We start from the raw sequence: 111,962 nt of genomic DNA, 5'->3' as shown, positions 1-111,962 counted from the left end.
GTAGCCATAGAGGTCGCTGAGGTAGTGGAAGCGCTCGCCGGGATAGATCTGCTGCTCGCTCCAGTGCTGGTAGGCGTGCGTGCCGCCGCCGGCGATGCCGATGTTGAGCCGGCGCGAGGCGTGCACCAGCTGGTCGCGCATGTCGCGCAGCTCGGCCAGCAGCGGGCCGTGCTCGCGCTGGATCGAGCTGCCGATCTCGATCATCGAGCGCGCGATCTCGGGCTTGATGTCCCAGGCGCCGGTGTGGCGGGCGGTCTCGCGCAGCAGGTCCTCGGCCTGCGGCACCAGGTTCTGGTCGTGGGTGGAGATCAGCTGAAGCTCGAGCTCGACGCCCAGCGTCAGCGGCTCGGAGGTGGCGAAGTCCTGCAGCGGCATGGCGGGTGGTTTCCTGTCGGGGAGGGGGCGTGTCGTCGTCGGTCCGGCGTCAGTCGGGGCGGGCGTCGCTCTCGCGTGCGACCGCCCGCAGGCCGAGCTGCAGCCACACCGGGCCGCTGAGCTGCAGCAGCGTCAGCGCGATCAGCAACGCCTGCATCGGCTCGGCCGGCGGGGCGGGCAGGTGGGCGGGCCAGCCCAGCGTCGCGCTGGTCAGCAGCAGTGGCAGGCTCGAGGCCGGCTGCAGCGCCAGCCCCAGGCCGAGCGACTGGCGCCAGCCCAGGCCGCTCGGGCGCGCCAGCAGCAGCACCGTGCCGACCTTGGCCAGCAGCCGCGCGCCGATGATCGCCGCCACCAGTGGCCACAGCCCGAGCAGCCCGTCGAGCGTCGACAGCAGGCCCAGCGTCAGCAGCAGCAGCAGCGTCAGCGCCGTGCCGCCGCTGCCGAGCTGCGGCTCGACCTGCAGCCGGTGGCCCATGCGCGCGCGCGCCACCATGCCGGCCACCAGCAGCGACAGCAGCGGCGAGACGGTGAACTGCGCCGCCAGCATCGCCGCGATCACCACCAGCGCGAGCTGCAGCGTCGCCAGCCCGGTGCCGCGGATCTGCCGGCTCAGCCGCTCCAGCAGCAGCCCGGCGAAGGCGCCCAGCAGGTAGGAGCCGCACAGCGCATACAGCACGCCGGCCAGCGCGGGCTGCCAGTCGAAGCCGTCGGCGTCCAGCGTGACCGCGATCTGCCAGAGGCTCAGCGCCAGCACCGCGCAGACGGTGTTGACCGCAGTCATCACCAGCAGCCGCTCGGTGACCTGGCCGCGCGGGCGCAGCTCGCCCAGCACCGCCATCGTGATGACCGGCGAGCCGGCCATCGCCACCGCACCGGCCAGTGTGGCGCTCTGGTGGTCGATGCCCAGCAGCACCAGCGCGCCGGCCACCGCGAGACCGGACAGCAGCGCCTCGGCCAGGCTCTTGAGCGTCAGCCAGGGGTTGTCGCGCAGCCAGCGCGGCCGGATGCGGGCGCCCAGCTCGAACACCAGCAGGCCGACGGCCAGGTCGATCAGCGGTTTCCAGGCATCCAGCTCGGCCCTTGCGACCAGGCTCAGCGCCAGCGGGCTGGCCAGCGCACCCACCAGCATTGCGCCCAGCGCACGCGGCAGGCCGGTGGCGCGGCGCACCGCCTCGCCGGCCAGCAGCGCGATGATCATGAGCACCGCCAGGCCCAGCACCGGGTCGGCGCCGCGCAGCGCCTCGATCGGCCACAGCGCGATCTCGCGGCCCCAGTCGGTCGCCGCGCCGGCGCTGGTCGGCTCGAGCGCGTTCAGATCCTCGCTGGCCGGCAGCAGCCGGGCCATGGTGTCGGACAGGGCGATGCGGCTCAAATCGGGTCTCCCGGTCGGCATGCTGGGGTTGAATCGTGAACTGCTTCACGCTCTGGCGCAGGGGCGAACCAGTGTATCGACGCATTGCGACAGCACCGTAACAACCGGCTGAAATCGGGGACAGCCGGTGAACCGGGGCGGGCCGGGGATAATGTCCGATTACCCTTCTGACCCCTGCCATGGCCCTTCTCACCCTCCAGGACGCCTGTCTCGCCTACGGGCATGTCGCGCTGCTCGACCACGCGGCGATGTCGCTTGAGCCGGGCGAGCGCCTCGGCCTGATCGGCCGCAACGGCACGGGCAAGTCCTCGCTGCTGAAGATCCTTGCCGGGATGGAGAAGCCTGACGACGGCCTGCTGCAGATCCAGCAGGGCTTGCGGCGCCATTACGTCGCACAGGAGCCGCAGTTCGTGCCGGGCGCGACGGTGTTCGAGGCGGTCAGCGTCGGCGTGGCCGAGGCCAAGGCGCTGCGCGAGCGCTACGAGGCGCACGCGCCCGGCGAGGATCTGGACGCGCTGCAGAGCCGCATCGAGGCGCTGGGCGGCTGGACCTGGGAGCAGCGCGTCACCGAGACGCTCGAGCGCCTGCAGCTCGCGCCCGAGCGCATCGTCGATGATCTCTCCGGCGGGCTGAAGAAGCGCGTGGCGCTGGCGCAGGCGCTGGCGGCCGCGCCCGAGGTGCTGCTGCTCGACGAGCCGACCAACCACCTCGACCTGGAGGCGATCGTCTGGCTGCAGGACCTGCTGGCGGGCTTCGCCGGCGCGGTCATCCTGATCACGCACGACCGCGCCTTCCTCGACGCGGTGTCCACCCGCATTCTCGAGCTCGACCGCGGCCAGCTGCGCAGCTATCCCGGCAGCTTCAGCGCCTACGAGGCGACCAAGGCGCGCGAGCTGGAGGACGAGGCGCTGGCCAATGCGCGCTTCGACAAGCTGCTGGCGCAGGAAGAGGTCTGGATCCGCAAGGGCGTGGAGGCGCGGCGCACCCGCAGCGTCAGCCGCATCAATCGCCTGGTGGCGCTGCGCGAGCAGCGCGCCGCGCGCCGCGACGTGGTCGGCAAGGTGCGCCTGGAGCTCGACACCGGCAGCCGCAGCGGCAAGATCGTGGCCGAGCTCGAAGGCGTGGCCAAGTCCTACGGCAGCCGCGCCATCGTGCGCGACTTCACCGGCACCATCCTGCGCGGCGACAAGGTCGGCCTGATCGGCCCGAACGGCGCGGGCAAGACCACGCTGCTCAAGCTGATCCTGGGCGAGATCGCGCCCGACGCCGGCACGGTGCGCCAGGGCACGCAGCTGCAGGTGGCCTACTTCGACCAGATGCGCGACGCGCTGGATCTGGACGCCACGCTGGCCGACACCATCAGCCCGGGCAGCGAGTGGGTCGAGATCGGCAGCACGCGCAAGCACGTCATGGGCTACCTGGGCGACTTCCTGTTCTCGCCGGCGCGCGCCAACTCGCCGGTGCGCACGCTTTCCGGCGGCGAGCGCAACCGCCTGCTGCTGGCGCGCCTGTTCGCCAAGCCGGCCAACGTACTGGTGCTCGACGAGCCGACCAACGACCTCGACATCGAGACGCTGGAGCTGCTCGAAGAACTGCTGCAGGACTACGCCGGCACCGTCTTCGTGGTCAGCCACGACCGGCGCTTCCTCGATGCGGTGGTGACCAGCACCCTCGTCAGCGAGGGCGACGGCCGCTGGCGCGAGTACGAGGGCAGCGTCGAGGACTGGCTGGCGCAGTCGCAGCGCGCCGCCGCGCTGGCGGCCAAGGCGGCCAAGGCCGCGCCGAAGGCCGAGGCACCGGCGTCCGCTTCCGCGCCGGTGGCGGCAGCGCCGGCGCCGGCCGCCGCCGCGGCGAAGCGCAAGCTCAGCTACAAGGAGCAGCGCGAGCTCGACGAGCTGCCCGCGCGCATCGCCGCGCTCGAGGACGAGCAGAAGGTGCTGGGCGAACTGCTCAACGGCACCGAGCTCTACGCCCGTTCGCCCGAGAAGATCGCCGAGACGCATGCGCGCTTCGCCGCGATCGACGAGGAGCTGCTGGCGCTGCTCGAGCGCTGGGAAGCGCTCGGCAGTCGCTGAGCGATCCGCTCGCTCAGGCCGCCCGCGGGCTCGGGCGGCTGGCCCCCGCCGGCGGCGACAGCCGGCGATGCCAGTGCACGAAGGCGGTCGAGAGCATCAGCGCCTCGCCGTCGGCGACATGGGCGTCGGCCTCGATCACCGTGCGGCACAGATGGATCAGCTCGGTGCACAGCCCAGGATCGTCGACTTCGTCGAGCAGGTCGCCGATCAGGCGTGGGGCGATGCGGGCCGGGTCGTTCCAGATCATCGGGGACTGCACCAGCAGGTCCTCGCACAGTCCGTGCAGCACGTCGCGGAAGGCTTCGGCGCTCAGGCCCAGGCGCTGGGCGATGTCCTGGCGCTGCAGCGTGTCGATCTCGATCAGGCTGACATGACCGTCGGCGACCAGGGCCAGCGCGACGATGCGGGCGGCGGCTTCGGGGCTGTTGGCGGGGTAGCTGCGCATGGCGTGTTTCCTGTCGTGTCGGGGTGGGGATCGTGAAGATGGCGGAGCGAGGGCTCAGAGGTCCGTGGCGGGCTGACGCCGGCGCTCCAGCCGGGACTGCTCGCGCAGTCGCCGCCACTGGCCAGCCAGCGCCCGGCTGATCCGCGAGAGCGCCTGCTCGAAGGCGCGCTGCCAGCTGTCGGCCTCGGCCTGCACGGTGAGGTGGCCCAGGCGCGGCCCGCGCAGCTCGATGCGGCACTGCTTGTCGATGCCGCCGCGCGGACCGTTGACATCCTCGAGCAGGATGCGCGCCCGGGGCGCCAGCGCACCCAGGCGCCGGGTGGCAAAACGCAGACGCCGGATCACCTGATCGCGCAGCGATCGGGCCTCGGCATGACGGGACTCGAACAGCACTTCCATCGTCGGGGCTCCTGGTTGTCAGGCATGTCGGGTGACATGACGGCCTTCAGCGTAGGGCGGTCGACATTCCTGTAAAACCAGCATGAGGCTGAAGCATGTTCAGGATTTTTCTGATGAATTGCGCTCGGTCCCGGGGAACTTCCTGGCGAGACCGCGGATCCGTCACGGACGATGAGTCTCGACTTCAGCTACCGGCATCTCTACTACTTCTGGGTCGTTGCCCGGGAAGGCGGCATCTCTCGGGCGGCGGCCCGGCTGGGCATGGCGGTGCAGACCGTCAGCGCCCAGGTGCGCGAGCTCGAACGCGAGCTCGGCCATGCGCTGCTGCGCCCGGCCGGGCGCGGCGTCGCGCTGACCGAGGCCGGCGAGGCGGCCATGCACCAGGCCGACCTGATCTTCCAGCTCGGCGAGCAGCTGCCCGAGCGGGTGCGCGGAGCCGCGACCCAGCCGGTGCGGCGGCTGCAGGTGGGCGTCGGCGGCGGCGTGCCCAAGCTGGTGACCTGGCGGCTGCTGCAGCCGGTGCTCGACGAGCCCGATCTGCGCCTGAAGGTGGTCGAGCAGCCGGTCGAGGATCTGCTGGCCGATCTGGCGCTGCACCGGCTCGACCTGGCGCTGGTCGACCGGGCGCCGGCGCCGCATCCGGGTCTGCGGCTGCGCACCTGGCTGCTGGGCGTCTCGCCGGTGGCCTGGTATGCGCCGCCGGCGCTGCGCGAGGCGGCGCAGGCCGACTTCCCGCGCTCGCTGGCGCAGGTGCCGGTGCTGCTGCCGCTGCCGCCGGCGACGATGCGCCAGCAGCTCGATCCCTGGTTCGAGCGCGAGGGCGTGCGCCCGCGGATCGCGGGCGAGTTCGAGGACAGCGCGCTGCTCAAGACCTTCGGCGCCCGCGGCCTGGGCGTGTTTCCTGCGGCCGAGTGGGTCGAGGAGGACCTGCTGGCGCGCTATGGCGTGTGCCGCATCGGGGGCTGCGCCGGGGTCGACGAGCCTTTCCATGCGGTCTGCGCCGAGCGCAGCGTGCCGCACCCGCTGGTGGCGCGGCTGATGGCCTCGGGCCCGGTCGAGGCCGGGCCGGTGCTCAGCGAACCTTGCCGAGCAGGGTCTGCACGTCGCCGAGCATCGCCTCGAGCTTCGGCGCGTCCTCGTCGCTGAGGTGGAGCTGCGCGCGCATCTCCTGTTGCATGAAGCACACCGTCATGCGCACATAGGCGCTGTCGAGTGCCTTGCGCACCGCAGCCATCTGGCTGGCGATGTCGAGACAGGGCTCGCCGCCTTCGATCATGCGCTGGATGCCGCGCAGCTGGCCCTCTGCGCGCTTGAGCCGGTTGAGGATGTCGGTGCGGCTGGATTCGTCCTGGAGCTGGGCCATGTTGCAAGCCTGGAGGGGATTGACCGGGGGTTTCGGGATGCGCATTGTCCCTGCTCCGTGACAGATCGTGGTGGATTCCTGAGATTTCAGTGAATCGTTTCCACCGCTCAGCGGCAGCAGCTGCTGCCGCCGCCCGTGTCATCGCGCACGCCGAGCTTGCGCAGGATCAGCCCGAGCGGGCAGAAGTTCGTGAAGCCGAACTGCAGCAGGTTGGCGCCGACGAAGGCGGTGAAGGCCAGCGCCCACGGGCTGACGAACAGCGGGCTGCCCTCGACGCCCAGCGCCAGCGAGATCAGGATGAAGCTGCCCGCGAAGATGCGGATCAGGCGGTCGACGGTCATGTCAGGCTCCTTGGGGAAGGTTGGATGCAGGGGATGCAGGGGGGGCAGGGACGTCGGGGTGGCGCCGCCGGTAGACGGCGTAGTACAGCACCGGGATCACGACCAGCGTCAGCAGCGTCGAGACCAGGATGCCGAAGATCAGCGCGATGGCCAGACCGTTGAAGATCGGGTCGTCGAGGATGAAGAAGGCGCCGATCATCGCGGCCAGGCCGGTCAGCGCGATCGGCTGCGCGCGCACCGCGGCCGAGCTCATGACGGCCTCCTTGAACGCCATGCCCTGCGCGACCTGCAGCTCGATGAAGTCCACCAGCAGGATGGAGTTGCGCACGATGATGCCGGCCAGCGCGATCATCCCGATCATCGAGGTCGCGGTGAACTGCGCGCCCAGCAGCGCGTGGCCCGGCATCACGCCGATCATCGTCAGCGGGATCGGCGCCATGATGATCAGCGGCGTCAGGTAGTTGCGGAACTGCGCCACCACCAGCAGGTAGATCAGGATCAGGCCGACGCCGTAGGCGGCGCCCATGTCGCGGAAGGTCTCATAGGTGATCTGCCACTCGCCGTCCCACTTGATCGCGTACTGGCGGTAGGGGTCGCTTGGCTGGCGGATCCAGTACTCGGCGATCTCGCCGGTGCCGGGCAGCGCGGCGTCACTCAGCTTCGGGCGGATCGCGAACAGGCCGTACAGCGGCGAGTCGAGCCGGCCGGCCATGTCGCCGAAGACATAGCTCACGCCGTGCAGGTCCTTCGTGAACAGCGGCTTGTCGATCACGCCCTTCTCGACGCGCACCAGCTCCGACAGCGGCACGAGCTGGCCGTTGGCGGCGCGCAGCGGCAGGGCCAGCAGCGCGTCGAGCCCGACCTGCGCCTCGCGCGGCAGCTGCAGCCGCACCGGCACCGGGTACTTGCTCTGGCCGTCGTGCAGCCAGGCGGCGTCCAGGCCCGAGAGCGCGCCGTGCACCGTCTGCGCCACCGCGGCCACCGGGATGCCGAGCGACTCGGCACGCTGGCGCTGCACGCGCAGGAAGGCGCGCGGCGCGTCCTCCTTCAGCGAGGTCTCGACGCCGACGATGTCGGGCGTGGCACGGAAGGCCGCGGCGATGCGTGCGGCGAGGCGCTGGCGACCGGTCTCGTCGGGGCCGTAGACCTCGGCGACCAGAGGGCTCATCACCGGCGGGCCTGGCGGCACCTCGACGACCTGCAGGCGCGCGCCATGCGCTGCGGCGATCTTCTCCAGCGCCGGGCGGTGACGCTGCGCGATGACGTGGCTCTTGTCGCTGCGGTGGTGCTTGTCGACCAGGTTGACCTGCAGGTCGCCCTGCTCGGCGTCGGCACGCAGGTAGTACTGCCGCACCAGGCCGTTGAAGGTGATCGGGCTGGCGGTGCCGGCGTAGCCCTGCAGGTTCTGCACCTCGGGCTGCTTGGCCAGGTAGGCGCCGAGGTCGTGCAGCGTCGCCGCGGTGTCCTCCAGCGCGCTGCCGGCCGGCATCTCGACGATGACCTGGTATTCCGACTTGTTGTCGAAGGGCAGCATCTTCAGCACCACGAGCTGCACCACCGCCAGCCCGACGCTCAGCAGCAGCGCGCCGAGAATGCCCGCCAGCAGCAGCCAGCGCTTGGCGGCGCTCTCCAGGAAGGGCGACAGCAGGCGCGTGAAGAACGCCGGCAGCTTCGCGGCCAGCCCGCCCGGCGCGGCGTGGCCGTCGCTGCCGTGGCCTTGCGCGTGCGACTTCATCAGATGGGCGGCCAGCCACGGCGTCACCGAGAACGCGATCGCCAGCGAGATCGCCATGCCGAGGCTGGAGTTGATCGGGATCGGGCCCATGTACGGCCCCATCAGCCCGGAGACGAAGGCCATCGGCAGCAGCGCCGCGATCACCGTGAAGGTCGCCAGGATGGTCGGGCCGCCGACCTCGTCGACCGCGACCGGAATGATCTCCCGCAGCGGTCGGTGCGGCTCGAGCTGCTGGTGGCGGTGGATGTTCTCGACCACCACGATCGCGTCGTCGACCAGGATGCCGATCGAGAAGATCAGCGCGAACAGCGACACCCGGTTCAGCGTGAAGCCCCAGGCCCAGCTGGCGAACAGCGTCGCCGTCAGCGTCAGGATCACCGCGGCGCCGACGATGACCGCCTCGCGCCGGCCGAGCGCGAAGCCGACCAGCAGGATCACCGAGCCGGTCGCGAAGGCGAGCTTCTGGATCAGCTTGTCGGCCTTCTCGGCGGCGGTCTGGCCGTAGTCGCGCGTGACCGTCATCTCGATGCCGTCTGGAACCACGGTGCCGCGCAGCTCGTCGAGGCGAGCGCGCGCGGCCTGCGCGACGTCGACCGCGTTCTGGCCGGGCTTCTTGGTGACGGTGATCGTCACGGCCGGGTGCACGCTGCCGGCGTCCGAGGCGGCGGCACCCGGCGTGAACCAGACATGGCGCTGCGGCTGCGCGGCGCCGTCCTCGATCGCGGCGACCTCGCGCAGGTAGACCGGCCGGCCGGCATGCACGCCGACGACCAGGTCGCCGACCTCGTCGGCCGAGCGCAGGAATTCGCCGGTCTCGACCGACAGCATCTGCGCGCTGCCGTCCGGGGCGCGCTGGGCCTCGCGGTCGACCACCGTGCCGGCGGGCATCGCCAGGCTGGCGGCCTTCAGGGTCTGCTGCAGGCGCAGCAGGTCGACGCCGCGCTCGCGCAGCCGGCTCGGGTCGAGGCTGACCTGCACCGCGCGGCCCGGGCCGCCGATCGTCTGCACCTCGCGGCTGCCGGGCACGCGCTTGAGTTCGGCCTCCAGCGTGCGCGCGACGCGCTCGATCTCCAGCGCCGAGGTCTCGTCGCGGCTCCACAGCGTCACGCCCAGCACCGGCACGTCGTCGATGCCCTTGGGACGCACGATCGGCGCCAGCGTGCCCAGACTCGCCGGCAGCCAGTCCTGGTTGGCATTGAGCACGTCGTACAGGCGTACCAGCGCCTCGGTGCGCGGCACGCCGACCTGGAACTGCACCGTCAGCACCGCCACGCCGGGACGGCTGACCGAGTAGGTGTGCTCGATGCCGGCGATCTGCGAGAGCACCTGCTCGGCCGGTCGCGCGACCATGTTCTGCACGTCGACGCTGCTGGCCCCGGGGAAGGGGATCAGCACGTTGGCCATCGTGACGTTGATCTGCGGCTCTTCCTCGCGCGGCGTCACCAGCACCGCGAACAGGCCGAGCAGCAGCGCGACGATCGCCAGCAGCGGCGTGATCGCGTTGGCCTGGAAGAAGGCCGCCATGCGGCCGGCGATGCCGCGCTCGCCGGGGCCGCTCACGGACGGGCTCCCGCCAGGCCGGCGCGCACCGCGTCGGCGGCAATGCGCTCGCCCGTCTTCAGGCCGGCGAGCACCTCGGTGCGACCGCCGTGGCTGGCGCCGGCGCGCACCTGGCGCAGCACGAAGCCGTTTTCCCGCACGACATAGACGGCGGTCAGCTCGCCGCGGCGCAGCAGCGCCGCCGCAGGCACCGTCGGCACGCTGCGCGCGCCCGTCGGCGCGAGCTCGGCGCCGCTGAAGTGCACCCGCACCGTGCGGCCCGGGCGCAGGTCGGTGGCGTCGCCGGGCGCCAGGTCGAGCCGCCACTCGACGGTCTGCGCGACCGGATCGGCGCCGGGCAGCTCGGCCCGGCGCACCGGCGCGACGCGGCGGCCGTCGGGCAGCTCGATCTCGACCTGGCGCGCCGCGCGTGCCTGCGTCGCCTGCGAGGCCGGCACCTGCACGGAGGTGCGCAGCGCGCCGGGCGCGTAGAGGGTGAGCACGGGCCGGCCCGGTGCGGCCAGGTCGCCGGCGTCGAGGTGGGTGGCGAGCACCACGCCGTCGAAGGGCGCGGCGACGCTGGTGAAGTCCTGGCCGAGCGTGGCCTGGCGGCGTCCGGCGCGTGCCTGCGCCAGCCCGGCCTCGGCGGCACGGAACTGGTTCTCGGCCGCATCGAGCGCGGCCTGGCTGATGTAGCCCTGCGCGCGCAGCTCGCGGGTGCGCTCGAGCTGGGTGCGGGCATTGCGCAGGTTCGCGTCGGCCTGCACCACGCCGGCCTCGCTCTGCGCGACGCCGGCCTCGGCGCTGCGTGCGTCGATGCGCGCGATCACCTGCCCGGCGCGCACCCGGTCGCCGGCGCGCACCGTCAGCTCCCGCACGCTGCCGGCGGCCTGCGCGGCGAGCACCGCCTGGCGCTGCGGCTCCAGCGTGCCGTCGAGCGAGAGGCTGGCGGTGTCGCGGCTGGCCTGCACCGTCAGCGTCGGCACCGTCAGGCCGGCCGCGGCGGCGGGCTGGGCCCGGGCGCCCGGCCAGGTGGCGGCCAGCAGCAGCGCGCCGGCCAGCCAGGGCAGGACGGCTCGACGGTCGGGGGCGGCAGGGGTGCTCATCTCGGCGATCTCCATGATGGAATGCATGGTAGCAAAATACCTATAAGGGTATCAATCGATCTGAAGAAAAGGGCTTTTCGCAGCAGGCTGCGCCCGGCTAGCATGCGGACATGTGCACCTGTCCTGTCCGTCGCGAGCTGCTCGGTCGCAGCGCGGCCGTTGCCGGCCTGCTGGCCGGTCTCGGGCTGCTGCCCGCGCCGGCGCAGGCCGCCTGGAACGAGGCCGCCTTCGCCGCCATCGGCATCGACGCCGCGCTGGCCGCGCTCGGCCTGGCCGCGCCGGTCGAGAGCGCCGACATTCGCCTGAGCGCGCCCGACATCGCCGAGAACGGCGCGGCGGTGTCGCTGGGCTGCGCGACCCGGCTCGAGGGCGTGCGCCGGCTGCTGCTGCTGGTCGAGCGCAACCCGACGGCGCTGTGCGCGCTGTTCGAGGTCGATCCGGCACTGGAGCCCGATGTCGTCATCCGCACCCGCATGGCCGAGTCCTCGCCGGTCTGGGCGGTCGCGCTGATGCACGATGGCCGGGTGCTGTTCGCGCGCAAGGCGGTGCAGGTCACGCTCGGAGGCTGCGGTGGCTGAGCCGCAGCCGATGCGCATCCGCGCGCTGCGCCAGGGCGAGCGCGTCGTCGTGCGGGTGCTGATGAGCCACGAGATGGAGAACGGCCGGCGCCTCGACGAGGCGGGCCGCCGGGTGCCGGCCTGGCACATCCGCGAGGTCGTCGCCCGGCTCGACGGCCGGGTGGTGATGCAGGCGCACTGGGGGCCGTCGGTGTCGCGCCATCCCTATCTGCAGTTCGTGCTGCGCGCGGCGGCCGCGCCGGCCGGCAGCCGGCTGTCCGTCACCTGGACCGACAGCCGCGGCGAGCAGCGCAGCGACGAGACGCTGATCGGCTGAGGCTTCAGCCCAGCATGTCCGCCCAGATGTTGCGCGCCCAGGCCTCGGCGTGCCGGGCCTCCAGCGCGGAGCGCTGCGCCGACAGGCCGCCGGCGCCGGGCACCGGCACGAAGCTGCGCTGCTGCGGCTGCCAGGCGTGCACGCTGGCGACATGGATGGCCTGGTCCGTGTCGACCAGGCTGTAGCAGACGTTGTTGAGCATCGGCCGCGGATCGACCTCCAGGTCGAGCAGCGCCGCGACGATGGCCGCGGCGGCGACCTTGGCCTGCGCGTTGGCCATGTGGCCGGACTTGGGCATGCCCGGCGCGCTCTGCAGCGCGTCGCCCAGCACATGCAGGTCCGGCGCGTGCACCGAGTGGAAGTCGAGAAAGTCCACCGGGCACCAGCGCCCGTTGGCGGTGGCCAGGCCAGCGTGCGCGGCCAGGTCGCCGGCACGCATGTCCGGCAGCAGGTTGATGACATCGGCGCGCAGGTCCTCCTGGACCTCGAAGCGCAGCGTCATCGTGCGCGCGTCGACGCCGGTGACGCGGTGCTGCGGCCGGTACTCGATCATGCCCGGGTACAGATCCTTCCAGGCCTGGCGGAACAGCGCCGCCTTGGAGGTGATGTCCGGATTGGCGTCGAGCACCAGCACCTTCGCGCGCGGGTGGGTGCGGCGCAGCCGGGCGGCGATCAGGCAGGCGCGCTCGTAGGGGCCAGGCGGGCAGCGGTAGGGCGCCTCGGGAATGGCGATGACGCAGGTGCCGCCGTCGGGCATCGCCTCGATCTGCCGCGCCAGCGCCAGCGTTTCCGCGCCGGCCTTCCAGGCGTGCAGCACGCGGCCCGCGTCATGCGCCGCCTTCAGGCCCTCGATGCGGTCCCAGAGGAAATCGACGCCCGGCGCCAGCACCAGCCGGTCGTAGCCGAGCCGCGCGCCGCCGGCCAGCGTCGCGACGCGGCGCTGCGGGTCGATCGCCGCGACGCGGTCCTGCACCCGGCGCACGCCATGGCGTGCGCTCAGCCGGTCGTAGGACAGCGTGATGTCGTCCAGCGTGCGCAGCCCGCCGATCACCCCGTTCGATATCGGGCAGGACACCAGCTGCGGGTTGGGTTCGACCAGCGTGACGTCGATCGCCTGGTCCGACAGCAGCCGCAGGTATTTGGCCGCGGTCGCGCCGGCGTAGCCCCCGCCGACGACCAGCACGCGCGCGCGCGCCAGCGCCGAGCCGCGCGGCGCGGCGCAGCCGTTCAGGCCGGTCACGCCGGCGGCCATCAGGGCCTGGAGACAGCGGCGGCGGCGCATCACGGGCTCTGGCGGGCGAAATGCTTCGCCAGCGCGTCGAGCTGCTCGGGGCTGTAGCCGCGGGTGATCTGGTGCATCACGGTGGCGGGCGCGCTGCCCGTGCGGAAGGCCCGCAGCCGCGCGCGCAGCTCGCCCGCGTCGCGGCCGGCCAGCGCCGCCAGGCTGGCGCCTTCGACCGCGCGCCCGTCGGTGCCGTGGCACTGCGCGCAGCCGGCGGCCAGCGCGCGCAGGTGCAGCGCCTCGGCGCGGGGGCCGGTCTCGGCGCCGCCGGCCGGCGGCATCAGCATCAGGCCCAGCAGTGCGGGCGCGAGCAGGCGGGGGGGCAGGGGCATCGTGGCTTCTTCCGTGAACGCGTCACACGCGGGCACCCATGGTGCCGCTGGCGGCGTGGCTGCGGATAATCGGGTCTTCCCTCAGACCCCTGGAGTTCCATTCATCATGACCGCTGCCCTGCTTGCCGGAATGACGCCCGCCCGCCTCGACGCGATCGCGCCGGAGCGGCTGCCCGCGCTGCTGCGCCTGATGCCCAAGGCGGAGCTGCACATCCACATCGAGGGCTCGCTGGAGCCCGAGCTGATCTTTCGGCTGGCGCAGCGCAACGGCGTGACGCTGCCCTACGCGGACGTCGAGGCGCTGCGCGCGGCCTACGCCTTCACCGACCTGCAGAGCTTTCTCGACATCTACTACGCCGGCGCCAGCGTGCTGCTCAAGGAGCAGGACTTCTTCGACATGGCCTGGGCCTACCTCGAGAAGGCCGCCGCCGACAACGTCGTGCACGCCGAGATCTTCTTCGACCCGCAGACCCACACCGCGCGCGGCGTGCCCTTCGAGACGGTCATCAAGGGCCTGAACCACGCGGTGCACCGCGCCCACGCCGAGCTGGGCGTGAGCGCCAAGCTCATCCTGTGCTTCCTGCGCCACCTCAGCGAGGAGGAGGCCTTCGCGACGCTGGAGGAGGCGCTGCCGTGGCGGCACCACTTCATCGGCGTCGGGCTGGACAGCAGCGAGGTCGGCCACCCGCCGAGCAAGTTCGAGCGCGTCTTCGCGCGCTGCCGCGAGCTGGGCCTGCACATCGTCGCGCACGCCGGCGAGGAGGGCCCGCCCGCCTACATCGTCGAGGCGCTGGACCTGCTGCAGAGCGAGCGCATCGACCACGGCGTGCGCAGCCTGGAAGACCCGGCGCTGGTGGCGCGGCTGGCGGCCGCGCGCACGCCGCTGACGGTGTGCCCGCTCTCCAACGTCAAGCTGTGCGTCTTCGACGACCTGACGCAGCACAACATCGGCGCGCTGCTCGACGCCGGCCTGTGCGCGATGGTCAACTCGGACGATCCGGCCTACTTCGGCGGCTACATGAACCAGAACTTCGTCGAGCTCTTCGCTGCGCAGCCGCAGCTCACCGCCCGCCACGCCTACCAGCTCGCGCTCAACAGCTTCGAGGCCAGCTTCGTCGACGCCGACCAGAAGCGTGTCTGGCAGCACCGGCTCGACGCGGTGTTCGCGGCGGGCTGAGGCGCGGGTTCGGCGCACTCAGCGGGGCAGCCGCGCCGCCTGCGTGCGGCCGCCCCAGCCCCAGTCGTCGGCCGGCAGCTCGAGCACGCTGACGTAGCTGGCCTCGACCAGCGCCTCCGGCAGCGCGCGGCGCAGCGTGTCCCAGGCCGCGGCGATCCAGTCGGCCTTCTGCTGCGCGGTGTTGGTGCCTGCGGTGATGCGGATCTCCAGCGCGAAGGTGGACCGCGCCGGGCCGGCCTCGGCGGCGCGGTCCGGTGGCTCGACCGGCTCGCCGCCGATCGTCCAGCCGATCGGCTCGGCCAGCACCGCGACCGCGGTCAGCGCGCGCTTCTTGCCGAGCAGCCGCTCGGTGTGGCCGGTCAGCTCGCGGGCGATGGCGTGGCGCTGCTCGGGCTGCGTCAGCGCCGGCCAGGTGCTCAGGGTCAGCAGAGGCATGGGGATCTCCCGTGGAACATGGCGCTAGACTAGGTTTCACGCCCGCCCGGGGACAGTCCCCGCCGTGCCCAGCGCCTTTGCATGCCGAGCAAGACCCGTCCTGATGCCTTTCCGCCCGAGGCGCCCGCCCATGCCGCGCCAGCCGACCTGGCGCTGTTCGTGCACGTGGCCGAGCTGGGCTCGTTCTCGGCGGTGGCGCGCGCGGTCGACCGGCTGGAGGCGCTCTACCGGGTGCGGCTGCTGCGCCGCTCGACCCACGGCCTGAGCCTGACGCCGGAGGGCGGCACGCTGCTGCAGCATGCCCGCCAGGTGCTGGCCGCGCTGGGCGATCTGGCCGACGAGCTGTCGGCACGGCGCGAGCGCGCCAGCGGCGTCGTGCGGCTGGCGGTCAGCCCGGCGCTGGCGCAGTGCTTTGTCGTGCCGGCGCTGCCCGCGCTGGCGGCGCGTCACCCGACCTGCGCATCGAGCTGCATGCCGACGACCGCATCGTCGATCTGGCGGCCGAAGGCTTCGATGTTGCGCTGCGCACCAACCATCTGCGCCACGAGGGGTTGGTGGCGCGCCGGGTCGGGCGCTTCCGGCGCGTCGTCTGCGCGGCGCCTGCGCTGCTGGCGCGGCTGGGCACGCCGCAGACGCCGGCCGATCTGGCGCGCTTTCCGCTGGTCACGCACCTGAACGCCGGGCATCTGAACCGCTGGACCTTCGTGGTCGACGGCGAGCGCCGGCCCTGGCCGGTGAGCGGTCGCTTCAGTGCCAACACCACCTGGCTCGGGCTGGAAATGGTGCGCTCAGGTCTCGGCCTGGGCTGGCACAGCACGCTGCTGGTTGCGCCGCTGCTGGCGCGCGGCGAGCTGGTCGAGGTGCTGGCGCCGTTCCGCGATCCGGGCTGGGCGCCGGTCTGGGCGGTGATGCTGCCCGAGCGCGACCGGCTGCCGCGCATCCAGGCGGTGGTCGACTTCCTGGCCGAGGCGATGCGCGAGGCCGGTTGACCGGTCGCGGCATTGACCGTGGCCGTCAGGCGACCCGCGGGCCGCGCCCGATCTCCTCGACCAGCGCCACCTGCCCCGGCAGGCAGACGCGGCGCAGGTCGTAGCGGCGCACGATCGTCTCGCGCGCGGTGCTGCGGATCGCGTCATGCGTGCCGGGCGGCGCGGCCAGCGCGTCGGCCATCGTGCGCACCAGGCCCTCGCGGTCGAAGAAGTCGACCAGCAGGCCGTTGCGGCCGTGCTCGATCACCTCCTCGACCGGCGCGGTGCGCGAGCCGATCACCAGCGCACCGGCCGACATCGCCTCCAGCATCGACCACGACAGCACGAAGGGGTAGGTCAGGTAGACATGGGCGCGGGTCACCTGGTAGAGCTTCATCAGCTGCGGATGCGGCAGCCGGCCGACGAAGTGCAGGCGCGCGCGCATCGCCTCGTCGAGCTGCGGCGCGATCTCCGCGAGCAGCGTGTCCTGCCAGCTGCGGCCGTCCTGCGGGCGCGCGCCGTAGGACACGCCGCTGCCGCCGACCAGCACCACCTGCGCCTGCGGGCGCTCGCGCAGCAGCGCCGGCAGCGCACGCATGAAGACGTGATAGCCGCGGTTGGGCTCGAAGTTGCGGTTGATGAAGCTCAGCACCTCGTCGCCGTGGCGCAGTCGCAGCGCGCCGTGCTCGAAGACCGCTTCGGGGTCGGGGCGGATCAGGTCGGTGTCGACGCCGTCGTGCAGCGTGCGGATCTTGTGCTGGAAGGCCTGCGGCACCGTCGAGCGCTGCCAGGCGGTCGGCGACACGCCGGCGTCCATGTCGACCAGGCCCTGCAGCAGGTGGGTGTTCTTCGCGCGCAGCCTCAGCCGCGCCTCGATGCCGCGCGGCGGGAACTCCGGATCGAAGGTCACGTCGTGGCCCTCCCAGCCGTAGAACCACTCGACGAAGTGCAGCTGGCGCGCCTCGGGCCAGATGTCGCGCAGGAACAGCGCCTCGCCCCAGCCGGGATGCACGCAGATCACGTCGGGCATGAAGCCGTGCTGCTCGCGCAGCGCCAGCGCGGCGCGTGCGCAGCCCTCGCCGCGCAGCACCTTGGTCTCGTATTCCGCCACCCACGGGTGGATCTGCGGCGTGCTGCTGCGCGTGACCTTGTAGCGGGTGCAGGCCACGCCGGGCAGCGGCCGCGCGGTGGGCTCGAGCATCAGCGCGCGCACCTCGTGACCGGCCTGGGCCAGCGCCGGGGCGAGGTGGACGTACTGGCCGGGAAAGTTCTGGTGGACGAAGAGGATGCGCATGATGCCGGGCAGTATCGCGAGGTTCCGGAATTGAAAGAAGGCTGCATCGCCGCTGCAGCCGAGCGATGTGGACAATCCTGAGCCATGAGCCTGATGATTCGCCACTTCCGCCAGCGCCTGCTGTGGCCGCTGCAGCTGCTGCCGCGCCAGGACGAGCGGCTGCGCCTGCAGCCCTGGACCGCGGTGCTCGAGCGCCCGGGCAGTCCGTGGCGCGAGGCCGCCGAGATGCGCCACGGCCCGTCGAGCGAGCGCCACTACCAGGAGTTCGTGACCTTCCTGCCGCATGTGCAGCGCTTCCTCTACGGCGACGGGCCGCGCGCCGGCAGTGCGCGCACCGGAGGGGGCTCGTCGATGCGGGTGCTGCGCCGCGATGACGTGCGGGCGGTGCGCCTGCGTCTGGCGCCGGACCAACCGGCGCTGCGGCTGGCGGTCGAGCATGTCGACCTCTACTTCTTCCACGATGTCGACGTGGTGGTGCTGCATGTCGAGGTCCATGCCGACGAGCTGCCGCTGCCGGTGGCGCAGGAGCTGCTCTACCGCTTCGGCCGCGCCTATCCGCCGGGCTGGGACGGCGAGGGCCAGCCGCTGCACTGCGCCAGCGAGGTCGAGTGGCTCGGCGCCGACGACCGGACGCTGTGCGCGTCGGACGCGGCCGACCGCCAGGCCTTTCTGGACTTCGTCGGCCTGCACCGCGCGCCGCGGCTGGCGGCGCACTGGCGCTGGCTGCTGCAGCCGCTGCGCCCGGAGCAGGACGAGGAACCCGACGATGGCGCGGGCCCGCTGCTGCGGGTGCGCCAGATCGAGTACCACCGCATGCCGGTGATGGCCTGGCTGGCGCTGGACGATCCGGCCGCGCTCGGGCGCGCCGACTTCATCCGCCTCGGGCTGGTGGCCGGGCAGGGCAGCGACGGCGAGGACGAGCTGCCCTTCGCCGAGCGCCATGTCGCCGACTTCGAGGCCCGCCACTGCTACGACCGCTTCTGGCGCCCCGGCGGCGCGGCGCCCTTCACCCGCTATCTGTGCTGCGGCCATGCGCTGGTGGTGGTCGGGCGCGCGGGCTCGCGCTTCTTCGTCGACCGCGAGCGCGGCGTGCTGGCGCAGTTCCGCCACCAGCATTTCCTGATGTTCCTGATCGCGCACTTCCAGAAGGCGGCGCTGCTGATGTTCTCCGACCGGCTGGTGGTGGCGCTCGACGCGCTGGAGATCCATGACGCCAGCTCGGTCAAGCGCTTCAAGCGCGCGGTGCGCGGCAACTTCGAGACCTTCCTGCGCTTCACCCACCGCTACTGGTTCCACGACCTGTCCGAGCAGGCCCAGACCCGCGCGCTGCACCGACTGTGCGCCGATCACCTCGGCCTGGATGCGCTGCACCCCGAGGTGCGCGAGCGTGTCAGCGAGATGAACACCTACCTCGACACCGACAGCCTGCGCCGGCAGGCCAACACCGTGGTGCGGCTGACGGTGGTGACGATCGCCGGGCTGATCGGCACGCTGTCGACCGGCTTTCTCGGCATGAACCTGCTCGACGAGGCCGATCGTCCCTGGCCCGAGCGCCTGCTGATTCTCGGGATCACGCTGCTGGCTTCGCTGCTGCTGACCGGCTACATGATCGTGCGCTCCAAGCGCCTGTCGGACTTTCTCGACGTGCTGTCGGACGAGCGGCTGACGGTCGGGCAGAAGCTGGGACTGCGCCCCGAACCGGGCGAGGGACGGCCGCGCTGAGCGGCGTCGGCCTCACGGGCGCCGACTTGAGGCCGGACCCGCGCCGATGAGCGGCATGGCGGTGGCGCTTCTCTGCCGGATGCGCGGGGCCGGTGGCAGGACCATGGGCCCGAGCGCGTGAAGACGGTGGCCCTGAACGACCCGCACCCGCTCACGTCGGCTGCGGGATCGGGCCAGGTCGGCGTCCTACTCGAAGCGCGAGATGTCTTCTCGGCGACCGCTGTAGCGCGGGATCTGCATGCCCAGCGCCCATTCCACATGACTGACGCGGCCGGGAACCGTGCTCACCGCCCGGTAGCCGCGTGCCACCAGCCGGCGCAGATGGCGGCGATTGGCCTGCGGCGCCAGCAGCACCTGACCCAGCAGCGGCAGCAGCAGGCAGGCCAGCGCCATCGACCAGTCACCGCGCCGGGCCAGCACGAACGGACCGGCCAGCAGCACCGACCAGGCATAGCCCACCGGCGCGATGCGCTCCTCGCCGGTGCGTGGGTGGCGCATCAGCAGCTCGCGCGGCACGCCACTGCCCGGCATCGGCGCCGGCGCCGGCGGCACGGGGACCGACGGCATGTCGGCCGATGGTGCGGTCTTGCGCATGATCGTCTCCGGACATCGAGGGGGTCCGCTGCGATGGCGACCACGGTCGCGGCGGACACGGGAACGAGCGGAAAGAAGGCCGCAAGGACAGCAGGAAAGAGGTCGCCAGAAGAGACTCAGGAACCAGAAAAGTCGAATGAACTGTCGAATGAACCGGATTCCGGAAAACCGGATGCATCAGGTGTCGACAATCTATTCGGGGCGGGTGCCCCGGGTCAACCCTTATTTGTGGTGGATTATCTGGTGCATCGGTGACGATGAATATTCCTGCTCCGGTGCAGTATTGGTGCGATTTTCATCGGCATGTCATCTTGTGGTGCGATGAAAACTCGGGTGTTGCACTGCCATCAGGCGCCGTGCACCGGAAAGCGAGTTTTCCGCCGCAGAGAAGCGGCCTGCGGCGAATACTCAAGACCACGATCAGTGCGGATTGATCATTCGTGCCGCAGCGCCTCGATCGGATCGAGGCGTGCCGCGCGCCGTGCCGGCACATAGCCGAACACCACGCCGATCGCGGCCGAAAACACGAAGGCCAGGCCGTTGATGCCGGGCTGGAAGGCGTAGGGCATGGCCAGCAGCGAGGACAGCCCGATCGAGGCCACGGTCGCCAGCGCGATGCCCACCAGGCCGCCGAAGCTCGAGAGCACCACCGCCTCGATCAGGAACTGCAGCAGCACCTCGTGCTCCAGCGCGCCGATGGCCAGGCGCACGCCGATCTCGCGGGTGCGCTCGGTCACGCTCACCAGCATGATGTTCATGATGCCGATGCCGCCCACCAGCAGGCTCACCGCCGCCACCGCCCCGAGCAGCGAGGTCATCAGCTGCGTGGTGCCGCTCATCGTCTCGGCCAGCTGCTGCGTGTCGAGAATGTTGAAGTTGTCGTCGTCGCTCGCGCCCAGCTTGCGCCGCTCGCGCAGCAGCTGGCGCAGGCTGGACTGCACCGCTCGGCTGTCGGCGCTGTCCTCGAGCGAGACCAGCAGCGTGCCGATGTTCAGGCTGCCGGTGACGCGGCGCTGCAGCGTGCGCAGCGGCACGATCACCGTGTCGTCCTGGTCCATGCCCATCGCCGCCTGGCCCTTGGAGGCCAGCACGCCGACGACCGTGCACGAGAACTGCTTGATGCGCAGGGTCTGCCCCAGCGGATCGGTGCCGGCGAACAGCTCGCGCAGCAGCGTCGCGCCGATCAGGCAGACCGCGCTGCCGGCGCGCAGCTCGGTGTCCTCGAAGGCGCGGCCGGCCGAGAGCGTCCAGTTGCCGGTCTTCAGCCAGGCGTTGGTGGTGCCGGTCACGCTGGTCGACCAGTTGCGTGATCCGGCCACCACGGTGACGCTGCTGCGCGCCTCCGGCGCGACCGCGGCCACGCCGGCGATCTGGGCGGCGATCGCGTCCAGATCGGCCTCGCGGAACGAGGGCGCGCCCGAGCCCCCGCCGCCCGGCCCCATGCGCTGGCCGGGGCGGACCTGCAGCAGGTTGCTGCCCAGGCTGGCGATCTGCGCCTGCACCGCCTGCGTGGCGCCGCGGCCCAGCGTGACCATGGTGATGACGGCGCTCACCCCGATGACGATGCCCAGGATCGTCAGGAAGGAGCGCAGCAGGTTGCGGCGGATCTCGCGGATCGCCAGCAGCAGGGTGTTGCCGATCATGGGGTCCGCTCCTGGCGGACATCGCTGTCCATGCGACCGTCGACGAAGCGGATGATGCGCCGCGCGTATTCGGCCATGTCCGGCTCGTGGGTGACCATCAGCACGGTGATGCCCCGGTCACGGTTCAGGCCGGTGAGCAGCGCCATGATCTCGCGGCTGCGCGCGGTGTCGAGGTTGCCGGTGGGCTCGTCGGCCAGCAGCACGGTGGGGCGGCTGACGATGGCGCGCGCGATGGCCACGCGCTGCTGCTGCCCGCCCGAGAGCTCGGCCGGCGTGTGGTGCTCCCAGCCGCTCAGGCCGACCGCGGCCAGGGCCTCGCGCGCGGCCTTCTGGCGCGCGGCGGCCGGCTCGCCGCGGTAGAGCAGCGGCAGCTCGACGTTCTCCTGCGCCGAGGTGCGCGCCAGCAGGTTGAAGCCCTGGAAGACAAAGCCGAGGTACTGCCGGCGCAGCCGCGCGCGCTGGTCGCGGTCGAAGCGCTCGACGTGCACGCCGCGGAACAGGTACTGGCCGGCGCTGGGCACGTCCAGGCAGCCCAGGATGTTCATCACCGTCGACTTGCCCGAGCCGCTCGGGCCCATGACCGCGATGAAGTCGCCCTCGTCGACATCGAGGTCGATGCCGCGCAGCGCGTGAAAGGCGGCCTGGCCTTGGCCGTAGATCTTCTCGATGCCGCGCAGCCGGATCAGCGGCGGGGGGCTGGCGCTCATCGGGTGCTGCCCGGTGTGCTGCCGGCACCGGCACCGGCGCTGGCGCTGGCGCTGGCCTGGCCGGTGATGACCGGCGCGCCCTCGGCCAGGCCTTCGCCGCTGACCTCGGTGCGGCGGCCGTCGCTCAGGCCGGTGGTGACGGTGAGCGGCTGCGGCACGCCGTCCTTCAGGATCCAGATCTGGCGCTGGCCGCCTTCGGTCGTCTTCGCGCCGCCGCTGCGCTTCGGGGTGCTGGCGCCGGGCGGGCGCGGCATCAGCTTCGACAGCAGCCCGGTGTCGCCGGCTGCCGCCTCCGTGCCGGCGGCGGCCGGCGTGAAGCGCAGCGCGGTGTTGGGCACCGTCAGCACGCCACGGCGCTCGGTGGCGGCGATGGTGGCGGTGGCGGTCATGCCTGGGCGCAGGCTCAGGTCGGCATTGTCGACCTTCAGGTCGGTGGCGTAGGTCACGACGTTGTCGGTGGTGGTCGAGCCGTAGGCCACCCGGGCGATCTCGGCCGGAAAGCGCCGCGCCGGCCAGGTGCTGACGCTGAAGCTGGCGCGCTGGCCGGCCTGCACCAGGCCGACGTCGGCCTCGTCGACCTTGACCTGCAGCTTCATCTGCCGCAGGTCCTGCGCCAGCGTCAGCAGCGTGACCGCCTGCAGCGAGGCGGCCACCGCATTGCCCGGCTCGGCCGAGCGGGTCAGCACCACGCCGTCGATCGGCGAGCGGATCTCGGCCTTGCCCCGGCTGGTCTCGTCCATGCGCAGCGCGGCGGTGGCGTCGGTCACGCTGGCGCGGGCGCTGCCCAGCGCGGCTTCGGCGCGGGCCAGCGCGGCGCGGGCGGCGTCCAGCTCGGTGCCCGAGGGCACCTGGCCGCCCGACAGCCGCGACACCTCCTCCAGCCGCGTCAGGCTGGCGCGCTGCTCGGCCAGCGTGGCCTCGGCCTGGCGCACCGTGGCCTGGGCCGAGGCCAGCGTCGCCCGCGAGCGGGCGATCTGGTCGTCGAGCTTGGTGGTGTCGAGCTCGATCAGCACCTGGCCGGCGCGCACCTCGTCGTTGACGTCGACATGGACCTTGCGGATCGTGCCGGAGAGCTCCGAGCCGATCGTGACCTGGCGGATCGGCTGCAGCGTGCCGTTGGCGGTCACGGTGATCGTCAGGTCACCGCGGGCCAGCGGCTCGGTGAGAAAGCGCGGCGCGGCCTGGGCCTGCTGGCGGCCCTGCCAGGCGAGCAGGCCGGCGCCGGCGGCCAGCAGCAGCGCCGCGCCGATCCAGACGCTGCGGCGGCGCCACCACGGGCGGGGCAATGCGGCGCTGCCCAGCAGGTCGGCGACGGCGGCCGGGTCATCGGCGCGGGAGCGGTGGGGTTCAGCGGAGGCCATGGCAGACGGGAGGGGGGGAATTCAGCGGGTGGAGGCGGCGTGCACGGGCAGCGCCGCCAGATCGGCGGCGGACAGACCACCGCCGAGGGCCTTGAACAGGCGGATCAGGTTCTGGCGCAGCTCGACCTCGGCGCCGACCTGGCTGGTCTGCAGCGTCAGCAGCGTGCGCTGCGCGTCGAGCAGCGTGGTGAAGTCGATCAGGCCGGCCTGGTAGCGCTGGCGGGCCAGCGCCAGCGCCTGGGTGGCGGCGCTGACCGCCTCCCCGAGCGCACGCGCCTGCGCCCGGCTGCCGGCGGCTGCGGCCAGGCTGTCCTCGGCGTCCTGGGCGGCGGCCAGCGTGGCGGCGCGCCAGCTCAGTCGCGCCTGCGCCAGCACCGCCTGCTGCGCCTCGACCTGCGCGGCGCGCAGGCCGCCGTCATGCACCGGCCAGTCGACCGAGGCGGCCAGCGTGGCCACCAGCGTGCCGCTGCCGCCCAGCGCGGCCAGCGTCAGCGCTCGCCAGCCCAGCGTGCCCGACAGCGAGAAGTCCGGCCGGCGTGCCGCCTGGCGCGCATCCAGCCGGGCCAGCTCGGCGCCGATCGTGGCCTCGGCGGCGACCAGATCGGGGCGGCGGCGCAACAACCCGGCGGGAACCCCGGCTTCGAGCTGGCGGTCGAGCGTGGCCAGCGCCTCGCCGGGCGAGGGCAGGCGGTCGTCGCGGCCGAGCCGGGCCTGCAGCGCCTTCGGCGCCAGGCCGAGCAGCACCGCCAGCGCATGTTCGCCCTGGGTGATCGCGGTGTCCCAGGCCGGCAGCTGGGCGCGGGTCTGCTCGAGGCTGGTGCGCGCCTGCTCGACATCCAGCGTCGAAGCCAGGCCGGCCTGCGCGCGCCACTGCGTGAGCTGCAGCGTCTGCTGCTGCGCCTCGAGGCTGGCCTGCACCAGCGCGCGCCGCGCCAGATTGCCGCGCAGCGCGACATGCGCCAGCGCGACCTCGCCAGCGACGCTGTGCGCGCTGGCCTGCGCGCTGGCCTCGGCCGAGGCCAGGTCGGCCGCCGCACCGCGCTCGGTGGCGGCCAGCTGGCCGCTGGCGTCGAGCTCCCAGCTGGCCGAAAGCTGGGGCGCCAGCACCGTCGTCGTGCTGCCGCTACTGCGCTGGCGGGTGAGGCTGGCGCCCAGGCCGAGCTGCGGCGCCAGCGCGGCGGCGGCCTGCTCGCGCAGCGCCCGCGCCTGGTTCACCCGGGCCCGGGCCGAGGCGATGTCCAGATTGCCGGTCAGCGCCTCTTCGACCAGCGCGCCGAGCTGCGGATCATCGAACTGCTGCCACCAGCGCGACAGCGCGGGCAGCGTCGCGGCCGGGGTGTCTGTGCCGGTGATCGGCGGCAGGGCAGCTTCGGCGCGTGTCGTGGCCGTGGTGTGCGGCAGGCTGGTGCAGCCGACCAGCAGCAGCGCCAGGGCCAGCAGGGTCAGCCGGCGGGGCACCGGTGGCGCGAGGTGCGGAGGGGTCAGGGTCATCGCGGGGGCTGCAACGGCATGTGGAAGCATGCTCGTGGCGAAGCCAAGGGTTTACCCTGATTTTTATCAAGCCCGCTCCGGGTTCCTGATGCGTCCCCGGTAAAGAATCATGTCGCCGCGTGCGGGCTCAGCGTGCGGCCAGCACCACCTGGGCGCGGCCGGCGCGCTTGGCTTCGTAGAGCGCGTCGTCGGCGCGGCGCAGCAGGTCGTCGAGCGTGCGGTCGTTCTCGCCGAGCGCGGCCAGGCCGGCGCTGTACTCCAGCACGAAGCCCAGCGCCTGCTCCGACTCCAGCCGCAGGCACTGGCGCAGGCGCTGGTCGAGCGACAGCGCCGGGCCCTCGCGGGTGTGGGTCAGCAGCACGCAGAACTCCTCGCCGCCGTAGCGCCCGGCCAGATCGCCCGAGCGCAGCTGCTCGTGCAGCATGCGCGCCACCAGCTGCAGCGCCTGGTCGCCCCGGGCATGGCCGTGCTCGTCGTTGACCCGCTTGAAATGATCGATGTCGATCATCATCAGCCCGAGTGGCTGCTGATAGCGGCGTGCGTCGGCCAGCAGCACCTCGGCACGCTCGGTCCAGGCGCGGCGGTTGAGCAGGCCGGTCAGGCCATCGGTGATCGCCTGCTCGCGCAGCTGGCGCTCGGCTTCCTCGCGGTAGGCCATCAGCAGCGCCATCGAGTTCAGCAGCAGCACCACGCTGCTGACCAGCGCCGAGAGCTGGTTGATCGGATGCGGTGCGGTCAGGAAGGGATAGCTCTCGGTGAAGAAGGCGCCCAGGATGCCGCGCCAGAAGGTGATGGTCGCCATGATCGCCATGCTGGCGGCGATCACCGCGCGCCAGCCGCGGTGCGTGCCGGGCGAGTGCGTCAGCGCCGCCATTGCCACCATCAGCATCTGCAGCCCCAGGACCCCGTTGGCCAACCCGACCCGCCAGGGGTAGCTGGTAAAGCCGATGCCGTAGCCCAGCGTCATCAGGCCGGTCAGCAGCCACAGCGCGATCAGGCCCAGACTGCGCTCGTCGGGCCGGCCATGGCCGGTCCAGAGCCGGATCGCCCGCCACAGCGTGACCAGGCTGGCCGACATCGCGCCCATCGCCAGCGTCGACAGCAGCCGGTCGGGCCATTCGTTGCGAACCAGGGTCGACAGAACCAGGCACAGCCAGCCCAGGGCCTGCAGCCCGGTGGCCAGCACCGCATGGCGCGCCGCGATGCCGATGCGGCGCCAGCCCATGATGGTCGGCAGGGCGATCGCGCCGGCGAACAGGTTCACCGAGAACGCGACCATCAGCGTTCGGACATCAAGTTCCATGGATCTGCTGCCGTGGCCGCAGGCGGGCGCGATGTGCCCGGCCTGTCATCTCAGGGAGCGCACCTCACTGGAAGGCCACCTCGTCGAAGCTGCGCAGCTTGCGGCTGTGCAGGTGGTCCAGCCCCTGGTGGCGCAGGATCTCGATGGCGCGGATGCCGATGCGCAGGTGCTGGTCGACCCGCTCGCGGTAGAAGTGGTTGGCCATGCCGGGCAGCTTGATTTCGCCGTGGAGCGGCTTGTCGGAGACACACAACAGGGTACCGTATGGAACCCGGAAACGGAACCCGTTCGCGGCGATCGTCGCGCTTTCCATGTCGAGCGCCACGGCGCGGCTCTGGCTGAAGCGGCGCTCCGGACCCGGATGCGGCAGCAGCTCCCAGTTGCGGTTGTCGGTGGAGGCCACCGTGCCGGTGCGCATGATCTTCTTCAGCTCGTAGCCGGAGAGCTGCGTGACCTCGGCCACCGCCGACTCGAGCGCGACCTGGATCTCCGCCAGCGGCGGGATCGGCACCCACAGCGGCAGTTCCTCGTCGAGCACATGGTCCTCGCGCACATAGCCGTGGGCGAGCACGTAGTCGCCAAGCTGCTGCGTGTTGCGCAGGCCGGCGCAGTGGCCGAGCATCAGCCAGGCGTGCGGGCGCAGCACCGCGATGTGGTCGGTGATGGTCTTGGCGTTGCTGGGCCCCACGCCGATGTTGACCATCGTGATGCCGCTGTGGCCGTGGCGCTTCAGGTGATAGGCCGGCATCTGCGGCAGACGCGGCGGCGGCGCGCCCAGCGCGTCGCCCGGCTCGGCGGGCAGGCCGGCGCGGCGCGTCAGCACATTGCCGGGCTCGACGAAGGCGGTGTATTCGCCCGCGTCGTCGGCCATCAGCTCATGGCCCAGGCGCACGAACTCGTCGATGTAGAACTGGTAGTTCGTGAACAGGACGTAGTTCTGGAAGTGCTCGGGCAGCGTGCCGGTGTAGTGGCGCAGCCGGTGCAGCGAGTAGTCGACCCGCGGTGCGGTGAACAGCGCCAGCGGGTGGCGCAGCTGGCCGTCGTGGCCGGTGTGCGGCTCATGCGTGCCGTTGGCGATGCCGTCGTCCATCGCCGCCAGGTCGGGCAGGTCGAACAGGTCGCGCAGGCGCGTGCGCCGCTCCGCGCTCATCGTGCCCTCGATGTGGTCGTTCTCGGCGAAGCTGAAATGCACCGGGATCGGCTGGCTCGACAGCCCGACCTCCAGCGCCACGCCGTGGTTGCGCAGCAGCAGCTTGAACTGCTCGCGGTAGTAGTAGCGGAACAGGTCCGGCCGGGTCAGCGTGGTCTCGTGCACGCCGGGGCCGGCGACGAAGCCGTAGGCCAGCCGGGAGTCGGCGCGCTCGACGGTGTCGACCCGCACCCGCACGAAGGGGTAGCAGGCCCGCACCCGCCCGCCGAAGTCGTCGCGGCCGCCGACGAATTCCTTCAGCGACTGGCGCAGGTGCGCGATGCCGGAGTCGTAGATCGCCTTGGCGTGCGCAAACGCGGCCTCGGCGTCGGTGAAGCTTTGGGTGGTGATGACGGTGCGCGACATGGCCCATTCTGCCCGCAGCGCACCGATTCTTGTAGATCCGTCCGCGATGCGACTGTTGCGGATCGGATCATTGCGGTTTCAGAGCCGCGCCAGCAATTCGGCCTTCTTCGCGGCGAACTCCTGCTCGGTCAGCAGGCCGCGCTGCAGCAGCGCGCCGAGCTTCTCGATCGTCGCCAGGATGTCCTCGCCGCCGGTGGATCCGGTCGACATCGCTGCGGGCGGGGCCATCGGAGCGATCTGGGCGATCGGCGCGAAGGCCGGGGCGGGCGCGGGCACCGGAGCCGGCGCGACCGGCACGCCGCCGCGCATCACCACCGGCAGCCGCGCCAGGTCGACCGGGCCGAACTGGCTGCTCATCGCGATGCCGCCGCTGCCGCCCTGCTGCTGCGAGAAGCCGCCGATCTGGTGGTCGAGCGTGTCGTAGATCCACACCTCGCCGCCGCTGTCGAGCGCCAGGCGGCGGGCCTGCGGGAACCAGGCGTAGCGCATCTGGTTCTGCGCGCCGCTGGCGGCCGGCTGGCCGAGCTCGGCCGGCCACCAGGCGCTGCCGCCGCCGAAGACCGGTGCGCTCAGCCACAGGTCGCCGCGGGTGGCTGCCAGCGTGGCCAGCTCGTGGCACAGGCCGTCGACCCGCGCCTTCAGGCCGTGGTTGAACATGTCGCCGAGCATCAGCATGCCGCCGCTCATCCACTGGCCGGAGCCGCCGAACTCGGGATGGCTGAACTGCGCCATCGTGCCGCCGCCGGCCTGCACCGCCTGCAGCATCACGGTCACCGCCTCCGTGCTGAAGCCGTGGCGCGCGGCGATCGAGGCGACGGCCTGAAGGCCGGTGTCGGAGAGCTGGAGCATGGGGTTTCCTCGGGAGTGCTGCCGGTCAGCCTAGCAGACCCCTCCGCACCGCGGCATGTCAGAGCCGGTCGAGCGGGATTTTCAGATAGCGCACGCCGTTGGATTCCGGCGGCGGCAGGTGGCCGGCGCGCATGTTGACCTGCACCGAGGGCAGCATCAGCACCGGCATGTCCAGCGTCGCGTCGCGTGCGCGGCGCATGGCCACGAAGGCATCCTCGGCGATGCCTTGGTGCACATGCACATTGGCCGCACGCTGCTCGGCCACCGTCGTCGCATGCGCCAGCGCGCGTCCGCCCGGGCGGTAGTCGTGGCACATGAACAGCCGGGTGTCGCCGGGCAAGGCCAGCACCCGCTGGATCGAGCGGTACAGCGTCGCGGCATCGCCGCCGGGAAAGTCGCAGCGCGCGGTGCCGTAGTCGGGCATGAACAGCGTGTCGCCGACGAAGGCGGCCGGCGTGGCCTGCGGGTCGGCCGGATCCTCGACCACATAGGTCAGGCAGGCCGGCGTGTGGCCGGGCGTGTGCAGCGCCGTCGCGCGCAGGCCGCCGATCGCGAAGGTGTCGCCGTCGGCGAACAGCCGGCCGAACTGGCGCCCGTCGCGGGCGAAGTCCTCGCCGGCGTTGAACAGCGCGCCGAAGGTCTTCTGCACCGTGGTGATCTGCGCGCCGATGGCGATCGTGCCGCCCAGGCGCGCCTGCAGCCACGGCGCCGCCGAGAGGTGGTCGGCGTGCACATGCGTCTCGAGCAGCCACTGCACCGTCAGCCCGAGCGCCTCGACCTGCGCGGCCAAGCGCTCGGCGCCGCGCGTGCCGGTGCGGCCGGACTTCGGGTCGTAGTCGAGCACGCTGTCGACGATCGCGGCCTGGCGGCTGTCCAGGTCGATCACCAGATGCGAGAAGGTCGAGGTGGCCTCGTCGAAGAAGGTGTCGATGCGCAGCCGGCCGGTGGTCTGGCTGGCGAAGGGGGCGGCGGTGTTCATGGCCGCGATTCTATATACCCATTAGGGTACTTTGTGATGCCTTGCGGCCCGACCCGACAGCGCATTGGGGAAATACAGCGCGGTCAGGCTGCGGCTGTGCACCGGCGAGACCTCGGTGACCGCGCGCGGATCGTCGGTGTAGCGGCGCCAGTCGCGCACCCCGTGGATGTCGTCGCAGGCGTCGAGCAGGCCCATCGTCTCGCGGTCGCCCACCAGCACGCCCTGCACCCGCAGGCCGAAGCGCTCGCGCGCCTGGTCGAGCCGCGCCAGCGTGGCGGGCATGCAGCCGAACTCGCCGTCGCTGACGATCAGCAGGTCGGCCTGGCGCCAGCGTGCCTGGTGGACGCGCTCGACCGCACGCTCGATCGGCGTCTGCACGTCGGTGCCGCCGTCGAAGGTCTGGCCCATCAGGTCCATCAGTGCCTGCAGGCCGGCCGGGCTCAGGTCGAGCTCGCGCTCGATCACCTCGCCGGGGCCGCCAAAGGCGATCAGCACGCAGCCGCGCCGCTCGGCGTGGGCCGCGCGCATCGCGGCGATGACGACCGCGCGGGCGATGTTCTCGGGCGCGCCGCGCATCGAGCCGGAGGTGTCCAGGCACAGGATGAAGGGGCCGCGGCCGAGCGGCTCCGGGTCCGGCGGCGACAGGGCGGCACGCGGCGGCGCGGCCGGGTCCGGGCGCCAGTCGGTCAGCACCGCTTCGGACTGCCATCCCAGCAGACGGCACTCGGCCTGACGGGCGCGCCAGAGGCGGCGCAGCAGCGGGTGGCGCAGCATCACCGCCTCGGAGGCCAGCATCCGGTCGATGCGCCCGGTGAGCTGCAGGCCGGTGAGCTCGCCGGGCGCATCGGGCAGACGGGTCTCGACGGCGCGCAGGCCGTGGGCCGCGCGGGCCTCGGCCTGCGGCTCGGGCGCGTCCTGCGGCGGCGGGCCGCCCTGGCGCTCGGCGCGGCCCAGGCGGCTGATCAGCGCGGCGAGCTGCGGCAGGCGCTCCAGCCAGGCCGCGGCCTGCTGGGCCTCGCGCCAGGCGCGCGAGCGCAGATGGCCGCGCAGTTCGTCCCAGCTCAGCCGCGAGGGATCGCCCAGGCTGTCGAGCAGCACCAGCCGCTCGTCCCAGCCGCTGCCCTCGAGCTGCCATTCGGCCCGGAAGCCGGCTGCAGCGCCCGTGATGGCCTCGGCCCGCGTCAGCCGGGGCTGCTGATCGACGATGCGGTCCAGATGCCACAGCAGCGTGCGCAGCACCTGCTGCGCCATCGCCGGGCGGCCTCGGCTCAGGCCGGGCAGGCCGAGCTCGGCGGCGGCCTCGCGCATCGGGGCCAGCGCGGCGGCATCGCCCAGGTCGGCCTCGGGCGGCGGCAGGGTGCCGGCCTCCAGCGCCTGCTGCCAGCGCCGCGTGTCGCGCAGCCGCGCCTCGGCGTGGCCGATGCTGCTCACCAGGGCTGGCAGCCACAGCTCGCGCGGCAGCTCGGCCAGACGGTTCCACGGCAGGTCGGGCGAGCGGCGCATCGACGCGGTCCGGTGCGCGGTCCCGGGCGGGGCTTCAGTCTTCCAGCAGCACCGGCGCGGGGGGCGGCGCTTCGGCGCCTTCCGTGCCTTCGGCCGTGGCCTGCACCGGCAGGCCGGCGAAGCCGGCGCGCACCGCCTCGAGCCGGTCCAGCAGCGCCTGCAGCACCAGCGCGGTGTGCAGATGCGCGCCCAGCAGCGCGGCCACGCAGGCCGGCGGCATCCACAGCCTGCCCTCGAGCCGTGCCGACAGGGCTTCGGCCGCGGCCAGCGCGGCCTCGTGGTGCGGACGCGCCAGGGCGAGGGTCTCGTCGACCTGCGCCACCCGGGCTGCGACATGCACCGGGCTCCAGCGCCGGCGCGAGGCGGCGTCGAGCGCCTGCGACATCAGGCGCATCGTGCCGGCGCTGCCGTCCGCGTCGCGCCCGCCGCCGATCGCGCGGGCCAGCGCCATCTTGCCGGCCAGATCGCTCTCGCCGCTGCCGGTCTCCTCGGCCTCGGCGCGCTGCTCGAGCTGGAGCTGGCGCTCCAGCGCCTCGACCGCCCGCGTCAGCCATGGCGCGTCCTGCGGCACCGCGCCGACGATCTCGTGCGCGAACCAGTCCTGCAGCGCCGGCGCCAGCTCGGGCAGCGGCGCGGCGGTCTGCGGTGCCAGCCACAGGTCGAGCGCGTCGACCTGCGTGCGGCCCTCGGTGGCGGCGGCCACCTTCATCAGGCCGACGAGCTGGCGCCAGCGCCGGTCCGACAGCGCCTGCGCCGGCTGCTGCGCGGCCAGCCAGCGGCGCAGCCGGTGCAGCGCCTCGACCGCCTCGTCGCTCAGCGCGACACGGTCCGCGGCCAGGCGCACCGCCTCGCGCTCGGCTGCGTCCAGGCCGCGCTCGGGCGGCGTGCGCAGCAGCGACCGGGCCTGGTTATCGCCCTCGTCGAGCCGCAGCAGCGCCTCGAAGCGCGCCTCGCTGACCGGCGCCACCGGCAGGCGCACCAGGAAACGATCGAAGAAGGCCCGCAGCGCCTCGTCGCCCGGCACCTCGTTGCTGGCGCCGACGACGCTCAGCAGCGGCACGCGCACCCGGCCGCTGCCGTTGTCGAACTCGCGCTCGTTGAGCAGCGTCAGCAGCGCGTTCAGGATCGCCGAGTTGGCCTTGAAGACCTCGTCGAGAAAGGCGATGCCGGCCTCGGGCAGGAAGCCGGCGGTCAGCCGCTCGTGGCGGTCTTCCTCCAGCGCCTTCAGCGACAGCGGGCCGAACAGCTCTTCCGGCGTGGAGAAGCGCGTCAGCAGCCGCTCGAAATAGGGGGCGCCTTCGAAGGCGCGATGCAGGCGGCGCGCCAGCTCGCTCTTGGCGGTGCCGGGCGGGCCGAGCAGCAGCACATGCTCGCCGGCCAGCGCGGCCAGCAGCGCCAGGCGGGTCTCGGTGTCGCGCTCGAGCAGGCCGTCGCCGAGCGTGTCGATCAGCGCGCGCAGGCGCTCGGGGGAGGGCAGGGGACGGCGGTCGTCCAGGGCAGAAGCAGGCATGGCCGCGATTCTCGTGCGCCGCTCTGGTATCGGCAACCTGTCACGCCGAGGTCGTCGCCAGCTGTCACCATCGCGAAGCATGGCCTTGCATGAATTTTCAATTCTTCATCGAGACTTGACGCATGACGCTTGACCGACGCCAGTTCCTGAGCCGCTCCGTCTTCTTCGCTGTCGTGCCGGCGCTGCCGGTCGGGCTGGCCGCCTGTGGCGGCAGCGACGCGGACGAGACCGAGGCCCTGCCGCCCGCCGGCACCCACCACTTCCCGCAGGGCGTGGCCAGCGGCGATCCGCGCCCGGACAGCGTGGTGTTCTGGAGCCGCTGCGTGCGCGCCGACGGCAGCGGCGCCGACATCGCGCTGACGCTGGAGGTCTCGACCGCCGAGAACTTCGCCCCGCTGCTCGCCTCGGTGGCGCTGGGCGCCCGCGCGACCTGGGACCACACGGTGCGCGCCAAGGTCACCGGCCTGCCGGCGGCCACCGCGCTGTTCTACCGCTTCCGCGCCGGCCGCGATCTCAGCCCGACCGGCCGCACCCGCACCGCGCCGGCCGCCACCAGCACGCCCGCGCAGCTGAAGTTCGCCTGGTTCACCTGCCAAGACTGGAGCATCAACCACTGGGGCGCGATGGACCTGATCGCCGCCGGCGACCACGACTTCGTCGTCCACGTCGGCGACTACATCTACGAGACCACCGACGCGGCCTTCCAGGCCGGCGTGGCCGAGCCGGCGCACGGCGCGATCCGCCTGCCCGACGGCGCGGCCCTGCCCGGCGGCGGCCGCTACGCGACCACGCTGGCCGACTACCGCACGCTCTACCGCACCTACCGCGGCGACACGCGCCTGCAGGCGGTGCACGCGAAGTTCGCCTTCATCGGCATCTGGGACGACCACGAGTTCAGCGACGACTGCTGGCAGGACCACCAGACCTACACCAACGCCAACCTGCAGCAGACCGCCCGGCGCCGCGCCGCCAGCCAGGCCTGGGTCGAGTACATGCCGGTCGACTTCGGCGATGTCTCGTTCGACACGGCGAACGCGGCCTACGACAACCTGCGCATCTACCGCGACTTCCGCTTCGGCACGCTGATGCATCTGGTGATGACCGACCAGCGCCTCTACCGCGACGACCATGTGGTCGACGAGGCGACCCTCGCCGCGGCCCAGGGCCACGATCCGGTCAACGGCAGCGACTCCATCGGCGCGCGCTACTTCGTGCAGCAGCCGGTGCTGGCGCAGTTCGAGGCGGCTCGGACCGCCGCGCTCGGCCGCGCGCCCTCCATCCTGGGCGCCACCCAGACCGCGTGGTGGAAGGCCACGATGCAGGCTTCGAGCGCCACCTGGAAGGTCTGGGGCAACGAGGTCACGCTCGGCCGCATGGGGCTGGACCTGCGCACGCTGGCGCCGGCGCCGTACAACGCGCTCTATGTCGTCAACGCCGACGGCTGGGACGGCTTCACCCGTCACCGCGCCGAGCTGATGGCGCATCTGAAGACCGCCGGCATCCGCAATGTCGTGGCCATCACCGGCGACCTGCACGCCTTCCAGTGCCACGTCGTGCGCGACGATCCCGATCCGGCCGTGGGCACGCCGGTGCTGGTCGACTTCGTCAGCGCCGGCATCAGCAGCTCGAGCTTCTACAGCTACATCAAGGCCGGGGCCGGCACTACGCCGCTGGCCGCGCTGGCCGCCACGCCGGCCATCTTTGACGCGACGCTGCAGGCGCACAACCCGGACCTGCGCCATGCCGACCATGACGCCCAGGGCTATGCGTCGGCGGTCGTGACCGCGACATCGTTCGACGTCACCTTCCACAAGGTCCGGCCGCTGAATGCGGATGGCACGGCGCCGGCCAGCCCCTTGCTGTCGCAGAAGACCCTGCGGGTCAACGCCGGGACGGTGGAGGTCGGCTGACGCTGCTGGCGGGCAGCAGCGTCTGGTTCAGTTCAGATCGCAATGACGGCCAGGACGGCAGCGCGTGGTCGAGCAGTGCGGTGAACTGCTCGTCATGCCGGCGCACCCGCAGATGGGCCAGCTCGTGCACCAGAACGTACTCGATGCAGGCGGGTCGCTGGCGAGCCAGATCCAGGTTGAGCCAGATCCGTCCGCTGGCCGGCGTGCAGCTGCCCCATTTTGTCTTCATGCGCTTGACGCCCCAGGCGCTGGCCTCCACGCCCAGCACCGGCTGCCAGCGTGCCAGCAGCGCCGGGATCAGCGCTTTCAGTTCGACTCGGTACCAGTTCTGCAGCACCTGCTCACGCTGGTCCCGGTCCGCACCGGGGCGCACCTGCAGCCGTAGCGTCGTCAGTCCGACGCGTTCCACCTTGGGCGGTGCGTCCACCTCGACCACGCGCAGCCGGCGCCGCTGACCGAAGACCTGGTGGCTCTCGCCGCTGACCATCTCGCGCCGTGACTCGCGGGGCTGTGCCGCAAACTGGGCCTGCTGGCGGCGGATCCAGCCCAGCCGCTGCACGACCGCGAGTCGCACCGCCTCATCGTCCACCGCCAGCGGTGCCGCCACACGCACGCGGCCGTCCGGCGGGTAGACGCCGAGGTGCAGGTGCTTGATGCGCTGGCGGGCGATCTCGATGCGCAGGCCGCTGATGTCGAGATGGTGGGGCGGCGTCGATGGCATGGACGGACGTTGGATGTTGTCGATTCTTGGCCTGTCCTGGCACGCCGTCATGCCCGCGCAAGCGGGCAACCCGGCTCGGCGGGCTGGAGCGCGCGTTCCAGCGCGTCCGTCATGCCCGCGCAAGCGGGCATCCACGATGCGCGCGGGTGTCGGACTGCGTGGGTGCCCGCTTGCGCGGGCATGACGGTGTCAGGGGCCTCAGGATTTATCAGTATTCGGGCTGGTTCCGGACCAGCTCAAGGATACGGTCCGCCCGCGCATCCAGGTCTTCCTGCACGCCGTGGCCTTCCGCTGCGACCAGCACGCCCGGCGCACCCAAGGCCAGCTTGATCGCCGTGCGCAGCTTGCGTGTCTTCATCTTCGCGTTGACCGTGCGCCAGTCGTCCTCGCGGTGCGTGATCACTGCGTGGTGGACGCTGAGCGCGAGCGGCTGGTTCTGGCCGAGGTTGTCGAACAGCGCCTGCTTGCCGGGCGTGTCGATGGCGCGCGGGTAGGCCGCGCTGGAGGATGGCGACTGCACCTGCCGCGCCAGCGCGCTGGCCTGCTGGAGAAACTCGGCGTAGTCGATCGCCTGTTCCCGCCGCTGCGCGATCAGCGCGTCCAGCAGCGCCGACATGCGCTCGTAGTATTTCGGGTTGACCGGCGACTCGTCGATGATGACCCGGCGCACGTTGTTCTCGATCGTCTCGGCCACCGACTCGGGGCTGGTGCGCAGCCCGTCCGGCAGCGCCTCGACCGCTTCGGGGCCGCGTGTGGCGAGCATCTGCACCAGCGTCAGGTCATCGAAGGCCGAGAGCTTCTCGCTGTCGCCCGCCTGCACGTAGGTGTCGATCAGGTGGCGCATCGCCGGCTCGTAGGCCTTCAGGTCGATGTAGTCGCCGCTGCGGATCTTCACCGCGCTGCGCACCGCCTCGAACTGCGTCACCTCGGCTTTCAGCGCCGTCGCTTCGTCGGGCGTGATGCCAGCTTCCGCAAAATCGCCCGCGAGGTTCGCATAGGCGCGTACCAGCGCCGCGGTCAGCTTGTAGAGCGCCAGCCGCTGGCCTTCGCGGGCCTTGAGTTCCGCCGCGTCGCCCGCTGCCGTGCCGCAGAAGAAGCGCAGGTAGGTTTCCATCGTGCGCGGCGTCTCGACCGGCTCGCACAGCGCCCGCACCGATTCGAGCACCTCGTCCAGCCGCTCGCGGGCCTTGTCGATGCGGCTGGTGATGAGGCCGGCGATGTCGCTGGCGTCGTAGCCGTCGAGCGCGCCGCGGGTGTAGTCCTGGATCGCGCCCTCGACGCGCTCGAACAGGTGCTTGTAGTCGACGATGCAGCCCACCTCCTTGTCGTCGCCGTCCAGTCGGTTGACGCGGCAGATCGCCTGGAACAGGCCGTGGTCGCGCATCGGCTTGTCGATGTAGAGCACGGTCGCGGGCGGTGCGTCGAAGCCGGTCAGCAGCTTGTCCACGACGATCAGCAACTGCATCTGCGCCGGCTCGTCGATGAAGCGCTGCTTCACCTCGGTCTCGAAGTCGTCGATGCGCAGCACCGCTTCATCCGGCGGCAGCTTGAACCAGTCGGCCAGCATCCGGCGGTAGGTCTCGTATTTCTGCAGCGCGTCCGTCACGCCTTCGCCGGTGGCCTCGCCCTTCACGTCCGCGACCTTCGGCACGTAGGAGCTGACCACCGCGCAGCGCCCGGCCAGCGGCGTGCGCGCAAACAGGTCGTGGTAACGGCAGGCCTCGTACACGCTGCCTGCCACCAGCATCGCGTTGCCGCGCCCGCTCTTCAGGCGGTCGCGGGTGGCCATGTCGAGCAGGATGTCGGCCACGATCTGCTCCAGCCGGCTGCGGCTCGACAGCAGCGTCTGCATCGTGCCCCAGCGGGCCTTGAGCTGCGCCTTGGCGAGGTCGGTCAGCGCGGCGGTGTGGGCCTCGAACCAGTCGTCGATCTTGCGCTGCGAGGTGATGCGCTGGTCGATGTCGCGCGCCTCGTAGCGCAGGTCGAGCACCACGCGGTCGCGCACCGCCTCGTTGAACTTGTAGGTGTGGATGTAGCCGCCGAAGACCTCGATGCTGCGTTGCTTGTCGCTTTTCAGCAGCGGCGTGCCGGTGAAGCCGATGAAGACCGCGTCGGGCAGGATGGCCTTCATCGCCTCGTGCAGCAGGCCGGACTGGGTGCGGTGGCATTCGTCCACGAAGACGTGGAGCCGGCCCCGCGCCCGGAAGCCCGGGGGCAGCGCCTTGCGGATCTCCTGGACGTAACCGGCCACGTCGCCCGCATCGCCGTCGTTGTCGGCGCGCGCGCTCTTGCGGCTGACGCCGCCGAACTTGTGGACCAGCGAGCCGATCAGCCACGGCCGGTCGTCGCCCAGCACGCACACGAGGTCGGCGCCGTCGCGGGTGCGGTGGAGCTGTTCCTGCACGCCGTGGAAGACCTTTTCGATCTGGGCGTCGAGTTCGGTGCGGTCGGTGATGATGAGGACGCGGGCGTCCCGGATGTGTTCGCGGATCCATTTGGCCAGCCACACCATCGTCAGGCTCTTGCCGGAACCTTGCGTGTGCCAGAGGATGCCGCCCTCGCGGCGCTGCAGGCGGGCCTGGGCGGCACGCACGCCGAAATACTGGTTGTGGCGACAGAGTTTCTTGCGCCCGCTGTCGAACACCACGAAGTCGTGGATCAGCTCCAGCAGCCGCGCCTTGTTGCAGAGCCAGCCGAGGTGCTGGTCGAGCGGGCTGCGCGGGTCGTCGGCGAGGTCGGCGCCGTCTTCGCGCCAGGTCAGGTAATGGCGTTCGGGCGTGCCGACGGTGCCGTAGCGCAGGCCCTCGGTGTCGCTGCCGGCCATGACGAACTGCAGCGTCGAGAAGAAGCCTTCGATGAATTCGGGTTTCTGGTTGTCGAGGTTCTGGCGGATGCCTTCGGACACCGAGACGGTGGAGCGTTTCAGCTCGATCACGGCCAGAGCCATGCCGTTGACATACAGCACGAGGTCGGGGCGCTTGGTGTGGGCGCGCGGGTCGTGCGGCTTGACGGTGACTTCCTCGGCGATGCCGAAGTGATTGCGCTCGGGGTGTTTCCAGTCGATCAGCCAGACATCGCGGGTCTGCTCGCCCGCGTCGGGGCGCACCTTGACGCCGTAGCGCAGCAGCTCGTACACGGCGCGGTTGCGGTCGTGCAGGCGCTGGACGCGGTCGTTGGCGGTCTGTTCGAGTTGGTAGATGGCGCGGTCCGCGAGTGCGGCGTCCACGCCCTGCGCCAAGAGAAAAGCCCGCAGCAGGGCGGGCTCGATGTTGCGGTTGTCGGGGCGGTCGGACCAGCGGCCGAGGTAGGTGTAGCCGAGGGACTCGGTGAAGAGGCGAGTCACTCGGGCTTGGGTGGTGGATTCTTTTTGATTGATGGATTTGGTCATGGCGCTCCCCTTGCCTCAATTCTACGGCATCATCCATTTTGTGATCCGGTGTCGTTGTTTGGCAAGGGGAATATATTCGTGTAGTTGGGCTATTTGATGGAGATGCTTTTCATTACGCCATGATTTATTTCGGTCTTCGTCGAGTCTAAGGCGGATTCAACGACTTCCTTTGCTCGAGCATGGGTGCATAGGTCCGCGTATTTTTCTAGGCGTGTATAAGCGTCCTTGAAATTGAGTTGATTGTTTTTTGCTGCGGATTTGAGTGCCGTGGCCTCATCCTTCATGAGGTTTTCTATGTGCCTCTGAACTTTTGAGGCAGTGGGCGTGGCGAAGAATGAGCTGTTTACATTGTTTGACATTCCGGCAATCGCGGCAGTTGCGGCACCATAGCCTGTGATGAAGTTGGCGTTTGCTGTGCCAATGCCAAGAAGTGTCGTTCCGAGTTGTGTGATTACGTTCAGGTTTTCGCTCTGATAATTAAGAAGTCGACTCAGATCGTCTATTTTTCTAAACCATCTGCTGCAGTAGGAGTCAACTAGTCCGATGCCTTCTGATACATAGTTTTCGATAGCCGCTTGATTGTTTTGTGGTAATTCAATTGATTTTTCTCTATAAATTGGCTGCGCCAGTCTGAGAGCATTGAAATAGTCGTCCACTGGAATTTTTTCGGCATTTTTCGAAAGATCTTTTTCATCGTTCGCACCATGAATCTTGGGTGGGTTCATGGTTTCTTCTGGCGAGAATTTTCTGTCGGAGATGTGAGAGCAGCCGCTTGCGGTGAAAACGCACAACGCGAGCATGGTAATACGTAGCATAATTGACTCCGATTTAAAGTTGGGGTGAGGCCGTGCTATTTGCGTGATGGGCTTGACTGACGTGATGACTTTTTACGGAAGCCATATTTCAACCAGATTTCGACTGACTGACGATGCCAGCGACTTGACATGCACTATGCGATAGTCGTTGCCGGTAAGTGACTCTTCAAATATTTCTGCAATATTTTTTGCATATGGCGCATCAATTTCTCTAAAATACCTTATTTCTGTTTTTGCTCCAGACTTTAATTTTTTTGCGGCTACATTTTCTATACCGGGAGCAAGAAACCCGTTGTTTTGGGCTGCAATCTGTATTTTGCTGGCAATTGCGCGATCGGATTCACGTTGTATTTGAATGTAGAGCAAAGGTTTTTTGGCTTCGATTCCTGATTGAACCCTATTTTTGATTGCCTGTTGTTCTTCTGAATTTAAGTTTTCTTTCGATAGAGAGGAGAGTAATGCTGAGGTTTGAGCATATGCGAGGGCCATTTCTACTGCGTGCGTTGGATTTTTGGGATACGAGGCTGCTGCGCCGATGCCATCTATTCTTGATATTCCTCGGTTCTCTTTGGGAATGTAGCAGATACTTTTTCGCCCCTTAATGAAGGATTGCTCAGGCATTGCGTAGAACATTACTGATGCTCTGTCGGCGATTTTTGATGAATATGTTTGATTGATTTCACTCGGGCGAAGATTGACATCAACAGTTTGGCGATCCCATCGTTGCCAATCTTGAAATACCTCGTACACGCTCGGTTCTTTGTTCGGTCCGGTTTCCCATCTAAATTCAGCGCCGCAAGTTGGATGCTGATGTTCATGATGAAGCCCCAGTGCATGTCCAAACTCATGAATCACTACCGTTTTCCAACGGTCGGGCATGAGTTTCGGCCAACTTTCAATAAATCCCTCGAAATTCATGGAAGAGGCGTTTTCTGGAGCGATGCTGCTGACGCTGTCAGTCCCGACATATGACCAATATCCAGGTTCCGAAAATCCGATGCGAATATGGGCTGAGCGATTGGTGTCTTCAGTTGACCAAGTTCTGTATTTTTTGGTTTTTGGATTAAAGCCGAAATCGAGTTTTATGTTTGCATATTTTTCCCACTGTGCGGCTTGTTTGGCAATTGCACCATGCATTGCCGACTCGCCGCCATTGAATGCGATAAGTATGGTTGATCCGGGAGTCCAACGCTTTCTGGCGAATAGATAGTTTGCGGTTTGATCAGGAAGCTTTTGGCTGGCGCTTATTTCTGCTGCTCTCTGTGCGGCTAACTTTTCAGAAAGTGCCGGTGGATACGAGTCCAGTTGCGCGTAAGCGTGTGAGGTGGCAAACAACATCACTGCAATGGCGGTGATTTTTCGGTCCATTCGACATCTCCCGAGTAAGGGGTAATTGGTCCACTACTTCCAATATAAGTACCTTCACGCACGCTCAAAGCCTCAACCTGCAACCCTTGTCCTCACATCAAAAACCCTTAAACTTTCGAGTTGAAATGCAAAAAGCGTGAAATTTGTCACACCGCAAATGTGGAAAATTTCACGCAAAAGTGCTACCGAAAGCGAAAGCCCAACACCGCCAACGCGGGCGGTTTTCAGTTCATCGAGGGGATTTCTTGATCCAGATCCATGCATTCACATGGTGGGATCTCGCGGCGAACGAATGCCGCCGCGTGGTGCGCCAAACCGGTGCATTCCGGCCTGGCGGGTAGTTTGATCAGATCAACCGAACCCGGCCGCTCAATAGCTCTTGCATCATCCCTTGTTTGATGAGGCGGGTTTTTTCTCGGCGGGCTTCGAGGGCGGTGATCTCGGTGTCCATGTCACTGAGAATCATGGCAATTTCGATTTGTTCTTCGAGCACGGGAAATGCCAACTCCAGCCCCAACAAGGCGCCCTTCGAAATGTTCTTCATGCTGCCGCTGGTGCCCGTGGCGAGGCCCTTGATCTTGTCCTTGATGTGCGTACTGCTGAGCATGTAGGCCAGCCAGCGTGGACAGACTTTGGCGCCTTGGTGAAATCGTGTCATCCAGAGGCGATCGGGCAAGTACAGGTTTGGGTGGTCGTTGGCGACGTAGCCGACTTCCCCGACGAGGTTCGGCGTGTTCATCCGGCTGACCAAGATCGTGTCTTTTCGCGGGGACAGCCGAGCGCGACTGGTGTCTTTTGGTTCGATCAATTTGCATTCTGCAGGATTAAATTCGCCATCGTAAATTGCTGAAGTCTTGAGTATGCAAGGTTTGCCGGTGCTTGCTGGGTTGTCACATTCCACGGAATTGACGCTTACGCCAGCTTCGAGGTCTGCAATTACATAGCTTAGTGGGCGATTAATCCGTGGTGCCGTGTAATTTGGTAGGCGTCGCTCACCACTTAATAGGTCTTGCCATGCGGTTGAATTTATTTCACGAAAATGAATATCCAGTCGGGATGAAATTTCTTTGTGTTTTTCTATCAATATGGGCAACGGCACCGCATACCGCTCCCCCAACTCCCGCACCCGCCCCGTCAACCCCTGCGACACCCGATCCAGCTCCGACTGCACATCCGCCGCCAGCCGCGCCATCCACTTGTCGTCGATCACCAGCGCCCGGATCTCGTCGTCGGTCAGCGCGGCGTATTGCCGGGCGGCCTTTGTCTCCAGCGCCTTGCGGGCGTCCTTGATGCGCCGGCCCGCGTCGGTTTCCTGGTCGTTGAGCCCGAGCCACTGGTCCAGCAGCGCCCGCTCGTCCGCTTGGTCCGCATCGCCCTTGATCGCCTTCAGCCGCGCCTTCACGCTCGCCGCCGTCAGCTTGCCCTTGTCGGTGCGCGCCTCGGCGAACAGGCCGTCCTCGCCGCCGTGCTCCTCCTCCAGCTCCTCGCGCAGCCGGGTGAAGCCGTCGCGCACGCCCTCCAGCTGCTCGACCAGCGCCGCCTCGGCCGCCAGAAACCGCCCGATCACCAGCGCCATCGGGATCAGGTCCGTGTTCGGCTCCATCCGCCCCGCCGTCGCCCCTGGCCGCTGCGCCCGCCAGCCGTCCTGGACGATCTGCGCCACGTCGTCCTGCATCACCTCGTCCCAGTAGTCCATCAGGTGCTGGTACACGTCATAGGCGTCGATCAGCGGCGCCCCCTCGAACCGCGCCAGGATCGATTCCCCCAGATCCCGCACCAGCGCCCGCGCCGAGTCGCCCACCGCCAGCGCCCGCAGCCCCGCCGTGCGCTCCTCGCGCCACGCCGCAAACCGCCCGCTCACGGTCGCGTTGAACGCCGTGAACTCCGCATGGCCGAAGATCGCCGCCCGGATCTCCGCCGCCGGCACCTTCAGCCGCACATGCTCCGGCCGCCCCGCGAGATCCTCGAACAAGGCCGCCCGCACCCCCGGAAACACCGCCCAGTAGCGCTGCAGCGCGTCGATGTCCCGCCGCGGAATGCCGCCGCGCAGGTGCGCCTCGATGTCCTGCAGATCCTCCGGCTCGCTGCCGTCGATGTAGCGCGGGATGTTCAGGTTCCAGTCGTTGGCCTCGATCTCCGCCAGCGGCACCCGGCGCGCGTACCGCTCCGCCTCGCGCTGGCGCGTCACCACGTCCACGATGCGGTGGATGTCCTGCGCCCGCAGCCGGTTCTTGTTGCCGTCCTTGCGGAAACCCCGGCTCGCATCGACCACGAACACGCTGTCCCGCGTCGCCGCCTGCGACTTGTCCAGCACGAGGATGCAGGCCGGAATGCCGGTGCCATAGAACAGGTTCGCCGGCAGCCCGATCAGCGTCTGGATGAAGCCCTGCTTCAGCAGCCGCTGCCGGATCAGCCCCTCCGCGCCACCCCGGAACAGCACCCCGTGCGGCAGGATCACCGCCGCCCGCCCGGTGCTCTTCAACACCTTCAGGATGTGCAGCAGGAACGCGTAGTCGCCGTTCTTCTCCGGCGGCACGCCGTAGGTGAAGCGGCCGAACTCGTCGTCCTGCGGCTGCAGCCCGTTGCTCCAGGCCTTGCTGGAGAAGGGCGGATTGGCCACCACGTAATCGAAGGTCTTCAACTGCCCCGCCGCGTCGCGGAACTGCGGCGACGACAGCGTGTTGCCCTTCTCGATCGCGGCCGTGGTGCAGTCGTGCAGGATCATGTTCATCGTCGCCAGCGCGCTGGTGGCGTTGTCCATTTCCTGGCCGTAGAGCGTCAGCCCGTGCGGCGCCTCGGCCGCCACCTTCAGCAACAGCGAGCCGGAGCCGCAGGTCGGGTCATGCGCGCTTCTTGAGGCCGGCGTGTCCGCCCCGATGCCCAGCAGCCGCGCCATCACCGTCGACACCTCGGCGGGCGTGTAGAACTGGCCCTTGCTCTTGCCGCTCTCGGTGGCGAAGTGGCGCATCAGGAACTCGTAGGCGTCGCCGAGCAGGTCGTCGCCCTCGGCCCGGTTGCCGCTGAAGTCCAGCCCCGGCGCGTTGAAGATGCCGATCAGGTTGGAGAGCCGATCGACCATCTCCCGGCCCTTGCCGAGCTTGTCCGGGTCGTTGAAATCCACCAGCGTGATCACGCCCGTCAGGTCGTTTTCCTCCGCCAGCGCGGCGATCGCCTTGTTCAGCTTGTCGCCGATCTCCTTGTCGCCCTTCAGCGCCACCAGATCGCTGAAACGGCTGCCCTCGGGCACGAAGATCTGGCCGTCCGGATCACCCGCATAGCGGTCGCTGACGTATTTCATGAACAGCAGCACCAGCACGTAGTCCTTGTACTGGCTGGCGTCCATGCCGCCGCGCAGCTCATCGCAGCTCTTCCACAGCGATGCATACAGTTCTGATTTCTTGACGGCCATCTTGGTCCCGGTTGGCTGAAAACGCGGGGCGGAGCGTACCGCGCCTGCCGGATCCAGTGCCCGCAGTCAGGGGGGCGGTCACAGCGCGTCGCGCGCGATGGTTACGATGTGTATCCCATTGTTTCCGTCCGAAGATGCCCCGCGCTGCCGCCCCGCCCGCCGACGATGACGATTCCGGCTTTCCCGCGACGATCCAGGAGCCGCTGCCCGGCGCCGCGCCGTCTTCCACCGACGAGGACGACGACAGCCCGCTGTTCCGCCCCGAGGTGATGGCCGGACGGCGTCCGCGTCTGGCCGGCGAGGTGCTGCTGGGCGCGCGGCCGCTGTGGAACGCGGTCACGCTGATCGCGCTGCTGCTGGCCGGCGCGCTGGTGCTGCTGGTCGCGCAGGGCGGCTACACCCGGCGCGCCACCGTCGGCGGCCAGCTGGTGCCGGTGCAGGGCGTGATGCGCATCGTCGCGCCCCAGGGCGCCACCGTCATCGAGCAGCGCGTGCGCGAGGGCCAGCCGGTACGCCGCGGCGAGGTGCTCTATGTGCTGGGCACCGACCGGCCGGCCGGCGCCGAGACGCTCGCCGGCTACCAGGCGCAGATCAGCGGCAGCATCGCGCAGCGCCGCGAGCTGCTCGAGGCCGAGCGCCGCCGCACCGTCGAATCGCTGGAGGCCGACATCGGCGCGCTGCAGCGCCGGGTGAGCGCGATGGGCGCCGAGCGCGGCCAGATCAGCCAGCAGCAGACCGAGCAGCGCCGCCGCGTCGCGCTGGCCGAGGAGAGCGCGCAGCGCCAGCGCCTGCTGTTCGAGCAGGGCCTGGTGACCCGCGAGGCCTGGCAGGAGCGCGAGCGCGATCTCTCCGACCAGCGCCAGCGCCTGCAGGCGCTCGGGCGCGACGCGCTGGCGCTGGCGCGCGAGCAGGCGCAGGTCGAGCAGCAGCTCGACCAGGCCCGCGCCGCGCGCCAGACCCGCGAGCAGTCGATCGAGCGCGAGCTGGCGCTGCTGGGCGAGCAGCTGGCCGACGCCGAGGCACGCCGGCGCATCGTCATCACCGCGCCGCAGGACGGGCGCGCCACGCTGCTGCAGGGCGCGCCCGGCACGACGGTCGACGCGGTGCGCCCGCTGCTGGTGCTGGTGCCCGACGACACGACGCTGCAGGCGGTGCTGTACGCGCCCAGCCGCACCGTCGGCTTCGTGCGGCCGGGCACCGCGGTCTGGCTGCGCCATGAGGCCTTCCCGTACCAGAAGTTCGGCCACCAGCGCGGCGAGGTGGTGGCGGTGTCGACCTATCCGGCCGGTCTGGACGACCAGCTCGGCCTGGCCAGCTTCGCGCCGGAGGCCGCGGGCGCCGGGGGCGGAGCGAGCGCCGAGCCGCTCTACGCGATCACCGTGCGGCTGGAGCGTCAGGTCTTCCCGGCGCTGGCGAGCGCACCGCTGCGCCCGGGCCTGCGGGTGCAGGCCGATCTGATGATGGAGCAGCGCCGGCTGTGGGAATGGATGCTCGAGCCGCTGCTGACCGCGGCCAAGGCGGTGAAGTCGTGAGCGAGAACATGGACATGAAGAGCGCCGGTGCGGGCCGGGCGCAGCTGCTGATCGACAGCCTGCGCATCGCGCTGGCGATGCGATCGCGCGTGCCGGTGGTGCTGCAGACCGAGGCGGCCGAGTGCGGCCTGGCCTGCCTGGCCATGGTGCTGGGCCATTTCGGGGTGCGCACCGATCTGCTGGCGCTGCGCCAGCGCCATGCGGTGTCGATGTCGGGCCTGAGCCTGGGCGGCCTGGTGACGGTGGCTGCGGCCGAGCATCTGGCCTCGCGCGCGCTGCGACTGGAGGTCGACGAGCTGGTGCAGCTGCGCCGGCCCTGCATCCTGCACTGGGATCTGAGCCATTTCGTGGTGCTGAAGGAGGCCGACGCGCGCGGCGCGGTCATCCTCGACCCCGCGCGCGGCGAGCGCCGGGTGAGCCGGCGCGAGCTGTCGGAGCATTTCACCGGTGTGGCGCTGGAGCTGTGGCCGGCTGAAGGGTTCCGCCCGCGCAGCGAGCGCACCCGCGTCACGCTGCCGCGGCTGATCGGCCAGGTGCGCGGCGGCGGCGCGATGCTGGCGCGGCTGCTGGCGCTGTCGCTGGCGCTGGAGGTGTTCGCGCTGGCGCATCCGCAGTTCACCCAGTGGGTGACCGACCAGGTGCTGCTGTCGCGCGACCATGAGCTGCTGACCCTGCTCGGCCTGGGCTTCGTGCTGATCACCGTGACCGAGCAGGGCCTGACGCTGCTGCGCGGCTGGCTGCTGGCGGCGGTGTCGGCCTCGCTGAAGCTGCAGTGGCGCAGCAATGTGCTGCAGCACCTGCTCGACCTGCCGGTGGCCTGGTTCCAGAAGCGCCATCTGGGCGACGTGATCTCGCGCTTCCAGTCGATCGACCACATCCAGCAGGTGCTGACCACCACCTTCGTCGAGGCCACGCTCGACGGGGTGATGGCGCTGTTCGCGCTCGGGCTGATGCTGATGTACAGCCCGAAGCTGGCCGGCGTGGCGGTGCTGGCGGTGGGGCTGTACGCGCTGCTGCTGGTGCTGATCTTCCGGCCGCTGCTGCGCGCGCGCGAGGAGGAGATCGTGCGCGAGGCCACCCAGTCCTCGCATGTGCTGGAGTCGGTGCGCGGCGTGCGCGCGCTCAAGCTCTTCGGCCGTCAGGTCGAGCGGCGCGCGCACTGGCAGTCGCTGCTGGCGGCCGAGCTCAATGCCGGCCTGCGGGTGCAGGCGCTGCAGCTGGTGCGCAGCATCGGCCGCAGCCTGTTCTCCGGCCTGTCGACGGTGGCCATCCTGTGGATGGGCGCGCAGGCGGTGCTCGCCGGCGAGCTGACGCTGGGCATGCTGCTGGCCTTCATCGCCTACCGCACCCAGTTCGACGGCCGCATGACCGACCTGGTGATGAAGCTGCTGGAGCTGCGCCTGCTGCGGCTGGACGCCGAGCGCCTGGCCGACATCGTGCTCACGCCCACCGAGACCGAGGAGCAGGACGGCCGCGCGCCGCAAGGGCTGCCGCCGCCGGGCTCGGGCCAGCCGCTCGACATCCGCTGCCAGGGCGTGCGCTTTCGCTACTCCGACCACGAGCCCTTCGTCATCGACGGCCTGGACCTGGTGATTCCCGAGGGCCAGTGCGTGGCCGTCGTGGGGCCCTCGGGCGGCGGCAAGAGCACGCTGGTCAACCTGCTGCTGGGCGACCTGAAGCCGGTCGAGGGCGAGATCCGCGTCGCCGGCGTGCCGCTGGCGCGCATCGGCCGCACGCCCTGGCGTGCCTGCGTCGGCGCGGTGATGCAGGATGACGCGCTGTTTGCCGGCACGCTGGCCGAGAACATCGCCTTCTTCGATCCGCAGCCCGACCTGGCGCGCATCGGCCTGTGCGCCGAGCTGGCGGCGATCCGCGAGGACATCGAGGCGATGCCGATGGGCCTGCACACCCTCGTCGGCGACATGGGCACGACGCTCTCGGGCGGGCAGAAGCAGCGCATCCTGCTGGCGCGTGCGCTCTACAAGGGGCCGCGGGTGCTGATCCTCGACGAGGCCACCAGCCACCTCGACCTGCAGCGCGAGGCCGGCGTCAACGCCGCGGTCGCGCGCATGGGCATCACCCGCATCGTCATCGCGCACCGCCCCGAGACGGTGGCCGCGGCCGAGCGGGTGGTGGCGCTGGAGGGCGGGCGCATCGTCTTCGACGGGCCGCCGGCGGCGTGGCTGCAGCGGGTGGCCCGGCAGGGCTGAGGCCGGGCCCGGGCCTGTCCGCAGGTCTGTCCGCAGGCCGATGAAAAGCACAAAGGGCCGCACGAGGCGGCCCTGGCAGAGGCATGAACCGGTCCAGCCGGTTCATCACCATGTTCGCGGCATCAGTGCTTCGACTTCGGCGGCTCGTGCTTGACCGGCTGGTGGTAGCTGTAGCTCTTGAAGCCGAACAGGTGGCGCAGCAGGCCGCCGAACAGGAAGAAGCCGCCCGAGACTGCCTTCAGTTCTTCCTTCTTGAGTTCACGCATGATCGTTCCTTCCGTGTGTGATGAATGAATGGTGTGGACGAGCCGAGCCGGTGCCATCCGGTGCCGGATCGGAGCGCGCTGTCCTGTGCGTTGCGCTGTGTGCAGTATTTAACGAAAGGTTACTTTTGGCAACACTCCGGCAAAGCTTAGGGCCATCAAGCACGGGTGGGCCTCAGCGCTCACCAGGTGGTGTCGGACAGGCGATGCGGGTCCAGCGTCGGCACATGCGAGCCGGTCATCTGCAGCGCACCGGGCAGCAGCTCGGCGCGGATCTGGCGGGTGGCGGGCTGCGGCTCGCCGTCGATGAGCAGCGGCATCGGCTGCGCGGCCTCGATGCGGATGCGCAGGGCCGGGCGGGCCGGCGGCTGCGCCGCGGGGTGCAGCAGGCGCTGCCAGAGCGGGCGCTGCGGCTCGTCGAGCAGGTGCAGCAGCGCGTCGTCGATCAGCACCGGGGCGATGCGCTCGGGGGCGTCGCGATCGGCCGGCGGCGGGGTGGCGTTGCACAGGCGCAGGCGCAGCACCGGCCGCGCCAGCGCGACGCGGTGCTGGTCGATCCACAGCGACAGCGGCTGATCCGCTTCGACCCGCACCAGGCCGGCGAAGTGCAGCACCGTCGCGTCGGTCTCGATCAGGCCGATGTCGACCGCGGCGGTCGGTGCATGCAGCGCATGCAGCAGGGCCTGGCGCCAGTCGAGCTGGTCGAGGTGCAGGCTGCAGGCGACCTCGTTGCGCCGGCCCGCCGGCACCAGGCCGACCCGCAAGCCACCTTTCAGCAGCGCCGGCAGCATCGCGTGCAGCGTGCCGTCGCCGCCGATCAGCACGATGCGGGTGCGCGGCGCCAGGATGCTCAGCCGTGCCCGGGCCTCGGTCACGCTGGCGGCGCTCAGCAGCGGCACGCCGGGCGCATGGTGCGCCAGCCAGTCGGCCACCGGGCGGCGCAGCTCGCCGGCCCGTCCCAGCGCGGCCAGCGGGTTGAGCAGCACGACCGCCGGCGGCGCCACGGTGCGGCTGCCCGTATCTTCAGTAGCTGTAGACGCCGCGGCCGGTCTTGCGGCCCAGCCAGCCGGCGGCCACGTATTCCTTCAGCAGCGGGCAGGGGCGGTACTTGGAGTCGTTGAACTCCTGCATGTAGACATCCATCACCGCCAGGCACACATCCAGGCCGATCATGTCGGCCAGCGCCAGCGGGCCGATCGGCTGGTTGCAGCCCAGCTTCATGCCCGCGTCGATGTCCTCCGGCGAGGCCAGGCCCTCGGCCAGCACGAAGAAGGCCTCGTTGATCATCGGGATCAGGATGCGGTTGACGACGAAGCCCGGTGCGTTCTTGACCGTGATCGGCGACTTGCCCAGGCGGGTGGCCAGATCGTGCACTGCGGCGTGGGTGGCGTCCGAGGTCTGCAGGCCGCGGATGATCTCCACCAGCGCCATCATCGGCACCGGGTTGAAGAAGTGCATGCCGATGAAGCGGTCGGCGCGCTGGGTCTTGGCGGCGAGCTGGGTGATCGAGATCGAGCTGGTGTTGGTGGCGACGATCACTTCCGGCGCCAGCAGCGCGTCGAGCTGGCCGAGGATCTTGATCTTCAGCGCCTCGTTCTCGGTGGCGGCCTCGATGACCAGCTGCGCGGCCTTCAGGTCGTCGTAGCTCGTCGAGGGCTGGATGCGCGCCAGCGCGGCGGCCTTCTGCTCGGCGGTGAGCTTGTCCTTCTTGATCAGGCGGTCGAAGCTGCCGGCGACGGTGGCCAGGCCCTTCTGGACCGCCGCCTCGCTGATGTCGACCATGACGACGTCGAGACCGGCCTGCGCGCAGACCTGCGCGATGCCGTTGCCCATGGTGCCGGCGCCGATGATGCCGACGGTCTGGATGCTCATGTGGATGCTCCCGCGAAAGTGAGAATGACGCGAACCCGAGCCGGGTTCGGAAAAAGAACGGTCGTTCGATTCTGACGGATGCCGCTCACGCCGGACTGACGACGATCACACTTCTTAGAATCATGCCCTTGTCCGCGCCCGACCGCGCGCCGACCCGATCACATCCCCCGCCATGACCGACGCCCTCAACGCCCTGTCCAAATCGTTCGAACCGTCCCCCATCGAGGCCCGCTGGGCGCCGGCCTGGGAGGCCAGCGGCGTCTACGCGCCGACGCTCGACCCGAGCAAGCCCTCGTTCTGCGTGCAGCTGCCGCCGCCCAACGTCACCGGCACGCTGCACATGGGCCACGCGTTCAACCAGACGATCATGGACTCGCTGGCGCGCTACCACCGCATGTCGGGCCACAACACGCTGTGGGTGCCCGGCACCGACCACGCTGGCATCGCCACGCAGATCGTCGTCGAGCGCCAGCTGCAGGGGCAGGGCGTCAGCCGCCACGACCTGGGCCGCAAGAACTTCGTCGCCAAGGTCTGGGAGTGGAAGCAGCAGTCGGGGGCGACGATCACGCAGCAGATGCGCCGCATGGGCGACTCGGTGAGCTGGTCGCACGAGTACTTCACGATGGACGACAAGCTCTCGAAGGTCGTCACCGAGACCTTCGTGCGCCTGTATGAGGAAGGCCTGATCTACCGCGGCAAGCGCCTGGTGAGCTGGGACCCGATCCTGAAGTCCGCCGTCTCCGACCTGGAGGTCGAGAGCGAGGAGGAGAACGGCAGCCTCTGGCACATCCGCTATCCGGTCGACGGCTCGGACGAGTCGCTGGTCGTGGCCACCACCCGCCCCGAGACCATGCTGGGCGACACCGCCGTCATGGTCCACCCCGAGGACGAGCGCTACACGCACCTGATCGGCAAGCAGGTGCGTCTGCCTATCACCGGCCGCCTGGTGCCGGTGATCGCCGACGCCTATGTGGACAAGACCTTCGGCACCGGCGTCGTCAAGGTCACGCCCGCGCATGACCAGAACGACTACCAGGTCGGTCTGCGCCACGGCCTGCCGATGCTGACCATCTTCGACCTGGAGGCCAAGGTCAGCGCGCACGAGGCCGCCGACATCCCGGCCGAATACGTCGGCATGGACCGCTTCGCCGCCCGCAAGGCGCTGGTGGCGCGCTTCGAGGCCGAGGGCCTGCTGGTCGAGGTGAAAGCCCACAAGCTGATGGTGCCGCGCTGCGCCCGCACCGGCCAGGTCATCGAGCCGATGCTGACCGACCAGTGGTTCGTCGCGATGACCAAGGCCGGCGCCAACGGCAAGAGCATTGCCGAGGAAGCGATCGAGGCGGTCGACTCGGGCGACGTCAAGTTCGTGCCCGAGAACTGGGTCAACACCTACAACCAGTGGATGAAGAACATCCAGGACTGGTGCATCTCGCGTCAGCTCTGGTGGGGCCACCAGATCCCGGCGTGGTACGGCGAGAACGGCGAGCTGTTCGTGGCCAAGTCTGAGGAAGACGCCCGCGCCCAGGCCACCGCCGCCGGCTACACCGGCGCGCTCAAGCGCGACGAGGACGTGCTCGACACCTGGTACTCGTCGGCGCTGGTGCCCTTCAGCACGCTGGGCTGGCCCGAGCAGACGATCGAGCAGGACCTGTTCCTGCCGTCCTCGGTGCTGGTCACCGGCTACGACATCATCTTCTTCTGGGTCGCCCGGATGATCATGATGACCAAGCACTTCACCGGCAAGGTGCCCTTCAAGCACGTCTACATCCACGGCCTGGTGCTCGATGCGCAGGGCAAGAAGATGTCGAAGTCGGAAGGCAATGTGCTCGATCCGGTGGACCTGATCGACGGCATCGCGCTGCCGGAGCTGCTGGACAAGCGCACCGTCGGTCTGCGCAAGCCCGAGACCGCGCCGAAGGTGCGCAAGGCCACCGAGAAGGAATTCCCCGAGGGCATCCCGGCCTACGGCGCGGACGCGCTGCGCTTCACCTTCGCGGCGATGGCCACGCTGGGCCGCTCGGTCAACTTCGACTCCAAGCGCTGCGAGGGCTATCGCAACTTCTGCAACAAGCTCTGGAACGCCACCCGCTTCGTGCTGATGAACACGGAGGGGCAGGACTGCGGCCTGAAGGACCACAGCGCCGAGGAATGCGCGACCGGCGGCTACCTGCGCTTCAGCCCGGCCGACCGCTGGATCACCGGCGAGCTGCAGCGCGTCGAGCATGCGGTCGCGCAGGGCTTCAAGGACTACCGCCTCGACAACGTCGCCAACGCGATCTACCAGTTCGTCTGGGACGAGTACTGCGACTGGTACCTGGAGATCGCCAAGGTGCAGCTGCAGGTGGCCAAGGACGCCGGTGACGAGGCCTCGGCGCGCGCCACCCGCCGCACGCTGATCCGCGTGCTGGAGACGACGCTGCGCCTGCTGCACCCGGTGGCGCCCTTCATCACCGCCGAGCTGTGGAACGGCGTGGCGGTGGTGGCCGGCCGCAAGGCGGCGGACGCGGCCGACTCGATCGTGACCGCGGCCTATCCGGTGGCGGTGCTGGAGAAGGTCGATCCGGCCGCCGACGCCTGGGTCGCGCGCCTGAAGGAGCTCGTGGGCGTGGTGCGTGCGCTGCGCAGCGAGATGAACCTGTCGCCGGCCGAGCGCGTGCCGCTGCTGACCTGCGGTGACGCCGACTTCGTGGCCTCGGCCGCGCCGGTGATCCGCGCGCTGGCCAAGCTGGCCGAGGTGCAGGTCATCCAGGACGAGGCCGCCTTCGCCGAGGCCAGCGCGCTGGCGCCGGTGGCGGTGCAGGGCGCGGCGCGCCTGGCGCTGAAGGTGGAGATCGACGTCGAGGCCGAGCGCGCCCGCCTGGGCAAGGAAGTCGCCCGCCTGAGCGGCGAGATCACCAAGGCCCAGGCCAAGCTGGCCAACGAGAGCTTCGTGGCGCGCGCGCCGGCGGCCGTCGTCGAGCAGGAACGCGCGCGGATCGCCGCGTTCAGCGAGACGCTGGCGAAGCTGCAGTCGCAGCTGCAGCGCCTGGGCTGAGTGCGCCGCTCATCGGCGGCAGCACCAGGTCGCCGAGCTCGGCCGGCATCGTGACCACCCGGTCGCCGGCCGGCTTCATCCGCAGGATCTCGTCGAGCCGTCGGGCCACGCCCCAGGCGCTGCGCAGCCGCGCCTCGCGGGTGTAGGACGCCAGCCGGGGCGTCAGCACCAGACCGCGCACGCCGTGCAGCGGGTGGCCCTCGCTGCGGGCCTCCGGTCCAGCCTGGTCCATCCACGCGGCGGTCAGGCGGCCGCTGCGCAGCACCGCGGCCAGCGCCCGAGACTCGAACAGGTCCAGCGGCGAGACGCTGGCCAGCACCAGGCCGGGCTTGCAGTCCGCCAGCACCCGCTCGCCCAGCAGGCCGGCGTAGCGCGGAAAGAAGTCGAGCTGCACGCTGACCGCATCGCTGTGGGCGAACAGCTCCTGCAGCCCGACCGGACGCACGCCCCAGCGCGCCCAATGCGCGCTGCCCGCGTGCAGCGCCGGGTCGTAGCCGATCACCTTCGTGCCCAGCACCTTCAGCAGTTCGGCCAGCCGGCGTGCGGTCGCCCCCATGCCGATCAGCCCGACGGTGCTGTGACCGAGCTCGCGCCCGCCTGCCGGCATCGACTCGCGCGGGTCGGGCCGCAGCAGCGACATCAGCGCGCCGAGCAGGAACTCGGCCTCGGCCGGCGCGGCGGCATCCGCGCAGCGCACCACCTCGACACGGGCGCGCTCGCAGGCATGGAAGTCGATGCGCTCGGGTCCGCCCACCACCCGGCCGATGGCCAGCAGCCGCGGCAGTCGGCCCAGCAGCCGCCGGTCGATCGCCACCGAGGCGGGCAGCATCGCCGCGCGGGCCTGCGGCAGCAGGTCCGCCAGCACGCGCGCGTCCTCCGTCAGGCGGGGCGCGTGGAAGACCTCATGGCGCTGCTCCAGCCAGCGCAGCACCTCGGGCTCAAGCGGTTCAGCAACAAGCAGGTCCATGAAAAGCGGCAAAACGTGAAGGATCCGTAAGCTTCGATGTTAATCAGTAGCGCGATGTATTACGGTCCCCTGATCGAGCGTGGAGATGACACCATCTCATGCCAGAATTGATCGAGAAGCCGTGCTTTTGCCGGTCAATTCAACAACTTTGGCAATCCGTTCTCTTTTCTTTGCTCCAGGGGGACCTGTCCATGCAACTCGTCAAGAAAGCCATCTTTCCGGTCGCCGGTCTCGGCACCCGTTTCCTGCCGGCCACCAAGGCCCAGCCCAAGGAAATGATGCCGGTCGTCGACAAGCCGCTGATCCAGTACGCGGTCGAAGAGGCCTACGCCGCGGGCGTGCGCGAGATGATCTTCGTGACGGGCCGCCACAAGCGCGCGATCGAGGACCATTTCGACATGACCTACGAGCTGGAGGTCTCGCTCGAGAACGCGCAGAAGCACGAGCTGCTGAAGGTGGTGCGCAGCATCAAGCCGAAGGACATGGAGTGCATCTACGTGCGCCAGGCGCAGGCCCTCGGCCTGGGCCATGCGGTGCTGTGCGGCCAGCGCCTGGTCGGCAACGAGCCCTTCGCGGTGCTGCTGGCCGATGACCTGATGATCGGCGAGCCGCCGGTGCTCAAGCAGATGGTCGACCAGTTCAACGACTGGCGTGCCTCCATCCTGGCGGTGCAGGAAGTGCCTGCCGAGCACACCAAGCGCTACGGCATCGTCGCCGGCACGCTGGTCAACGATCACCTGATGGATGTCAGCAACATCGTCGAGAAGCCCGAGCCTGAAGTCGCGCCGTCGCGCTGGGGCGTGGCCGGCCGCTACATCCTGACGCCGGGCGTGTTCCACGAAATCGCCGCCCAGCCGCGCGGCGTCGGCGGCGAGATCCAGCTGACCGACGGCATCGCCGCGCTGCTGCGCCGCGAGAAGGTCTTCGCCTACCGCTACGACGGCCGCCGCTACGACTGCGGCAGCAAGGACGGCTTCCTCGAGGCCAACGTCGAGCTGGCGCTGCGCCACCCCGAGCTGGGCAAGGGCTTCCGCGACTACCTGCGCAATCTCGAGATCTGAGGCCGCCTGCGCCTTCCCGACGCCCGCCCCGTGCGGGCGTTTTTCATGGCGCGGGTGGATGCGCCGTCAGCCAGTCGTGCAGCGCCTGCGCGGCGACCGACAGCCCGCGGTCGCGCCGTCGCATCAGGTAGATCTGCCGCGCCAGCCCGGGCCAGGCCAGCGGCCGGGTCACCAGGCCGGGGTCCTGGAACTGGTAGAGCGTCAGAGCGGGCACGATGCTCAGACCCAGGCCTGCACGAACCAGGCCGGCCACGGTGGCGAGCTGCTCGACCTCCAGCGTGGCTGGCGGCACCTGCGGGTGCAGCGCAGCCTCGATGTACTGGCGTACGCTGGAGATGCGCGACAGGTGGATGAAGGCCTCGCCGTGCAGATCCGCAGGCGTCGGCATGGGGCCCTGGGTCAGGCGATGCCCCGCGGGCAGCACCAGATGGAAGCCGTCGGTGCAGAAGGGCTCGGCCTGCAGCTCGGGCGTGTCGGCGCGTACGGCGGCGAGCGCGAAGTCGGCCTCGCCGCGCTGCACGCGCTCGATGCAGGGCTCCGACAGCACATCGGCGACCGACAGCGTGATGCCCGGCCACCGGGCGCGAAATCCCGCCAGCACCTCCGGCAGCCAGCCCGCTGCCAGCGAGGGCAGCAGGGCGATCGAGACCCGGCCGCGTTCGCGTGCCGCCAGCTCTCTCAGGCCTTCCAGCGCGGCCTCGAACTCCTCGAGCAGGCGCTGCGCCCGCGGGCGCAAGGCCGCCCCCTCGGGCGTGAGCGCCACATGGCGGGTGCTGCGGTCGAACAGGCGCAGGCCGACCTGGTCTTCCAGCCCGCGGATGAGCGCCGAGAAGGCCGGCTGCGAGAGGTGGCAGGCGGCCGCCGCGCGGGTGAAGCTGGCGCTGTCGGCCAGGGTCAGGAAGGCGCGCAGCTGGCGGGTGGACAGGTCGGTCATCGTGGTGCGAGTATTCATCTGTCATTTCGATCAATCAATTCGTGATTTCCATTTCACGAATGAGACGGGGCGCTCTAGAGTCTGTATCCAGACGACCGGGCCTTCGATCCGGTGATGGAGACGACGATGCCAGTTCCGCTGCGCATCGGTGGGGCCGCCGGCTTTTCCGGCGACCGCACCGATGCCGCCGGCCCGGTCGTGGAGGCGCTGATCGCGTCCGGCGGCCCGGCCTGCCTGATCTTCGAGACCCTGGCCGAGCGCACGCTGGCGCTGGCTCAGCTCGAGCGTCGCGCCCGGCCCGAGGCCGGCTACGAGCCCCTGCTCGACGAGCTGCTGCGTCCGGTGCTGGCGCGCTGCCTGGCGCACGGCATCCGCATCGTCAGCAACTTCGGGGCTGCGAACCCCGAGGGTGCGGCACGGCATGTGCTGCGCCTTGCCCGTGAGCTGGGCCTGAGCGCGCCCCGCGTGGCCGTGATCGACGGCGACGACCTGATGACCGGCCCGGCGCGTGCGCTGTGGCAGCCGCATGCCCACGGGCTGGACGTGGTGTCGGCCAATGCCTATCTGGGCGCTTCGGCGGTGGCGGCCGCGCTGCGCGAGGGCGCGCAGGTGGTGGTGGGCGGCCGTCTGGCCGATCCCTCGCTGGTGGTGGGCCCGGCGATGGCCCATCACGGCTGGGCCGAGGACGACTGGGACCGCCTGGCGCGCGCCACCCTGGCTGGCCACCTGCTGGAATGCGGCGCGCAGGTCAGCGGCGGCTACTACGCCGATCCGGGGGTGAAGGACGTGCCGGGCCTGGCCCGGCTGGGCTACCCCATCGCCGAGATCGACGCGGACGGCCACTGCATCATCACCAAGCCACCTGGCACCGGCGGGCGCATCGACCGCCATACCGTCACCGAGCAGCTGCTCTACGAGGTGCACGATCCCGCCGCCTACCTCACGCCCGATGTGATCGCCGACCTGCGCGAGGCCGAACTGACCGAGCTGGGCCCGGACCGCGTGCGCCTGACGGGGGTGCGCGGGCACGCGCGTCCAGCCACGCTGAAGGTCAATGTCTGTCATGCCACCGGCTGGCTGGCCGAGGGCGAGATCTCCTACGCCGGCGTGCGTGCCGGGGCGCGGGCGAAGCTGGCCGGGCAGGTGCTGCGCGAGCGGCTGCAGGGCCCGCTGCGCCTGGACCTGATCGGCGTGGGCAGCGTCTTCGGCGACGACGCCGGCACCTGGGTCGACGCGCTGGACGTGCACGGCGCGCGTGACGTGCGCCTGCGCGCCGCCTGGCGCCGCACCGAGCGCACCGAGGCCGAGCGCCTGATGCGCGAGGTGACGGCGCTCTACACCTGCGGCCCGGCCGGCGGCGGCGGCGTGCGCACCGCGATGCGTCGCACCCTGGGCACGGTGTCCTGCCTGGTGCCCCGCGAGGCCGTGCCGGCCACGTACCGATTCATCACGGAGGGCGCATGAGCGAGAACCGATCGACCGATGTGCCGCTCACCGTGCCGCTGCACCGCCTCGCCCATGGCCGCACCGGCGACAAGGGCGACCGCTCCAACATCAGCGTCATCGCCTGGGACCGTGCTTTCTGGCCGCTGATTCAGGCCCAGGTGACGCCCGAGGCGGTGGCGCGGCAGTTCGGGCACCGCCGCCCTGGCGCGATCACCTGTCATGCGCTGCCCCGGCTGCAGGCGCTCAACGTCGTGATCGATGCGGTGCTCGACGGGGGCGTGAACGACGCGCTCAACCTCGACAGCCACGGCAAGGCGCTGTCGTATCTGCTGCTGGACCTGCCGGTGCAGGTGCCCCTGGCGCTGGCCGACCGCCTGCGCCCGGCGGACTGACCGCGTCCGCCCCCGCTCGACGCCTTCCGATTCACCGCCCACGAGGAGACAAGCCCATGAACCGAATTTCCCGCCGCGATGCCCTGAGCACCCTGGCGTTGGCCGCCGCGGCCTGCCTGGCCGGCCCGGCCGCCGCCCAGACCTTCCCGAGCAAGCCCATCACCCTGGTCGTGCCCTTCGCGGCCGGCAGCGCCACCGACCAGCTCGCGCGCGCCTTGGCCCAATCGGTGGGCGAGCAGACGAAGACCACGGTGATCGTCGACAACAAGGCCGGCGCCAGCGGCATGATGGCCGCGCAGTTCGTGGCCCGCGCGCCTGCGGACGGCCACACCGTCATCATTTCCACCAACACCACGCATGCGGCCAACGAGCATCTCTACAAGAAGATGCCCTATGACCCGGTCAAGGACTTCGCGCCGCTGACCGGCCTGGGCCGGGGCGGCCAGGTGCTGGTGGTCAATCCGGCCTCGCCGTGGAAGAGCGTGGCCGAGCTGGTGGCCGACGCGCGCAAGCGTCCGGGCAAGCTCAGCTTCAGCAGCGGCAGCGCCTCCAGCCGCGTGGCCGGCGAGATGTTCCAGCAGCTCAGCGGCACCGAGATCCTGCATGTGCCCTACAAGAGCAACCCGCAGGCCCTGACCGATGTGATGGGCGGCCAGATCGACTTCATGATCACCGACACCGCCACCGGCGTGCCGCAGATCAAGGCCGGCAAGCTGCGCGCGCTGGGCTTCTCGATGACCCGCCGCAGCCCGCTGCTGCCTGATCTGCCCACCCTCGACGAGGCCGGCGTCAAGGGCTACGACATGAGCTACTGGTTCGCGGCCTACGCGCCCGCCGGCACGCCCGCGCCAGTGATCAAGCGCCTCAACGAGCTGCTCGCCACCGCCGTGCGCGCGCCGGCGGCCAAGGCTTTCTTCGAGACCTCCGGCGCCGAGGCCTGGACCAGCACGCCCGAGGAGCTCGCGCGCCACCAGGCCGCGGAGACGCTCAAGTGGGGCAAGGTGATCCGGGCTGCGGGCATCGAGCCTGAGTGAGGCTCGACCTGTGGGCCGGAACCCGTGAGGCGCGGCTGCGGCTGTGCGCTCAGCGCCGCCGCAGCAGATGCACCATCTCGCCGTCGTCCAGCGTCTGCTGCGCCAGCAGCGCGTTGCCGGTCTGGCGGCTGAAGGCCTGGAAGTCGCGCAGCGAGCCGGGATCGGTGGCGCGCACCTTCAGCACCTGGCCGCTGTCCATGTCGGCCAGCGCCTTCTTGGCCTTCAGGATGGGCAGCGGGCAGTTCAGGCCGCGCGCGTCGACCTCGCGGTCGGCGGCGGGCAGGGGGGTGTCATCGGTGTTCATCGGTGGCCTTCTGGTCGCGATCGGCCGCCGATTCTAGTGGCGGACCGTGCGCTCAGCCGTGCCGCGCCACCAGCGCCTGCTGCGCGCTGAGGCCCTCCTCGCCGGCGCGGCGGTAGTGCCCGTCGGACTCCAGCACCCAGGCGTCGCGCCCGTCGTGCAGGTAGGGCACCAGGCATTCGTCGATGACGCGCTGGCGCAGCGCTGCATCGCGCACCGGCCAGGCGATCTCGATGCGGCGCAGCATGTTGCGCGTCATCCAGTCGGCGCTGCTGAGGTAGAGCGCCTCGTCGCGCTCGCTCTCGCCCCAGCGGAAATACAGCACCCGGGTGTGCTCCAGGAAGCGCCCGACCACCGAGCGCACGCGGATCTTCTCGCTGTGGCCCGGCACGCCCGGCGGCAGCATGCAGGCGCCGCGCACGATCAGGTCGATCTCGGCGCCGGCTCGGCCGGCCTCGAGCAGCGCCCCGATCAGCACCGGATCGGTCAGCGCGTTGAACTTGGCGACGATGCGCGCCGGCCGGCCGGCCCGTGCCGCGCCCGCCACCTTCTGCATCAGCTCGACCAGCGTCGACTGCAGGTCGAAGGGCGCCACCAGCAGCCGCTTCGTGCGGTCGAGCGGGTTGAGGCTGGCGAGATGGCGGAAGACCGCATCGGCGTCGGCGGTGATCTCCGGGTCGGTCGTCAGGAAGCCCAGGTCGGTGTAGAGCCGCGCGGTCTTGGAGTTGTAGTTGCCGGTCGACAGGTGGGCGTAGCGCACCATGTGGCGGCCTTCCTTGCGGGTGGCCAGCAGCAGCTTGGCGTGCGTCTTCAGCCCGACGATGCCGTAGACCACCTGCACGCCCACGCGCTCGAGCCGCTCGGCCCAGTTGATGTTGGCCTCCTCGTCGAAGCGCGCCTTCAGCTCGACCACCGCCAGCACTTCCTTGCCGCGGCGCGCCGCCTCGATCAGCAGCTCCATCAGCACCGATTCGGTGCCGGTGCGGTAGATGGTCTGCTTGATCGCCAGGACCTTCGGATCCTCGACCGCCTCGCGCAGGAACTGCACCACCGGGTCGAAGGACTCGAAGGGCTGGTGCAGCAGGATGTCGCGCTCGGCCATGCAGTCCATGACCCGCCGGCCGCGCGGCAGCTGCGCGGTCGGCCAGGTCGGCTCGTGCGGCGCGAAGCGCAGCTTCGGGGCCACCGCCAGGTCGATCAGCGTGTTCATGCGCACCAGGTTGACCGGGCCGTTGACCCGGTAGAGCGCGGCCGGCGGCAGGTCGAACTGGTTCAGCAGGAACTGCGCGAGCTCGGGCGGGCAGGTGTTGACCACCTCCAGGCGGATCTCGCGGCCGTAGTGGCGGGTGGTGAGCTCGCTGCGCAGCGCCTGGCGCAGGTTGGTGACATCGTCCTCGTCGACATCGAGGTCGGAGTCGCGGGTCACGCGGAACTGCGAGAAGGCCAGCACCTGGCGGCCGGGAAACAGCTCGGCCAGATGCGCGCGGATCACGCTGGTCAGCATCACGAAGGCCTGGCGGCCGTCGGTGAGCCGGTCGGGCAGGCGGATGATGCGCGGCAGCACCCGCGGCACCTTGATGATGGCGATCGAGTTCTCGCGGCCGAAGGCGTCGGCACCGGCCAGCTGCGCGATGAAGTTCAGCGACTTGTTGGCGACCTGCGGGAAGGGGTGCGCCGGGTCCAGCCCGAGCGGCATCAGCAGCGGCTGCACCTCGCGGTGGAAGAACTGCGAGACCCACTGGCGCTGCGCCTCGGTGCGGTCGGCGTGGTTGACGATGACGATGCGCTCGGCCGCCAGCGCCGGCATCACTTCCTCGTTGAAGACGCGGTACTGCTCGTCGATCAGCGCGTGCGCCTCCACCACGGCCCGGGCCAGATCCTCGTCGTCATCGAGCTCGTCGGTCAGGCGCGCGGCCTCCAGCGCGTCGGCGAAGCGCACCTCGAAGAACTCGTCCATGTTCGACGAGACGATGCAGATGTAGCGCAGCCGCTCCAGCAGCGGCACATCCTTGCGCCGGGCCTGCGCCAGCACGCGCCGGTTGAATTCGAGGATCGAGCGCTCGCGGCTGATCAGCGCCGGAGCGCGAAAAGAGGTCATCGTGTCGGGCATCCGGCGATGCTAGGCCGGTGGCATGACAGATCTGTGACGGATTTTCGCCGGTCTGACCGGCCAGATCGGCGGCCCAGGGGCCGTGCAGGCTCAGAGCACTTGCAGCCGCAGCGCGCCGACGCGCGCCCAGGCCTCGGCCTCGGCCGCCAGCAGGTGCAGCGTGCGCGGGTGGCGCTCGCCCCAGCCGGCGGGCAGGCGCAGCTGTACCACGCGGCCCTCGGCCGCCAGCGTCGGCAGCGGCTCGTCGGGGGCGCAGCGCGCGTGGCACAGCAGCACCGCCAGCCGCAGCGCGAACAGCTGCCAGACCAGGTCGGGCTCGGCCAGCGCGGCCTCGATCTTGCGCAGTCCGCCGCGGTGGCCCAGCACCAGGTCGGCCAGCCGGCGCTGCTGCGTCTGCGAGAAGCCCGGCGCGTCTCCGTGCGCGATCAGGTAGGCGCTGTGGCGATGGTGATCGTGGTGCGAGACCATCATGCCGATCTCGTGCAGCGCCGCGGCCCAGCCCAGCTCGCGCTGCAGGTCCAGCTCGGCGCGGGGCTGGAGCTGGCGGAGCAGGCGCTGGGCGGTGTCCTGGACGCGGCGGGCCTGCATCGCGTCGGCGCGAAAGCGCTGCTGCAGCTCGGCCACCGTGTCGTCGCGCAGATCATGGTGGGCCGGATCGCGGTCGGCGGCCAGACGCTCCTCCAGATCGAAGATCACGCCCTGGCGCAGCGCGCCGCGTGCGGGCTGCAGCGCCTCGATGCCGAACTGCGCCGCCAGCGCCGACAGGATGGCCAGGCCGCCGCCGAGCACCGCACGGCGTTCGGGCTTCAGGCCGGGCAGCACCAGCGCGTCGGCGCGCCCGGCCTGCACGCAGGCGCGAATGCACCAGGCCAGGCCCTCGGGCGTGATCGTGCCGTCGGTGACGCCCGCGGCCGCCAGGATCTGCGAGACCGCGCCGGCCGTGCCCGACGAGCCCAGCGCCTCGCTCCAGTGGCGGCGCGAGAAGGTCTCCAGCGCCTCCTCGAACTCGGCGCCGGCGGCGATCTGCGCGGCGCGGAAGCGCTCCTCGGTGAACAGGCCGTCGCCGAAGTAGCGCATCGACAGGCTGACGCTGCCGATGCCGAAGGACTCGGCCTGCATCGGCACGCTGCCCGCGCCGATGATCAGCTCGGTCGAGCGTCCGCCGATGTCGATCACCAGCCGCGGGTGCATCGAGGGCTGCAGCCGCGCCACGCCCTTGTAGATCAGCCGCGCCTCCTCGCGGCCGGAGATCACCTCGACCGGATGGCCGAGCGCCTCGGCCGCGCGCGCCAGGAAGGCGTCGCGGTTGGCGGCCTCGCGCAGCGTCTGCGTCGCCACCGCGCGCAGCTGGCGCGCCGGAATGCCGGCCAGCCGGGCGCGGAAGCGCTGCAGGCAGGCCAGGCCGCGCTGCGCGGCCTCCTCGCTCAGGCGGCCCTCGGCGTCCAGGCCGGCGCCGAGCCGCACCGTCTCCTTGAGGTAGTCGATGCGGCGGTAGCGGCCGCGGGTGGTCTGTCCGATCTCGAGGCGAAAGCTGTTCGAGCCGATGTCGATCGAGGCGAGAACGCCGCGCCAGGACGGCACGGAAGAAGAGGCTGACTGGGCTGGCATGCGTGAATTGTCCATGGTCTTCTCGGGGGCAAGCCGGCCGTGACTGCGGTTTTTTTTGCGTCCCCGGATGCTCGCGCCGTTGCCGACAACCCCGCTCTCCAGGAGACCGACATGGCCGTGAATCCCCTTGATGACAATATGCGCCAGGACTTCGACAGCCTCGTGACGGCCGGGCCGCGGCCTGTGCCTGACCGGCGCGGCTTCATGCGCACCACGCTGGGCACCGGCTTTGCCGCGGCGGTGCTGCCGGTGATGGCGCAGACGGTGGTGAAGACCCCCGCCGACGGTCTGACGGTCGGCGAGATCACGATCGATGTGGATGGCTTCGCGATGCCGGCCTATCGCGCCGCGCCCGCCGGCGGCACCCGGCTGCCGGTCGTGCTGGTCATCAGCGAGATCTTCGGCGTGCACGAGCACATCGCCGACGTGGCGCGGCGCTTCGCCCGCCAGGGCTATCTGGCGATCGCGCCGGAAATGTTCGTGCGCCAGGGCGACGCCGGCAGCTACGGCGAGATCGCCCGGCTGCAGGCCGAGGTGATCTCGAAGGTGCCCGATGCCCAGGTGATGCGCGATCTCGATGCCGCCGTGGCCTGGGCGGCGAAGAACGGCGGTGACGTCACGCGCCTGGGTCTGACCGGCTTCTGCTGGGGCGGGCGCATCACCTGGCTGTACGCCGCGCACAACCCGCAGGTGCGGGCGGGCGTGGCCTGGTACGGCCGGCTGGTGGGCAACGCCAATGCGCTGCAGCCGCGCCATCCGGTCGATCTGGCCGGCGAGCTCAAGGCGCCTGTGCTGGGTCTGTACGGCGCGGCCGACACTGGCATCCCGCTCGACACGGTCGAGCGCATGAAGGCGGCGCTGGCGGCCGGCAGCCCGGCGGCGCAGCGCTCGGAATTTGTCGTCTACCCCGAGGCGCCGCATGCCTTCCACGCCGACTATCGCCCCAGCTTCCGGGCCGGGCCGGCGGCCGACGGCTGGGCGCGCTGCCTGGCGTGGTTCAAGGCCCAGGGCGTGGCCTGAGCGGCGCAGAATCGATTTGCGCCTGGGCTGATCCCGCTCAAGCAGGGGTGCGATGCGAGGCAGGCGAGGGGGGATGTCGCTTCAGGTGGGCGGGCTAAACTGCCGCGCTCCCCGAACCGAACGACAACGTCTCACCCCACCTCCCCGCCGCATGATCTCGCGCCGCGACTGCCTTCGCTCCTCCTCGGCCAGCCTGCTGGCGCTGTCGCTGGGGGCCTGCAAGCCGACCACTGCAGCGCCGCCGGCCAGCCCGTCGGCGGCACCCGCCACCGCTTCATCCGCCTCGACGGCCCCTTCGGCGGCCGCTCCTGCTGCGGCCGCCTCGTCGGCGGCACCCGCCACGCCAGCGGCCTCGGCGCCGTTCTCGGTGCGTGCGCCGATCTTCGTGCTGAACTCGCTCGACGCCACGATCAGCGTCATCGACCCGGTGACGATGACCGAGCTGCGCCGCGTGCCCACCGGCAAGGAGCCGCATCACCTCTACCTCTCGCCCGACGAGAAGTCGCTGCTGGTGGCCAATGCGGTCGGCGACTCGATCACGCTGGTCGATCCGCGCAGCGGCGAGGTGCAGCGCACGCTCACCGGCATCGTCGATCCCTACCACCTGCGCTTCTCGCCCGACATGCAGTGGTTCGTGACCGCGGCCAACCGGCTGAACCACATCGACCTGTACCGCGTCGGCCGGCCGGCGGGTGGCGGCTTCGACATCACGCTGGTCAAGCGCGTGCCCGCCGGCAAGACGCCCAGCCACCTGGCGATCGACACCCGTAGCACCGTGGTCTACGCCAGCCTGCAGGACAGCGACCAGCTCATCGCCGTCGATCTGGCCACGCAGGCGCCGCGCTGGACCGTCTCCTGCGGCAAGATGCCGGCCGATGTCTATCTGACGTCGGACGACCGCACGCTGCTGGTTGGCCTGACCGGCGACTCGGTGGTCGAGGCCTGGGACGTGAGCGTCAATCCGCCCAAGCTGATCAAGCGCATCCCGACCGGCGACGGCGCGCACGCCTTCCGCGCCTGGGGCGACCGGCGCCATGTGCTGGTCAGCAACCGCGTGGCCAACACCATCAGCCGCATCGACACCCAGACGCTGGCGGTGGTGGATACCTATCCGGCGCCGAGCGGGCCGGACTGCATGGACCTGTCGCCGGACCGCCGGTTCATCTTCGTGGCCTCGCGCTGGGCCGGCAAGCTCAGCGTCATCGACACCGAGCAGAAGAAGGTGGTGCGCCAGGTGAGCGTGGGCAAGTCGCCGCACGGCGTCTGGACGCTCGACCACGCGCCGAGGCTGTGACGATGCGGGCGGCGCGGACACGCACGGCGCGGTCGGTCGGGCTGCTGATGGCCGGACTGCTGCTCACCGTCCCGGCTGCGGCCGGTTGCGCCCGTCCGCTGTTCCTGACCTTCGACACCGGCCACATGGGCGTGGCGCCGCTGGTGGCCGAGGTGCTGCGGCGGCAGGACGTGAAAGTCACCTTCTTTCTGGCCAACGAGCGCACGCAGACCGATGGCGGCAGCCTGGACGCGCAGTGGGCGCCGTGGTGGCGCGCGCGCGTGGCCGAGGGCCATCTGTTCGCCTCGCACACCTTCGACCATGTCTACTGGCGCGGCGACCACGCCGACGGCGGCTTCGAGGTGCGTCCGAGCGCCGGTCCGCAGGCCGGCGTGCGCTCGACGATGAGCGCTGCCCAGTACTGCGCCGAGCTGGCCCGGCCGGCTGCACGCCTGGCCGAGATCGCCGGCCGGCCGGCGATGGCCGCGCTGTTCCGCGCGCCCGGCGGCAAGACCTCGCCGGCGCTGCTGGCGGCGGCCTCGCGCTGCGGCTGGACGCATGTCGGCTGGAGCCCGGCGGGCTTTCTCGGCGACGAGCTGTCCAGCGAGCGCTATCCCAACGACCGGCTGCTGAAGCAGGCCCTGCGCGACATTCGCCCGGGCGACATCCTGCTGGCGCACCTGGGCATCTGGTCGCGCCAGGACGCCTGGGCGCCGGCGGTGCTCGAGCCGCTGATCGTCGGGCTGAAGGCGCGTGGCCACTGCTTCGCCACGCTGGTCGCGCATCCCGAGCTGGGCGAGGCGGCACGCCGCCCGGCCCCGACTTCCTCTCCGTCACGACCATGATCGATGTTCTTGTCCAGCTCTTCGGCCAGGCCCAGCAGTGGCTGTTCGAGGCGGCAGTGCAGCCGCTGCTGTTCTCGCTGGGCGGCGGCGCCTTGCTGGAGGATGCCTACAACGCCACCGGCTGGCTGCTGGTGGGCCTGCTGCAGCTGGCGGTGATGCTGGCGCTGATCGGGCCGCTGCAGCGCCTGCGCCCGGTCGAGCCGGTGCGCGACCGCGCCGCCATCCTTCCCGACATCGCCTACACGCTGCTGCATCGGCTCGGGCTTTTTCGCGTCGGGCTGTTCTTCCTGGTCGATCCGCTGTGGCAGGCGCTGTGGGGCGCGCTGGCGGTGCACGGCTTTTCCGGCTGGCATCTGGACGAGGCGATCGCGCCCTGGTGGCCGGGCGTGACCGACACCGCGCTGGTCGCCTTCCTCGCCTATCTGCTGGTCTTCGACTTCGTCGACTACCTGCTGCACCGCGGACAGCACCAGTTCGAGGCCTGGTGGGCACTGCATGCGCTGCACCACAGCCAGCGCCAGATGACGATGTGGAGCGACAACCGCAATCACCTGCTCGACGACCTGATTCGCGACGCGCTGCTGGTGCAGCTCGGCCACCTGATCGGCGTGGCCCCGGCGCAGTTCGTCGCCATCGTCGCCTTCGGCCAGCTGGTCGAGAGCCTGTCGCACGCCAATCTGCGCCTGTCCTTCGGCCTGATCGGCGAGCGGCTGCTGGTGAGCCCGCGCTTTCATCGCCTGCACCATGCCATCGGCCTGGGCCATGAGTCCGAGGCCGGCAAGGACACGCTGGGCGGCTGCAACTTCGCGGTGCTGTTTCCGGTCTGGGACATCCTGTTCGGCACCGCCGACTTTCGCAGCCCGGTCGGCCCGACCGGCATCCGCGACCAGCTGCCCGAGGAGGGCGGACGCGACTACGGCCGCGGCTTCTGGGCGCAGCAGCGGCTGGGGCTGCTGCGGCTGATCGGGCGCGCCTGAGCCGGCCGGATGCCGGGGCACTGCGACATCCTTCACGCATCGGCGCCGTCGCTTCGCTATGCTGGCGGGCATGTCGAAAGTCCTTGATGCCCTCTGGCGCGCGATCGGCTACTGCTTCATGCCGCGCGTGATCTTCCTGTCGATGCTGCCGGTGCTGCTGCTGGGCACCGTGTCGATGGCCCTGGCCTGGTTCTTCTGGGAGCCCGCGGCGGCGGCGATGACCGCGCTGGTGGTCGACGCGCCGCTGCTGGGCGATGCGGTCGCCTGGCTGGACCGCTGGACCGGCGGGGTGCTGCGCCATGTCATCGGGCCGCTGCTGCTGCTGGTGGCGGTGGTGCCGGTGCTGATCATTGCCGCGCTGCTGCTGGTGTCGGCGCTGATGGCGCCGACCCTGATCGGTCTGGTGGGGCGGCGGCGCTTCGAGGCGCTGGAGCGGCGCGGCCCGCTGGCGTGGTGGCGCGCGCTGGGCTGGACGCTGGGCTCGATCGGCGCGGCGCTGGCGGCGCTGGTGCTGACGCTGCCGCTGTGGCTGATCCCGCCGCTGGCGCTGCTGCTGCCGCCGCTGATCCTGGGCTGGCTGACCTACCGGGTCATGGCCCACGACGTGCTGGCCGAGCATGCCGACGCGGCCGAGCGCGCCGCGCTGCTGCGCGAGCACCGCGCGCCGCTGCTGGCCATCGGCGTGACCTGCGGCTACCTGGGCGCGGCGCCGTCGCTGATCTGGGCCTTCGGCGTGCTGGCGCTGCCGATGGCGCCGCTGCTGCTGCCGGTCTATGTCTGGCTCTACACGCTGGTCGAGGTCTTCGCCGCGCTCTGGTTCGCGCACTACATGCTGGCCGCGCTCGATGCCCGCCGCCAGGCCGCGCCGGTGCTGCAGCCGCTGCGCGTCGAGATCGAGCCGGTCGACGGCGTGCCGATGCCGGGCGCACCGGCGCTGCCCGCCTCCGCATCTCCTTCTTCCTCCCTTCCGAACCCGCCTCTGCTGCCATGAACTTCGGCCTCATCATCGTCGGCGACGAGATCCTGTCGGGCAAGCGCCAGGACAAGCATCTCGCGAAAGTCATCGAACTGCTCTCGGCGCGCGGTCTCGCGCTGGCCTGGAGCCACTATGTCGGCGACGACCCGCGCCGCATCACCGAGATCCTGCGCACCGCGTTTGCCAGCGGCGACGTGGTGTTCTCCTGCGGCGGCATCGGCGCGACGCCCGACGACCACACCCGCCAGTGCGCTGCGGCCGCGCTGGGCCGCCCGCTGGCGCTGCACCCCGAGGCGCGCGAGCTGATCATGGAGCGGGTGCGCCAGCTCGCCGCCGAGAAGGGCTGGACCGACGATCCGGACCATCCCGACACGCTGCACCGGCTCAACATGGGCGTCTTTCCCGAGGGCGCCACCATCATCCCGAATCCGTACAACCGCATTCCGGGCTTCTCGGTCGGCGACGTGCATTTCGTGCCGGGCTTTCCGGTGATGGCGCACCCGATGATCGAGGCGCTGCTCGACACCCGCTACGCGCACCTGCATGGCGCGGGCGTGCAGCAGGAGCGCTCGCTCATCGTCTACGGCGCGATGGAGGCCAGCCTGACGCCGCTGATGATCGACATCGAGGCGGCCTTCGAGGGCATCAAGGTCTTCAGCCTGCCCAGCGTCGACCATCCGGTGCACGGCCGCCACATCGAGCTGGGCGTCAAGGGCCGGGGGGAGCGCCTCGACGCGGCCTACGCCGCGCTGCTGGACGGGCTCGCCCGCTTCGGTGCCCGCACGGGCCCCGAAATGGTGCGCTCAAATGCACCAGAATGATTCGCGGCGTGATGCTGTTCGCGCACCATGAAGGTGCAGCCATGAAATCCGCCTTGTTTTGAGTCAATCAGGCCGGGTGCGGCGGGGACGAAAGCCGTTCCCACGGATACGGTTTCAGGCATGGTTTCTGCTACATTGCCGTGCGGTTCACGGCTCGGTCGTGAACCTTGCAATACCCCCCGATCGATTCACAGATATCCCCATCTCGCTAGGAGCCCCTGATGGCCAAGACCGTCGCCGACGTGATGAAGATGGTGAAGGAAAACGAAGTCAAGTTCGTCGACTTCCGTTTCACCGACACCCGTGGCAAGGAACAGCACGTGTCCGTGCCGGTTTCGCACTTCGATGAAGACAAGTTCACGTCGGGTCACGCGTTCGACGGCTCCTCGATCGCCGGCTGGAAGGGCATCGAGGCGTCGGACATGCTGCTGATGCCGGATCCGAACACCGCCAACATCGATCCGTTCTTCGAAGAGCCGACCCTGATCCTGACCTGCGACGTCATCGATCCGGCCGACGGCAAGGCCTATGAGCGCGATCCGCGCTCGCTGGCCAAGCGCGCTGAAGCCTACATGCGTGCCTCGGGCCTGGGCGACACCGCCTACTTCGGTCCGGAGCCGGAATTCTTCGTGTTCGACAGCGTGCGCTGGAACGTCGACATGTCCGGCTGCTTCGTCTCGATCGAGTCCGAAGAAGCCGCCTGGAACACCGGCAAGGACTACGAGCACGGCAACAAGGGCTTCCGCCCGACCGTCAAGGGTGGCTACTTCCCGGTCCCGCCGGTCGATTCGGGCCAGGACATGCGCTCGGAAATGTGCCTGATCCTGGAAAGCCTGGGCATCCCGGTCGAGGTGCACCACCACGAAGTGGCCAACGCCGGCCAGATGGAAATCGGCACCAAGTTCAGCACGCTGATCGAGCGCGCCGACTGGGTCCAGCTGCAGAAGTACGTCATCCACAACGTGGCTGGCGCCTACGGCAAGACCGCGACCTTCATGCCGAAGCCGATCGTCGGCGACAACGGCTCGGGCATGCACGTGCACCAGTCGGTCTGGAAGGACGGCAAGAACCTGTTCGCTGGTGACGGCTACGCCGGCCTGAGCGACTTCGCGCTGTACTACATCGGCGGCATCATCAAGCACGCTCGCGCGCTGAACGCCATCACCAACCCGGGCACCAACTCGTACAAGCGTCTGGTCCCGGGCTACGAAGCCCCGGTGAAGCTGGCCTACTCGGCCAAGAACCGCTCGGCCTCGATCCGCATCCCGTTCGTCGCGAACCCGAAGGGCCGTCGCGTGGAAGCCCGCTTCCCGGATCCCCTGATGAACCCGTACCTGGGTTTTGCCGCGCTGCTGATGGCCGGTCTGGACGGCGTCGAGAACAAGATCCATCCGGGCGAAGCCGCCACGAAGGATCTGTACCACCTGCCGCCGGAAGAAGACGCGCTGATCCCGACCGTCTGCTCGTCGCTGGAGCAGGCGCTGGAAGCCCTGGACAAGGACCGTGCGTTCCTGACCAAGGGCGGCGTGTTCACCGACAGCTACATCGACGCGTACATCGACCTGAAGATGCAGGAAGTCCAGCGCATGCGCATGACGACCCATCCGGCCGAGTTCGACATGTACTACGCGCTGTGATGCGGGCCTGCCGTCGGCCTCAAGCCGGCGGCAGCGCTGTCCTGGCGGACACCCATCGCGAAGGCGGCCTCCGGGCCGCCTTTCCTTTTGCGCGATACTGATCCGATCATGATCCGAGCTTCCTGCCTGCGCCCGCGGCTTGCCGCGCTCACCTTGGCCGGTCTGACGGCGCTGACCTTCCTGCCGAACGCGGTGGCCCAGGAGCGGCCGGTCTACCGCTGCCCCGGCAATCTCTACACCGACCAGATCACCCCGAAGGAGGCGGCCGAGCGCGGCTGCCGCACCCTCGACGGTGCGCCGGTCACCGTGGTGCAGGGCGCGGCGCCCCGCCGTGCCGCACCGGCAGCGGGCGAGGGCGCCGGCCGGGTGAGCGCGCCGGCCGCGACCGCTTCGGGCGGCGCGCCGTCGTCAGGCTCGGCCCGGCCGGCCGGCGCGCCGGACATGCGGGTCGATCCTGCGCAGCAGCGCGCCCGCGACAGCGATGCGCGGCGCATTCTCGAGTCCGAGCTGGCGCGCGAGGAAAGCGCGCTGGCGGTGCTGCGCAAGGACTACAACAACGGTGAACCCGAGCGCCGCGGCGACGAGCGCAACTTCGCCCGCTACCAGGAACGGGTGGCCGAGATGAAGGCCGCCATCGCCCGCAAGGAAGCCGACGTCGCCGCGATCCGGCGTGAACTCAGCAAGCTGCCCAACCCGTGAGCTTCTTCAGGAACCGAAACCGCACCGCCCCGTCCTTCGAGGCCTTCGACCATCTGGCGACGATGGTCGCGGTGCTCGACCGCGAGGGGCGCTGCCAGCATGTCAACGCCGCCTTCGAGAGCACGCTGGGCCTGCCGCGCCGCGCGCTGCAGCGCAGCAGCGCCTTCGGCTGGTTCGTCGATCCGGCGATGCTGAAGGTCACCTTCGACGCGGTGGTGGCCAACGAGTACAGCACCGCCCGGCTGGAGGCCCTGCTGGGGCGTCCGCCCGGCGCGGCCTCCAGCGAGCCGCTGCCGGTCCATGCGATCGTGACCCAGATCGACCACGGCGAGCAGGTGCTGCTCGAACTGGTCGAGCTGGAGCAGCAGGCGCGCCAGGACCGCGAGGCGCGCGCGCTCGACCAGGCCCGCATCACCAAGGAGCTGATCCGCAATCTCGCCCACGAGATCAAGAATCCGCTCGGCGGCATTCGCGGCTCGGCGCAGCTGCTGGAGATGGAGCTCGACAACCGCTCGCTGCATGAATACACCCAGGTCATCATTCATGAGGCCGACCGGCTGCAGGCGCTGGTCGACCGGCTGCTGGCGCCGCACCGCCGCCCGCACATGGTGGCCGACGTCAACATCCACGAGGTGCTGGAGCGGGTGCGCTCGCTGATCCTGGCCGAGTTCCCGAAGGGGCTGGTGGTGCAGCGCGACTACGACACCTCGCTGCCCGAGTTCCGCGGCGACCGTGAGCAGCTGATCCAGGCGGTGCTCAACATCGCCCACAACGCCGCGCAGGCGCTGGCCGAGCGCCGCCAGGCGGGCGACGCGCGCATCGTGCTGCGCACCCGTGCGGCGCGCCAGGTCACGATCGGGCGGCAGCGCTACCGGCTGGCACTGGACTTGCATATCGAGGACAACGGACCCGGCGTGCCGCCCGAGATCCGCGATCGCATCTTCTTTCCGCTGGTTTCCGGCCGCGACGGCGGCTCGGGGCTCGGCCTGACGCTGGCACAGGACTTCGTCCAGCAGCATCACGGCCTGATCGAATGCGAGAGCGAGCCGGGCTGCACGCTGTTCAAGATCCAGATCCCGCTGCCCTGAGCCCGACGTGGCCGGCAAGCAGCGGGATCTCACGCCATGACAGGCCACGCGCATGAAACCCATCTGGATCGTTGACGACGACCAATCCATCCGCTTCGTGCTGGAGAAGGCGCTCGCGCGCGAGGAGCTGCCGGTGCGCAGCTTCACCAATCCGCGCGACGTGCTGCTTGCCCTCGAGGACGACGCGCCGCAGGTGCTGGTCAGCGACATCCGCATGCCCGGCGGCACCGGCATCGACCTGCTCGCCAGCGTCAAGGCCCGCCATCCGGGCCTGCCGGTCATCATCATGACCGCCTACTCCGACCTGGACAGCGCGGTCTCCGCCTTCCAGAGCGGGGCCTTCGAGTACCTGCCCAAGCCCTTCGACCTGCCCAAGGCGGTCGAGCTGATCCGCCGCGCGGTCGAGGAAAGCCTGCGCGAGGAGAGCGTCGAGGACCGCGGCGCGCCCGAGGTGCCCGAGATGCTCGGCCAGGCGCCGGCGATGCAGGACGTGTTCCGCGCCATCGGCCGCCTCAGCCAGAGCAACGTCACCGTGCTGATCACCGGCGAGTCCGGTTCGGGCAAGGAGCTGGTGGCGCGCGCGCTGCACAAGCACAGCCCGCGTGCCGGGGGGCCCTTCGTCGCGATCAATACCGCGGCGATCCCGAAGGACCTGCTGGAATCCGAGCTGTTCGGCCACGAGCGCGGCGCCTTCACCGGCGCGCAGGCCACCCGGCGCGGCCGCTTCGAGCAGGCCGAGGGCGGCACGCTCTTTCTCGACGAGATCGGCGACATGCCCTTCGACCTGCAGACCCGGCTGCTGCGGGTGCTGTCGGACGGGCAGTTCTACCGCGTCGGCGGCCACCAGCCGCTCAAGAGCAATGTGCGCGTGATCGCCGCGACCCACCAGCATCTGGAGGAGCGCGTGCGCGAGGGCGGTTTCCGCGAGGATCTGTTCCACCGCCTGAACGTCATCCGGCTGCGCCTGCCGCCGCTGCGCGAGCGCCGCGAGGACATCGCCGGGCTGGCGCGGCATTTCCTGCAGCGCAGCGCCAAGGAGCTGGGCGTCGAGTCCAAGCGGCTGTCGGAGGCCGCGCTGCAGCAGATCGTGCTGTTCGACTTTCCCGGCAATGTGCGCCAGCTCGAGAACCTCTGCCATTGGCTGACGGTGATGGCGCCGGCCCAGGTGGTCGATCCGAAGGATCTGCCCCCCGAGGTGCAGGCGCATGCCGCAGCCGCGCTGGCCACGGGTGCGTCGGGCCTGCCGGCTGCGGCTGACAGCAGCCCGCCGGTCGGGGGTGCGGCGGCGTTGCCGGCGGGTCTGGCGACGCCTGCGCTGCCGCGCGAGGCGGTCAGCCCGGCCGCGGCGGTGCTGCTGCCCGGACAGGACGCCTGGCTGGCTGGCCTGGAGCGGCAGGCGCGCGAGCTGCTCGACCAGGGCCATCCGCAGGTCTGGGACACGCTGACCCGCCAGTTCGAGGCCCGGCTGATCCTGGCGGCGCTGTCGCTGACCAAGGGACGGCGCATCGAGGCCGCGCACAAGCTCGGCATCGGCCGCAACACCATCACCCGCAAGATCCAGGAGCTCGGGCTCGACTGAATCGTCACGGCGGCCTGAACCGCCGGGGGGTATTGCGCGGTCCGGCTTGACTTGTCTCAACAGTGGCGGTGCGAACCTGGGTGACAGTGTGGTGGCGATCCTGCCGCGTCCGCACAGCCTGACTGCCCGCCCATGGAGATGTTCACCGCCCGGGCCGAGGGGACTTCCCCTGCGGCCGCTCCCGTTCCCCGCCCGCGCCGCCGCCTGGCCGCGCCGCCGCCGTCCCCGGCCGATCCGTCGCCGTGGCGTCGGGTGCTGGCCGCTTCGGCGCTGGCGCAGACCGAGATCGACGCGCTGATGGCGATGGCCCGTCGTCGCACGGTGGCAGCGGGCGACATGATTCTCGAGACCCGCATGCCGGCGCGCGCCCTGGTGCTGCTGCTGTCGGGCGATGTGGTGATGGGCTCGCGCGCGCCCGACGGCAGCCTGCGCACCGAGCGCAGCGTCAACGGCCCGGCCTGGATCGATGTCAGCGCAGCCTGGCTCGGCCAGCCCTGCACGATGGAGGCGCAGGCGCTGTCCGACGCGGTCATCGCCGAGCTGCCGATCGACGAGGTGATGCGCCAGATGGCGGTCCAGCCGGCGCTGGCCGGTCTGCTCTGCCAGGCGCTGGCGATGCAGATCCGCCAGATGACGCTGGCCTCGCGCAATCTGCTGCACAACGACGCGCCGGCCCGGCTGGCGCAGTGGCTGCTGCAGCGCTGCCCGGTGCGCAGCGGTCCGGCCGAACTGCGGCTGCAGGAGCGCAAGCGCGACATCGCGCAGCAGCTGGCGATGTCGCCGGAGACGCTGTCGCGGCTGATCCGCAGCTTCCAGTCGCGCGGCGTGCTGACGGTGCGCGGCTACCAGGTGCGTGTGCCCGAGGTCGCGGCGCTGTGCGCGCTGGCCGGCCTGGCGGCGCTGGGCGGCGGCTGAGGGGGCGAGGCGACGACGACGCTCAGTCGAACTCGATGCCCGGCTGGTAGTCCTGCCGGTCGATCAGCCGCCAGCGCCCGACCAGCATCGCGCCGAGCAGCGCCGCGCCGCCGCAGCCCGCCACCACCGCCCAGTGCAGCAGCCACTGGCCGTCGTAGGCGCCGAACAGGCTGGCGCGCAAGGCCTTGACCACCCAGGTCAGCGGCAGCCAGGGGTGGATCGCCTGGAAGAAGGGCGAGGCCAGCTCGATCGGCATCGCCGCGCCGGCCGCGGCCATCTGGACCACCAGCAGCAGCAGGCCCAGTGCCTTGCCGATGTCGCCGAACCAGCGGATCAGCAGGAAGACGATGGCCAGGAAGCTCAGCGAGGCGGTGATGACGGTGGCGACGAAGGGGCCGAGGTGCAGCACCTTCAGGTCGAGCAGCAGCGTCAGCATCGCCACCATCACCAGCGCCTGGCCGAGCACGATCGCCGCCGGCCAGGCCAGCTTGCCCAGCACCTGCAGCGGTCGGGCCAGCGTGGCCGCCTCGTGCGGCAGCCGGCGCAGGTGGAACATCAGCGCGGCGGTCACCGCGCCGATCCACAGCGACATCGGCACGAAGTTCGGCGCGAAGCCCGCGCCGTCGCTGCCCACCGGTGCGACCACCTCGAGCCGAGGCGCGACCGAATCGGCCAGGCCGCGCGCGCTGCCCTCGGGCAGCGGCAGATCGGCGGGCAGCGAGCGCGCCAGCAGCGTCAGCGCCTCATGCAGCCGCCGGCTGCCGTCGTCGAGCTCGATGAGGCCGTGCTGCAGGCGGTCCTGGCCGGCCTGGAGCTGCTTCAGGCCGCCGCCCAGCGCCTGGGTGCCGGCGCCGAGCTGCTGCGCGCCCTGGGCCAGCGCATCGATGCGGCCGTCCTCAGGCAGTGCCGTGACGATCTGGTGCAGCGCGCCGCCCGCCTGGCTCACGCCGCCGGTCAGCGTCTGCACGCCGGCGGCGAGCTGCTGGCTGCCGGCGTGCAGCTGCCGGCTGGCCTCGCGGGCCTGGCCCAGGCCGGTGCCGAGCTGAGCGGCGCCGTTGCCCAGGTGCGCGGCCGCCTCGGCCAGATCGTCGCCGACCAGCGGGATGGGCTCGCTGGCCTGCTGCAGCATCAGCGCGCCCTGGCGCAGCGTGCGGCTGCCGCCCTGCAGCGCCTCCAGACCGCGACCGAGCTCGTCCTGGCCGTGGACGAGACGCTGGCTGCCCTGGCGCAGCGCCTCCAGGTCGGCCGCGGGCGGACGCTGGGCGTCGAGCGTGCGCAGCGCGCCGGCCAGCGGTCGCCAGCCGGTTGCCAGCGCGCTGCTGCCGTCGGCGAGCTGGCCGGCGCCCCGGTGCAGCTGCTGGCTGGCGTCCTGGGCCTGCGTCAGGCCCCGGCCGAGCTCGCGCACGCCCAGGTCGGCCTGGTGCAGCCCGTCAGCCAGCCGGCCGCTGCCGTCGCGGATCTGCTCGACGCGCTCGCGCAGCGTTGCCAGGTCGAGCCGCGAGCCGGCGGCCGTCTCCAGCACCAGCGCCCAGCGCTGCTCGTTGAGCGACTCGTTGACCCGGTGCGCCAGCTCCGGCGCGAAGCGCTTGGCAAAGCCGGCGGCGCTGTAGCTGTTGCCCTCGGAGGTGTAGATCGTCAGCCGCGCGGCACCCGCCTCCCGGCCGGGCAGGGCCTGCTCGCTGAAGTCGCCCGGGATCAGCACCGCAAAGCTCAGCTCGCCGCGGCGCACCGCCTGCCGCGCTGCCTCCCGGTCGTCGAAGACCTGCCAGTCGAACAGATGCTGGCGCAGCAGCGCCTGCCGCACCTGCTCGCCCATGCTGACCTCGACACCGCGGTGATAGGCGCCCCGGTCGCTGTTGACCAGCCCGGCGCGCAGCGCGCCGGTGCGTGCGCTCGGATCCCACAGGCTCGAGAGGTAGATCAGCGCATACAGCGCCGGCACCAGCAGCGCACCCAGCGCCGCCAGCGCGAAGCGCCGATGGCGCCGCAGCAGCGCGGCGTCCAGCGCCACCAGCCCGCGCCATGACCCCTCGGCCCCATGTTTCATGCCTTCTCTCTCCCTTTTTCCTTCGCTCCGATTGTCACGAGTCTGACCCTTTTCTGCCGTTTTCGGCTTTAGCACTCATTTGCGTCGAGTGCTAAGATCAATGGAACTCCAGAAGGCTGAAGCAGTCTATGGCCAACATGCAACTGTCCTCTTCCACCGCGCTTGCCGTTCGTGATCCCTGGGCCCTGGTGCCTTCGCTGGGCAACCTCGATGCCTACATCAGCGCCGTCAACCGGCTGCCGATGCTCAGCGCCGAAGACGAGTCGCGGCTGGCGCGCCGCCTGCGCGACCAGCAGGATCTGGACGCTGCCGGCCGGCTGGTGCTGTCGCACCTGCGCCTGGTGGTCTCGGTGGCGCGGCAGTACCTCGGTTACGGCCTGCCGCAGGGCGACCTGATCCAGGAAGGCAACGTCGGCCTGATGAAGGCGGTCAAGCGCTTCGACCCCGATCAGGGCGTGCGCCTGGTCAGCTACGCGCTGCACTGGATCAAGGCCGAGATCCACGAGTACATCCTGAAGAACTGGCGCGTGGTCAAGGTCGCCACGACCAAGGCGCAGCGCAAGCTGTTCTTCAACCTGCGCTCGATGAAGCGCCAGATGAAGGGCGAGGCCGCCGACGGCGCCACCCACCGCGCCGGCCTGACCGAGGCTGAGATCGACCGTGTCGCCGCCGAGCTGAACGTGCGCCGCGAGGACGTCATCGAGATGGAGACGCGCTTCGCCGGCGGCGACGTCGCGCTGGAGCCGGGCGGCGACGAGGACGACGAGTCCTTCGCGCCGATCGCCTATCTGGCCGACGACCGCCAGGAGCCGACCCGCGCGATCGAGGCGCGCCGCCGCGACGAGCTGGCCGGTCCGGGCCTGCTGCGCGCGCTCGACGCGCTCGACGCCCGCAGCCGCCGCATCGTCGAGGAGCGCTGGCTCAAGGTCAACGACGACGGCTCCGGCGGCATGACGCTGCACGAGCTGGCGGCCGAATACGGCGTCAGCGCCGAGCGCATCCGCCAGATCGAGGTCGCGGCGATGAAGAAGATGAAGAAGGCGCTGGTCGAGGCGGCCTGATGGCGGCCAGCGCGGTGGCGCGCTTCATCGCCGCATCGCGTCCCGCTCGATCTCGAAATCACGCCAGAACGCGGCGTCCTGCGCGGACGCGAAGTTGATGCGCATCTTCGTGCCCGGCTGACGCCGGGCGTGGAACAGGCTGCCGGGCGCGGTGCTCCAGCCGCGGTCGAGCAGGCGCTGCGCCAGCGCCTCGGTGTCCACGCCGGTCTCGACCCAGCCGAACAGGCCTTGCGGCGGGCAGACGAACTCGCAGCCCGCGTCCTGCGCCAGCCGCACGCTGCGTCCGCGCGCCGCGTCCAGCCGCGTCACCACCCGCTCGGCATGGCGGCGCAGCAGGCCCTGCTCCAGGCAGACCGCCACCGCCTGCTCCAGCAGCGCCGGCGTGGTCAGGCTGGCGAGCATCTTCACGTCGATCAGCCGCTCTATCCAGTCGGGCGGCGCCGCGACGAAGCCCACCCGCCAGCCCGGCGCGAGGATCTTCGAGAAGCCGCTGATGTGGAAGCAGCGCTTGAGCCCGTCGAGCGCGGCCAGCCGCGGCGCGTGTGCGGGCGCCAAGTGGGCGTAGGTGTCGTCCTCGATGACATGGAAGTCGTGCGTCTGCGCCAGCTGCAGCAGCTGATGGGCGGTGGCCAGCGACAGCATGCCGCCGGTCGGGTTGTGCAGCACCGAGACGGTCACGTACAGGCGCGGCCGGTGCTCGCGCGCCAGTGCCTCCATCACCGCCAGGTCGGGCCCGTCGGGGCCGCGCGGCACCGGCAGCAGCCGCATGCCCAGCAGCGTCAGCCGGGCATATTCGACCGACCACCCCGGCTCGTCGACCAGCACCGCATCGCCCGGCGCCAGCAGCGCGCGCGAGACCAGATCGAGCGCCTGGGTCGCGCCCAGCGTGCTCATGATCTGGCGCGGCGCGGCCCGCACGCCGATATCGGCCAGGCGCTGCGCCAGCGCCTCGCGCAGCCGCGGGTCGCCGGCCGGCTCGCCGTAGTGCAGTGCGGCGACCTGGGCCTCGTCGTCGCGGCCGGCGGCCATTGCCCGGCGCAGCGCGGCCTGCAGCATCGGCGCGTCCAGCCAGGCCGGCGGCAGCACGCCCAGGCCGGGGCCGGGCCGGCCGCCGCTGCCGAGCATGCCGCGGATCAGCGTGCTGGCATCGACCGGCACCCGCGGGCTGTCGGGCGGTGACGCGGCCGCGGCCTCGCCGCGTGCGGACGGGGCGGCACGCTCGCGCACGAAGAAGCCGCGCTGCCGCTGCGCCTCGACCAGGCCCTGCGCCAGCAGCTGGTCGTAGGTGGCGACGAGGGTGTGCGGGCTGACGCCGTGGCGCCGGGCGCCCTCGCGCACCGACGGCAGCCGGCTGCCCGGCGGCAGCAGGCGCTGGCGGATCAGCGCCGCATAGTGCGTGGCGAGCTGTTCGGAGAGCGTGCGATCGCCGTCGCGGCTGAGCTGCAGCGCCGCCGGCAGGGCGACAGGGAAAGCGGCTGTGTCGGTCGTCCGGGCCATACAGTGTGTCGGAATGTGGGGTAATCTGTACTGCAAGTGTATTGGTCGGCGTGCCTAGACTGCGCCTCATCATGAACACGATGTCCCCGATGTCCTCCCCGCTGCGGGACCTGGCGGCCGAGCGCCGCGGCCTCTGGCTGGGCCTGCTGGGCGTGGCGGTGTTCGCGCTGACCACGCCGATGACCCGGCTGGCGGTCGGGCCGCTGGAGGCGCCGCAGCTGCCGCCGCTGTTTGTCACCGCCGGGCGCGCGGCGGGTGCTGCGCTGCTCAGCCTGATCTTCCTGCTGTTGACCCGTGCGGCCTGGCCGACCCGTGCCGAGCGCGGCGCGCTGCTGCTGTCGGCCGCCGGCACGGTGCTGGGCTTTCCGCTGTGCCTGGCGATGGCGCTGCGCGAGGTGCCGTCGATGCACGCCTCGGTCATCACCGGTCTGCTGCCGCTGTGCACCGCCGCGGTCGGCGCCTGGCATCTGCGCCAGCGGCCTTCGCGCGGCTTCTGGCTCTGCGCGCTGGCCGGGGCGGCGCTGGTGCTGGGCTTTGCCTGGACGCAGGGCGGTGGCCGGGTGAGCGCCGCCGACGGCTGGCTGCTGCTGGCGATGCTGTGCGGGGCCGCCGGCTATGTGGCCGGCGCGCGGCTGTCGGCGGCGCGGCCGCCCGAGCAGGTGATCTGCTGGGTGCTGGTGATCAGCCTGCCGCTGACGCTGCCCGTCGCGCTGTGGTCGTGGCCGCCGGCGCCGCAGGCGGTGTCGGGCTCGGCCTGGGCGGGCTTCGCCTATGTCACCGTGTTCTCGATGTGGCTGGGCTTCTTCGCCTGGTACCGCGGCCTGGCGCTGGGCGGGCTGGTGCGGGTCAGCCAGGTGCAGATGCTGCAGCCTTTCCTGGCGCTGCTGGCGGCCGTGCCGCTGCTGGGCGAGCCGCTGCAGGCCGACACGCTGGTCTTCGCGCTGGCGGTGATGGCCTGCGTGGGCATCGGGCGGACAATGCCGGTCGGGCGCACGCCACCCCGAGTCCTGGCGGTCCCGTCTTCCCTGAACCGATCCGAGCCGGAGTGCCGTGCATGAGTGCTGCGATGACTGCTGCTGAATTTTCTTCCCCGTGGACGCTGGCGCATCGCGCCGAGCGCATGAACCCGTCGATCCTGCGCGAGATCCTCAAGGTCACCGACCGCCCCGGCATCCTGTCGATGGCCGGCGGCCTGCCTTCGCCCGAGAGCTTCCCGGTCGAGGCGATGCGCGCGGCCTGCGAGCGCGTGCTGCGCGACACCCCGCGCGAGGCGCTGCAATACGCCGCCAGCGAGGGCTTCGCGCCCTTGCGCGAATGGGTCGCGGCGCATCTGGCCGCGCAGGGCATGGCGGTCGGCGCCGACCAGGTCCTGATCACCACCGGCTCGCAGCAGGGCCTGGACCTGGTGGCCAAGGTGCTGGTCGATCCGGGCGCGCCGGTGGCGGTGGAGACGCCAACCTACCTGGGCGCGCTGCAGGCCTTCGCGCCGATGGAGCCGATCTTCGCCAGCGTCGCCAGCGATGCCGACGGCCCGCTGCCCGAGGCGGTGGCGGCGCTGGCGCACGACGCGCCGGGCACGCGCTTTCTTTATGTGCTGCCGAACTTCCAGAATCCGAGCGGCCGGCTGATGCCCGAGGCGCGCCGCGAGGCGCTGGTGGCTGCGGCTCAGCGGGCCGGCGTGCCGCTGGTCGAGGACAACCCCTACGGCGACCTGTGGTTCGACACCGCGCCGCCGCGCCCGCTGGCCGCGCGCTGGCCGGAGGGCACCATCTATCTGGGCTCGTTCTCGAAGGTGCTGGCGCCGGGGCTGCGGCTGGGCTATCTGGTGGCGCCGCGCGCGCTCTACCCGAAGCTGCTGCAGGCCAAGCAGGCCGCCGACCTGCACACGCCCGGCTTCAACCAGCGCGTGGTGCACGAGGTGATCCGCGACGGCTTCCTCGACACGCATGTGCCGAAGATCCGCACGATGTACCGCCGCCAGCGCGACGCGCTGTGCGAGGCGCTGCGCGAGCACCTGCCCGCCGGCAGCGAGTGGCAGCCGCCCTCGGGCGGCATGTTCTGCTGGATTCGCCTGCCCGAGGGCTGTGATGCGGTCGCGCTGCTGCCGCAGGCGGTGGAGCAGGGCATCGCCTTCGTGCCCGGCGCGGCCTTCTACGCCCGCCAGCCCGATGCGCGCACCGTGCGCCTGTCCTTCGTGACGCTGACGCCCGACGAGATCCGCACCGCGGTGGCCACGCTGGGCGCGCTGCTGCGCCGCCACCTGACCGAAGACGCGCCGACCCCAACGCCCTGACCATGACTGCTGCCGCTGCCCTGTCGCGCCGCTACGCGGTGCTCGATGTCTTCACCGCCGCGCCGCTGCTCGGCAACCCGCTGGCGGTCGTCATCGACGCCGAGGGCCTGAGCGATGCCCAGATGGCGGCCTACGCGCGCTGGACGAATCTCTCAGAGACCACCTTCCTGCTGCCGCCCGCCGATCCGGCCGCCGACTACCGGGTGCGCATCTTCACGCCCGGCGGCGAGCTGCCCTTCGCCGGCCATCCGACGCTGGGCAGCGCCCAGGCCTGGCTGGACGCGGGCGGCGTGCCACGGCACGCCGGCGAGGTGGTGCAGGAATGCGGCGTGGGCCTCGTGCGGGTGCGTCGGATCGACGGGCACGCGACGCGGCTGGCCTTCCAGGCGCCGCCGCTGCGCCGCAGCGGCCCGGCCGACGCCGCCACCGTCGCGCAGGTGCTGACCTCGCTGCGGCTCACCGTGCCCGAGGTGCTGCAGGTCGAGTGGATCGACAACGGTCCGGGCTGGCTCGGCGTGCGGCTGGCTGATGCGGCGGCGGTGCGGGCGCTGCAGCCTGACTTCGCGGTGATGGCGGCGGCGGGGCTGAAGATCGGCGCCGTCGGCGCCTGGCCGGCCGGCGGCGAGGTCGATGTCGAGGTGCGCGCCTTCGTGCCGGAGCTGGGCGTGCCGGAGGATCCGGTCACCGGCAGCCTGAACGCCGGCCTGGCGCAGTGGCTGACCGGCGCGGGCCTGCTGCCGGCGCGCTATGTGGCGGGGCAGGGCCACGCGCTCGGCCGCGACGGACGGGTGCATGTCGAGCGCATCGCCGCGGGCGAGAACGCCGGCGTGTGGATCGCCGGCGACGTGACGCGCTGCGTCAGCGGGACGCTGCGGCTCTGAGGCCGGCCGCGTCAGTCCTTGCGATAGCTGTCGTGGCAGCTCTTGCAGGTCTGCGCGGCGCCACCGAAGGCGGCCTTGATCTGGGCCAGATCGCCGGTCTTGGCCGCGGCGTTGAGCTTGTTGATCTCCTCGGTCATCTTGGTCATGCCGGCCTTGAACTTGTCCGATTCGGTCCAGATCTCGGGCTTGGCGCGGGTCTCGCCCTTGTCGGTGCCGGGGCCGAAGGCGGTGCCGGGCAGCGGCGCCAGCGCAGCCAGCAGCGCGGCGTTGTCGGCGGCGGCCTTGGCGTCGAACGGCGCCTTGCCATTGGCCATCGCGCCGATGCGGCCGAAGTGGGCGGCCATCACGGTGAAGCTGGCCTTGCGGTACTTGATCGCATCCTCGGGCTTCTGGAACTGGGCGCTGGCGGGCAGGGCGGCCAGCAGGCCGGTGGCGGTGCACAGGGCGAGGCAGAGGCGTTTCATCGGCAAGGTTCTCCGGTCGGAAATGAACATCTGAGGTGACCCGGGGGTCCGGGCCAGTGTAGCCTTCGCTCCGACGCCCTTCATGACGCAGGACACTTGATGAATCCGACTTCTTCCCCCCGGTCGAACGCGCTGGCGCGGGTTCGGATCTGGGATCTTCCGACCCGGCTGTTTCATGGGCTGCTGGCGCTGGCGGTGACTGGCGCGGTGGTGTCGGCCAAGATCGGCGGCAATGCGATGGTCTGGCATTCGCGCCTCGGGCTGGCAGTGCTGGCGCTGCTGGCCTTCCGGCTGGTCTGGGGGCTGGTGGGCGGGCGCTGGTCGCGCTTTGCCAGCTTTGTGCACGGTCCCGGCGCGCTGATGCGCCATCTGCGCGGCCAGCCGCGCCCGGGCGAGCATCTCGACGCCGGCCACAGCCCGACCGGCGCGCTGTCGGTGTTCGCGCTGCTGGCGCTGGTGGCGCTGCAGCTGGGCACCGGCCTGATCAGCGACGACGAGATCGCCTTCACCGGGCCGCTGTACGCCTGGGTCGACTCCGAGCTGGCGCTGAAGGCCACCTCCTGGCACCGCAGCTGGGGCCAGTGGCTGCTGCTGGGCATGATCGGCCTGCATCTGGCCGCGATCGTCTTCTACCGCCTGCGCGGCACCGACCTGGTGCGTCCGATGCTCGGCGGCGACAAGCTGCTGCCGGCCGAGGTGCCGGCCTCGCGTGACGATCTTCGCACTCGTGCGCTGGCGCTGGCGATCGCCGCGGCGGCGGTGGCGCTGGCCGCCTGGGTGGGTGCGCAGGGCGGCTAGACTGCGGCGCCATGGACCAACCCGAGACACGACTTGTCGTCGCGGACACGCCGGCCCTGATCGAGGCCGCCCGCGAGATCTTCCGTGACTACGCCGCCAGCCTGTCGTTCGACCTGTGCTTCCAGGATTTCGATGCGGAGCTGGCCGGGCTGCCGGCGCCCTATGCCGCGCCCGGCGGCACGCTGCTGCTGGCGCTGGTCGGCGGCGAGGTGGCGGGCTGCGGCGCCTTGCGCCGGCTGACCGATGTCGACTACCCGAACGCCTGCGAGATGAAGCGCCTCTATGTGCGCCGCGCGTTCCGGCGCTTCGGGCTGGGCCGGCAGATCGCCGAGACGCTGCTGGATGCGGCGCGCCTGGCGGGCTACTCCTCGGTGCTGCTCGACACGCTCGACGACATGGAGGCCGCGCGCGAGCTTTACGCCTCGCTGGGCTTCGTCGAGGTGCCGCCTTACTACTACAACCCGATTCCCGGCGCGCACTATCTGCGCGCCGAGCTGGATGGCAGCGGCGGCGGCAGCCGCTACTGATCGGTCTGCGGCGCCGCGGTCGGGTTACATCGGGGTACGGCGCTAGCATCCCGGGTTTTCGAGCTTCCCCGGAGAACTGCCCGATGGACGACACCAGTACCCCGATCCGCGCCGTCAGCGACCCCTGCCTGCTCGGCGAATCGCCGATGTGGCATCCGCAGGAGCAGGTGCTCTACTGGTGCGACATTCCCGGCCGGCGGGTGCATCGGCTCGATCCGGCCAGCGGCGCGACCGCCGCCTGGGACTTTCCCGTCGAGCCCGCCAGCCTGGCGCCGCTGCTCGGCGGCGGTCTGCTGCTGGCGATGCGCGACGGCCTGTGGCGTTTCGACCCGGCCAGCGGCGAGCGCGAGCGCCTGGCCGAGCCGCCCTACGATCCGGCGCATGAGCGCTTCAACGACGGCAAGAGCGATGCGCTCGGCCGCTTCTGGGTCGGCACGATCTACGAGCCGCGCACGCCGGCGCTGGCGGCGCTGTACTGCTGGTCGCATGGCGAGCTGCAGCGGGTGGCTGACGGCGTGACCGTCTCGAACGGCCTGGGCTGGAGTCCGGACGGGCGCACGATGTACTGGACCGACACCACCTCGCACACCATCCATGCGCTCGACATGGATGCGCATGACGGCAGCGTCTCGCGCCGACGGGTGTTCGCGTCCTTCCCGCTCAAGCAGGCGGGTCAGCCGCTCGAGGGCTATGGCGGGCGTCCCGACGGCGCTGCGGTCGACGTCGAGGGCTGCTACTGGGTGGCGATGTTCGAGGGCCAGCGCGTGCTGCGGCTGTCTCCGGCCGGCGAGGTGCTGCGCGAGATCCGCCTGCCAGTGCGCTGCCCGACCATGCCCTGCTTCGGCGGCGCCGACCTGAAGACGCTCTACATCACTACCGCGCGCGAGAAGCGCCCGGCCGAGGAACTGGCAGCCCAGCCGCTGGCGGGCTGCGTGCTGGCGCTGGAGGTCGACGTGCCGGGGCTGCCGGCGCAGTTCGCCCTGGGCTGAGCGGAGCAGGGGCAGGCGCCAGGATGGGCACCGGCATGGTGCATCACGATGAAAGCGCAATGTCATCGATCTTGCGCATCATCACGCCGTGTGACCGTCAAGTGTGATCAACCCGCGAATGAATGCACGAGCCTGGCGCAGTGTTGTATCGCGTGCACGCTTCAGGGGCGGTCGCTGCACGATGCGCTGAAACGATGCTGAAACGTCGAAGCTGTCGGGGTTTCCACGTATAATTCGGTGGTTTTGCCGAACCAGCCGATGAACAGCGTGAAGACAAGCACATCCGGGACGTTCCCGGAGCAGGTCGACCTCGATGAAGCATCAGTTGAGGATGGGCAGGAAGAATTCAAGAGCCTGACGAAGGAAGAGGCGCAAGCCCTTCGAAGCCGTCTCCCGCAGCTCTCTCCGTGGCGGGTGGTGGCGGCGCAAGCCGCGGCAGGTCTGGTGATGACGGTGCTGTGCTGGCTGGTCATCACGGGGCGGGGGGCGGTCTGGTCCGCGCTCTACGGTGCGGCCACCGTGGTGGTGCCGACGGCGCTTCTTGCGCGCGGCATGACCCGGATGAACCGGCTGCCAGAGGTGAAGGCGAACGTGGCTGCGTTCAATTTCATGTTCTGGGAGTTCCTGAAGATCGGGGTCTCGGTGGCCATGCTGGCGGCTGCGGTCCTGGTCGTGCCTGATCTGAGCTGGCCGGCCCTGCTGGTCACGATGATCGTGTGCATGAAGATGAACTGGCTGGCTCTGCTGTGGCAGGGTCGGGTGACAACCAATCGGTCTTAAGACAAAAGACAACCGTTCGAGAGAAGACGATGGCTGCCGATCAACACGCTCCGACCGCGGGTGAGTACATCTCCCACCACCTGGTCCACCTGACCAACCGTGCCCAGACCGGCATTGCCGACTTCTCGCTGACCGATCCGGTCCTGAAGCTGGACTCGCTGTTCTTCTCGATCCTGCTGGGCGTCGTCGGATGCTTCCTGCTGTGGAGCGTGGCGCGCAGCGTGACCTCCGGCGTGCCGGGTCGCCTGCAGGCTGCGGTCGAGTTCCTGGTCGAGATGGTCGACACCCAGGCCAAGGGCATCATTCACAACGAGGAGTCGCGCAAGGTCGTCGCTCCTCTGGCGCTGACCGCCTTCGTCTGGATCTTCCTGATGAACGCGATGGACCTGCTGCCGCTGGACCTGCTGCCGCGCCTGTGGGCCGGCATCTACGGCGCGATGGGCCATGATCCGCACCACGCCTACCTGCGCGTCGTGCCTACCGCCGACCTGTCGGTGACGCTGGGCATGTCGGTCACCGTGCTGCTGGCCTGCCTGTACTACAGCATCAAGATCAAGGGCCTGGGCGGCTGGGTCGGCGAGCTGTTCTCGGCACCGTTCCATGCACACGGTCCGGCCGCGATCCTGCTGGCCCCGATCAACTTCACGCTGCAGATCATCGAGTTCCTGGCCAAGACCATCTCGCACGGCATGCGACTGTTCGGCAACATGTTCGCCGGCGAGCTGGTGTTCATGCTGATTGCGCTGATGGGCGCGGTGGGCTTCGGCTCCTTCGGTGGCATCGCGCTGTGGTTCGGCCAGATCATCGCTGGCGCCGCCTGGGCCATCTTCCACATCCTGATCATCACGCTGCAGGCCTTCATCTTCATGATGCTGACCCTGGTGTACGTCGGCCAAGCGCACGACAAGCACTGATCTGGTCCTGAAGCACCCGGATCGATGCCGATCGGCATCGATCTTCCGCGCGAAATCTGTCACAGTCACGCCGGCCCGAAAAGGCTGGTGAGGCCGCAGGCGCGCCCGTCTCCCGGTTTCCCTTTCCCTTCCGTCCGTCAACAACCTCTCTTAGGAGCAATCATGGAAAACGTCCTCGGTCTCGTCGCTCTGGCTTGCGGCATCATCATCGGTCTGGGCGCGATCGGCGCTTGTATCGGTATCGCCCTGATGGGTGGCAAGTACCTCGAAGCCTCGGCTCGCCAGCCGGAGCTGATGAACGAGCTGCAGACCAAGATGTTCCTGCTGGCCGGTCTGATCGACGCGGCCTTCCTGATCGGCGTCGGTATCGCGATGCTGTTCGCCTTCGCGAACCCGTTCGTCCTGAAGTAATCGGTCTTTCTCGTCGTTCCCTGTTCCCCTAAACGACTTACACGAGAAAGGTCGAAGCCGTGAATCTGAACGCAACACTGTTGGCGCAGATCGTGGTCTTCGCGATCCTCTGGTGGTTCACGATGAAGTTCGTGTGGCCGCCGATCACGAAGGCGCTCGATGACCGCGCCAAGAAGGTCGCGGACGGTCTGGCTGCGGCCGACAAGGCCAAGCTGGAACTCCAGAGCGCCAACAAGCGCGTCGAGGAACAGCTCGTCCAATCGCGCAACGAGACCGCCAAGCTGCTGGCCGACGCTGAGAAGCGCGCCCAGGCCATCGTCGACGAGGCCAAGCGCCGCGCCGAAGACGAAGGTGCCAAGATCGTCGCCGCTGCCAAGGCCGAAGCCCAGCAGCAGTCGATCCAGGCCCGCGAAGCCCTGCGCTCGCAGGTGGCCGCACTGGCTGTCAAGGGCGCCGAGCAGATCCTCAAGCGCGAAGTCAACGCCGGCGTCCACGCCGAGCTGCTGACCCGCCTGAAGACGGAGCTGTGACATGGCCGAGCTCACTACCATCGCACGTCCCTACGCCGAAGCCCTGTTCCAGGTCGCCTCGAAGGGTGACGTGGCGGCCTGGAGCCGCCAGGTCGCCGCGCTGAGCGCGGTTGCTTCCGACGAGCAGCTGCGCCAGTTCGCCGACAGCCCGAAGGTGACCGCCGACCAGGTCTTCGACCTGATCAGCAGCGTCGCCGGCATGCCGCTCGAGACGGGTGTGCAGAACTTTCTGCGCACCGTGATCGAGAACGGTCGCCTCGTGGCGCTTCCCGCCATCGCCGAGCAGTTCCAAGCCTTGGTCAACGCCGCCTCCGGCGTGTCCGATGCCGTGATCTACAGCCCCTACCCGATCGAAGGCGAGCAGCTCGCCGAGGTCGTGGCAAGCCTGGAGAAGCGCTTCGCGCGCAAGCTGTCGGCCCGTGTCGAGCTGGAGCCGGAGCTGATCGGTGGCATCCGCGTGGTGGTGGGCGACGAGGTGCTTGACACCTCCGTCAAGGCCCGACTCGAACGCATGAAGGTGGCGCTGAGCGCTTGAATCGAATCCATCCTCTGGCTGGTCCGCGTGCCGCGCATACCCTGGTGGCGCGCCGGATCGGCTGGATTGGGAGCAAGCTATGCAATTGAATCCCGCAGAAATTTCTGAACTGATCAAGAGCCGCATCGACGGCCTTGGCGCCGCCGCCGACATCCGCAATCAGGGCACCGTGGTTTCGGTGACGGACGGTATCGTCCGAGTCCACGGCCTGAGCGACGTGATGCAGGGCGAAATGCTCGAGTTCCCGGGCGGTGTCCTGGGTCTGGCGCTGAACCTGGAGCGTGACTCCGTCGGCGCCGTGATCCTGGGCGAGTACGAGACCATTTCCGAAGGCGACACGGTCAAGTGCACCGGTCGCATTCTGGAAGTGCCGGTCGGCCCCGAGCTGATGGGCCGCGTCGTCAACGCGCTGGGCCAGCCGATCGACGGCAAGGGTCCGATCAACGCGAAGATGACCGACGTCGTCGAGAAGGTCGCCCCGGGCGTGATCGCACGGAAGTCGGTGGACCAGCCGGTCCAGACCGGCCTGAAGTCGATCGACTCGATGGTGCCGATCGGCCGTGGTCAGCGCGAGCTGATCATCGGCGACCGCCAGACCGGCAAGACCGCCGTGGCGATCGACGCGATCATCAACCAGAAGGGTCAGAACATGACCTGCGTCTACGTCGCGATCGGCCAGAAGGCTTCGTCGATCAAGAACGTGGTGCGCGCGCTGGAACAGAACGGCGCTCTGGACTACACCATCGTCGTGGCGGCATCGGCTTCCGAGTCGGCCGCCATGCAGTACCTGTCGGCCTACACCGGCTGCACGATGGGCGAGTACTTCCGCGATCGCGGCCAGGACGCGCTGATCGTCTATGACGATCTGTCCAAGCAGGCCGTCGCCTATCGCCAGGTCTCGCTGCTGCTGCGCCGCCCGCCGGGCCGCGAAGCCTTCCCTGGCGACGTGTTCTATCTCCACAGCCGTCTGCTGGAACGCGCAGCCCGCGTCAACGCCGACTACGTGGAAGCCTTCACCAAGGGCGAAGTCAAGGGCAAGACCGGTTCGCTGACCGCGCTGCCCGTGATCGAAACCCAGGCCGGTGACGTTTCCGCCTTCGTTCCGACCAACGTGATCTCGATCACCGACGGCCAGATCTTCCTGGAAACCTCGCTGTTCAACGCCGGTATCCGTCCCGCGATCAACGCCGGTATCTCGGTGTCGCGCGTCGGTGGCGCTGCCCAGACCAAGCTGATCAAGGGCCTGTCCGGCGGTATCCGTACCGACCTGGCGCAGTACCGTGAACTGGCTGCGTTCGCGCAGTTCGCCTCGGACCTGGATGCCGCGACCAAGCGCCAGCTCGACCGCGGTGCCCGCGTGACCGAGCTGCTGAAGCAGTCGCAGTACGCTCCGCAGTCGATCAGCCTGATGGCAGCGACGCTGTACGCGGTCAACAAGGGCTTCCTGGATGACATCGAAGTGAAGAAGGTCCTGGCCTTCGAATCGGGCATGCACCAGTTCCTGAAGACCAGCCACGGCGCGCTGCTGAAGACGCTCGAGGACAAGAAGGCGATGGACAAGGATGCGGAAGCGGCGCTGAACGCCGCGATCACCGCGTTCAAGAAGTCCTTCGCCTAAACCGGAGCAGCGTCATGGCGGCAGGCAAGGAAATTCGCGGCAAGATCAAGAGCTTCGAGAACACGAAGAAGATCACCAAGGCCATGGAGATGGTCGCCGCGTCCAAGATGCGCAAGGCGCAGGATCGCATGCGTGCGGCTCGTCCGTATGCGGACAAGATCCGCATCATCACGGCCAACCTGTCGCAGGCGACGCCCGAGTACAAGCATCCGTTCGTGGTGAAGAACAGTGGCACGGGTCAGGTGGGCCTGATCGTCGTCTCGACCGACAAGGGTCTGTGCGGCGGTCTGAACACCAACGTGCTGCGCGTGGTCACCAACAAGATGCGCGAGCTCGAGGCGGCCGGCACCAAGGTGCAGGCCGTGGCGATCGGCAACAAGGGTCTCGGTTTCCTGAACCGGGTCGGTGCCAAGGTGGTCGCGCAGGCGACCCAGCTCGGCGACGTGCCCCACCTCGAGAAGCTGATCGGCCCGGTCAAGATCCTGCTGGACCAGTACGCCGAGGGCAAGCTCGACGCGGTCTATCTCTGCTACACCAACTTCATCAACACGATGAAGCAGGAGCCCCGCGTCGAGCAGCTCCTGCCGCTGTCGACGGATCGTCTGTCGCAGTCCGAGGCCGAAAAGCAGGCCCACGGCTGGGACTACCTGTACGAGCCGGACGCCAAGCTGGTCATCGATGACCTGATGGTGCGCTACGTCGAGGCCCTGGTCTACCAGGCCGTGGCAGAGAACATGGCGTCCGAGCAGTCGGCGCGCATGGTGGCCATGAAGGCCGCCACCGACAACGCGGGCACGCTGATCGCCGACCTGAAGCTGGTCTACAACAAGACCCGTCAGGCAGGCATCACCAAGGAACTGTCCGAAATCGTCGGCGGCGCCGCAGCCCTGGGCGGCTGATGCGGGTCCGGGCGACAGACGCAACGAATCAAGATTGAAGGAACGAAAAATGGCGACTACTCAAGCAGTGGGCAAGATCGTTCAGTGCATCGGCGCCGTGGTGGACGTGGAGTTCCCGCGCAACCAGATGCCGAAGATCTACGACGCGCTGAAACTCGAAGGCAGCGCGCTGACGCTGGAAGTGCAGCAGCAGCTGGGCGACGGCGTGGTGCGGACCATCGCGCTGGGCTCGTCGGACGGTCTGCGTCGCGGCATCGAGGTGAAGAACACCGGTGCTCCGATCACCGTGCCGGTCGGCCCCGCCACGCTGGGCCGCATCATGGACGTGCTGGGCAGCCCGATCGACGAGCGCGGCCCGGTCAGCAACGAGCTGTCGGCGTCGATCCACCGCAAGGCCCCGGCCTACGACGAGCTGAGCCCGTCGCAAGAGCTGCTGGAAACCGGCATCAAGGTGATCGACCTGATCTGCCCGTTCGCCAAGGGCGGCAAGGTGGGTCTGTTCGGTGGCGCCGGCGTCGGCAAGACCGTGAACATGATGGAACTCATCAACAACATCGCCAAGGCCCACAGCGGTCTGTCGGTGTTCGCTGGTGTGGGCGAGCGTACCCGCGAGGGCAACGACTTCTATCATGAAATGGCCGATTCCGGCGTCGTGAACCTGGAGAACCTGGGCGAGTCCAAGGTCGCCATGGTCTACGGCCAGATGAACGAGCCCCCGGGCAACCGTCTGCGCGTGGCGCTGACCGGTCTGACGATCGCGGAATCCTTCCGTGACGAAGGCCGTGACGTGCTGTTCTTCGTGGACAACATCTACCGTTACACCCTGGCCGGTACCGAAGTGTCCGCGCTGCTGGGCCGCATGCCGTCCGCGGTGGGCTACCAGCCGACGCTGGCCGAGGAAATGGGCCGTCTGCAAGAGCGGATCACGTCGACCAAGGTCGGCTCGATCACCTCGATCCAGGCCGTCTACGTTCCCGCGGATGACCTGACCGACCCGTCGCCGGCGACCACCTTCGGTCACCTGGACGCCACCGTCGTGCTGTCGCGTGACATCGCCGCGCTGGGCATCTACCCGGCCGTCGATCCGCTCGACTCGACCTCGCGCCAGATCGACCCGAACGTCATCGGCGAAGACCACTACGCGACGACCCGTTCGGTGCAGGGCATCCTGCAGCGCTACAAGGAACTGCGCGACATCATCGCGATCCTGGGCATGGACGAACTGGCGCCGGAAGACAAGCTGGCCGTGGCTCGCGCCCGGAAGATCCAGCGCTTCCTGTCGCAGCCCTTCCACGTCGCGGAAGTGTTCACCGGCTCCCCCGGCAAGTACGTGCCGCTGAAGGAAACCATCCGTGGCTTCAAGATGATCGTCGCCGGCGAGTGCGATCACCTGCCGGAGCAGGCCTTCTACATGGTCGGCACCATCGACGAAGCCTTCGAGAAGGCGAAGAAGATGCAGTGAGCCGGCTGACGGCTGCTGTCCGCCCGCTCCCCGCGGGTGGGTCGGGCAGCGCCGCCACCTCCGTCTCCTGACTCTCTTCAAACCAACGAAGGAACACCATGGCAACGATCCACGTGGACGTCGTCTCGGCTGAACAGTCGATCTTCTCGGGCGAGGCGAAGTTCGTCGCGCTGCCGGGCGAGAACGGCGAGCTGGGCATCCTGCCCCGCCACACGCCGCTGATCACCCGCATCAAGCCGGGCGCGGTGCGCATCGAGCGCGCCGACAATGGCCAGGAAGAGTTCGTGTTCGTGGCCGGCGGCATTCTCGAGGTGCAGCCCGACCGCGTGACCGTGCTGGCCGACACCGCGATCCGCGGTCATGACCTCGACGAGGCCAAGGCCCTGGAAGCCAAGCGCGTGGCCGAGGAAGCGATCAAGAACGCCAAGAGCGACATCGATCTGGCCCGTGCCCAGAGCGAGTTCGCGCTGATGGCCGCCCAGATCGCCGCGATCCAGAAGCTGCGTCGCAAGTGACGCGACGTGTGACGTGACGGGATGAAGACCTGCGGCCTGCCGCAGGCGCACACCGGCCACGACACCCCCCAACGCCCGCGCAGGCCCAGGCCTCGCGGGCGTTGTCATTGGTGCTGCCCGGCCCGGTTCAGCCGAGTTCGACCGGGTCCGGCAGCTCGTTGTCGCGTGTGCCGGCCGAGTTGGGGTCGGCGGGAAAATGCTGGCGCAGCCAGCCGTCGAGCGTGGCCACCGCGGCCAGCAGCGCCTGCTCGTGCCGGCCCTCGTGCAGTGGGCCTTGCATCGCCTCGACCAGCGCCTGCCAGTCGGCCGGAGCGATCCGGCGGTGCAGGGCCCGGTCGGCTACCACCTCGATCGCCCGGTCGGCCAGCAGCAGATGGATCAGCACACCGTTGTTGCGCTCGGTGTCCCAGACGCGCAGCTTGGCGAACACCGCCAGGGCGCGCTCGCGCGGGCTGGCCCGCCCGCGCAGATAGCGCCAGGGCAGGGCGGCTTCGACGCACAGGCGGATCTGGCCGTCGTGGCCCTGTTCGCTGGCGGTGATGGCCTGCTGCAGCCGCTGCAGCGCGGCCGCATCGAGCGCGCGATGCACCGCGCGCCGGCCGGTGGCGAGATGGCGCAGCATGCGCAGCATCGTGTCGATCATGACGTGTTCCTGTCCTTCGGCTCACCAGCCGCCCGAGGAGCCGCCGCCGCCGAAGCTGCCGCCGCCGCCCGACGAGAAGCCGCCGCCCGAGGACGAGCTGCCATCGCTCGAGGACGATCCGCCGTCGCTCCAGCTCCAGCTCCAGCCGCTGCCGCCGCGCGTGTCCGTCACCCGGGCGATCGCCGAGCTGATCGCCATCAGCACCGCCACCCCGAAGCCCAGCACGCCCAGCGCCACGATCGGAATCATCGCGCCGCCGCCCAGCAGGGCACCGAGCAGCACACCGACCCCGCCACTGAGCAGCGGTCCGAGCAGTCGGCCCGTCAGGCTGACCAGCACCCGCGCGACCACCGGCACCACGAAGGCGCCGGTGAGCAGCCAGGGGATATCCTCGTCGCCGGCCCCTGTGGTGTCGTGCGAGCCGCTCTCGCCGTGGGTGTCGGGTTCGGGTGCGGGCAGCTTCTCGCCGCGGATCAGGCTGTCGATCTGGCTGACGGCGGCCGAAATGCCGCCGGCGTAGTCGCCTTGGCGGAAGGCGGGCGCCATGCGCTCGCGGATGATGCGCCCGGCCACCACGTCGGGCACCGCGCCTTCCAGCGTGCGCGCCACCTCGATGCGCATGCGCCGGTCCTGCACCGCCACGACGATCAGCAGGCCGTCGCCGATCTCGCGCCGGCCGATCTTCCACTGGTCGGCCACCCGATGCGCATAGGCGGCGATGTCCTCGGGCTGGGTCGTGGCCAGCGTCAGCACCACCAGCTGCGCGCCGGTCTCGCGCTCGAGGCGCGCGAGCTGCTCGACCAGCGCGGCCCGGCCACTGCCGAGCACGCCGGCCTGGTCGATCACTCGGTCCGACAGCGCCGGCACCGGCTGCAGCCCCTGGGCCTGCGCGCCCAGGGTCAGGGCCCAGGCCAGCAGCAGACCTGCGGCCAGCCAGCGCAGGAAGCCGTGCGCGTGCCTCATGGCCGGTTCAGCGCGAGGCGGCCGCCGCCGGCTTGTCGAAGCTCACCGCGGGCGGCGCACTGATCTGCGCCTCGTTGGCCACCGTGAAGCTCGGCTTCACTTCGTAGCTGAAGACCTTCGCGGTCAGGTTGCTGGGAAAGCTGCGCGCCAGGATGTTGTAGTCCTGCACCGCCTGGATGTAGCGGTTGCGGGCCACGGTGATGCGGTTCTCGGTGCCCTCGAGCTGCACGCGCAGGTCCTGGAAGCCCTGGTTGGCCTTCAGGTTCGGGTAGTTCTCGGTGACGACCAGCAGGCGGCCGAGCGCGCCGGAGAGCTCGCCCTGCGCGTCCTGGAAGCGCTTGAAGGCGGCCGGGTCGTTGATGAGCTCCGGCGTGGCCTGGATCGAGGTGGCCTTCGCGCGGGCCTCGACCACCTTTGTCAGCGTCTCCTGCTCGAAGTTCGCCTCGCCCTTGACGGTGGCGACCAGGTTGGGCACCAGATCGGCACGGCGCTGGTACTGGTTGAGCACCTCGGCCCAGCTCGACTTGACCTGCTCGTCCAGGCGCTGGAAGTCGTTGTAGCCGCAGCCCGACAGCACCGCGGCCCAGAGCAGGGCGGCACCCAGGCGCAGCGACGGCCATGAAAAGAGGCTCAGGAACATCGGGGATCCCTCCGGAGGTGTCGTGACTGTGAAACTGTGTCAGGCTGCGTACTTCGACACAGATCAAGACCTGCCAAGACTAGCGCAAGCGGCTGAGGGCCGGATGACGGCCGACGGCAGGCGCATGTCAGGCGCACTTCTACAATCCCGCCACCATGCATGTTCCCCTCCTGAACGACAACTTCCTGCGCGCGCTGCGCCGCCAGCCCACCGACCACACGCCCGTCTGGCTGATGCGCCAGGCCGGCCGCTACCTGCCGGAATACCGCGCCACCCGCGCGCAGGCCGGCAGCTTCATGGGCCTGGCGACGAATGTCGACTACGCCACCGAGGTCACGCTGCAGCCGCTGGAGCGCTACCCGCTCGACGCGGCGATCCTGTTCTCCGACATCCTGACCGTGCCCGACGCGATGGGCCTGGGCCTGAGCTTCGCGCTGGGCGAAGGGCCGAAGTTCGCCAAGGTGGTGCGCGACGAGGCCGCGGTCGCGGACCTGGCGGTTCCGGACATGGCCAAGCTGCAATATGTGTTCGATGCGGTGAGCTCGATCCGCAAGGCCCTGAACGGCCGCGTGCCGCTGATCGGCTTCTCCGGCAGCCCGTGGACGCTGGCCTGCTACATGGTCGAGGGTGGCGGCAGCGACGACTACCGCCTGGTCAAGTCGCTGATGTACCGACGGCCCGATCTGATGCACCGCATCCTGGCGGTCAACGCCGATTCGGTCGCCGCCTACCTGAACGCGCAGATCGAGGCCGGCGCCCAGGCGGTGATGATCTTCGACAGCTGGGGCGGCGTGCTGGCCGACGGCGCCTTCCAGGAGTTCAGCCTCGCCTACACCCGGCGCGTGCTGGCGCAGCTCAAGCGCGAGCACGACGGCGTGCAGATCCCGCGCATCGTCTTCACCAAGGGCGGCGGCCTGTGGCTCGACGAGATCGCCGCCAGCGACACCGACGCGGTGGGCCTGGACTGGACCGTCAACCTCGGTCGTGCCCGCGCGCAGGTCGGCCACAAGGTGGCGCTGCAGGGCAACCTGGATCCGAACGTGCTGTTCGGCACCCCGGAGGCCGTCGAGCGCGAGGCCATCCGCGTGCTCGAGAGCTTCGGCCCGCATGCCGGCCATGTCTTCAACCTCGGCCACGGCATCAGCCAGCACACCCCGCCGGAGGCGGTCACCGTGCTGGTCGAGACGGTGCACCGCCACTCGCGGGCGATGCGCGCGGCGGCTTCTGCCCGTTTTTGAGGCAATCTGTAGAAAGTCCTTGTCTGACAAGGACTTGAAGCAGCTCATCACGACTTCTCTACAGAGTTATCCACAGCTTCAGTGGAAAGTGTCACGGATTATTCACAGCCCGGCCGGACAAGCGTGCGGCTGAAGGTGCTGGTGGATCTGCCGCGCCACAGCCCGCTCGACCCGCTGCTGGACTACCTGGCGCCCGAGGCCTGGCCGGCGGGCACGCTGGTGCGGGTGCCGCTGGGCCGGCGCGAGGTCTGCGGCATCGTCTGGGGGCCGGGCGACGAGCTCGCCAGCCCGGACGGCGAGGGCGGGGCGGTCGTGCTGCGCGAGATCGCCCAGGCGCTGGACGCGCTGCCGCCGCTGGGCGAGGCCTGGCGCCGGCTTGCGGCCTTCGCGGCCACCTATTACCAGCGCAGCCTGGGCGAGGTGGCGCTGGGCGCGCTGCCTCCTGACCTGCGCGAGCTCGACGCCACGCAGCTCGTGCGCCGGCTGCGCCGCGGTGACAAGCTCGACCGGGAGGCCGCGAAGGCGGCGCAGGCTGCCTCCGCCGAGGCGTCGCCTGTGCCCGAGCCTTCCGACGAGCAGCGCGAGGCGCTGGCGCAGCTCGCGGCGATGCCGCCCGGGCCGGTGCTGCTGTTCGGTGCCACCGGCAGCGGCAAGACCGAGGTCTATCTGCGCGAGGCTGCGCGGGTGCTCGAGGCCGGCGGCCAGGTGCTGGTGCTGGTGCCCGAGATCAACCTGACGCCGCAGCTCGAGGCGCGCCTGGCCGCGCGATTCCCCGGCCGGCGCCTGGTGTCGCTGCACAGCGGCCTCACGCCCGCGCAGCGGCTGCAGGGCTGGCTGGCGGCGCATCGGGGCCGCGCCGATCTGGTGCTGGGCACCCGCATGGCGATCTTCGCCTCGCTGCCGCGTCTGGGCCTGATCGTCGTCGACGAGGAGCACGATCCGTCCTACAAGCAGCAGGAGGGCGCGCGCTACTCGGCCCGCGACCTGGCCGTCTGGCGTGGCCGGGCCGAGGGCGTGCCGGTGCTGCTGGGCTCGGCCACGCCCTCGCTGGAGAGCTGGCACAACGCGCTGCCGGCGGCCGAGGGTGGCGCGGGGCGCTATCGCCGGCTGGACATGCCCGCGCGCATCGGTGGCGGCGCGCTGCCGCGGGTGCGCACCGTCGATCTGGCGCGCATCGCCGCGCAGTTCGGCAAGCGCGCGGTCTACAGCCAGCCGCTGGCGCCGCCGCTGCTGGAGGCGATGCGCGAGCGCCTGGCGCGCGGCGAGCAGAGCCTGGTGCTGCTGAACCGCCGCGGCTACGCGCCGGTGCTGCACTGCACCTCCTGCGGCTGGAAGAGCGACTGCGCGCACTGCAGCGCCTGGCGGGTCTTCCACCGCAGCGACCGCACGCTGCGCTGCCACCACTGCGGCTTTTCCGAGCGGGTGCCCTTCGCCTGCCCAAGCTGCGGCGATCCGGACCTGCAGCCCATGGGCCGCGGCACCGAGCGGCTCGAGGAGCAGATCGCCGAGCTGCTGCCCGGCGCGCGCATCGGCCGCATCGACGCCGACACCACCCGCCACAAGGGCAGTCTGGAAAGCCAGCTCGCGCAGGTGCATGACGGCGAGATCGACGTGCTGGTCGGCACGCAGATGGTCGCCAAGGGCCATGACTTCCGCCGCATGACGCTGGTGGCGGCGGTGCAGGCCGATGCGGCGCTGTTCTCCAGCGACTTTCGCGCGCCCGAGCGGCTGTTCGCGCTGCTGATGCAGGCGGGCGGGCGCGCCGGGCGCGATGCCGAGCTGGCCGGGCGCAGCGAGATCTGGCTGCAGACCTGGCATGCGGCGCATCCGCTCTATGCGGCGCTGCGCCGGCACGACTATCCGGCCTTCGCCGCCGCGCAGCTGCTCGAGCGTGAGTCGGCGGCGATGCCGCCCTACGCCTTCCAGGCGCTGCTTCGCGCCGAGGCGCGCAGCCAGCAGGCCGCCTGTGATTTTCTCGAGACGGTGTCGGCCGCGACGCTGGACTGGCCCGAGGCGGCCGAGGTGCTGATCTTCCCGCCGGTGCCCGCGCCCATCCAGCGGGTGGCCGATGTCGAGCGCGCGCAGATGCTGCTCGAGGCCTCGTCGCGCCAGGCGCTGCACCGCTTGCTGGCGCGCTGGCAGCCGGTGCTGGCGCAGTCGGCGGCCCGCACCGGCGAGGCTCGGGTGCTGCGCTGGGCGCTGGATGTGGATCCGCTGGCGATCTGAGCATGATGTATTTCACGCCAGCTTGTTGTGATTTGCCACGCCACCGGCCGGCTTCAGTCTGGCTTAAGCTTTGAGCAAGGCCTGAGTTACAGACACTTACTTGCGGGGGGCGGGCGTGCATCCGATCCCGAAGATCTGGAGTACAACCCTCGTCTGCCAGCCCAGGCGCATGGGCAAGCCCCATGACTGCGGGGGCAGAAGCTGTACAGAGGGGGAGTCGTGGGATCGATCGACAAGAGCAGGGCCAGTCATCATCAGTCGCCTCAGGGGGGCGCATCATCGGCACAGCGCACGCGCGCAGCGGGTCTGGCCCAGGTTGTGGAGGACAGATCGAGCATGAGCGCAGAACATCTTGAGGTGCGCTGGCGCCGGCTTGAAGAGCTGAACGCGCGTGACCTGCAGGCCTGGACCGGGCTGGAGTCGCGTGCGGCCGAGCCGAATGTCTACCTGTCGCCCCACTTCGTGCTGCCGGCGCTGCGGCATCTCGATGCCGGCCTGCGGCCGGTGATCGCCTGGATCGAGGCGGGCACCGGGGCGGCGCGCGAGCTGGTCGGCGTCGGCGTGTTCCGGCGCAGCCCGGGCAGCCGCAGCTTTCCGTGGCCGCACCTGAGTGCCTATCTGTCGTGCCACAGCTTTCTGGGCGGGCTGCTGCTCGATGCCGAGCGGCTGGATGCTGCAGTGGCTGCGCTGATGCGCGCCATCGGCGGCCTGTCGCCCTGGCAGGGCCTGGTGCTGCCGAAGACCGATTGCGATGGCCGGCTGGCGCGTGCGCTGGCACAGCAGACCGACGCGCGCGGCCTGTCGATGCTGCGCCTGGGCCCGCAGGAGCGCGCGATGCTCGACATGAGCCAGTGCGGCGAGGACATGCTGCGCGAGCTGCTCGGCAAGAAGCTCAACGAGATCAACCGCTGCCGGCGCCGGCTGGCCGAGATGGGCGAGCTGAGCTGGCACTGCCTTGGCCAGGGCGAGCCGCTGACCGAGTCGGCGATCGAGAACTTCCTGCATCTGGAGCACCAGGGCTGGAAGGGCGAGTCGGGCACCTCGGTGCGTGCTGTGCCGGCCGAGGAGGCCTTCTTCCGCGAGATGGTGGCGCGCTTCGATGCCGAGGGCCGCGCGCTGTTCACCGAGCTGCGGCTCGACGGCCGCGCGATCGCCTCGACCTGCAACTTCATCTCCGGAACGATGGGCTTTGCCTTCAAGGTGGGCTGGGATCCCGAGCTGCGCAAGTTCGGCCCCGGCATGCTCAACGAGATCGAGTTCATCCGCCAGGGCCGCGAGCGCTGCCCGCAGCTGACGATGTTCGAGAGCGGCGCCTCGTCCGACTCCTTCATCAGCAAGCTCTGGCCGGGCCGGCGCGAGCTGGGCGCGCTGCTGGTGCCGGGCAACCGGCTTGCAGGTGCGGCGATGCTGGCGGCCGAGCGGCTGCGCCAGTCGCGCCGCCGTGCGGCCGAGGCGGCCGATGCCGGGGCTGCCGAGGGCCTGTCCGAAAGTCGGGCCACCTCGGTGCCGGCGGCTGCACTGGGCGCGGCATCTGCCACGGCTGTGACGCAGATCACATCGACGGGCGCCTGATTTCGGCCGGAGGGCCGGGTACGGCAGCGGACAATCTGGAGCACCTGAACGGAGCTCCGGATGTCCCGCCTGTCGCCTGTTGCCTCTTTCCCGCCGTCTGCCGGTCCGCGTCCGTGCGTCGTGCTGTCCTGCATCGGGGCCAGCGAGGGCGACATGAACCTGGTGCGCTCGCTTGGCCTGGCCGGGGTGCCGGTGATCCTGGTGGCGGAGTACGCCGATCCGCCGGCACGCCTGTCGCGCCACTGCACCGGCTTTGTCCAGGTGCCGCTGTTCTCCGAGCAGCCTGAGGCGCTGCTGCAGGCGCTGCGCACGCTGGCGGCGCACCATGGCGGGCCGCTGCCGGTGCTGGCGTCGGCCGATCCGGATCTCGAGGTGCTGGCCCGGCTGCTGGCCCGGGGCGCGTCGGACTGCATCGTCTCGACCCTGCCCGATCCGGACCTGGTGCACCGGCTGATGGACAAGACCGAATTCGACCGCCTGGCCGCCGCGCACCGGCTGCCGGTGCCGCGCACCTTGGCGCCGACCTCGCTGACCGAGGTGCGTGACGCGGCCGAGCGGCTGCGCTTTCCGGCCATCGTCAAGCCGGCCACGCCGCAGGCCTGGTGCCAGGCGCCGGGTCTGGCCGAGGCGGTGCGCCGGGCCAAGGCGCTGCGGGTCGACAACGTCGACGAGCTGATGGCGCTGTGCGCGCAGCTGCTGCCGCTGGGCGCGACCTCGCTGGTGCAGGAGTTCATCGAGGGTCCGGACGAGGAGCATTTCGACGTCCATGCCTTCATCGGTCGGGATGGCCGGGCGCAGGCGGTGTTCAGCGGCCGCAAGTGGCGCATCTGGCCGCCGCACGCCGGCAGCGGCTGCTTCGTCGAGAGCCTGAACGAGCCCGGGCTGGAGGCGCTGGCGCTCGACATCCTGGCGCGCATCGGCTACCGCGGCATCGCCAACATGAACTTCAAGCGCGACTGCCGCACCGGCGAGTTCCTGCTGCTGGAGATCAATCCGCGTGTCAGCCAGTGGGGCATCCTGACCACCCGCTGCGGCGTCAACCTGCCGTGGCTGGCCTGGCGCGATGCGCAGGGTCTGCCGGCGCCCGACCTGGCGCCGCCGGTCCGCGCCGGGCGCTGGTATGTCAACGGGCTGAAGGATCTGCGGGCGGTGCGCCAGTACCGGGCCGAGGGCCTGACCCGCTGGAGCGACTACCTGCGTTCGCTGCTGCGCTGGCCGCTGGTCTGCCAGACCTTGAGCCTGGACGATCCGCGCCCGGCCCTGGTGCTGACGTCGCGCTGGATCGCGAGGAAAATGCGGGCTTCACGCCAGTCGCCGCGGCGGCGGCCGGCCGAAGACCCTCAGACGCATCGGCACCCATGACCACTTCGACGACCGGCTCGCCTTTGTCCGCCCCCGCGCTCGACGCTGATGCCGTCTCTGCGGCTTCTCCTGCGTCCCTGCATCTGGCGGTGATCGGGGCCGGCCCGGTCGGTCTGGCGCTGGCGCTGCATGCGGCGCGGCGCCTGCCGCAGGCGCGCATCTGCGTGCACGACCGGCTGCCCGCCACCCATGACGTGACCGCCGACCCGCGCTCGCTGGCGCTGTCGCAGGGCAGCGTGGTCGAGCTGCGCCGGCTCGGTGTCTGGGACGAGATGGCCGCGCAGGCCGAGCCGATCCGCTGCGTGCATGTCTCGCAGCAGCAGCCCGGGCTGATGGAGCTGCTCGGGCGCGGCGCGGCGCCGGCGCTGCGCATCCGCGCCGAGGACGAGCGCGTCGAGCAGCTCGGCGCGGTCATTCCCTACGGCCGGCTGGTCGCGCCGATGCGCGCGGCCTGGCTGGCGGCCTGCGCGCGCGAGCCGCAGCGCCTGTCCGCGCCCTGGGGGCGGCCGGTGCTGGACGTGCGCACCGTGCCGGCCGGCGTCGAGGTCGATCTGGCCACCGATCGGCCCGGCGAGGGCGCGGACACGTCTGGCGAGCGCGGCCGGCTGGTCGAGACCCACCATCTGGCGGTCATCGCCGAGGGCGGCGTCTACACCGAGCAGGCGCGCCGCGCCGTCACCCGCGACTACCGCCAGAGCGCCTGGGTCGGCACCGTCGAGGTCGAGGGCGGCGAGCCCGGCTGCGCCTACGAGCGCTTCACGCCGCAGGGGCCGGTGGCGCTGCTGCCGCTGCCCGGCCTGATCGAGCGCCCGGGGCAGGCGCCGCGGCGGCGCTTCTCGCTGGTCTGGTGCGTCGACAGCGGTGACGATCCGGTCGCCGGGCTGAACGATGCGCAGCGGCTGGCGGTGCTGACGCACCTGCTGCCGGGCGAGGTCGGGCGGCTGGCGGGCATCGGGCCGCTGAAGTGCTTCCCGCTCGGGCTCAATGCCGAGCGCACGCTGGTGCGCGGCCGCACGGTGCGCATCGGCAATGCGGCGCAGACGCTGCACCCGGTCGCCGGCCAGGGCCTGAACCTGGGCCTGCGCGACGCGCACGAGCTGGTGCGCCGCCTGGCCGCCAGCGACGATGTCGATCAGGCGCTGCGCCGGGTCGAGTGGCAGCGTGCGCCCGACCGCTGGGTGATGATCGCCGCCACCGATTTCCTCGCCCGCAGCTTCACCTGGAACCTGCCGGGGCTGGGCACGCTGCGCGGCTCGGCGCTGGCGGCGCTGGAGCAGGCCGGGCCGCTGAAGTCGCTGCTGGCGCGGCGCATGATGTTCGGGCAGCGCTGAGCCGGGGCCGGCCCGGCATGCGCCGTGCGTGCAAATGCACCGCCGTGCGCCGGCGCATCGCCGCCGACCCCGTTTCAGGGGGACGACGCCGGACCGCACGACGGCGACGATCACGCCGTATTTCTTTCATTTCAGGCGCCAGCTCCTGCGACCGGCCATGATCTCGTCCAGCCCGACTTCTCCGTCCTCGCCTTCCCCTCTGCCGGCCGTCGTGCTGGCCTGCCGGGGCGCGCCCGGTGCCGACCTGAACCTGGTGCGCGCCCTGGGGCGCGACGGCGTGCCGGTGATCGTGGTCGGCGAGTACCCGTTTCCGCCCTCGGGCTACTCGCGGCACTGCATCGAGTTCATCTGCGCGCGCGACTTCACGCTGCATCCGCAGCGGCTGCTGAAGGTGCTGCGCGAGCTGCGCATGCGCCACGGCCAGGCGCTGCCGGTGTTCGCCTCGGCCGATCCGGACCTGCGGGTGATGGCCGAGCTGCATGCCGAGCTGGTCGGCACCGCGCTGTGGCTGTCGTCCTCGCCGGACATGATCGCGCGGCTGCAGGACCAGCGCCGCTTCGCCGAGCTGGCGCGCCAGCACGAGCTGCCGGTGCCGGCGCTGCATGCGCCGCGCACGCTCGAGGAGGTCGAGGCGCTCGGGCGCACGCTGGCCTATCCGGTGGTGGTCAAGCCGGCGCGGGCCGGCTGCTGGCACCGGCCGGGCATCGATCCGGCGCTGTCGCGCTGCCGCGCGGTGCAGGTCGAGGATGCGCAGGCGCTGATGCGGCTGTGCTGCCAGCTCGCGCCGCACGGGCTGGAGCTGGTGATCCAGGACCGGGTGCCCGGCGATGTCGACCAGCAGTGGACGGTGCATGCCTGCATCGCGCGCGGCGGCACGCCGGTGGCGCTGGCCACCACCCGCACGCTGCGCAACTGGCCGGCTGATTTCGGCCCCGCCTGCCATCTGGAAACGGTGGCGATGCCCGCGCTCGAGGCCGAGGCCTGCGCGATGCTGCAACGCCTGAAGCTGCGCGGCATGGTGTCGATGAACTTCCGCCGCGACCCGCGCACCGGCCGGATGTGGTTGCTGGAGATCAACCCGCGCGCCAGCGGCGCGAGCCTGCTGCTGGCGCGAGCCGGGCTGAACCTGCCGGCGCGGGTGCACCGCGAGGTCTGCGGCCGCCCGCCGCTGCCCGAGACCCCCTGGCGCACGGGGCTGCGCTACCGCCACGGCCGCGCCGACCTGCGCGCCTTTCTCGTGCGCCACCGCCAGGGTCGCGAGCCGCTGCTGCGCGGACTGCTGTCGATGCTGCACCCGCGCACCGTCTTCCGCGCCTTCGACCCCGCTGACATGGGCCCGCCGGTGCAGATGACGATCGACTGGCTGCTGGGCAAGCTGCGCGGCAGCGGACGCTGGGTGTGGAGCCGGCTGGGACCGGGCGCGGCCTGAGGCCGGACGCCGGACGCTCCCGTCATCCTCGCGAAGGCGAGGACCCACGCCGACCCAAAACCGCGTTGCCCCGCGTGGGTGCCCGCCTTCGCGGGCATGACGGATGGGGCGGGCATGACGGATGAGGTGGGCATGACGGGTGCAACGCGCATGACGACGGTGCCGCCCTGAAAAATGATCTCAGCCCATCCGCCAGAGACCGCATGGGAGCAGTCAGGTGGATTCACACGCTGCTCACTGGGGCGCGTCAGTCCCTTTCTCCTTCTCCCAACCGTTCACCGACCCCACATACGCCCAGAGCAGCTCTATCTGCCCTGGCTTGAGCACGGCGCCCCATGCCGGCATCGCCCGCAGCCCCTCGTTCACCGAGCGGACAAAGCGTGCCTTGTCGTGCTGCGGAAAGGTGCGCAGGTCGAAGCCGATGCTGTTGGAGACGAGGTTGATGCCGTGGCAGCGCTGGCAGGACATGACATACAGGCGCCGACCTGCCTCGATCGGGTCGACCGTCATCTCCTGCGCCTGCACGGCGGCGGATCCGGACAAGGCGCCCCACAGCGCCAGTGCAAGAACGCCCGTCTTCATCGTTGCGGCAGCGCGAAGGTCCACACCGAGCCGCCCGCCGGCACATTGGCCGTGTCCGGATCCCCCGCCAGCGCGCCGTAGACGTGCGCCGAGCCGCTGAGCACGGTGATGTACTGGCGCCCGCCCTTCTCCCAGGCGATCGGCAGGCCGGAGATGCCCGAGCCGGTCTGGAAGGACCACAGTTTCCGGCCGGACTTGGAGTCGAACGCGAGGAACTGCCCGTTCTGCGCCCCCGTGAACACCAGCCCGGACGCGGTGGACAGCACCCCCGCCCAGAACGGCGACTTGTTCGTTACCGTCCACGCCGGCTTGCCCGCCACCGGATCCCAGGCCACCAGCGCGCCGCGGTTGCCGTCGGCCGGGCCGACGAAGCCGCCCAGCTCCAGACCCAGATACCAGTTCGGGCCGCCGGGGCGTTCCTGCTTGGTGTAGCGGACCTTCATGCCCACGTCGATCGTGTTCATGAACACCAGCCCGCGGCCCGGGTCGAAGCTCATCGGCATCCAGTTCTTGCCGCCGAAGGCGCTCGGCCAGACCTCGACGAAGTCCTTCATCTCCTCGGACTTGCGCACCTCGGTGGTCATCGGCGTGTCGATCGGTCGGCCGGTCTTCATGTCGATGCCGCTGGCCCAGTTGACCTTGCGCGCGAACTGCTTGGCCGACAGCAGCTTGCCGGTCTGGCGGTCGATCACGTAGAAGAAGCCGTTGCGGTTGGCCTGCATCAGCACCTTGGTTTTCTTGCCGTCCATCGGCAGATCCGCCAGCACCAGCTCGTTGACGCCGTCGTAGTCATACGGATCACCGGGCGAGAACTGGTAGGTCCAGACGATCTCGCCGGTCGAGGGCCGCAGCGCCAGCACCGAATTGATGTGCAGCGAATCGCCGCCCCGCGTCGCCGCGTTCCACGGACCGCCGTTGCCGGTGCCCCAGTAGACGAGGTCCAGCTCCGGGTCGTAGCTGCCGGTCAGCCAGGTCGGGGCGCCGCCGGTCTTGGCGGTGTCGCCCTTCCAGGTGTCGCCGCCCGGCTCGCCGGGGAGCGCGGTGGTCCAGCGGTGCCACTTCTTCGCGCCGGTCTTCAGGTCCCAGCCGTTGATGAAGCCGCGTGTGCCGTATTCGCCGCCGGAGATGCCGGTGATCAGCACGCCGCCGGCGATCAGCGGCGCGTGCGTCATCGAATAGCCTTCCTTGTAGTCGGCGGCCTTCTGCTTCCACAGCACCTTGCCGTCGGCCACCGAGATGGCCATCACATGCGCGTCGATCGTGGTGCGGTAGAGCACGCCGTCGAGCACCGCCATGCCGCGGGTGTGGACGCCGCAGCACAGGTAGCCGGCGATGTCGTTGGGCAGGTCCACGCCCACCTTCCACTTCTGGCGGCCGGTGATGGCATCGACCGCGACCGTGCTGTTGTGCGTGGCGACATACAGCGTGCCGTCGACCAGCAGCGGCTGGTTCGAGGCGTTGGTCGAGTTGTCGAGGCTCAGGTTCCAGATCGGTGCGAGGCTCTTGACGTTGGCGGGCGTGATCTCCCGGCTGGTCGAGTGGCGCTGCAGCCCCCAGCCCATGCCGTAGGTGCTGACATCGCCCGGCGTGGCAGCGTCGTTGCGCAGGTCGGCGAGGCTCTGGGCGCTCGCCGCCGTGGCCAGCGAGGCCATGGCCATGGCCACGAGGCTTCGGAGAGGCAGTTTCAACATGAGTGGAGTCTCCTTCTGTGCGGATCGGCGGGATCCTTGTGGGTCAAATCACGGGCCACGATAGGCCGAGTGCCACCGAGCGACCACTTCGGGATTCACCCGAGGCCTGGAGTGTTCCGCCACGGCACACCTTGCCGCCTTCTGCGGCCCGCCCCCACACTCGCCGCACGGAGACACCGCCATGACCCACGGCCACCCCCTGCCCGCCAATCCGTTCTACGCCTCTACCACCCAGCGAATCGCCTTGGCACGGCAACGCTATTTCGAGGAAGGCATCCGGCCCTCCGGGATGGTCAGCGAGGCGGTGATCCAGTCCTGGGCACGCTGCCTGCAGGCCCGGCGCGACCCGAGCCAGCCCGTCGATTTCGAGCCGGTCACGCCCAGCCGCATGCACAGCGCGCTGCGGCTCAACCAGCAACTGCTCGCCGCCGCCGCCGACGAGATGGCGCGCCTGCAGTACACGCTGGCCGGCACCAGCAGCACTGCCATTCTTACCGACGCGCAGGGCATGATCATCAACAGCACCTTCGTCCAGGCGCGCAGCCACGAGCGGCTGATGCCGGTGACGACGCGCATCGGCGTGAACCTGTCGGAAGATGCGGTCGGCACCACCGCACCGGGGGTGACGGCCCGCACGGCGCGGCCCTGCATCGTGTCGGGCGCGGAACACTACTTCGGCAATGCCCAGATGATGCACTGTGCCGCCGCACCGATCCACGACATCCGTGGCCAGCTCGCCGGTGCGCTGGACCTGTCGAGCGAGGGGCTGCCGTTCGGGTTCGACGCCGGCTCGGTGGTCGGGCACTACGCGGCGGAGATCGAGAACCGCCTGCTGTGCGCGCAGTCGACCGAGCACCTGGTCGTGCGGATGCAGATCACGCCGAACCTGCTCGACACCCCGATGGCTGGGCTGGCGGGCATCACGGGCGACGGGCGGCTCGACTGGTGCAATGGGGCCGCGGCGCAGCTGCTGGGGCTGCAGGAGCGTGGCTGCGTCGAGGCGCATTTTGGTGTGCCGCTGTCCACCCTGATCGGCTGGAGCACGTCGGCCCAGCCGCACCCGCTGCCCCTGCCCAATGGCCTGACGCTGTGGGTGCGCTGCGACTGGCGCAGCCGCGACGGACACCGCGGCCTGCATGCGGTGACACCCGAGCCCGCAGCCCTGTCCGCTTCGGTGGCCGAGCCCGCTGGCAACACGATGTCGCTGCGAGAAACAGAGCACCAGGCGATCGTGCGGGCACTGTCCGAGCACGGCGGGAATGTGTCGAAGACGGCACGGGCGCTGGGGGTGTCGCGGGGGCGGGTGTACCGACATCTCCGCGCCGATGCAGCGCCGGACAGGGCGCCGTAGCCCGCGCTGCGGCGGGAAGGCCAGGTCCTCTGCGCTGGAAGTCCGGCCCCGCGTATTGGCCCTGCAGGCTGCGCCCCGCTGACGGGTGAGGTGGGCGTGACAGGTGCGGCGTGCATGACAGGTGCGACGCGCACGACTCCCCCCCTCCCGTCATCCTCGCGAAGGCGAGGACCCACGCCGACCCCAAACCGTGTTGTCCCGCGTGGGTGCCCGCCTTCGCGGGCATGACGGATGAGGTGGGCGTGACGGATGAGGTGGGCATGACAGGTGCGGCGTGCATGACAGGTGCGACGCGCACGACTCCCCCCTCCCGTCATCCTCGCGAAGGCGAGGACCCACGCCGACCCAAAACCGTGTTGTCCCACGTAGGTGCCCGCCTTCGCGGGCATGACGGGGCGGGCGGGCAGGCCCGCGCGCCCTAGAAACTCGACCCCGGCTGCTGCAGAAAGGCCAGCTCCTCCGCGCTGGAGGCGCGGCCGAGAATGGCGTTGCGGTGCGGATAGCGGCCGAAGCGGTCGATGATCGCCTTGTGCTGCAGTTCGGCCTGGTGATTGGCCTGCGGCGCCTGCGTGCGGAACAGCCGCTCGGCGTCCTGGTGGACGAGGGCTGATTCGCTGTGCATGTAGGGCATGTAGACGAAGGCCCGGCGCTCGATCGGCAGCGCCTGATCCGCGCCGGCGCGCACCGCTTCCTGCGCCAGGGCCAGCGCCATCGGGTCGCAGGCGAAGGCCAGCGGCGTGCCGCGGTGGATGTTCCGGGAGAACTGGTCCAGCACGATGATCTCGGCCAGCCGCCCGTCCGGCTGATCGCGCCACGCGGCCAGCTCGCCCGCGTGGGCGGCCTGATGCAGCGCGCCGAACTGCGTGCGGATGCGCTCGTCCAGCGCGGCGTCGACGCGCCACCACTGTGCGGGCTGCAGTTCCTCGAACCAGAAGGTCAGGACGGTGCTGTGCATGGCGGGTCGCTCCGGGGGATTCACTGCAGTTCGATTCGGTTCGGTTCGGTTGTCATGCCTGCACCGGCGAGCAGATCTCGACCAGCGTGCCCGCCGGGCAGCGCACATGCGAGACGGTCTGGCCCCAGGGCTTGGCGTCAGGCGCCTGCAATTCCACCGCGCCGGCGGCCAGGGCCCGGGCGTGCACTGCGGCCACGTCGGGCGTGATCAGCGCGATTTCCATGCCGAGCGGCACGGGGGATTCACTTGCGGCCACGAAGCCGGCCGGCAGGTTCATGCGCCCCAGCGCGAGCGAGGCAAAGGCCAGCGTCGTCTCGCCGGTGTCCAGTTCGCCGTAGTCGCCGGATTCGTGCAGGAAGCGGCGCGACAGGCCGAAGGCCGTCTCGAAGAAGGCCAGCGAGGCCGCCACATCGGGAACGTAGACGATGGTGTAGCCGAGTTTCATGCGCGTAATTGTCCTGCGCCGTTCCGCGCCGGCCCAGCGTGTTTGCCCTGCAGACGGCGCCCGGCAACCTGAAACCCGCCTGCGTCCAGCGCGGCCAGTAGCCAGCACAGCGCCCACCACGCCGAAGGGCTGGCCGTGGCGCGATTCATCAGCACGAACGACGCGCCCGCCGACGCCATTGCGCTCGCCCCAAGCCTACATGGTGGAGGCGGCGCATGTGCGATGACGAGCGTTGCTCTCGTCGCTCGGGGTCGGTTTTATCGTGGAATACCTGATCTGACTGGCTTTTCAGAGGTGTTGCATTTCAGGTTTGAGACTGCCGTAGCTTGACGCGTGCCGGCCATTGATATTCCACCTACTGCAAGTTCGCCGAAATGGTGGGAGCCGGTGCGTTAGAATAATGTTAAGTAAGTAGCGTCAGGCTCCCTGAAGGCGGAGTAAAGACTGCCATTGCCTGCACAAGACTTAGCAGTTCGGCATCGAGCAGCATGGGGCCGTCACTGCTGCTTGTAGGTGGACAGGATTGACGATCTGCGTGTGCATCCAAATTATTTTGGTGGTGCTTTTTTAGCGCTGATTCGTTCTGAAACTGAAAATACACGTCAACTACATCGATTGTGCGTCCTTGCCACGATGCGGTTGACGCTTCGCCGAGCAAATTCCCTTGTTGAAAAATGTTCTGAATCGTATAGACGGTATCAATTGACTGCAAACCAGACTGCTCTGCGCTTCTCAATTCGCCATCATCAGTTACACCGTCTGAATTTTTATCTTGCCATATCAGTAGCTCCGAGAAGCGCCCATCACTTTGATCGACCCTTCCATCGCGGTTCTCATCGAAACTTGTTAATTTCGCAAAGCCATCCCCGCGCCCAAGGCCTCCGAAAAGCTCATTGACTCCGTCAATTCTATTGTTTCCATTCTGATCTATTGCGAGAAATGCATCGCCCGATGAAATCCACGCTGTTTTATCAATAGCTCCGTCTCCATTTATATCGAAATCCACGGCCTTATTCAAAAAATCGTACGTTTGTATTCCGTTGTCGTCAATATCAAGAACTATGGGTGAAGCTATTCCGAAGGTAACTCTGTTCTCTATAGGGTCATACGTAATCGAATTAATGCCTAACTTCTGGGCAAGATGCTTAAATCTAGCTAATTTATAGTCGGCTTCCATGTCTGGATCTGGATAACCCTGATAAAAATCTGTTCCAACATCATAACCAAATAACCAAGAACCTAATTCGGAAAATTCATCGATGTCGGCTTGCAACCCATTTTGGTTATAGCTGATTGGAGTTGTCCCTGTTTGTCTAACTTGCGCAGGATTTGTAATCAGGCGTCCCGTGTCAAGTGCGCCTTTAATGGCGTTCGCGATTTGAGTATTGCTGGCGGCAGGGCCTAGCGCTTGTTGAATATCTCGGCCAACACTGTTGTTCCAGATATCCATTCTTGCTTCAATTTCTGTAGATTGCCCTGTAAGTAAGCCAATTAACTCCCATACCATGCCCGCCGATTCCGCCATGCCTGCCCCCCAATCCCTCGCCAACACGGCGCTGGCATAAGCGTGTCGAAATGCGTCGCGGGGACTATTAACGGCTTGAATCGAGAGTCCAAATTGATCCGCATAGAAGTCGGCTTGCTGATGTAATTCTTCGAGTTTCTCCATTGGCTATTCCTTGGTTGTTAAAATAAATTGCGATGAGGATGGCGGTAATGATTCATTCCCGGCTACTGATCTAATGGCCGCCACATGGATGGGTAAGCAAAAATCATTAAATTCTATGGGAATCTTAAAGTTTGCGTGCCTTCTCGAAATTGAGCGAGTGAAGATGTATCCATCTTTTTGCGCAAATATGAACACCCACTCGCCTTCGCGAGCTCGAATTTTTCTGTTGAGCAGGTATTCGTTGATTCTGGTTAACACATTTAGGGGAACTTGATGACCTTTATGGATTAAATCTTTCGATCTGTGGATTTGAATCTTTCCAGAATATGGCTGCAGCGCGCAAACTGTAATATCGTCCCTGTCAGGTACCTGGAATATGCTACTGAGTTTTCTCGTGGTGCCTGGCTGAATTTCCAACAGCCTCTTTTCGTCTGCTGTGGGTGCAAAAATGTAAAAAAACCATGCTGCTGCGAGAAGACATAAAAATATCAAAGCTATACATGGCCATCTCAATTTGGAGAATGATTTATTCATGAAAATGCCATCTATCTATAGGTGCCTGGGCTTGGAGAGAAAATGGCGAGTCTTGCGGCAGGGGCTGACGTGGACGCCATATTTGTAATGGCAGTCAGCGCGGCGATTGCAGGATTGTTCGTCTGCGGATCATGAATCCGTGCGGGGTGTGATGAATTTCTCGATCCGCCGATGCTCCAGCGCCGGCAGCCGGGTGCGAATCGGAGCATGTCAAGGTAGTTGCCGCGTAAGTCATGCCGCGACTGCGCTTATTTCGGTGGCCGCGGCCACACATTCCCGCTCGGGATTGAGCGTGACTGCCCCGATGGGCGACCAGTCGCGGGTCTTGCCCGACCAGCGTTTCGGGTTCGCCTGACGGGCTTGGCCGTACAGCGCATCGCGCGCCGCCAGGATCTCCCGGTCCTGCCCTGCATGGCGCTGTGCCGGACTCACAAACCGGATGCCGCTGTGACGGTGGTCGTGGTTGTACCAATGCACGAACGCGCTGGCCCACTGCCGCGCGGCCTGCAGATCCTTGAAGCCGCCGCTGGCCGGGAACTCCGGGCGGTACTTGGCC

General features: G+C 69.8%; 97 protein-coding genes and 2 pseudogenes (1 of these 99 running past the window's edge). 51 read left to right on the top strand and 48 right to left on the bottom strand.

Annotated features, from left to right (window positions below; genetic code table 11):
- Both BW996_RS05250 and BW996_RS05245 read right to left on the bottom strand, forming a co-directional pair.
- Positions 1–375: the beginning of a YbdK family carboxylate-amine ligase gene (locus tag BW996_RS05250; RefSeq protein WP_037477458.1), read on the bottom strand. Its footprint begins 741 nt before the window's first position; only the first 375 of its 1,116 coding nucleotides appear in the window; it begins with the start codon at positions 373–375; its stop codon lies off the left edge, out of view.
- A gap of 49 nt (positions 376–424) precedes the next feature.
- Positions 425–1,747 carry a cation:proton antiporter gene (locus BW996_RS05245; RefSeq protein WP_241461799.1) on the bottom strand — a complete coding sequence of 441 codons (1,323 nt, stop codon included), beginning with the start codon at positions 1,745–1,747 and terminating at the stop codon, positions 425–427.
- Positions 1,748–1,926: 179 nt separating this feature from the next.
- Here BW996_RS05245 and BW996_RS05240 point away from each other — a divergent pair, with 179 nt between their 5' ends.
- Positions 1,927–3,822 (top strand): ATP-binding cassette domain-containing protein, encoded by a 1,896-nt coding sequence (locus BW996_RS05240; protein ID WP_037477460.1) that lies wholly within the window; start codon positions 1,927–1,929, stop codon positions 3,820–3,822.
- 13 nt (positions 3,823–3,835) lie between these two features.
- Here the strand turns inward: BW996_RS05240 and BW996_RS05235 are convergent, their stop codons facing one another.
- Together BW996_RS05235 and BW996_RS05230 are read right to left on the bottom strand one after the other, a co-directional pair.
- Positions 3,836–4,267 (bottom strand): hypothetical protein, encoded by a 432-nt coding sequence (locus BW996_RS05235; RefSeq protein ID WP_037477462.1) that lies wholly within the window; start codon positions 4,265–4,267, stop codon positions 3,836–3,838.
- Positions 4,268–4,321: 54 nt separating this feature from the next.
- On the bottom strand, positions 4,322–4,666 hold the full coding sequence (locus BW996_RS05230; RefSeq protein WP_037477464.1) for a hypothetical protein: 345 nt from the start codon (positions 4,664–4,666) through the stop codon (positions 4,322–4,324).
- A gap of 171 nt (positions 4,667–4,837) precedes the next feature.
- Here BW996_RS05230 and BW996_RS05225 point away from each other — a divergent pair, with 171 nt between their 5' ends.
- The gene (locus tag BW996_RS05225; protein ID WP_076458718.1) at positions 4,838–5,812 is read left to right on the top strand and encodes a LysR family transcriptional regulator; all 975 of its coding nucleotides are present in this window, start codon (positions 4,838–4,840) and stop codon (positions 5,810–5,812) included.
- On the opposite strand, the gene BW996_RS05220 is transcribed toward BW996_RS05225, so the two are convergent.
- From BW996_RS05220 to BW996_RS05205, 4 genes are all read right to left on the bottom strand, one after another.
- Positions 5,739–6,029, bottom strand: coding sequence for a metal-sensing transcriptional repressor (locus tag BW996_RS05220; protein WP_037477466.1), 291 nt, complete (start codon positions 6,027–6,029; stop codon positions 5,739–5,741). The genes BW996_RS05225 and BW996_RS05220 overlap by 74 nt on opposite strands.
- 107 nt (positions 6,030–6,136) lie before the next feature.
- On the bottom strand, positions 6,137–6,370 hold the full coding sequence (locus tag BW996_RS05215) for a YgaP family membrane protein (RefSeq protein ID WP_037477468.1): 234 nt from the start codon (positions 6,368–6,370) through the stop codon (positions 6,137–6,139).
- A gap of 1 nt (position 6,371) precedes the next feature.
- Positions 6,372–9,629: an efflux RND transporter permease subunit gene (locus tag BW996_RS05210; protein WP_051631452.1), complete on the bottom strand. Its 3,258-nt coding sequence runs from the start codon at positions 9,627–9,629 to the stop codon at positions 6,372–6,374.
- Between the two features lie 32 nt (positions 9,630–9,661).
- Positions 9,662–10,750 carry an efflux RND transporter periplasmic adaptor subunit gene (locus BW996_RS05205; RefSeq protein WP_076458755.1) on the bottom strand — a complete coding sequence of 363 codons (1,089 nt, stop codon included), beginning with the start codon at positions 10,748–10,750 and terminating at the stop codon, positions 9,662–9,664.
- Between the two features lie 110 nt (positions 10,751–10,860).
- Here BW996_RS05205 and soxY point away from each other — a divergent pair, with 110 nt between their 5' ends.
- Together soxY and soxZ are read left to right on the top strand one after the other, a co-directional pair.
- Positions 10,861–11,328: a thiosulfate oxidation carrier protein SoxY gene (gene soxY, locus BW996_RS05200; RefSeq protein WP_037477471.1), complete on the top strand. Its 468-nt coding sequence runs from the start codon at positions 10,861–10,863 to the stop codon at positions 11,326–11,328.
- Complete coding sequence (gene soxZ / locus BW996_RS05195; RefSeq protein ID WP_310732029.1) at positions 11,321–11,644, top strand: thiosulfate oxidation carrier complex protein SoxZ; 324 nt, start codon at positions 11,321–11,323, stop codon at positions 11,642–11,644. Before soxY ends, soxZ begins: the two co-directional genes overlap by 8 nt.
- A gap of 4 nt (positions 11,645–11,648) precedes the next feature.
- Here soxZ and BW996_RS05190 read toward each other — a convergent pair whose 3' ends face one another.
- Together BW996_RS05190 and BW996_RS05185 are read right to left on the bottom strand one after the other, a co-directional pair.
- Positions 11,649–12,926: an NAD(P)/FAD-dependent oxidoreductase gene (locus BW996_RS05190; protein ID WP_037477475.1), complete on the bottom strand. Its 1,278-nt coding sequence runs from the start codon at positions 12,924–12,926 to the stop codon at positions 11,649–11,651.
- On the bottom strand, positions 12,926–13,258 hold the full coding sequence (locus tag BW996_RS05185; RefSeq protein ID WP_037477477.1) for a c-type cytochrome: 333 nt from the start codon (positions 13,256–13,258) through the stop codon (positions 12,926–12,928). The genes BW996_RS05190 and BW996_RS05185 overlap by 1 nt, the downstream gene beginning before the upstream one ends.
- A gap of 106 nt (positions 13,259–13,364) precedes the next feature.
- Between BW996_RS05185 and BW996_RS05180 the strand changes: the two genes are divergently transcribed.
- Positions 13,365–14,435, top strand: coding sequence for an adenosine deaminase (locus BW996_RS05180; RefSeq protein WP_139330757.1), 1,071 nt, complete (start codon positions 13,365–13,367; stop codon positions 14,433–14,435).
- Positions 14,436–14,453: 18 nt separating this feature from the next.
- Here the strand turns inward: BW996_RS05180 and BW996_RS05175 are convergent, their stop codons facing one another.
- On the bottom strand, positions 14,454–14,870 hold the full coding sequence (locus tag BW996_RS05175) for a tautomerase family protein (RefSeq protein ID WP_037477481.1): 417 nt from the start codon (positions 14,868–14,870) through the stop codon (positions 14,454–14,456).
- An 81-nt stretch (positions 14,871–14,951) separates the two neighbouring features.
- Between BW996_RS05175 and BW996_RS22050 the strand changes: the two are divergent.
- Both BW996_RS22050 and BW996_RS20985 read left to right on the top strand, forming a co-directional pair.
- A pseudogene (locus BW996_RS22050) lies at positions 14,952–15,140 on the top strand (helix-turn-helix domain-containing protein); the annotation flags it as partial.
- A 137-nt stretch (positions 15,141–15,277) separates the two neighbouring features.
- Entirely contained in the window at positions 15,278–15,859 is a 582-nt protein-coding gene (locus tag BW996_RS20985) for a substrate binding domain-containing protein (protein ID WP_081837903.1), read from the top strand.
- Positions 15,860–15,884: 25 nt separating this feature from the next.
- Here BW996_RS20985 and BW996_RS05165 read toward each other — a convergent pair whose 3' ends face one another.
- Complete coding sequence (locus BW996_RS05165; protein ID WP_037477483.1) at positions 15,885–17,132, bottom strand: glycosyltransferase; 1,248 nt, start codon at positions 17,130–17,132, stop codon at positions 15,885–15,887.
- An 84-nt stretch (positions 17,133–17,216) separates the two neighbouring features.
- Between BW996_RS05165 and BW996_RS05160 the strand changes: the two genes are divergently transcribed.
- Positions 17,217–18,854 carry a magnesium transporter CorA family protein gene (locus tag BW996_RS05160; RefSeq protein ID WP_037477484.1) on the top strand — a complete coding sequence of 546 codons (1,638 nt, stop codon included), beginning with the start codon at positions 17,217–17,219 and terminating at the stop codon, positions 18,852–18,854.
- Positions 18,855–19,040: 186 nt separating this feature from the next.
- Here BW996_RS05160 and BW996_RS05155 read toward each other — a convergent pair whose 3' ends face one another.
- Complete coding sequence (locus BW996_RS05155) at positions 19,041–19,448, bottom strand: hypothetical protein (protein ID WP_037477486.1); 408 nt, start codon at positions 19,446–19,448, stop codon at positions 19,041–19,043.
- A 33-nt stretch (positions 19,449–19,481) separates the two neighbouring features.
- On the opposite strand from BW996_RS05155, the gene BW996_RS21230 reads away from it, so the two are divergent.
- Positions 19,482–19,703 (top strand): hypothetical protein, encoded by a 222-nt coding sequence (locus BW996_RS21230; protein WP_139330756.1) that lies wholly within the window; start codon positions 19,482–19,484, stop codon positions 19,701–19,703.
- Positions 19,704–19,882: 179 nt separating this feature from the next.
- Here the strand turns inward: BW996_RS21230 and BW996_RS05150 are convergent, their stop codons facing one another.
- From BW996_RS05150 to BW996_RS05105, 10 genes are all read right to left on the bottom strand, one after another.
- Entirely contained in the window at positions 19,883–21,091 is a 1,209-nt protein-coding gene (locus BW996_RS05150; protein ID WP_037477488.1) for an ABC transporter permease, read from the bottom strand.
- Positions 21,088–21,798: an ABC transporter ATP-binding protein gene (locus BW996_RS05145; protein ID WP_037477490.1), complete on the bottom strand. Its 711-nt coding sequence runs from the start codon at positions 21,796–21,798 to the stop codon at positions 21,088–21,090. Before BW996_RS05145 ends, BW996_RS05150 begins: the two co-directional genes overlap by 4 nt.
- Positions 21,795–23,159 carry an efflux RND transporter periplasmic adaptor subunit gene (locus BW996_RS05140; protein ID WP_051631440.1) on the bottom strand — a complete coding sequence of 455 codons (1,365 nt, stop codon included), beginning with the start codon at positions 23,157–23,159 and terminating at the stop codon, positions 21,795–21,797. Before BW996_RS05140 ends, BW996_RS05145 begins: the two co-directional genes overlap by 4 nt.
- 21 nt (positions 23,160–23,180) lie before the next feature.
- On the bottom strand, positions 23,181–24,650 hold the full coding sequence (locus tag BW996_RS05135) for an efflux transporter outer membrane subunit (protein ID WP_051631441.1): 1,470 nt from the start codon (positions 24,648–24,650) through the stop codon (positions 23,181–23,183).
- A 127-nt stretch (positions 24,651–24,777) separates the two neighbouring features.
- On the bottom strand, positions 24,778–25,953 hold the full coding sequence (locus BW996_RS05130) for a GGDEF domain-containing protein (RefSeq protein WP_037477492.1): 1,176 nt from the start codon (positions 25,951–25,953) through the stop codon (positions 24,778–24,780).
- Between the two features lie 64 nt (positions 25,954–26,017).
- Positions 26,018–27,508, bottom strand: a complete 1,491-nt coding sequence (locus BW996_RS05125) for an AMP nucleosidase (RefSeq protein WP_037477494.1) — start codon at positions 27,506–27,508, stop codon at positions 26,018–26,020.
- Between the two features lie 78 nt (positions 27,509–27,586).
- Positions 27,587–28,357: an SHOCT domain-containing protein gene (locus BW996_RS05120; protein WP_037477496.1), complete on the bottom strand. Its 771-nt coding sequence runs from the start codon at positions 28,355–28,357 to the stop codon at positions 27,587–27,589.
- Between the two features lie 58 nt (positions 28,358–28,415).
- On the bottom strand, positions 28,416–29,336 hold the full coding sequence (locus BW996_RS05115) for an MBL fold metallo-hydrolase (RefSeq protein WP_051631442.1): 921 nt from the start codon (positions 29,334–29,336) through the stop codon (positions 28,416–28,418).
- 21 nt (positions 29,337–29,357) lie between these two features.
- Positions 29,358–30,839 carry a VWA domain-containing protein gene (locus tag BW996_RS05110; protein ID WP_037477498.1) on the bottom strand — a complete coding sequence of 494 codons (1,482 nt, stop codon included), beginning with the start codon at positions 30,837–30,839 and terminating at the stop codon, positions 29,358–29,360.
- Between the two features lie 34 nt (positions 30,840–30,873).
- Complete coding sequence (locus tag BW996_RS05105; RefSeq protein ID WP_051631443.1) at positions 30,874–32,349, bottom strand: AAA family ATPase; 1,476 nt, start codon at positions 32,347–32,349, stop codon at positions 30,874–30,876.
- 122 nt (positions 32,350–32,471) lie between these two features.
- On the opposite strand from BW996_RS05105, the gene BW996_RS05100 reads away from it, so the two are divergent.
- Positions 32,472–34,259 (top strand): alkaline phosphatase D family protein, encoded by a 1,788-nt coding sequence (locus tag BW996_RS05100; protein ID WP_037477500.1) that lies wholly within the window; start codon positions 32,472–32,474, stop codon positions 34,257–34,259.
- Here the strand turns inward: BW996_RS05100 and BW996_RS05095 are convergent.
- From BW996_RS05095 to BW996_RS05085, 5 genes are all read right to left on the bottom strand, one after another.
- Positions 34,231–34,980: a M48 family metallopeptidase gene (locus tag BW996_RS05095; RefSeq protein ID WP_051631444.1), complete on the bottom strand. Its 750-nt coding sequence runs from the start codon at positions 34,978–34,980 to the stop codon at positions 34,231–34,233. The genes BW996_RS05100 and BW996_RS05095 overlap by 29 nt on opposite strands.
- 208 nt (positions 34,981–35,188) lie before the next feature.
- Positions 35,189–38,368 carry a type I restriction endonuclease subunit R gene (locus tag BW996_RS05090; RefSeq protein WP_037477502.1) on the bottom strand — a complete coding sequence of 1,060 codons (3,180 nt, stop codon included), beginning with the start codon at positions 38,366–38,368 and terminating at the stop codon, positions 35,189–35,191.
- Positions 38,369–38,457: 89 nt separating this feature from the next.
- Complete coding sequence (locus tag BW996_RS21225) at positions 38,458–39,093, bottom strand: hypothetical protein (protein WP_139330755.1); 636 nt, start codon at positions 39,091–39,093, stop codon at positions 38,458–38,460.
- 162 nt (positions 39,094–39,255) lie between these two features.
- Positions 39,256–40,551, bottom strand: coding sequence for a zinc metalloprotease (locus BW996_RS21220; protein ID WP_139330754.1), 1,296 nt, complete (start codon positions 40,549–40,551; stop codon positions 39,256–39,258).
- A gap of 346 nt (positions 40,552–40,897) precedes the next feature.
- Complete coding sequence (locus tag BW996_RS05085; protein WP_076458715.1) at positions 40,898–43,960, bottom strand: N-6 DNA methylase; 3,063 nt, start codon at positions 43,958–43,960, stop codon at positions 40,898–40,900.
- A 134-nt stretch (positions 43,961–44,094) separates the two neighbouring features.
- Here BW996_RS05085 and BW996_RS05080 point away from each other — a divergent pair, with 134 nt between their 5' ends.
- Complete coding sequence (locus BW996_RS05080) at positions 44,095–45,492, top strand: HlyD family secretion protein (RefSeq protein ID WP_037477505.1); 1,398 nt, start codon at positions 44,095–44,097, stop codon at positions 45,490–45,492.
- Positions 45,489–47,702, top strand: coding sequence for a peptidase domain-containing ABC transporter (locus tag BW996_RS05075; RefSeq protein ID WP_241461801.1), 2,214 nt, complete (start codon positions 45,489–45,491; stop codon positions 47,700–47,702). Before BW996_RS05080 ends, BW996_RS05075 begins: the two co-directional genes overlap by 4 nt.
- A gap of 122 nt (positions 47,703–47,824) precedes the next feature.
- Here the strand turns inward: BW996_RS05075 and BW996_RS21630 are convergent, their stop codons facing one another.
- The 3 genes from BW996_RS21630 to BW996_RS05065 all read right to left on the bottom strand — a co-directional run bounded on the left by BW996_RS21630 (position 47,825) and on the right by BW996_RS05065 (position 49,837).
- The gene (locus BW996_RS21630; protein WP_156027800.1) at positions 47,825–47,968 is read right to left on the bottom strand and encodes a hypothetical protein; all 144 of its coding nucleotides are present in this window, start codon (positions 47,966–47,968) and stop codon (positions 47,825–47,827) included.
- A gap of 179 nt (positions 47,969–48,147) precedes the next feature.
- Positions 48,148–48,969 carry a diacylglycerol/lipid kinase family protein gene (locus BW996_RS05070; protein WP_037477507.1) on the bottom strand — a complete coding sequence of 274 codons (822 nt, stop codon included), beginning with the start codon at positions 48,967–48,969 and terminating at the stop codon, positions 48,148–48,150.
- A gap of 19 nt (positions 48,970–48,988) precedes the next feature.
- Positions 48,989–49,837: a 3-hydroxybutyryl-CoA dehydrogenase gene (locus tag BW996_RS05065; RefSeq protein WP_037477509.1), complete on the bottom strand. Its 849-nt coding sequence runs from the start codon at positions 49,835–49,837 to the stop codon at positions 48,989–48,991.
- 172 nt (positions 49,838–50,009) lie between these two features.
- On the opposite strand from BW996_RS05065, the gene BW996_RS05060 reads away from it, so the two are divergent.
- Positions 50,010–52,871: a valine--tRNA ligase gene (locus BW996_RS05060; protein ID WP_037477510.1), complete on the top strand. Its 2,862-nt coding sequence runs from the start codon at positions 50,010–50,012 to the stop codon at positions 52,869–52,871.
- Here BW996_RS05060 and BW996_RS05055 read toward each other — a convergent pair.
- Complete coding sequence (locus tag BW996_RS05055; protein ID WP_037477512.1) at positions 52,822–53,838, bottom strand: NAD(P)-dependent oxidoreductase; 1,017 nt, start codon at positions 53,836–53,838, stop codon at positions 52,822–52,824. The two genes, BW996_RS05060 and BW996_RS05055, sit on opposite strands and share 50 nt — an antisense overlap.
- Positions 53,839–54,029: 191 nt before the next feature.
- On the opposite strand from BW996_RS05055, the gene galU reads away from it, so the two are divergent.
- Positions 54,030–54,899, top strand: a complete 870-nt coding sequence (galU, locus tag BW996_RS05050) for a UTP--glucose-1-phosphate uridylyltransferase GalU (protein ID WP_175619090.1) — start codon at positions 54,030–54,032, stop codon at positions 54,897–54,899.
- Positions 54,900–54,942: 43 nt separating this feature from the next.
- Here galU and BW996_RS05045 read toward each other — a convergent pair whose 3' ends face one another.
- Positions 54,943–55,851, bottom strand: coding sequence for a LysR family transcriptional regulator (locus BW996_RS05045; protein WP_241461802.1), 909 nt, complete (start codon positions 55,849–55,851; stop codon positions 54,943–54,945).
- Positions 55,852–55,959: 108 nt separating this feature from the next.
- Between BW996_RS05045 and BW996_RS05040 the strand changes: the two genes are divergently transcribed.
- Genes BW996_RS05040 through BW996_RS05030 form a run of 3 tightly spaced genes read left to right on the top strand, consistent with a single transcriptional unit; the run spans position 55,960 to position 58,705 of the window.
- Positions 55,960–57,297, top strand: coding sequence for an acyclic terpene utilization AtuA family protein (locus tag BW996_RS05040; protein WP_037477591.1), 1,338 nt, complete (start codon positions 55,960–55,962; stop codon positions 57,295–57,297).
- Positions 57,294–57,671 (top strand): AtuA-related protein, encoded by a 378-nt coding sequence (locus tag BW996_RS05035; RefSeq protein ID WP_037477516.1) that lies wholly within the window; start codon positions 57,294–57,296, stop codon positions 57,669–57,671. The genes BW996_RS05040 and BW996_RS05035 overlap by 4 nt, the downstream gene beginning before the upstream one ends.
- Positions 57,672–57,727: 56 nt before the next feature.
- Entirely contained in the window at positions 57,728–58,705 is a 978-nt protein-coding gene (locus tag BW996_RS05030; protein ID WP_037477518.1) for a Bug family tripartite tricarboxylate transporter substrate binding protein, read from the top strand.
- 49 nt (positions 58,706–58,754) lie between these two features.
- On the opposite strand, the gene BW996_RS05025 is transcribed toward BW996_RS05030, so the two are convergent.
- The 3 genes from BW996_RS05025 to BW996_RS05015 form a co-directional block, all read right to left on the bottom strand.
- On the bottom strand, positions 58,755–59,009 hold the full coding sequence (locus tag BW996_RS05025; protein ID WP_051631445.1) for a sulfurtransferase TusA family protein: 255 nt from the start codon (positions 59,007–59,009) through the stop codon (positions 58,755–58,757).
- 52 nt (positions 59,010–59,061) lie between these two features.
- Positions 59,062–61,104 carry a polyphosphate kinase 1 gene (gene ppk1 / locus BW996_RS05020; RefSeq protein WP_037477595.1) on the bottom strand — a complete coding sequence of 681 codons (2,043 nt, stop codon included), beginning with the start codon at positions 61,102–61,104 and terminating at the stop codon, positions 59,062–59,064.
- A gap of 102 nt (positions 61,105–61,206) precedes the next feature.
- Positions 61,207–62,724, bottom strand: a complete 1,518-nt coding sequence (locus BW996_RS05015; RefSeq protein WP_051631455.1) for a Ppx/GppA phosphatase family protein — start codon at positions 62,722–62,724, stop codon at positions 61,207–61,209.
- 111 nt (positions 62,725–62,835) lie between these two features.
- Here BW996_RS05015 and BW996_RS05010 point away from each other — a divergent pair, with 111 nt between their 5' ends.
- The 11 genes from BW996_RS05010 to BW996_RS04960 all read left to right on the top strand — a co-directional run bounded on the left by BW996_RS05010 (position 62,836) and on the right by BW996_RS04960 (position 74,554).
- Positions 62,836–63,744 carry a dienelactone hydrolase family protein gene (locus tag BW996_RS05010; protein WP_037477522.1) on the top strand — a complete coding sequence of 303 codons (909 nt, stop codon included), beginning with the start codon at positions 62,836–62,838 and terminating at the stop codon, positions 63,742–63,744.
- Between the two features lie 151 nt (positions 63,745–63,895).
- The gene (locus BW996_RS05005) at positions 63,896–65,038 is read left to right on the top strand and encodes a YncE family protein (protein ID WP_241461803.1); all 1,143 of its coding nucleotides are present in this window, start codon (positions 63,896–63,898) and stop codon (positions 65,036–65,038) included.
- A 47-nt stretch (positions 65,039–65,085) separates the two neighbouring features.
- Complete coding sequence (locus BW996_RS05000) at positions 65,086–65,862, top strand: polysaccharide deacetylase family protein (protein WP_051631456.1); 777 nt, start codon at positions 65,086–65,088, stop codon at positions 65,860–65,862.
- The gene (locus BW996_RS04995) at positions 65,862–66,839 is read left to right on the top strand and encodes a sterol desaturase family protein (protein WP_037477600.1); all 978 of its coding nucleotides are present in this window, start codon (positions 65,862–65,864) and stop codon (positions 66,837–66,839) included. Before BW996_RS05000 ends, BW996_RS04995 begins: the two co-directional genes overlap by 1 nt.
- A gap of 70 nt (positions 66,840–66,909) precedes the next feature.
- Positions 66,910–67,830, top strand: coding sequence for an EI24 domain-containing protein (locus BW996_RS04990; protein WP_037477602.1), 921 nt, complete (start codon positions 66,910–66,912; stop codon positions 67,828–67,830).
- A complete protein-coding gene (locus BW996_RS04985; protein ID WP_037477524.1) occupies positions 67,827–68,636 on the top strand; it encodes a competence/damage-inducible protein A in 810 nt (269 codons plus the stop codon). The genes BW996_RS04990 and BW996_RS04985 overlap by 4 nt, the downstream gene beginning before the upstream one ends.
- 221 nt (positions 68,637–68,857) lie before the next feature.
- Complete coding sequence (glnA, locus tag BW996_RS04980; protein WP_037477526.1) at positions 68,858–70,273, top strand: type I glutamate--ammonia ligase; 1,416 nt, start codon at positions 68,858–68,860, stop codon at positions 70,271–70,273.
- A gap of 108 nt (positions 70,274–70,381) precedes the next feature.
- Complete coding sequence (locus BW996_RS04975; RefSeq protein WP_037477528.1) at positions 70,382–70,972, top strand: hypothetical protein; 591 nt, start codon at positions 70,382–70,384, stop codon at positions 70,970–70,972.
- On the top strand, positions 70,969–72,060 hold the full coding sequence (gene glnL, locus BW996_RS04970; RefSeq protein ID WP_037477530.1) for a nitrogen regulation protein NR(II): 1,092 nt from the start codon (positions 70,969–70,971) through the stop codon (positions 72,058–72,060). The genes BW996_RS04975 and glnL overlap by 4 nt, the downstream gene beginning before the upstream one ends.
- A gap of 52 nt (positions 72,061–72,112) precedes the next feature.
- A complete protein-coding gene (gene ntrC / locus BW996_RS04965; RefSeq protein ID WP_037477532.1) occupies positions 72,113–73,639 on the top strand; it encodes a nitrogen regulation protein NR(I) in 1,527 nt (508 codons plus the stop codon).
- 132 nt (positions 73,640–73,771) lie between these two features.
- On the top strand, positions 73,772–74,554 hold the full coding sequence (locus tag BW996_RS04960; protein ID WP_241461804.1) for a Crp/Fnr family transcriptional regulator: 783 nt from the start codon (positions 73,772–73,774) through the stop codon (positions 74,552–74,554).
- A gap of 22 nt (positions 74,555–74,576) precedes the next feature.
- Here BW996_RS04960 and BW996_RS04955 read toward each other — a convergent pair whose 3' ends face one another.
- Positions 74,577–76,601, bottom strand: a complete 2,025-nt coding sequence (locus BW996_RS04955) for a YhgE/Pip domain-containing protein (RefSeq protein ID WP_081837904.1) — start codon at positions 76,599–76,601, stop codon at positions 74,577–74,579.
- A gap of 128 nt (positions 76,602–76,729) precedes the next feature.
- Between BW996_RS04955 and rpoH the strand changes: the two genes are divergently transcribed.
- Positions 76,730–77,662 carry an RNA polymerase sigma factor RpoH gene (gene rpoH, locus BW996_RS04950; protein WP_037477536.1) on the top strand — a complete coding sequence of 311 codons (933 nt, stop codon included), beginning with the start codon at positions 76,730–76,732 and terminating at the stop codon, positions 77,660–77,662.
- Positions 77,663–77,686: 24 nt separating this feature from the next.
- Here rpoH and BW996_RS04945 read toward each other — a convergent pair whose 3' ends face one another.
- On the bottom strand, positions 77,687–79,159 hold the full coding sequence (locus BW996_RS04945) for an aminotransferase-like domain-containing protein (protein WP_051631448.1): 1,473 nt from the start codon (positions 79,157–79,159) through the stop codon (positions 77,687–77,689).
- 89 nt (positions 79,160–79,248) lie between these two features.
- Here BW996_RS04945 and BW996_RS04940 point away from each other — a divergent pair, with 89 nt between their 5' ends.
- Genes BW996_RS04940 through BW996_RS04930 form a run of 3 tightly spaced genes read left to right on the top strand, consistent with a single transcriptional unit; the run spans position 79,249 to position 82,333 of the window.
- Complete coding sequence (locus tag BW996_RS04940; protein WP_037477538.1) at positions 79,249–80,217, top strand: DMT family transporter; 969 nt, start codon at positions 79,249–79,251, stop codon at positions 80,215–80,217.
- A gap of 8 nt (positions 80,218–80,225) precedes the next feature.
- A complete protein-coding gene (locus tag BW996_RS04935) occupies positions 80,226–81,452 on the top strand; it encodes an aminotransferase-like domain-containing protein (RefSeq protein WP_037477540.1) in 1,227 nt (408 codons plus the stop codon).
- Between the two features lie 2 nt (positions 81,453–81,454).
- Positions 81,455–82,333: a PhzF family protein gene (locus tag BW996_RS04930; RefSeq protein WP_076458710.1), complete on the top strand. Its 879-nt coding sequence runs from the start codon at positions 81,455–81,457 to the stop codon at positions 82,331–82,333.
- A gap of 11 nt (positions 82,334–82,344) precedes the next feature.
- Here the strand turns inward: BW996_RS04930 and BW996_RS04925 are convergent, their stop codons facing one another.
- Positions 82,345–82,797 carry a c-type cytochrome gene (locus BW996_RS04925; RefSeq protein WP_175619089.1) on the bottom strand — a complete coding sequence of 151 codons (453 nt, stop codon included), beginning with the start codon at positions 82,795–82,797 and terminating at the stop codon, positions 82,345–82,347.
- Positions 82,798–82,896: 99 nt separating this feature from the next.
- Between BW996_RS04925 and BW996_RS04920 the strand changes: the two genes are divergently transcribed.
- From BW996_RS04920 to BW996_RS04865, 12 genes are all read left to right on the top strand, one after another.
- A complete protein-coding gene (locus BW996_RS04920; RefSeq protein ID WP_076458706.1) occupies positions 82,897–83,595 on the top strand; it encodes a cytochrome b/b6 domain-containing protein in 699 nt (232 codons plus the stop codon).
- A gap of 11 nt (positions 83,596–83,606) precedes the next feature.
- Entirely contained in the window at positions 83,607–84,122 is a 516-nt protein-coding gene (locus BW996_RS04915) for a GNAT family N-acetyltransferase (RefSeq protein WP_076458705.1), read from the top strand.
- A gap of 83 nt (positions 84,123–84,205) precedes the next feature.
- Positions 84,206–85,111, top strand: a complete 906-nt coding sequence (locus tag BW996_RS04910) for an SMP-30/gluconolactonase/LRE family protein (RefSeq protein ID WP_076458702.1) — start codon at positions 84,206–84,208, stop codon at positions 85,109–85,111.
- 258 nt (positions 85,112–85,369) lie between these two features.
- Entirely contained in the window at positions 85,370–85,891 is a 522-nt protein-coding gene (locus BW996_RS04905; protein WP_081838172.1) for an ATP synthase subunit I, read from the top strand.
- Between the two features lie 29 nt (positions 85,892–85,920).
- Positions 85,921–86,805, top strand: a complete 885-nt coding sequence (gene atpB, locus BW996_RS04900; protein ID WP_037483068.1) for a F0F1 ATP synthase subunit A — start codon at positions 85,921–85,923, stop codon at positions 86,803–86,805.
- Between the two features lie 162 nt (positions 86,806–86,967).
- The gene (gene atpE / locus BW996_RS04895; RefSeq protein WP_012348532.1) at positions 86,968–87,216 is read left to right on the top strand and encodes a F0F1 ATP synthase subunit C; all 249 of its coding nucleotides are present in this window, start codon (positions 86,968–86,970) and stop codon (positions 87,214–87,216) included.
- A 59-nt stretch (positions 87,217–87,275) separates the two neighbouring features.
- Positions 87,276–87,746 carry a F0F1 ATP synthase subunit B gene (locus BW996_RS04890; RefSeq protein ID WP_037483075.1) on the top strand — a complete coding sequence of 157 codons (471 nt, stop codon included), beginning with the start codon at positions 87,276–87,278 and terminating at the stop codon, positions 87,744–87,746.
- Position 87,747: 1 nt separating this feature from the next.
- Positions 87,748–88,281 carry a F0F1 ATP synthase subunit delta gene (locus BW996_RS04885; RefSeq protein WP_037483080.1) on the top strand — a complete coding sequence of 178 codons (534 nt, stop codon included), beginning with the start codon at positions 87,748–87,750 and terminating at the stop codon, positions 88,279–88,281.
- A gap of 79 nt (positions 88,282–88,360) precedes the next feature.
- Complete coding sequence (gene atpA, locus BW996_RS04880) at positions 88,361–89,899, top strand: F0F1 ATP synthase subunit alpha (RefSeq protein ID WP_037483083.1); 1,539 nt, start codon at positions 88,361–88,363, stop codon at positions 89,897–89,899.
- A 14-nt stretch (positions 89,900–89,913) separates the two neighbouring features.
- Positions 89,914–90,798: a F0F1 ATP synthase subunit gamma gene (gene atpG, locus BW996_RS04875; protein ID WP_037483086.1), complete on the top strand. Its 885-nt coding sequence runs from the start codon at positions 89,914–89,916 to the stop codon at positions 90,796–90,798.
- Positions 90,799–90,847: 49 nt separating this feature from the next.
- Complete coding sequence (atpD, locus tag BW996_RS04870) at positions 90,848–92,260, top strand: F0F1 ATP synthase subunit beta (RefSeq protein WP_037483088.1); 1,413 nt, start codon at positions 90,848–90,850, stop codon at positions 92,258–92,260.
- Between the two features lie 98 nt (positions 92,261–92,358).
- Positions 92,359–92,775, top strand: coding sequence for a F0F1 ATP synthase subunit epsilon (locus tag BW996_RS04865; protein WP_037483089.1), 417 nt, complete (start codon positions 92,359–92,361; stop codon positions 92,773–92,775).
- A 127-nt stretch (positions 92,776–92,902) separates the two neighbouring features.
- On the opposite strand, the gene BW996_RS04860 is transcribed toward BW996_RS04865, so the two are convergent.
- Genes BW996_RS04860 through BW996_RS04850 form a run of 3 tightly spaced genes read right to left on the bottom strand, consistent with a single transcriptional unit; the run spans position 92,903 to position 95,021 of the window.
- Positions 92,903–93,418, bottom strand: a complete 516-nt coding sequence (locus tag BW996_RS04860; RefSeq protein WP_037483091.1) for a TPM domain-containing protein — start codon at positions 93,416–93,418, stop codon at positions 92,903–92,905.
- 21 nt (positions 93,419–93,439) lie between these two features.
- Positions 93,440–94,381 (bottom strand): TPM domain-containing protein, encoded by a 942-nt coding sequence (locus tag BW996_RS04855; protein WP_037483093.1) that lies wholly within the window; start codon positions 94,379–94,381, stop codon positions 93,440–93,442.
- A 7-nt stretch (positions 94,382–94,388) separates the two neighbouring features.
- Entirely contained in the window at positions 94,389–95,021 is a 633-nt protein-coding gene (locus BW996_RS04850; RefSeq protein WP_037483095.1) for a LemA family protein, read from the bottom strand.
- A 155-nt stretch (positions 95,022–95,176) separates the two neighbouring features.
- Between BW996_RS04850 and hemE the strand changes: the two genes are divergently transcribed.
- From hemE to BW996_RS04820, 6 genes are all read left to right on the top strand, one after another.
- Positions 95,177–96,259: a uroporphyrinogen decarboxylase gene (gene hemE / locus BW996_RS04845; protein WP_037483096.1), complete on the top strand. Its 1,083-nt coding sequence runs from the start codon at positions 95,177–95,179 to the stop codon at positions 96,257–96,259.
- Between the two features lie 123 nt (positions 96,260–96,382).
- Positions 96,383–98,485 (top strand): primosomal protein N', encoded by a 2,103-nt coding sequence (locus BW996_RS04840; RefSeq protein ID WP_037483098.1) that lies wholly within the window; start codon positions 96,383–96,385, stop codon positions 98,483–98,485.
- A 336-nt stretch (positions 98,486–98,821) separates the two neighbouring features.
- Positions 98,822–100,057 (top strand): GNAT family N-acetyltransferase, encoded by a 1,236-nt coding sequence (locus tag BW996_RS04835; RefSeq protein WP_037483099.1) that lies wholly within the window; start codon positions 98,822–98,824, stop codon positions 100,055–100,057.
- Between the two features lie 60 nt (positions 100,058–100,117).
- Complete coding sequence (locus BW996_RS04830; protein ID WP_139330752.1) at positions 100,118–101,419, top strand: carboxylate--amine ligase; 1,302 nt, start codon at positions 100,118–100,120, stop codon at positions 101,417–101,419.
- Positions 101,416–102,750 carry an FAD-dependent monooxygenase gene (locus tag BW996_RS04825; protein ID WP_139330751.1) on the top strand — a complete coding sequence of 445 codons (1,335 nt, stop codon included), beginning with the start codon at positions 101,416–101,418 and terminating at the stop codon, positions 102,748–102,750. The genes BW996_RS04830 and BW996_RS04825 overlap by 4 nt, the downstream gene beginning before the upstream one ends.
- Before the next feature lie 157 nt (positions 102,751–102,907).
- A complete protein-coding gene (locus BW996_RS04820; RefSeq protein ID WP_139330750.1) occupies positions 102,908–104,179 on the top strand; it encodes a carboxylate--amine ligase in 1,272 nt (423 codons plus the stop codon).
- Between the two features lie 234 nt (positions 104,180–104,413).
- Here BW996_RS04820 and BW996_RS04815 read toward each other — a convergent pair whose 3' ends face one another.
- Both BW996_RS04815 and BW996_RS04810 read right to left on the bottom strand, forming a co-directional pair.
- Entirely contained in the window at positions 104,414–104,761 is a 348-nt protein-coding gene (locus BW996_RS04815; protein WP_051632210.1) for a c-type cytochrome, read from the bottom strand.
- Positions 104,758–106,452, bottom strand: coding sequence for a PQQ-dependent dehydrogenase, methanol/ethanol family (locus BW996_RS04810; protein ID WP_037484779.1), 1,695 nt, complete (start codon positions 106,450–106,452; stop codon positions 104,758–104,760). Before BW996_RS04810 ends, BW996_RS04815 begins: the two co-directional genes overlap by 4 nt.
- 181 nt (positions 106,453–106,633) lie before the next feature.
- Here BW996_RS04810 and BW996_RS04805 point away from each other — a divergent pair, with 181 nt between their 5' ends.
- Positions 106,634–107,803, top strand: a complete 1,170-nt coding sequence (locus BW996_RS04805) for a helix-turn-helix domain-containing protein (protein WP_037484777.1) — start codon at positions 106,634–106,636, stop codon at positions 107,801–107,803.
- Between the two features lie 418 nt (positions 107,804–108,221).
- Here BW996_RS04805 and BW996_RS04800 read toward each other — a convergent pair whose 3' ends face one another.
- From BW996_RS04800 to BW996_RS04790, 4 genes and pseudogenes are all read right to left on the bottom strand, one after another.
- Positions 108,222–108,758, bottom strand: a complete 537-nt coding sequence (locus BW996_RS04800; RefSeq protein ID WP_037484775.1) for a DUF924 family protein — start codon at positions 108,756–108,758, stop codon at positions 108,222–108,224.
- A 52-nt stretch (positions 108,759–108,810) separates the two neighbouring features.
- A complete protein-coding gene (locus BW996_RS04795) occupies positions 108,811–109,203 on the bottom strand; it encodes a VOC family protein (protein WP_037484773.1) in 393 nt (130 codons plus the stop codon).
- Positions 109,204–109,606: 403 nt separating this feature from the next.
- The gene (locus tag BW996_RS21215) at positions 109,607–110,872 is read right to left on the bottom strand and encodes an SPM autocatalytic domain-containing protein (protein WP_139330749.1); all 1,266 of its coding nucleotides are present in this window, start codon (positions 110,870–110,872) and stop codon (positions 109,607–109,609) included.
- Between the two features lie 765 nt (positions 110,873–111,637).
- Positions 111,638–111,962 (bottom strand): annotated as a pseudogene (locus BW996_RS04790) (integrase core domain-containing protein); the annotation flags it as partial.

Origin of the sequence: Sphaerotilus natans, assembly GCF_900156335.1 — a bacterium.
Lineage (GTDB): Bacteria > Pseudomonadota > Gammaproteobacteria > Burkholderiales > Burkholderiaceae_C > Sphaerotilus > Sphaerotilus natans.
Note: the sequence above shows the minus strand (reverse complement) of the source record. Positions and strands in the feature narration are given on the sequence as shown.

What these genes read in the sequence shown, in the direction of transcription:
- BW996_RS05240 (WP_037477460.1), top strand. Translation starts at nt 1,927, where the DNA reads ATGGCCCTTCTCACCCTCCAGGACGCCTGTCTCGCCTACGGGCATGTC.
- BW996_RS05235 (WP_037477462.1), bottom strand. Translation starts at nt 4,267, where the DNA reads ATGCGCAGCTACCCCGCCAACAGCCCCGAAGCCGCCGCCCGCATCGTC.
- BW996_RS05230 (WP_037477464.1), bottom strand. Translation starts at nt 4,666, where the DNA reads ATGGAAGTGCTGTTCGAGTCCCGTCATGCCGAGGCCCGATCGCTGCGC.
- BW996_RS05225 (WP_076458718.1), top strand. Translation starts at nt 4,838, where the DNA reads ATGAGTCTCGACTTCAGCTACCGGCATCTCTACTACTTCTGGGTCGTT.
- BW996_RS05220 (WP_037477466.1), bottom strand. Translation starts at nt 6,029, where the DNA reads ATGGCCCAGCTCCAGGACGAATCCAGCCGCACCGACATCCTCAACCGG.
- BW996_RS05215 (WP_037477468.1), bottom strand. Translation starts at nt 6,370, where the DNA reads ATGACCGTCGACCGCCTGATCCGCATCTTCGCGGGCAGCTTCATCCTG.
- BW996_RS05210 (WP_051631452.1), bottom strand. Translation starts at nt 9,629, where the DNA reads ATGGCGGCCTTCTTCCAGGCCAACGCGATCACGCCGCTGCTGGCGATC.
- BW996_RS05205 (WP_076458755.1), bottom strand. Translation starts at nt 10,750, where the DNA reads ATGAGCACCCCTGCCGCCCCCGACCGTCGAGCCGTCCTGCCCTGGCTG.
- soxY (WP_037477471.1), top strand. Translation starts at nt 10,861, where the DNA reads ATGTGCACCTGTCCTGTCCGTCGCGAGCTGCTCGGTCGCAGCGCGGCC.
- BW996_RS05190 (WP_037477475.1), bottom strand. Translation starts at nt 12,926, where the DNA reads ATGCGCCGCCGCCGCTGTCTCCAGGCCCTGATGGCCGCCGGCGTGACC.
- BW996_RS05185 (WP_037477477.1), bottom strand. Translation starts at nt 13,258, where the DNA reads ATGCCCCTGCCCCCCCGCCTGCTCGCGCCCGCACTGCTGGGCCTGATG.
- BW996_RS05180 (WP_139330757.1), top strand. Translation starts at nt 13,365, where the DNA reads ATGACCGCTGCCCTGCTTGCCGGAATGACGCCCGCCCGCCTCGACGCG.
- BW996_RS05175 (WP_037477481.1), bottom strand. Translation starts at nt 14,870, where the DNA reads ATGCCTCTGCTGACCCTGAGCACCTGGCCGGCGCTGACGCAGCCCGAG.
- BW996_RS05165 (WP_037477483.1), bottom strand. Translation starts at nt 17,132, where the DNA reads ATGCGCATCCTCTTCGTCCACCAGAACTTTCCCGGCCAGTACGTCCAC.
- BW996_RS05160 (WP_037477484.1), top strand. Translation starts at nt 17,217, where the DNA reads ATGAGCCTGATGATTCGCCACTTCCGCCAGCGCCTGCTGTGGCCGCTG.
- BW996_RS05155 (WP_037477486.1), bottom strand. Translation starts at nt 19,448, where the DNA reads ATGCGCAAGACCGCACCATCGGCCGACATGCCGTCGGTCCCCGTGCCG.
- BW996_RS21230 (WP_139330756.1), top strand. Translation starts at nt 19,482, where the DNA reads ATGGCGACCACGGTCGCGGCGGACACGGGAACGAGCGGAAAGAAGGCC.
- BW996_RS05150 (WP_037477488.1), bottom strand. Translation starts at nt 21,091, where the DNA reads ATGATCGGCAACACCCTGCTGCTGGCGATCCGCGAGATCCGCCGCAAC.
- BW996_RS05145 (WP_037477490.1), bottom strand. Translation starts at nt 21,798, where the DNA reads ATGAGCGCCAGCCCCCCGCCGCTGATCCGGCTGCGCGGCATCGAGAAG.
- BW996_RS05140 (WP_051631440.1), bottom strand. Translation starts at nt 23,159, where the DNA reads ATGGCCTCCGCTGAACCCCACCGCTCCCGCGCCGATGACCCGGCCGCC.
- BW996_RS05135 (WP_051631441.1), bottom strand. Translation starts at nt 24,650, where the DNA reads ATGACCCTGACCCCTCCGCACCTCGCGCCACCGGTGCCCCGCCGGCTG.
- BW996_RS05130 (WP_037477492.1), bottom strand. Translation starts at nt 25,953, where the DNA reads ATGGAACTTGATGTCCGAACGCTGATGGTCGCGTTCTCGGTGAACCTG.
- BW996_RS05125 (WP_037477494.1), bottom strand. Translation starts at nt 27,508, where the DNA reads ATGTCGCGCACCGTCATCACCACCCAAAGCTTCACCGACGCCGAGGCC.
- BW996_RS05120 (WP_037477496.1), bottom strand. Translation starts at nt 28,357, where the DNA reads ATGCTCCAGCTCTCCGACACCGGCCTTCAGGCCGTCGCCTCGATCGCC.
- BW996_RS05115 (WP_051631442.1), bottom strand. Translation starts at nt 29,336, where the DNA reads ATGAACACCGCCGCCCCCTTCGCCAGCCAGACCACCGGCCGGCTGCGC.
- BW996_RS05110 (WP_037477498.1), bottom strand. Translation starts at nt 30,839, where the DNA reads ATGCGCCGCTCGCCCGACCTGCCGTGGAACCGTCTGGCCGAGCTGCCG.
- BW996_RS05105 (WP_051631443.1), bottom strand. Translation starts at nt 32,349, where the DNA reads ATGCCTGCTTCTGCCCTGGACGACCGCCGTCCCCTGCCCTCCCCCGAG.
- BW996_RS05100 (WP_037477500.1), top strand. Translation starts at nt 32,472, where the DNA reads ATGACGCTTGACCGACGCCAGTTCCTGAGCCGCTCCGTCTTCTTCGCT.
- BW996_RS05095 (WP_051631444.1), bottom strand. Translation starts at nt 34,980, where the DNA reads ATGCCATCGACGCCGCCCCACCATCTCGACATCAGCGGCCTGCGCATC.
- BW996_RS05090 (WP_037477502.1), bottom strand. Translation starts at nt 38,368, where the DNA reads ATGACCAAATCCATCAATCAAAAAGAATCCACCACCCAAGCCCGAGTG.
- BW996_RS21225 (WP_139330755.1), bottom strand. Translation starts at nt 39,093, where the DNA reads ATGAACCCACCCAAGATTCATGGTGCGAACGATGAAAAAGATCTTTCG.
- BW996_RS21220 (WP_139330754.1), bottom strand. Translation starts at nt 40,551, where the DNA reads ATGGACCGAAAAATCACCGCCATTGCAGTGATGTTGTTTGCCACCTCA.
- BW996_RS05085 (WP_076458715.1), bottom strand. Translation starts at nt 43,960, where the DNA reads ATGGCCGTCAAGAAATCAGAACTGTATGCATCGCTGTGGAAGAGCTGC.
- BW996_RS05080 (WP_037477505.1), top strand. Translation starts at nt 44,095, where the DNA reads ATGCCCCGCGCTGCCGCCCCGCCCGCCGACGATGACGATTCCGGCTTT.
- BW996_RS21630 (WP_156027800.1), bottom strand. Translation starts at nt 47,968, where the DNA reads ATGCGTGAACTCAAGAAGGAAGAACTGAAGGCAGTCTCGGGCGGCTTC.
- BW996_RS05065 (WP_037477509.1), bottom strand. Translation starts at nt 49,837, where the DNA reads ATGAGCATCCAGACCGTCGGCATCATCGGCGCCGGCACCATGGGCAAC.
- BW996_RS05060 (WP_037477510.1), top strand. Translation starts at nt 50,010, where the DNA reads ATGACCGACGCCCTCAACGCCCTGTCCAAATCGTTCGAACCGTCCCCC.
- BW996_RS05055 (WP_037477512.1), bottom strand. Translation starts at nt 53,838, where the DNA reads ATGGACCTGCTTGTTGCTGAACCGCTTGAGCCCGAGGTGCTGCGCTGG.
- galU (WP_175619090.1), top strand. Translation starts at nt 54,030, where the DNA reads ATGCAACTCGTCAAGAAAGCCATCTTTCCGGTCGCCGGTCTCGGCACC.
- BW996_RS05045 (WP_241461802.1), bottom strand. Translation starts at nt 55,851, where the DNA reads ATGAATACTCGCACCACGATGACCGACCTGTCCACCCGCCAGCTGCGC.
- BW996_RS05040 (WP_037477591.1), top strand. Translation starts at nt 55,960, where the DNA reads ATGCCAGTTCCGCTGCGCATCGGTGGGGCCGCCGGCTTTTCCGGCGAC.
- BW996_RS05035 (WP_037477516.1), top strand. Translation starts at nt 57,294, where the DNA reads ATGAGCGAGAACCGATCGACCGATGTGCCGCTCACCGTGCCGCTGCAC.
- BW996_RS05030 (WP_037477518.1), top strand. Translation starts at nt 57,728, where the DNA reads ATGAACCGAATTTCCCGCCGCGATGCCCTGAGCACCCTGGCGTTGGCC.
- BW996_RS05025 (WP_051631445.1), bottom strand. Translation starts at nt 59,009, where the DNA reads ATGAACACCGATGACACCCCCCTGCCCGCCGCCGACCGCGAGGTCGAC.
- ppk1 (WP_037477595.1), bottom strand. Translation starts at nt 61,104, where the DNA reads ATGACCTCTTTTCGCGCTCCGGCGCTGATCAGCCGCGAGCGCTCGATC.
- BW996_RS05015 (WP_051631455.1), bottom strand. Translation starts at nt 62,724, where the DNA reads ATGCCAGCCCAGTCAGCCTCTTCTTCCGTGCCGTCCTGGCGCGGCGTT.
- BW996_RS05010 (WP_037477522.1), top strand. Translation starts at nt 62,836, where the DNA reads ATGGCCGTGAATCCCCTTGATGACAATATGCGCCAGGACTTCGACAGC.
- BW996_RS05005 (WP_241461803.1), top strand. Translation starts at nt 63,896, where the DNA reads ATGATCTCGCGCCGCGACTGCCTTCGCTCCTCCTCGGCCAGCCTGCTG.
- BW996_RS05000 (WP_051631456.1), top strand. Translation starts at nt 65,086, where the DNA reads ATGGCCGGACTGCTGCTCACCGTCCCGGCTGCGGCCGGTTGCGCCCGT.
- BW996_RS04990 (WP_037477602.1), top strand. Translation starts at nt 66,910, where the DNA reads ATGTCGAAAGTCCTTGATGCCCTCTGGCGCGCGATCGGCTACTGCTTC.
- BW996_RS04985 (WP_037477524.1), top strand. Translation starts at nt 67,827, where the DNA reads ATGAACTTCGGCCTCATCATCGTCGGCGACGAGATCCTGTCGGGCAAG.
- glnA (WP_037477526.1), top strand. Translation starts at nt 68,858, where the DNA reads ATGGCCAAGACCGTCGCCGACGTGATGAAGATGGTGAAGGAAAACGAA.
- BW996_RS04975 (WP_037477528.1), top strand. Translation starts at nt 70,382, where the DNA reads ATGATCCGAGCTTCCTGCCTGCGCCCGCGGCTTGCCGCGCTCACCTTG.
- ntrC (WP_037477532.1), top strand. Translation starts at nt 72,113, where the DNA reads ATGAAACCCATCTGGATCGTTGACGACGACCAATCCATCCGCTTCGTG.
- BW996_RS04960 (WP_241461804.1), top strand. Translation starts at nt 73,772, where the DNA reads ATGGAGATGTTCACCGCCCGGGCCGAGGGGACTTCCCCTGCGGCCGCT.
- BW996_RS04955 (WP_081837904.1), bottom strand. Translation starts at nt 76,601, where the DNA reads ATGAAACATGGGGCCGAGGGGTCATGGCGCGGGCTGGTGGCGCTGGAC.
- rpoH (WP_037477536.1), top strand. Translation starts at nt 76,730, where the DNA reads ATGGCCAACATGCAACTGTCCTCTTCCACCGCGCTTGCCGTTCGTGAT.
- BW996_RS04945 (WP_051631448.1), bottom strand. Translation starts at nt 79,159, where the DNA reads ATGGCCCGGACGACCGACACAGCCGCTTTCCCTGTCGCCCTGCCGGCG.
- BW996_RS04940 (WP_037477538.1), top strand. Translation starts at nt 79,249, where the DNA reads ATGTCCTCCCCGCTGCGGGACCTGGCGGCCGAGCGCCGCGGCCTCTGG.
- BW996_RS04935 (WP_037477540.1), top strand. Translation starts at nt 80,226, where the DNA reads ATGACTGCTGCTGAATTTTCTTCCCCGTGGACGCTGGCGCATCGCGCC.
- BW996_RS04930 (WP_076458710.1), top strand. Translation starts at nt 81,455, where the DNA reads ATGACTGCTGCCGCTGCCCTGTCGCGCCGCTACGCGGTGCTCGATGTC.
- BW996_RS04925 (WP_175619089.1), bottom strand. Translation starts at nt 82,797, where the DNA reads ATGAAACGCCTCTGCCTCGCCCTGTGCACCGCCACCGGCCTGCTGGCC.
- BW996_RS04920 (WP_076458706.1), top strand. Translation starts at nt 82,897, where the DNA reads ATGAATCCGACTTCTTCCCCCCGGTCGAACGCGCTGGCGCGGGTTCGG.
- BW996_RS04915 (WP_076458705.1), top strand. Translation starts at nt 83,607, where the DNA reads ATGGACCAACCCGAGACACGACTTGTCGTCGCGGACACGCCGGCCCTG.
- BW996_RS04910 (WP_076458702.1), top strand. Translation starts at nt 84,206, where the DNA reads ATGGACGACACCAGTACCCCGATCCGCGCCGTCAGCGACCCCTGCCTG.
- BW996_RS04905 (WP_081838172.1), top strand. Translation starts at nt 85,370, where the DNA reads ATGAACAGCGTGAAGACAAGCACATCCGGGACGTTCCCGGAGCAGGTC.
- atpB (WP_037483068.1), top strand. Translation starts at nt 85,921, where the DNA reads ATGGCTGCCGATCAACACGCTCCGACCGCGGGTGAGTACATCTCCCAC.
- atpE (WP_012348532.1), top strand. Translation starts at nt 86,968, where the DNA reads ATGGAAAACGTCCTCGGTCTCGTCGCTCTGGCTTGCGGCATCATCATC.
- BW996_RS04885 (WP_037483080.1), top strand. Translation starts at nt 87,748, where the DNA reads ATGGCCGAGCTCACTACCATCGCACGTCCCTACGCCGAAGCCCTGTTC.
- atpA (WP_037483083.1), top strand. Translation starts at nt 88,361, where the DNA reads ATGCAATTGAATCCCGCAGAAATTTCTGAACTGATCAAGAGCCGCATC.
- atpG (WP_037483086.1), top strand. Translation starts at nt 89,914, where the DNA reads ATGGCGGCAGGCAAGGAAATTCGCGGCAAGATCAAGAGCTTCGAGAAC.
- atpD (WP_037483088.1), top strand. Translation starts at nt 90,848, where the DNA reads ATGGCGACTACTCAAGCAGTGGGCAAGATCGTTCAGTGCATCGGCGCC.
- BW996_RS04865 (WP_037483089.1), top strand. Translation starts at nt 92,359, where the DNA reads ATGGCAACGATCCACGTGGACGTCGTCTCGGCTGAACAGTCGATCTTC.
- BW996_RS04860 (WP_037483091.1), bottom strand. Translation starts at nt 93,418, where the DNA reads ATGATCGACACGATGCTGCGCATGCTGCGCCATCTCGCCACCGGCCGG.
- BW996_RS04855 (WP_037483093.1), bottom strand. Translation starts at nt 94,381, where the DNA reads ATGAGGCACGCGCACGGCTTCCTGCGCTGGCTGGCCGCAGGTCTGCTG.
- BW996_RS04850 (WP_037483095.1), bottom strand. Translation starts at nt 95,021, where the DNA reads ATGTTCCTGAGCCTCTTTTCATGGCCGTCGCTGCGCCTGGGTGCCGCC.
- hemE (WP_037483096.1), top strand. Translation starts at nt 95,177, where the DNA reads ATGCATGTTCCCCTCCTGAACGACAACTTCCTGCGCGCGCTGCGCCGC.
- BW996_RS04835 (WP_037483099.1), top strand. Translation starts at nt 98,822, where the DNA reads ATGAGCGCAGAACATCTTGAGGTGCGCTGGCGCCGGCTTGAAGAGCTG.
- BW996_RS04830 (WP_139330752.1), top strand. Translation starts at nt 100,118, where the DNA reads ATGTCCCGCCTGTCGCCTGTTGCCTCTTTCCCGCCGTCTGCCGGTCCG.
- BW996_RS04825 (WP_139330751.1), top strand. Translation starts at nt 101,416, where the DNA reads ATGACCACTTCGACGACCGGCTCGCCTTTGTCCGCCCCCGCGCTCGAC.
- BW996_RS04820 (WP_139330750.1), top strand. Translation starts at nt 102,908, where the DNA reads ATGATCTCGTCCAGCCCGACTTCTCCGTCCTCGCCTTCCCCTCTGCCG.
- BW996_RS04815 (WP_051632210.1), bottom strand. Translation starts at nt 104,761, where the DNA reads ATGAAGACGGGCGTTCTTGCACTGGCGCTGTGGGGCGCCTTGTCCGGA.
- BW996_RS04810 (WP_037484779.1), bottom strand. Translation starts at nt 106,452, where the DNA reads ATGTTGAAACTGCCTCTCCGAAGCCTCGTGGCCATGGCCATGGCCTCG.
- BW996_RS04805 (WP_037484777.1), top strand. Translation starts at nt 106,634, where the DNA reads ATGACCCACGGCCACCCCCTGCCCGCCAATCCGTTCTACGCCTCTACC.
- BW996_RS04800 (WP_037484775.1), bottom strand. Translation starts at nt 108,758, where the DNA reads ATGCACAGCACCGTCCTGACCTTCTGGTTCGAGGAACTGCAGCCCGCA.
- BW996_RS04795 (WP_037484773.1), bottom strand. Translation starts at nt 109,203, where the DNA reads ATGAAACTCGGCTACACCATCGTCTACGTTCCCGATGTGGCGGCCTCG.
- BW996_RS21215 (WP_139330749.1), bottom strand. Translation starts at nt 110,872, where the DNA reads ATGGAGAAACTCGAAGAATTACATCAGCAAGCCGACTTCTATGCGGAT.